This window comes from Arthrobacter sp. SPT-J7 (genome assembly GCF_059089965.1).
This window is the reverse complement of sequence record NZ_JBNHFF010000001.1, coordinates 170,504-285,846: the sequence shown is the minus strand read 5'-3', so window position 1 is coordinate 285,846 and position 115,343 is coordinate 170,504. Positions and strand designations below refer to the sequence as shown.

Annotated in this window: 97 protein-coding genes and 1 pseudogene (1 of these 98 cut by a window edge); 43 read left to right on the top strand and 55 right to left on the bottom strand. The window is 60.6% G+C overall.

Annotated elements, in window-relative coordinates; translation table 11 throughout:
* On the bottom strand, positions 1 to 304 hold the start of the coding sequence (locus AC5RWX_RS01275; protein ID WP_493939885.1) for a 3-hydroxyacyl-CoA dehydrogenase NAD-binding domain-containing protein. It extends 1,889 nt beyond the left edge of the window; only the first 304 of its 2,193 coding nucleotides appear in the window; it begins with the start codon at positions 302 to 304; its stop codon lies off the left edge, out of view.
* Positions 305 to 356: 52 nt separating this feature from the next.
* Positions 357 to 1,571 (bottom strand): acetyl-CoA C-acetyltransferase, encoded by a 1,215-nt coding sequence (locus AC5RWX_RS01270; protein WP_493939884.1) that lies wholly within the window; start codon positions 1,569 to 1,571, stop codon positions 357 to 359.
* 584 nt (positions 1,572 to 2,155) lie between these two features.
* On the opposite strand from AC5RWX_RS01270, the gene AC5RWX_RS01265 reads away from it, so the two are divergent.
* Positions 2,156 to 2,809 (top strand): transposase, encoded by a 654-nt coding sequence (locus AC5RWX_RS01265; RefSeq protein ID WP_493939883.1) that lies wholly within the window; start codon positions 2,156 to 2,158, stop codon positions 2,807 to 2,809.
* A gap of 402 nt (positions 2,810 to 3,211) precedes the next feature.
* On the opposite strand, the gene AC5RWX_RS01260 is transcribed toward AC5RWX_RS01265, so the two are convergent.
* Positions 3,212 to 3,640 (bottom strand): HtaA domain-containing protein, encoded by a 429-nt coding sequence (locus AC5RWX_RS01260; protein ID WP_493939882.1) that lies wholly within the window; start codon positions 3,638 to 3,640, stop codon positions 3,212 to 3,214.
* 137 nt (positions 3,641 to 3,777) lie between these two features.
* Here AC5RWX_RS01260 and AC5RWX_RS01255 point away from each other — a divergent pair, with 137 nt between their 5' ends.
* Complete coding sequence (locus AC5RWX_RS01255) at positions 3,778 to 4,476, top strand: TetR/AcrR family transcriptional regulator (protein ID WP_493939881.1); 699 nt, start codon at positions 3,778 to 3,780, stop codon at positions 4,474 to 4,476.
* A gap of 346 nt (positions 4,477 to 4,822) precedes the next feature.
* Here the strand turns inward: AC5RWX_RS01255 and AC5RWX_RS01250 are convergent, their stop codons facing one another.
* Together AC5RWX_RS01250 and AC5RWX_RS01245 are read right to left on the bottom strand one after the other, a co-directional pair.
* The gene (locus AC5RWX_RS01250; protein ID WP_493939880.1) at positions 4,823 to 5,593 is read right to left on the bottom strand and encodes an NAD(P)/FAD-dependent oxidoreductase; all 771 of its coding nucleotides are present in this window, start codon (positions 5,591 to 5,593) and stop codon (positions 4,823 to 4,825) included.
* Entirely contained in the window at positions 5,590 to 5,910 is a 321-nt protein-coding gene (locus AC5RWX_RS01245; protein ID WP_494096875.1) for a 2Fe-2S iron-sulfur cluster-binding protein, read from the bottom strand. Before AC5RWX_RS01245 ends, AC5RWX_RS01250 begins: the two co-directional genes overlap by 4 nt.
* A gap of 245 nt (positions 5,911 to 6,155) precedes the next feature.
* On the opposite strand from AC5RWX_RS01245, the gene AC5RWX_RS01240 reads away from it, so the two are divergent.
* Positions 6,156 to 7,052, top strand: a complete 897-nt coding sequence (locus AC5RWX_RS01240; RefSeq protein WP_493939879.1) for a LysR family transcriptional regulator — start codon at positions 6,156 to 6,158, stop codon at positions 7,050 to 7,052.
* 246 nt (positions 7,053 to 7,298) lie between these two features.
* Here AC5RWX_RS01240 and AC5RWX_RS01235 read toward each other — a convergent pair whose 3' ends face one another.
* From AC5RWX_RS01235 to AC5RWX_RS01225, 3 genes are read right to left on the bottom strand one after another with little or no spacing between them, the layout of a single operon-like run.
* Positions 7,299 to 8,462 carry an acyl-CoA dehydrogenase family protein gene (locus tag AC5RWX_RS01235; protein ID WP_493939878.1) on the bottom strand — a complete coding sequence of 388 codons (1,164 nt, stop codon included), beginning with the start codon at positions 8,460 to 8,462 and terminating at the stop codon, positions 7,299 to 7,301.
* 32 nt (positions 8,463 to 8,494) lie between these two features.
* The gene (locus AC5RWX_RS01230) at positions 8,495 to 9,160 is read right to left on the bottom strand and encodes a TetR/AcrR family transcriptional regulator (protein WP_493939877.1); all 666 of its coding nucleotides are present in this window, start codon (positions 9,158 to 9,160) and stop codon (positions 8,495 to 8,497) included.
* 47 nt (positions 9,161 to 9,207) lie between these two features.
* Complete coding sequence (locus tag AC5RWX_RS01225) at positions 9,208 to 10,386, bottom strand: flavin reductase (protein ID WP_493939876.1); 1,179 nt, start codon at positions 10,384 to 10,386, stop codon at positions 9,208 to 9,210.
* A 286-nt stretch (positions 10,387 to 10,672) separates the two neighbouring features.
* On the opposite strand from AC5RWX_RS01225, the gene AC5RWX_RS01220 reads away from it, so the two are divergent.
* The 5 genes from AC5RWX_RS01220 (at position 10,673) to AC5RWX_RS01200 (ending at position 15,957) form a co-directional block, all read left to right on the top strand.
* Positions 10,673 to 11,491, top strand: coding sequence for an SDR family NAD(P)-dependent oxidoreductase (locus AC5RWX_RS01220; protein ID WP_493939875.1), 819 nt, complete (start codon positions 10,673 to 10,675; stop codon positions 11,489 to 11,491).
* A complete protein-coding gene (locus AC5RWX_RS01215) occupies positions 11,488 to 12,549 on the top strand; it encodes a phosphotransferase family protein (protein ID WP_493939874.1) in 1,062 nt (353 codons plus the stop codon). Before AC5RWX_RS01220 ends, AC5RWX_RS01215 begins: the two co-directional genes overlap by 4 nt.
* 65 nt (positions 12,550 to 12,614) lie before the next feature.
* A complete protein-coding gene (locus AC5RWX_RS01210; protein ID WP_493939873.1) occupies positions 12,615 to 13,844 on the top strand; it encodes an acyl-CoA dehydrogenase family protein in 1,230 nt (409 codons plus the stop codon).
* Between the two features lie 26 nt (positions 13,845 to 13,870).
* On the top strand, positions 13,871 to 15,073 hold the full coding sequence (locus tag AC5RWX_RS01205; RefSeq protein WP_493939872.1) for a CaiB/BaiF CoA transferase family protein: 1,203 nt from the start codon (positions 13,871 to 13,873) through the stop codon (positions 15,071 to 15,073).
* A 521-nt stretch (positions 15,074 to 15,594) separates the two neighbouring features.
* Complete coding sequence (locus tag AC5RWX_RS01200; protein WP_494096874.1) at positions 15,595 to 15,957, top strand: hypothetical protein; 363 nt, start codon at positions 15,595 to 15,597, stop codon at positions 15,955 to 15,957.
* Between the two features lie 1,070 nt (positions 15,958 to 17,027).
* On the opposite strand, the gene AC5RWX_RS01195 is transcribed toward AC5RWX_RS01200, so the two are convergent.
* The 7 genes from AC5RWX_RS01195 to AC5RWX_RS01165 all read right to left on the bottom strand — a co-directional run bounded on the left by AC5RWX_RS01195 (position 17,028) and on the right by AC5RWX_RS01165 (position 26,188).
* Positions 17,028 to 18,386, bottom strand: coding sequence for an NtaA/DmoA family FMN-dependent monooxygenase (locus tag AC5RWX_RS01195; RefSeq protein ID WP_493939870.1), 1,359 nt, complete (start codon positions 18,384 to 18,386; stop codon positions 17,028 to 17,030).
* A 146-nt stretch (positions 18,387 to 18,532) separates the two neighbouring features.
* The gene (locus AC5RWX_RS01190; RefSeq protein WP_493939869.1) at positions 18,533 to 19,462 is read right to left on the bottom strand and encodes an SDR family NAD(P)-dependent oxidoreductase; all 930 of its coding nucleotides are present in this window, start codon (positions 19,460 to 19,462) and stop codon (positions 18,533 to 18,535) included.
* A gap of 411 nt (positions 19,463 to 19,873) precedes the next feature.
* A complete protein-coding gene (locus AC5RWX_RS01185; RefSeq protein ID WP_493939868.1) occupies positions 19,874 to 22,000 on the bottom strand; it encodes an NtaA/DmoA family FMN-dependent monooxygenase in 2,127 nt (708 codons plus the stop codon).
* 490 nt (positions 22,001 to 22,490) lie between these two features.
* Positions 22,491 to 22,712, bottom strand: a complete 222-nt coding sequence (locus AC5RWX_RS01180) for a hypothetical protein (protein WP_494096873.1) — start codon at positions 22,710 to 22,712, stop codon at positions 22,491 to 22,493.
* A gap of 11 nt (positions 22,713 to 22,723) precedes the next feature.
* Positions 22,724 to 23,572, bottom strand: a complete 849-nt coding sequence (locus tag AC5RWX_RS01175) for an alpha/beta fold hydrolase (RefSeq protein ID WP_493939867.1) — start codon at positions 23,570 to 23,572, stop codon at positions 22,724 to 22,726.
* A gap of 77 nt (positions 23,573 to 23,649) precedes the next feature.
* Positions 23,650 to 25,629 carry an acetoacetate--CoA ligase gene (locus tag AC5RWX_RS01170; RefSeq protein ID WP_493939866.1) on the bottom strand — a complete coding sequence of 660 codons (1,980 nt, stop codon included), beginning with the start codon at positions 25,627 to 25,629 and terminating at the stop codon, positions 23,650 to 23,652.
* 49 nt (positions 25,630 to 25,678) lie between these two features.
* Positions 25,679 to 26,188 (bottom strand): nuclear transport factor 2 family protein, encoded by a 510-nt coding sequence (locus AC5RWX_RS01165; protein ID WP_493939865.1) that lies wholly within the window; start codon positions 26,186 to 26,188, stop codon positions 25,679 to 25,681.
* A 233-nt stretch (positions 26,189 to 26,421) separates the two neighbouring features.
* Here AC5RWX_RS01165 and AC5RWX_RS01160 point away from each other — a divergent pair, with 233 nt between their 5' ends.
* Entirely contained in the window at positions 26,422 to 27,327 is a 906-nt protein-coding gene (locus AC5RWX_RS01160; RefSeq protein WP_493939864.1) for an MBL fold metallo-hydrolase, read from the top strand.
* A gap of 13 nt (positions 27,328 to 27,340) precedes the next feature.
* Here the strand turns inward: AC5RWX_RS01160 and AC5RWX_RS01155 are convergent, their stop codons facing one another.
* The 3 genes from AC5RWX_RS01155 to AC5RWX_RS01145 all read right to left on the bottom strand — a co-directional run bounded on the left by AC5RWX_RS01155 (position 27,341) and on the right by AC5RWX_RS01145 (position 28,885).
* Positions 27,341 to 27,565 carry an acyl-CoA dehydrogenase family protein gene (locus tag AC5RWX_RS01155; protein WP_493939863.1) on the bottom strand — a complete coding sequence of 75 codons (225 nt, stop codon included), beginning with the start codon at positions 27,563 to 27,565 and terminating at the stop codon, positions 27,341 to 27,343.
* A gap of 134 nt (positions 27,566 to 27,699) precedes the next feature.
* Positions 27,700 to 28,386 carry an integrase catalytic domain-containing protein gene (locus tag AC5RWX_RS01150; protein WP_493939862.1) on the bottom strand — a complete coding sequence of 229 codons (687 nt, stop codon included), beginning with the start codon at positions 28,384 to 28,386 and terminating at the stop codon, positions 27,700 to 27,702.
* Positions 28,361 to 28,885: a hypothetical protein gene (locus AC5RWX_RS01145; protein WP_493939861.1), complete on the bottom strand. Its 525-nt coding sequence runs from the start codon at positions 28,883 to 28,885 to the stop codon at positions 28,361 to 28,363. Before AC5RWX_RS01145 ends, AC5RWX_RS01150 begins: the two co-directional genes overlap by 26 nt.
* Positions 28,886 to 29,107: 222 nt before the next feature.
* Between AC5RWX_RS01145 and AC5RWX_RS01140 the strand changes: the two genes are divergently transcribed.
* On the top strand, positions 29,108 to 30,322 hold the full coding sequence (locus AC5RWX_RS01140; RefSeq protein WP_493939860.1) for a type 2 periplasmic-binding domain-containing protein: 1,215 nt from the start codon (positions 29,108 to 29,110) through the stop codon (positions 30,320 to 30,322).
* A gap of 48 nt (positions 30,323 to 30,370) precedes the next feature.
* Entirely contained in the window at positions 30,371 to 31,648 is a 1,278-nt protein-coding gene (locus AC5RWX_RS01135) for a cytochrome P450 (RefSeq protein WP_493939859.1), read from the top strand.
* A gap of 76 nt (positions 31,649 to 31,724) precedes the next feature.
* On the opposite strand, the gene AC5RWX_RS01130 is transcribed toward AC5RWX_RS01135, so the two are convergent.
* Positions 31,725 to 32,765: an NADH:flavin oxidoreductase gene (locus tag AC5RWX_RS01130; RefSeq protein ID WP_493939858.1), complete on the bottom strand. Its 1,041-nt coding sequence runs from the start codon at positions 32,763 to 32,765 to the stop codon at positions 31,725 to 31,727.
* Between the two features lie 269 nt (positions 32,766 to 33,034).
* Here AC5RWX_RS01130 and AC5RWX_RS01125 point away from each other — a divergent pair, with 269 nt between their 5' ends.
* The gene (locus tag AC5RWX_RS01125) at positions 33,035 to 33,496 is read left to right on the top strand and encodes a MaoC/PaaZ C-terminal domain-containing protein (protein WP_493939857.1); all 462 of its coding nucleotides are present in this window, start codon (positions 33,035 to 33,037) and stop codon (positions 33,494 to 33,496) included.
* A 110-nt stretch (positions 33,497 to 33,606) separates the two neighbouring features.
* Here the strand turns inward: AC5RWX_RS01125 and AC5RWX_RS01120 are convergent, their stop codons facing one another.
* Positions 33,607 to 34,557, bottom strand: coding sequence for an isocitrate lyase/PEP mutase family protein (locus AC5RWX_RS01120; RefSeq protein WP_493939856.1), 951 nt, complete (start codon positions 34,555 to 34,557; stop codon positions 33,607 to 33,609).
* A complete protein-coding gene (locus AC5RWX_RS01115; protein WP_493939855.1) occupies positions 34,554 to 35,066 on the bottom strand; it encodes a cupin domain-containing protein in 513 nt (170 codons plus the stop codon). Before AC5RWX_RS01115 ends, AC5RWX_RS01120 begins: the two co-directional genes overlap by 4 nt.
* 482 nt (positions 35,067 to 35,548) lie before the next feature.
* On the opposite strand from AC5RWX_RS01115, the gene AC5RWX_RS01110 reads away from it, so the two are divergent.
* Both AC5RWX_RS01110 and AC5RWX_RS01105 read left to right on the top strand, forming a co-directional pair.
* Entirely contained in the window at positions 35,549 to 36,436 is an 888-nt protein-coding gene (locus AC5RWX_RS01110; protein ID WP_493939854.1) for an SDR family NAD(P)-dependent oxidoreductase, read from the top strand.
* Positions 36,437 to 36,473: 37 nt separating this feature from the next.
* A complete protein-coding gene (locus AC5RWX_RS01105) occupies positions 36,474 to 37,421 on the top strand; it encodes an isocitrate lyase/PEP mutase family protein (protein ID WP_494096872.1) in 948 nt (315 codons plus the stop codon).
* An 81-nt stretch (positions 37,422 to 37,502) separates the two neighbouring features.
* Here the strand turns inward: AC5RWX_RS01105 and AC5RWX_RS01100 are convergent, their stop codons facing one another.
* The 3 genes from AC5RWX_RS01100 to AC5RWX_RS01090 all read right to left on the bottom strand — a co-directional run bounded on the left by AC5RWX_RS01100 (position 37,503) and on the right by AC5RWX_RS01090 (position 40,462).
* On the bottom strand, positions 37,503 to 38,660 hold the full coding sequence (locus tag AC5RWX_RS01100) for an MFS transporter (RefSeq protein WP_494096871.1): 1,158 nt from the start codon (positions 38,658 to 38,660) through the stop codon (positions 37,503 to 37,505).
* A gap of 123 nt (positions 38,661 to 38,783) precedes the next feature.
* Complete coding sequence (locus tag AC5RWX_RS01095; RefSeq protein WP_493939851.1) at positions 38,784 to 39,953, bottom strand: thiolase C-terminal domain-containing protein; 1,170 nt, start codon at positions 39,951 to 39,953, stop codon at positions 38,784 to 38,786.
* 131 nt (positions 39,954 to 40,084) lie between these two features.
* Positions 40,085 to 40,462 carry a Zn-ribbon domain-containing OB-fold protein gene (locus tag AC5RWX_RS01090; RefSeq protein WP_493939899.1) on the bottom strand — a complete coding sequence of 126 codons (378 nt, stop codon included), beginning with the start codon at positions 40,460 to 40,462 and terminating at the stop codon, positions 40,085 to 40,087.
* Positions 40,463 to 40,852: 390 nt separating this feature from the next.
* Between AC5RWX_RS01090 and AC5RWX_RS01085 the strand changes: the two genes are divergently transcribed.
* Both AC5RWX_RS01085 and AC5RWX_RS01080 read left to right on the top strand, forming a co-directional pair.
* Positions 40,853 to 41,833, top strand: coding sequence for an SDR family NAD(P)-dependent oxidoreductase (locus AC5RWX_RS01085; protein WP_493939850.1), 981 nt, complete (start codon positions 40,853 to 40,855; stop codon positions 41,831 to 41,833).
* 76 nt (positions 41,834 to 41,909) lie between these two features.
* Complete coding sequence (locus AC5RWX_RS01080) at positions 41,910 to 43,067, top strand: thiolase family protein (protein ID WP_493939849.1); 1,158 nt, start codon at positions 41,910 to 41,912, stop codon at positions 43,065 to 43,067.
* A 150-nt stretch (positions 43,068 to 43,217) separates the two neighbouring features.
* On the opposite strand, the gene AC5RWX_RS01075 is transcribed toward AC5RWX_RS01080, so the two are convergent.
* From AC5RWX_RS01075 to AC5RWX_RS01065, 3 genes are all read right to left on the bottom strand, one after another.
* Positions 43,218 to 44,441, bottom strand: a complete 1,224-nt coding sequence (locus AC5RWX_RS01075; protein ID WP_494096870.1) for a C4-dicarboxylate TRAP transporter substrate-binding protein — start codon at positions 44,439 to 44,441, stop codon at positions 43,218 to 43,220.
* A gap of 82 nt (positions 44,442 to 44,523) precedes the next feature.
* Positions 44,524 to 45,078 carry an HtaA domain-containing protein gene (locus AC5RWX_RS01070; RefSeq protein ID WP_493939847.1) on the bottom strand — a complete coding sequence of 185 codons (555 nt, stop codon included), beginning with the start codon at positions 45,076 to 45,078 and terminating at the stop codon, positions 44,524 to 44,526.
* A complete protein-coding gene (locus AC5RWX_RS01065) occupies positions 45,059 to 45,271 on the bottom strand; it encodes a ferredoxin (RefSeq protein ID WP_493939846.1) in 213 nt (70 codons plus the stop codon). Before AC5RWX_RS01065 ends, AC5RWX_RS01070 begins: the two co-directional genes overlap by 20 nt.
* 347 nt (positions 45,272 to 45,618) lie before the next feature.
* Between AC5RWX_RS01065 and AC5RWX_RS01060 the strand changes: the two genes are divergently transcribed.
* The 3 genes from AC5RWX_RS01060 to AC5RWX_RS01050 all read left to right on the top strand — a co-directional run bounded on the left by AC5RWX_RS01060 (position 45,619) and on the right by AC5RWX_RS01050 (position 48,467).
* Positions 45,619 to 46,812, top strand: a complete 1,194-nt coding sequence (locus AC5RWX_RS01060) for a cytochrome P450 (RefSeq protein ID WP_493939845.1) — start codon at positions 45,619 to 45,621, stop codon at positions 46,810 to 46,812.
* Between the two features lie 53 nt (positions 46,813 to 46,865).
* Positions 46,866 to 47,612, top strand: a complete 747-nt coding sequence (locus AC5RWX_RS01055) for an SDR family NAD(P)-dependent oxidoreductase (RefSeq protein ID WP_493939844.1) — start codon at positions 46,866 to 46,868, stop codon at positions 47,610 to 47,612.
* Positions 47,613 to 48,089: 477 nt separating this feature from the next.
* A complete protein-coding gene (locus AC5RWX_RS01050) occupies positions 48,090 to 48,467 on the top strand; it encodes a hypothetical protein (RefSeq protein ID WP_493939843.1) in 378 nt (125 codons plus the stop codon).
* A 566-nt stretch (positions 48,468 to 49,033) separates the two neighbouring features.
* Here the strand turns inward: AC5RWX_RS01050 and AC5RWX_RS01045 are convergent.
* From AC5RWX_RS01045 to AC5RWX_RS00995, 11 genes are all read right to left on the bottom strand, one after another.
* Positions 49,034 to 51,349 (bottom strand): hydantoinase B/oxoprolinase family protein, encoded by a 2,316-nt coding sequence (locus AC5RWX_RS01045; protein WP_493939842.1) that lies wholly within the window; start codon positions 51,347 to 51,349, stop codon positions 49,034 to 49,036.
* A complete protein-coding gene (locus AC5RWX_RS01040) occupies positions 51,346 to 53,478 on the bottom strand; it encodes a hydantoinase/oxoprolinase family protein (protein WP_493939840.1) in 2,133 nt (710 codons plus the stop codon). Before AC5RWX_RS01040 ends, AC5RWX_RS01045 begins: the two co-directional genes overlap by 4 nt.
* Before the next feature lie 131 nt (positions 53,479 to 53,609).
* The gene (locus AC5RWX_RS01035) at positions 53,610 to 54,053 is read right to left on the bottom strand and encodes a hypothetical protein (RefSeq protein ID WP_493939839.1); all 444 of its coding nucleotides are present in this window, start codon (positions 54,051 to 54,053) and stop codon (positions 53,610 to 53,612) included.
* Positions 54,054 to 54,579: 526 nt separating this feature from the next.
* Entirely contained in the window at positions 54,580 to 55,362 is a 783-nt protein-coding gene (locus tag AC5RWX_RS01030) for a type 2 periplasmic-binding domain-containing protein (RefSeq protein ID WP_493939838.1), read from the bottom strand.
* Positions 55,307 to 55,630, bottom strand: coding sequence for a hypothetical protein (locus tag AC5RWX_RS01025; RefSeq protein WP_493939836.1), 324 nt, complete (start codon positions 55,628 to 55,630; stop codon positions 55,307 to 55,309). The genes AC5RWX_RS01030 and AC5RWX_RS01025 overlap by 56 nt, the downstream gene beginning before the upstream one ends.
* 102 nt (positions 55,631 to 55,732) lie before the next feature.
* Positions 55,733 to 57,565: an NAD(P)-binding domain-containing protein gene (locus AC5RWX_RS01020; RefSeq protein WP_493939835.1), complete on the bottom strand. Its 1,833-nt coding sequence runs from the start codon at positions 57,563 to 57,565 to the stop codon at positions 55,733 to 55,735.
* A 293-nt stretch (positions 57,566 to 57,858) separates the two neighbouring features.
* Positions 57,859 to 58,308: a MaoC family dehydratase gene (locus tag AC5RWX_RS01015; RefSeq protein WP_493939834.1), complete on the bottom strand. Its 450-nt coding sequence runs from the start codon at positions 58,306 to 58,308 to the stop codon at positions 57,859 to 57,861.
* The gene (locus tag AC5RWX_RS01010; protein ID WP_493939833.1) at positions 58,308 to 58,751 is read right to left on the bottom strand and encodes a MaoC family dehydratase; all 444 of its coding nucleotides are present in this window, start codon (positions 58,749 to 58,751) and stop codon (positions 58,308 to 58,310) included. The genes AC5RWX_RS01015 and AC5RWX_RS01010 overlap by 1 nt, the downstream gene beginning before the upstream one ends.
* Complete coding sequence (locus tag AC5RWX_RS01005) at positions 58,748 to 60,310, bottom strand: class I adenylate-forming enzyme family protein (protein ID WP_493939832.1); 1,563 nt, start codon at positions 60,308 to 60,310, stop codon at positions 58,748 to 58,750. The genes AC5RWX_RS01010 and AC5RWX_RS01005 overlap by 4 nt, the downstream gene beginning before the upstream one ends.
* A gap of 15 nt (positions 60,311 to 60,325) precedes the next feature.
* The gene (locus AC5RWX_RS01000) at positions 60,326 to 61,486 is read right to left on the bottom strand and encodes an acyl-CoA dehydrogenase family protein (protein ID WP_493939831.1); all 1,161 of its coding nucleotides are present in this window, start codon (positions 61,484 to 61,486) and stop codon (positions 60,326 to 60,328) included.
* A gap of 299 nt (positions 61,487 to 61,785) precedes the next feature.
* Complete coding sequence (locus tag AC5RWX_RS00995; RefSeq protein WP_493939830.1) at positions 61,786 to 62,229, bottom strand: nuclear transport factor 2 family protein; 444 nt, start codon at positions 62,227 to 62,229, stop codon at positions 61,786 to 61,788.
* 432 nt (positions 62,230 to 62,661) lie between these two features.
* Here AC5RWX_RS00995 and dctP point away from each other — a divergent pair, with 432 nt between their 5' ends.
* The 5 genes and pseudogenes from dctP (at position 62,662) to AC5RWX_RS00970 (ending at position 71,379) form a co-directional block, all read left to right on the top strand.
* On the top strand, positions 62,662 to 63,915 hold the full coding sequence (gene dctP, locus AC5RWX_RS00990) for a TRAP transporter substrate-binding protein DctP (protein ID WP_493939829.1): 1,254 nt from the start codon (positions 62,662 to 62,664) through the stop codon (positions 63,913 to 63,915).
* A gap of 992 nt (positions 63,916 to 64,907) precedes the next feature.
* The gene (locus AC5RWX_RS00985) at positions 64,908 to 65,354 is read left to right on the top strand and encodes a cupin domain-containing protein (protein WP_494096869.1); all 447 of its coding nucleotides are present in this window, start codon (positions 64,908 to 64,910) and stop codon (positions 65,352 to 65,354) included.
* Positions 65,355 to 65,469: 115 nt separating this feature from the next.
* Positions 65,470 to 65,994: pseudogene (locus AC5RWX_RS00980) on the top strand (isocitrate lyase/PEP mutase family protein); the annotation flags it as partial.
* Between the two features lie 42 nt (positions 65,995 to 66,036).
* The gene (locus tag AC5RWX_RS00975) at positions 66,037 to 67,179 is read left to right on the top strand and encodes a bifunctional 2-methylcitrate synthase/citrate synthase (protein WP_493939827.1); all 1,143 of its coding nucleotides are present in this window, start codon (positions 66,037 to 66,039) and stop codon (positions 67,177 to 67,179) included.
* Positions 67,180 to 70,146: 2,967 nt separating this feature from the next.
* Positions 70,147 to 71,379: an ATP-binding protein gene (locus tag AC5RWX_RS00970; protein WP_494096868.1), complete on the top strand. Its 1,233-nt coding sequence runs from the start codon at positions 70,147 to 70,149 to the stop codon at positions 71,377 to 71,379.
* Between the two features lie 318 nt (positions 71,380 to 71,697).
* Here AC5RWX_RS00970 and AC5RWX_RS00965 read toward each other — a convergent pair whose 3' ends face one another.
* On the bottom strand, positions 71,698 to 75,441 hold the full coding sequence (locus AC5RWX_RS00965) for a YobI family P-loop NTPase (RefSeq protein ID WP_493939825.1): 3,744 nt from the start codon (positions 75,439 to 75,441) through the stop codon (positions 71,698 to 71,700).
* A 305-nt stretch (positions 75,442 to 75,746) separates the two neighbouring features.
* On the opposite strand from AC5RWX_RS00965, the gene AC5RWX_RS00960 reads away from it, so the two are divergent.
* Positions 75,747 to 75,986: a hypothetical protein gene (locus AC5RWX_RS00960; RefSeq protein ID WP_493939824.1), complete on the top strand. Its 240-nt coding sequence runs from the start codon at positions 75,747 to 75,749 to the stop codon at positions 75,984 to 75,986.
* 30 nt (positions 75,987 to 76,016) lie between these two features.
* Positions 76,017 to 76,562 (top strand): hypothetical protein, encoded by a 546-nt coding sequence (locus AC5RWX_RS00955; protein ID WP_493939823.1) that lies wholly within the window; start codon positions 76,017 to 76,019, stop codon positions 76,560 to 76,562.
* A gap of 285 nt (positions 76,563 to 76,847) precedes the next feature.
* On the opposite strand, the gene AC5RWX_RS00950 is transcribed toward AC5RWX_RS00955, so the two are convergent.
* Together AC5RWX_RS00950 and AC5RWX_RS00945 are read right to left on the bottom strand one after the other, a co-directional pair.
* Positions 76,848 to 79,316, bottom strand: coding sequence for a hypothetical protein (locus AC5RWX_RS00950; protein WP_494096867.1), 2,469 nt, complete (start codon positions 79,314 to 79,316; stop codon positions 76,848 to 76,850).
* A gap of 176 nt (positions 79,317 to 79,492) precedes the next feature.
* Positions 79,493 to 80,746, bottom strand: coding sequence for a HEPN-associated N-terminal domain-containing protein (locus AC5RWX_RS00945; protein ID WP_493939821.1), 1,254 nt, complete (start codon positions 80,744 to 80,746; stop codon positions 79,493 to 79,495).
* Between the two features lie 362 nt (positions 80,747 to 81,108).
* On the opposite strand from AC5RWX_RS00945, the gene AC5RWX_RS00940 reads away from it, so the two are divergent.
* From AC5RWX_RS00940 to AC5RWX_RS00930, 3 genes are all read left to right on the top strand, one after another.
* On the top strand, positions 81,109 to 81,270 hold the full coding sequence (locus AC5RWX_RS00940; protein ID WP_493939820.1) for an antitoxin VbhA family protein: 162 nt from the start codon (positions 81,109 to 81,111) through the stop codon (positions 81,268 to 81,270).
* 104 nt (positions 81,271 to 81,374) lie between these two features.
* Positions 81,375 to 81,857 carry a hypothetical protein gene (locus tag AC5RWX_RS00935; RefSeq protein ID WP_493939819.1) on the top strand — a complete coding sequence of 161 codons (483 nt, stop codon included), beginning with the start codon at positions 81,375 to 81,377 and terminating at the stop codon, positions 81,855 to 81,857.
* Between the two features lie 505 nt (positions 81,858 to 82,362).
* Complete coding sequence (locus AC5RWX_RS00930) at positions 82,363 to 82,737, top strand: hypothetical protein (protein WP_493939818.1); 375 nt, start codon at positions 82,363 to 82,365, stop codon at positions 82,735 to 82,737.
* Between the two features lie 1,592 nt (positions 82,738 to 84,329).
* On the opposite strand, the gene AC5RWX_RS00925 is transcribed toward AC5RWX_RS00930, so the two are convergent.
* Positions 84,330 to 85,850 carry an SNIPE associated domain-containing protein gene (locus AC5RWX_RS00925; protein WP_493939816.1) on the bottom strand — a complete coding sequence of 507 codons (1,521 nt, stop codon included), beginning with the start codon at positions 85,848 to 85,850 and terminating at the stop codon, positions 84,330 to 84,332.
* A 951-nt stretch (positions 85,851 to 86,801) separates the two neighbouring features.
* Between AC5RWX_RS00925 and AC5RWX_RS00920 the strand changes: the two genes are divergently transcribed.
* On the top strand, positions 86,802 to 87,803 hold the full coding sequence (locus AC5RWX_RS00920; RefSeq protein WP_493939815.1) for an Abi family protein: 1,002 nt from the start codon (positions 86,802 to 86,804) through the stop codon (positions 87,801 to 87,803).
* Between the two features lie 664 nt (positions 87,804 to 88,467).
* On the opposite strand, the gene AC5RWX_RS00915 is transcribed toward AC5RWX_RS00920, so the two are convergent.
* Both AC5RWX_RS00915 and AC5RWX_RS00910 read right to left on the bottom strand, forming a co-directional pair.
* Complete coding sequence (locus tag AC5RWX_RS00915; protein ID WP_493939814.1) at positions 88,468 to 88,860, bottom strand: hypothetical protein; 393 nt, start codon at positions 88,858 to 88,860, stop codon at positions 88,468 to 88,470.
* Between the two features lie 286 nt (positions 88,861 to 89,146).
* Positions 89,147 to 89,755 (bottom strand): hypothetical protein, encoded by a 609-nt coding sequence (locus AC5RWX_RS00910; protein WP_493939813.1) that lies wholly within the window; start codon positions 89,753 to 89,755, stop codon positions 89,147 to 89,149.
* Positions 89,756 to 93,442: 3,687 nt separating this feature from the next.
* Between AC5RWX_RS00910 and AC5RWX_RS00905 the strand changes: the two genes are divergently transcribed.
* A complete protein-coding gene (locus AC5RWX_RS00905) occupies positions 93,443 to 93,682 on the top strand; it encodes a helix-turn-helix transcriptional regulator (RefSeq protein ID WP_493939812.1) in 240 nt (79 codons plus the stop codon).
* A gap of 482 nt (positions 93,683 to 94,164) precedes the next feature.
* A complete protein-coding gene (locus AC5RWX_RS00900; protein ID WP_494096866.1) occupies positions 94,165 to 94,962 on the top strand; it encodes a tyrosine-type recombinase/integrase in 798 nt (265 codons plus the stop codon).
* A gap of 201 nt (positions 94,963 to 95,163) precedes the next feature.
* Here AC5RWX_RS00900 and AC5RWX_RS00895 read toward each other — a convergent pair whose 3' ends face one another.
* Complete coding sequence (locus AC5RWX_RS00895; protein WP_493939810.1) at positions 95,164 to 95,820, bottom strand: GntR family transcriptional regulator; 657 nt, start codon at positions 95,818 to 95,820, stop codon at positions 95,164 to 95,166.
* Between the two features lie 127 nt (positions 95,821 to 95,947).
* Here AC5RWX_RS00895 and AC5RWX_RS00890 point away from each other — a divergent pair, with 127 nt between their 5' ends.
* The 4 genes from AC5RWX_RS00890 to AC5RWX_RS00875 all read left to right on the top strand — a co-directional run bounded on the left by AC5RWX_RS00890 (position 95,948) and on the right by AC5RWX_RS00875 (position 101,509).
* Positions 95,948 to 96,601, top strand: coding sequence for a flavin reductase family protein (locus AC5RWX_RS00890; RefSeq protein WP_493939809.1), 654 nt, complete (start codon positions 95,948 to 95,950; stop codon positions 96,599 to 96,601).
* A gap of 49 nt (positions 96,602 to 96,650) precedes the next feature.
* Positions 96,651 to 98,033, top strand: a complete 1,383-nt coding sequence (locus AC5RWX_RS00885) for an MFS transporter (protein WP_493939808.1) — start codon at positions 96,651 to 96,653, stop codon at positions 98,031 to 98,033.
* Between the two features lie 679 nt (positions 98,034 to 98,712).
* Entirely contained in the window at positions 98,713 to 100,974 is a 2,262-nt protein-coding gene (betT, locus tag AC5RWX_RS00880; protein ID WP_494096865.1) for a choline BCCT transporter BetT, read from the top strand.
* A 100-nt stretch (positions 100,975 to 101,074) separates the two neighbouring features.
* Complete coding sequence (locus AC5RWX_RS00875) at positions 101,075 to 101,509, top strand: acyl-CoA thioesterase (protein ID WP_493942331.1); 435 nt, start codon at positions 101,075 to 101,077, stop codon at positions 101,507 to 101,509.
* 113 nt (positions 101,510 to 101,622) lie between these two features.
* On the opposite strand, the gene AC5RWX_RS00870 is transcribed toward AC5RWX_RS00875, so the two are convergent.
* Complete coding sequence (locus AC5RWX_RS00870) at positions 101,623 to 102,867, bottom strand: metal-dependent hydrolase family protein (RefSeq protein WP_494096864.1); 1,245 nt, start codon at positions 102,865 to 102,867, stop codon at positions 101,623 to 101,625.
* Positions 102,868 to 103,146: 279 nt separating this feature from the next.
* The gene (gene rlmN / locus AC5RWX_RS00865; protein ID WP_494096863.1) at positions 103,147 to 104,364 is read right to left on the bottom strand and encodes a dual-specificity RNA methyltransferase RlmN; all 1,218 of its coding nucleotides are present in this window, start codon (positions 104,362 to 104,364) and stop codon (positions 103,147 to 103,149) included.
* A gap of 135 nt (positions 104,365 to 104,499) precedes the next feature.
* Between rlmN and AC5RWX_RS00860 the strand changes: the two genes are divergently transcribed.
* Positions 104,500 to 104,991 carry a pyrimidine dimer DNA glycosylase/endonuclease V gene (locus AC5RWX_RS00860; RefSeq protein WP_494096862.1) on the top strand — a complete coding sequence of 164 codons (492 nt, stop codon included), beginning with the start codon at positions 104,500 to 104,502 and terminating at the stop codon, positions 104,989 to 104,991.
* Positions 104,992 to 105,051: 60 nt separating this feature from the next.
* Here AC5RWX_RS00860 and AC5RWX_RS00855 read toward each other — a convergent pair whose 3' ends face one another.
* The 3 genes from AC5RWX_RS00855 to AC5RWX_RS00845 all read right to left on the bottom strand — a co-directional run bounded on the left by AC5RWX_RS00855 (position 105,052) and on the right by AC5RWX_RS00845 (position 107,033).
* Positions 105,052 to 106,218, bottom strand: coding sequence for an aminotransferase class I/II-fold pyridoxal phosphate-dependent enzyme (locus tag AC5RWX_RS00855; RefSeq protein ID WP_494096861.1), 1,167 nt, complete (start codon positions 106,216 to 106,218; stop codon positions 105,052 to 105,054).
* A 64-nt stretch (positions 106,219 to 106,282) separates the two neighbouring features.
* Positions 106,283 to 106,705 carry a universal stress protein gene (locus AC5RWX_RS00850; protein ID WP_493962695.1) on the bottom strand — a complete coding sequence of 141 codons (423 nt, stop codon included), beginning with the start codon at positions 106,703 to 106,705 and terminating at the stop codon, positions 106,283 to 106,285.
* 124 nt (positions 106,706 to 106,829) lie between these two features.
* Entirely contained in the window at positions 106,830 to 107,033 is a 204-nt protein-coding gene (locus AC5RWX_RS00845; protein WP_493942103.1) for a hypothetical protein, read from the bottom strand.
* A 211-nt stretch (positions 107,034 to 107,244) separates the two neighbouring features.
* On the opposite strand from AC5RWX_RS00845, the gene AC5RWX_RS00840 reads away from it, so the two are divergent.
* Positions 107,245 to 107,700, top strand: a complete 456-nt coding sequence (locus AC5RWX_RS00840) for a VOC family protein (RefSeq protein WP_493942104.1) — start codon at positions 107,245 to 107,247, stop codon at positions 107,698 to 107,700.
* A gap of 66 nt (positions 107,701 to 107,766) precedes the next feature.
* On the opposite strand, the gene AC5RWX_RS00835 is transcribed toward AC5RWX_RS00840, so the two are convergent.
* Positions 107,767 to 108,189, bottom strand: a complete 423-nt coding sequence (locus AC5RWX_RS00835) for an arsenate-mycothiol transferase ArsC (protein WP_494096860.1) — start codon at positions 108,187 to 108,189, stop codon at positions 107,767 to 107,769.
* A gap of 113 nt (positions 108,190 to 108,302) precedes the next feature.
* Between AC5RWX_RS00835 and AC5RWX_RS00830 the strand changes: the two genes are divergently transcribed.
* Both AC5RWX_RS00830 and trxB read left to right on the top strand, forming a co-directional pair.
* Entirely contained in the window at positions 108,303 to 108,743 is a 441-nt protein-coding gene (locus AC5RWX_RS00830) for an arsenate-mycothiol transferase ArsC (RefSeq protein ID WP_494096859.1), read from the top strand.
* 28 nt (positions 108,744 to 108,771) lie between these two features.
* Entirely contained in the window at positions 108,772 to 109,749 is a 978-nt protein-coding gene (gene trxB / locus AC5RWX_RS00825) for a thioredoxin-disulfide reductase (protein ID WP_494096858.1), read from the top strand.
* An 87-nt stretch (positions 109,750 to 109,836) separates the two neighbouring features.
* Here trxB and AC5RWX_RS00820 read toward each other — a convergent pair whose 3' ends face one another.
* The gene (locus AC5RWX_RS00820; RefSeq protein WP_493944213.1) at positions 109,837 to 111,138 is read right to left on the bottom strand and encodes an MFS transporter; all 1,302 of its coding nucleotides are present in this window, start codon (positions 111,136 to 111,138) and stop codon (positions 109,837 to 109,839) included.
* A gap of 533 nt (positions 111,139 to 111,671) precedes the next feature.
* Here AC5RWX_RS00820 and AC5RWX_RS00815 point away from each other — a divergent pair.
* Both AC5RWX_RS00815 and AC5RWX_RS00810 read left to right on the top strand, forming a co-directional pair.
* Positions 111,672 to 112,196 (top strand): flavin reductase family protein, encoded by a 525-nt coding sequence (locus AC5RWX_RS00815; RefSeq protein ID WP_494096857.1) that lies wholly within the window; start codon positions 111,672 to 111,674, stop codon positions 112,194 to 112,196.
* Between the two features lie 2 nt (positions 112,197 to 112,198).
* On the top strand, positions 112,199 to 112,342 hold the full coding sequence (locus AC5RWX_RS00810; RefSeq protein ID WP_494096856.1) for a hypothetical protein: 144 nt from the start codon (positions 112,199 to 112,201) through the stop codon (positions 112,340 to 112,342).
* Here the strand turns inward: AC5RWX_RS00810 and AC5RWX_RS00805 are convergent.
* The 3 genes from AC5RWX_RS00805 to AC5RWX_RS00795 all read right to left on the bottom strand — a co-directional run bounded on the left by AC5RWX_RS00805 (position 112,339) and on the right by AC5RWX_RS00795 (position 114,073).
* Positions 112,339 to 112,506 carry a hypothetical protein gene (locus tag AC5RWX_RS00805; RefSeq protein WP_493942322.1) on the bottom strand — a complete coding sequence of 56 codons (168 nt, stop codon included), beginning with the start codon at positions 112,504 to 112,506 and terminating at the stop codon, positions 112,339 to 112,341. The two genes, AC5RWX_RS00810 and AC5RWX_RS00805, sit on opposite strands and share 4 nt — an antisense overlap.
* Before the next feature lie 68 nt (positions 112,507 to 112,574).
* Positions 112,575 to 113,273 carry a sortase domain-containing protein gene (locus AC5RWX_RS00800; protein ID WP_494096855.1) on the bottom strand — a complete coding sequence of 233 codons (699 nt, stop codon included), beginning with the start codon at positions 113,271 to 113,273 and terminating at the stop codon, positions 112,575 to 112,577.
* 26 nt (positions 113,274 to 113,299) lie between these two features.
* Positions 113,300 to 114,073, bottom strand: coding sequence for a hypothetical protein (locus AC5RWX_RS00795; protein ID WP_494096854.1), 774 nt, complete (start codon positions 114,071 to 114,073; stop codon positions 113,300 to 113,302).
* 406 nt (positions 114,074 to 114,479) lie between these two features.
* Here AC5RWX_RS00795 and AC5RWX_RS00790 point away from each other — a divergent pair, with 406 nt between their 5' ends.
* Positions 114,480 to 115,331 (top strand): sugar nucleotide-binding protein, encoded by an 852-nt coding sequence (locus AC5RWX_RS00790; RefSeq protein WP_494096853.1) that lies wholly within the window; start codon positions 114,480 to 114,482, stop codon positions 115,329 to 115,331.
* Positions 115,332 to 115,343 lie beyond the last annotated feature (12 nt).

The following is a 115,343-nucleotide window of genomic DNA, read 5'->3' as shown; positions in this document are numbered from 1 at the left end:
TTTCGAGTCGACGTAGCGTCGCCTTGATTTGCTCCGCGTCGTCAAAGAAACGTTCGGCCTCTTCAGGTTCGGCCAGCATCATCGATTTGAGGTCGCCGCCAGCGAAGAATGTCTTCTTGGCGCTCGTTACGATCACGCCTTTGATTGCTTCTCGATCGGCGATCACGCGGTCGACCGCTCCCTCCATCGAACGCGTGTAGGCGCTGTTCAATGTGTTCACTGGGGCATTGCGATCGTCCAATGTAAGGATCGCGATACCGTCGTCATCCACGTGCAGACGCACAGCGTCAGTCTCGTCAGCCATTCTGTTCTCCTGATACGTGTTGAAATTCGGTGAGGTCGTCTGAAGAGCGTCGTTAGAGGCGCTCGACGATCGTCGCGATACCCATTCCCTCGGCCACGCAGAGGGTGGCGAGGCCGTACCGCTGGTTCCGGCGTTCCAGTTCGTCGACCAACGTCCCGAGGATCATCGCCCCGGTAGCTCCCAATGGATGCCCCATCGCGATCGCTCCGCCATTGACGTTGACCTTGTCGTCTGGGATGCCACCGAAGTCGCGCATGAACCGCATCGGAACCGCGGCGAACGCCTCATTTACTTCGATGAGGTCCATGTCGTCGATGCTGAGGCCCGCTTTGGCGAGGGCTTTGCGGCTCGCTGGAGCGGGACCCGTGAGCATGATCGTGGGGTCTGCGCCGGAAACCGCCGTGGCCAGGACGCGTGCGCGGGGCGTGAGCCCGTGTGCTTTGCCCGCGGCTTCTGAGCCGATCGCGACCAGGGATGCGCCGTCGACGATTCCCGAAGAGTTACCAGCGTGGTGAACGTGATTGATCGACTCGACGGTGTGGTACTTCTCCAGGGCGACGGCATCAAACCCGCCGAGTTCACCAATCTTGGCGAACGCGGGCGAAAGGGACGCCAAGCTGTCGACCGTCGTATCTGGGCGAACGAACTCGTCGTGGCCAAGGATCGTGACTCCGTTGACATCTTTCACCGGGACGATCGACCGCTGGAAGTATCCGTTGGCGATCGCATTGGCAGCCCTCTTCTGCGACTGCACCGCGTACGCGTCTACGTCTTCCCGGCCCCATCCCTCGATGGTCGCGATGAGGTCAGCGGAGACCCCCTGCGGCACGAAGTCGGTCGCGAATGCTGTCTGCGGGTCGGCCGACCAAGGGCCGCCGTCCGATAACATCGGAACCCGGCTCATCGACTCGACGCCGCCCGCAAAAATTAGGTCTTCCCATCCGGAGCGAACGCGCTGGGCGGCCTGATTGACCGCTTCGAGACCGGATGCGCAGAAGCGGTTCAACTGCACCCCCGAGACCGTATGGGGCAGGCCAGCCACGAGCGCGGCGGTCTTGGCGATATCCGCTCCCTGGTCATTCACCGGGGTCACGCATCCGATCACGACATCGTCGATTTCGGCCGGGTCAAGCGAAGGGTTACGCACCAGCAACTCTTTTATGAGGTCGGCCACGAGGGTCACGGGCTTCACTTCGTGGAGGGAACCGTTGCGTTTTCCACGTCCGCGAGGGGTGCGGATGGCATCGTAAATGAATGCTTCAGTCATTGGCTCTCATCATCTTCCCGCGGGACTGTGTCCAGCGTCTTCATAGTCCGACTTACTGAGGAATCGTGCGGCAAGAACGTTGTCGCTGTTGGCTCGGTGGTCTACTTGCAGGCTGGCCGACCAACTAACAGTGGTTAGCCAGCCCCACAATAACAGATTCTCGTGTGGTTGCGAACAACGTAGCTGCTAGGCGCGGGGGGGGTTAGACAATATGAACGGGGGGCGTTGGCTGTCCGTCCGGACGGCCACTATCGCCGGTCGGGCCCGCGGCGCCGGCTTGGCAGCGTCTGTCCAGGTGCATGGGTAAGGCGGCGCCCCGGGTCCTGCTGCCCGGCGGTGATGTCCGGCAATGGTCCTCGAATGGGCAAGGCGCTTTGAACCGCCGGTCAAGGCAGTGTACGAATCAGGGGCCAACCGGTTATGTCCTGGCCCGGTTCCTGCAGGAAACAGGCGTCACCTGTGTCGTCGCGGCATCTTCGAAGCTCCTGCAAGCCCCTGGCGACCGAGTGAAAACCGATCGGCGCGATGCCGCGTTCTGGCCGAGATGCTCGCGATGGGCGGCGTCGCTGAAGTCCGGATACCCGATGCCGAAACCGAAGCCCTGCGCGATCTCTCCGGCTGCGCCGGTAGCGGCCAAGGACCTCGCCCACGCCCGCCAACGCGTCAATGCGTTCCTGCTCCGCCACGGAATCCGCTACCACAAAGACACCAAGTGGACGCAGGAACACCATGCCTGGCTGCACCGCCAGCGCTTCGCCGACCAGCTCGAACAGTTCACCTGCGACGCGGACGTGGAACAGGCTGAACTGCTCGCCGCCCACCCCAAACGCATCGATAGGCAGGTCATGGCCACGGCATCGAGTTGCAGGTACGCACCGGTGATCAAGGCGTTGATGTGTCTGCGCGGCATCCAGGTAACCACTGCGTTTGGTCTGGCAGTGGAGCTTGGTGACTGGACCCGTTTCACCGGGTCCTCCATCGGTTCCTACCTCGGTCTCGTCCCCAGCGAGCAGTCTTCCGGTCCGTCCGGCAGCCAAGGTCCCATCACCAAAGCCGCAGCACCTACGCGCGCAGGCTGCTGGTCGAAGCCGCTTGGCATCACCGCCGCCCGTTCGCCCGTGCCGGTCTCAAGATGCTGCGCCAACTGGATCTGGTCGACCCCGCGACGCGGGTCCGGGCACTGGAAGCGAACCACCGGCTGCACCGTAAATGGGAGCATTTCGACGCCCGGAAGATGAAGTCCGTCAAAGCCATCACCGCCGTAGCCCGGGAACTCGCAGGCTGGTGCTGGTCGCTGGCAGCCCCGCTCCAGCGAAGAGAACCCATGGAAGCTGCCTGACCCCAAGAGCGCGCCCAACCAACCCCAGGCGCCAGTGACGTGGCAAGCACGCGGAGCAAACCGGGGATGCGACTATGGGCAGGCGGCCGATACCCGCCGACGCTCGGCTTTAGACACCCGAAACGCTCCGGCCGAATAATCGTCATGCGGTAACCAACCCGCGAATATCAGTCTGACCATGCCAGTCGAAAAATGACTCGCCGCCACCAGCCGGCTACCGTGTCGAGCACAAAGTGAGCGGTCCCGGAACCAAAGAACCGGGAGCCGCTCACCTATGATTCCTGACAACCGAACCTACATATCAGTCATAAGTGATCTGCACGGGGTCGAGCGGCGTGCCTACTTCGTACACTCCGCCGAAAAGTTCAGTTCCATCCCACAACAGTCGGGCGTCGAACGCGGTCACCCGCCCGGCATCGTCGGTCGAGGAGGGATCGAGTTCAGCGATAGTCGAGCGTGCGTTCTCCGCGGCGCCGACTCGCATCGTCAGCACCGTCCTCGCCTCGTCACGCTCAATCGCCGGGTCTGCCAACAGGAGGTCGATCATGCCGAAATGAGCATGGAAATCCAGCCCGCCAGCAAACTGCAGGCGTGAGGGGTCGAGCGACTCGGTGTGGGCTCGGCCGAATCGCACCGTACCTTCCGTGGCAATAGCTGGCTCCAGAACACTGATTACTCCGCCTGAGCCCTGGATGTATCGGATGAAGCTCGCCTTCACGAACCATTTCATGGAGTGCGCCGAGCCCATAAGTAACCCTCGTTTCAGCTGTGCGTGTATGCGGCCTCCGCATGACGACCGTGATTCGGATGCATCCGACGAGCAGACTGAGAGTGATCTTATAGGCAAGCCGTGGCGAAACCAACAAGATGTTCGGAATCACCCATAAACTAGGCGGTGTTTGCTTTCATCAGGGACACGCGGCTCACTCCGGAATCGCGGCGCTGAGAAACACGGATCGGGGTGCGGACCTTATGGGATCACGACTGACGTCGGCGGAACGCCGCCTGCAAATTCTCGCTGCCGCCAGCCGATTAATCCGACTCAACGGCTACCATGCGGTCGGGATGAGGGAGATAGCGGAACAAGTCGGCATCCGGGGTCCCTCCCTGTATAAGCACTTCGAGTCGAAAGGCGCGATCCTTGAGGCAATCATTGAGTCCGTTACAACCGATTTCATTGAAGGCCGAATTACTGCGTTGGTAACCGGGGAGCCTGTCGCTCCCCAACTCCGCTCACTCGTCATCGAACAACTGCTCTACCTTGCTGACAACAGGGACGCGCTCGCCGTGGCAGAGCACGATCTGCTCGCCCTTCCTGAGGAATCGGTTAGCCGCATCCAGAATCAGCGGCGACGCTACCAACGAGCGATCACGGATCTTATTGAGGAGGGCGTGGCCTCCGGCGAACTGTCATCCTCGGATCCCGCACTCGCAGGTTACGCATTCTTCGACCTCATCAACGGTGCGGCCAGATGGTTCCGGCCCCGAAACGGCCTGGAAGCGTACCAACTCGCGGAGCAGTACTCGCGCATCGTGATCGATGACATGCTGGGGCCGGTTCGGTAGCCGCGCCACACGCCGGACTGAGCGACACCAACCTGGGCGAGCAAGCTCTGAAAGAACCAGTAGCGGGATCACCACGCAAGACCGCCGCGTCGTGGCCCGGGACGACGCCGACGGTCTGGAGTTTGTCGTCGTACTAATTTGACCAGAACCGAGGGGCCGTCGGGGAATGGATCGCATGTCCCGACAACACACTTGCAACGATCCGAGCGTGCTCCGTCGCATTTTGCACGCACTCAATACGGATGCGCTGTCCAGACGCGTACTTGCTCTCAAACGCGGCAACGTCCGCATAGACGTCCGGAACGGGGTCATGCACTGATCATCAACGAGTACGCCGTTGCCCACTTCAGCACGCATCCTGCTGCACTTCCGTAATTGGGCCGAGACCGGTTCCGACGAGAGCATGGTCCGCCGGAATGAGCTCACCGCTGGCGAACCGTACGCCGGAAAGCCGATCTCCGACGGCCTCGAATTTCTTGAGCACGACGCCCAGTCGAACATCCACACCGGCCTTGCTGTGCAGGTTTGCAAAATGGCGAGACACGGCAGGGGAAGTCACTCGCGCAAGAAAGCGCTCTTGTGCCTCGAGAACTGTGACGTTGAATCCCATCTGACGAAAGACCGCCGCCGCTTCCAGGCCGATGAAGCCGCCTCCCACAATGACGACATTCTTCAACTCGCCGCCGTGCATCTGTCGCTTGAGGTGTTCGGCATCTGCGATGTTCCGCAAGACGTGTAAGCCTTTCAGATCGGCGCCGATCACGTTGAGATTGCGCGCCCGCCCGCCGGTGGCCCAAACAAGCGCGCCGTATTCGATTCTGCGGCCGTCCTGCGTGGTAGCCATCTTTTCAGCGGAGTCGACCCGCGAGATTCGCTCGCCAAGGCGGAGCTCGATGGGAGACTCATCCCAGTAACTAGCGTCACGGAAAAGAAAGCGAGAGACATCTTCTTCGTCTTTGAGGTATCCCTTTGATAGAGGCGGTCTCTCATAAGGAATGTGTGTCTCGTCACTGAAGAGAGCAACGGTTCCGGCGAAGTGCACCTTCGCTAGCGCCATTGCCAAACCGACGCCGGCGTGACCAGCCCCAACGACCACGACGTCATAGCGCTCGTTCATAGTTCTTCTTCGCGAACACGCACTTGGAGGCCGTCCATGTCGTCAGTCAGCTTTACCTGACACGAGAGACGACTGCAGTCGGTAACATGGTCCACCATCTCGAGCATGTCGATCTCATCGGCGCCAGCAGGGGGGACTCGGTCTTTCCACGATTCGTCGACATAAACATGACACGTACCGCAGCTCAGCTCGCCCCCGCACTCACCGATGATTCCTTCTACATCGTTGGCGACAGCGATCCGCATCACGCTCTCGCCGGGCTCGAAGTCAACGGTCTTCTTCTCACCGCTGAAGAGTTCAAACAAAACGTGACCCATGGTTATCTCCTGTAACTTGCGGCAGTTCTAACCTAATGAACTGCGAGTGCTTCGCTACGCGAGCTTGCGCAGCTGGTTGACGGCAGACGGCTTTCAAGTCCTGCGGGAGGCCAGCAACCTCTTCGCCGTTGAATGGTTGTTAGCTACAATTCCTGACCGCCGGGCGGAAGTCCAATGCATAAAGTATTCTGTTTCGATGCGTTGCGCTTATAAGGGTCCCCTCGGCCGAAGTGAGGAAATTAGACGTGCTTGACATCCGAAAGCTTCGGCATTTTGTACAGCTCTGCGAATCGGGAAGCTTCCAAAAGGCTGCGGAGGAACTCCACCTATCCCAGCCTGCGCTTACGAGAAGCATCCAGAGCCTAGAAAAGCAATACGGGGTCCGGCTCGTTGAGCGTGGACGGACCGGAACTCAGCCCACTGAAGTCGGGCGTCAATTCCTCCAAGACGCCAAAGCACTGCTCCACAACTCGTCCGCCGTGGAACGGACTCTTATCGAGTTTGCTCAGGGTGCATCCGGAGAAGTGCGCTTTAGCATCGGATCTTCACTTGCGCAGGGGGTGCTCCCGCTAGCCGTCGCGCAAATCGGCTCCGGGCACCCGGAAATCACTCTCAATGCCGCGCTTGATACGACCACGACAATGCTGAAGAAGCTGCTACTCGGCGAGGTTGAGTTCGCAATCGGACGGCGCCTCGTCGGCCGAGAGAGGGAGGACTCGCTCGAAGAGGTGTCGCTCGGAATAGCGAGGCCTATCTTTCAGGTGCGACCGGGGCATCCGCTTCTTGAGGCGACGGAGCCTGTCTCCGCCAAGCAATTGCTTGCTTTCCCTCGGGTTGGCGGTGGCGGGTGGTGGCGCTACTCAGTGTCCAGCCCTCTCGATCAATCGCCAACGCCGCTCAACGCGACATTGGAGATCGAGAACTTCGGAATCTTGACAGCCGTAGCTTTACGAAGTGACGCGATCCTCCTCGCGTCTCAACCACTCACGCCAGGTCTCGTGCGACTGGCAGTCGCGGACACGCACCTAGATCCCGCGGAAATAGTCTTATTGTCTCCGAGAGATCGGATGCGGTCCCCGGCCGCCCGAATCGTCGCAGACATCATCGCGCAACATGCGAGAGAGATCCTGGCGGGCGGCTAAAGGATTGAAATTATAACCAACGATTAGCGGCGAATCGAAACACAGGAGTATCCACTCAACTCTCCCCTGAACCATTTAGCTCGGAACCGTCACCACCGCATAAGAGCTCTTCGAGGAGCATGTCATCATGCCTCGATCGCCGGAATTTCGTAGTCCCGAGTTTCGATCTGATTCGGTGCAGTGTATACCGCTGCTCTCGCAAGCTCGCTCATGAAGCTTCTTTCAGTTTCGTTGCCCGACACGCACTTACCTGCGGCCGGTGACCTCCCGCGCGACTATCTCCCGCATGATCTCGTTTGTGCCGCCGTAGATGCGATGCACCCGCGCGTCGAGGAAGGCACGCGCGATCGGGGACTCGGTGACGTACCCGTATCCGCCGAACAACTGGACGCAAGCGTCGAGAATCTCCCACTCTCGCTCGGTCGACCAGAACTTCACCTTGGCGGCCTCAGCCGGCGACAGCTGCTGCTTTTGGTACAGGGCCATCGCCCGATCAACGTACGTCCAGAGAACATCGACCGTTGTGGCAATGTCGGCGATCTGGAAGCGGGTGTTTTGGAAGTCGACAACAGGCTTCCCAAACGCTTCGCGACTTGTCGTGTACTCCAAGGTCCATTCCAGCGCGGCTTGGGAGGCAGCAGCCGCCGCAACTCCGATAGAGAGCCGCTCGAGCGGCAGGTTCATCATGAGCTGCACGAAACCGTTGCCCTCTTCGCCGCCAATGAGGTTCTCATCAGGTACGAAGACATCTGTGAAGCTCAACTCAGCGGTGTCATGACCCTGAAAGCCCATCTTCTTGAGCTTCTTGCCCTGGTCGAAGCCCTCTGCACCCTTTTCAATGAGCACCAGGCTGAACGCATCCGGCCGGTTGGTGTCGCCGGTCTTGACGAACGTGACGATAAGATCAGCAGTGGTGCCGGACGAGATGAACGTCTTGGCACCATTAATTAGGTAGCCGCCGGCAACCTTTTTTGCTGTGGTGCGGATTCCGCGGAGGTCACTTCCCGCGCCCGGCTCCGTCATTGCGAGTGCCCCGAGAATCTCACCCGTGGCCATGCGCGGAAGCCACTTTTCCTTCTGCGCCTGCGTGCCCATGTGCACAAGATAGGGCACCGCAAGGTCGTCGTGGATAGCGAGGGCACCGGCGATAGAGCCCGCGCCCGCCCGTATAACCTCCTCGTAGACGACAGCACGGAAGCGGTAGTCATGCAGCATTCCCGCGCCGCCAAACTCCTCGGGAACCGTCAAACCAAGGAGACCAACCTCGCCTGCCGCGAGCATGGTCGCACGGTCAATTTCGCCATTTGCGTCCCATCCCTCGCGCCGCGAGTTGGTGGCATAGCGCCTGCAGAACTCTTTGACCACATCGCGGAAGGCGTCATGATCCTCGTCGTATATTTCGCGTTTCATTAGACCTCCAGGGATTCGTAAACAGGTTTTGGTTAGCCAGAGGCGATGGGCTCAACGCGAGCCGCAACCTTTCGCACTGGCCCGAGCATGTCATCGACGATGATGTGCGAGTACCGTTCAGCGAGTTGGCGGCGCTCTGTCTCGCTCGCCGGACGGAACCATCTGATTGCGCCGTTGATCATGTCGAAGAAGGCGTAGCTGGCAAGGCCTGGGTCTGACGAAGACAGCTCCCTGCTTTCGACGCCCTCCCTGATCAGTTCGGTGATCGCCTTTTGATACCTGCGTCGCTGGCCTTGAATACGAGCAACCGATTCGTCAGGAAGCGCCATTAAGTCATGATTCGCTACCGTCAGCGCGTCGCTGTTCGCCGCCAGGTACACCAGTTGCTCCACCACCAAGGTGTGCAGCTGCGGAGCTACCGGCGCACCGGGCATTAGAGCCCCGATCTGCTCCTCAATGAAATCGGTAGTGACCGATTCCACGATCGCCTCGAGGATCGCAATCTTGGAATCAAAATGCTTATAGAGCGAAGGTCCACGGATGCCGACCGCTTCCGCGATATCCCGCATTCCCACCGCGTGATACCCGTTCTCTCGAATGAGCCGACTTGCGGCCGCAAGAACCTGAGTTCGGCGCTCCGCAGTACTTAAGCGGGATCTCGTCAATTCTTCCTCCGTACCATGTGTCAACTCGCCCATAGTTTGGAATAGTCGACCGCTTTATTTCAGTCAGAGCCATGCGGTTCTCAGAGCTGGTGGTCTTGCTGGACCACTGCGAGCTGCTCGGACGCACGCTTTGCCCGGTCTACGAGACGCTCGCCAAGGGCACGAACATCCTCGCCACTGGTAGTGCCGGTAAATCCGTAGAGGCCGACCTGCATGACACCGTGCTCGGTATAGACCGGCGCGGCGAGCGATCGAAGATTATATTGCATCCCGTCGAGCAGTTCCGTTTGCTGCGCCAGGCCGTCACGCACCTTGCTCACCGCCGCTCGCAGAGCGCCGTCGGGTGCGGAATACCGCCGATCTCTGTGCGAGAACGTCTGCTCAAGCTCGGAATATAGGTGATCGCCCAAGCCCACGACATACCCGCGCGAGCGAGCCACGTCGGAGGCCTTCTCCCAGTTGGATCGGCCGCTATCGTCCAGCTGCCCGTTGGGATCGATCCAGTGCGCAAACTCTTCCTGAGGACCCCACGCCGCTAGGGCCAAACCTACTGGGGCTGTGTACGGGAGCCGACGTCCCACCCTCGCAGCAGCGCTCTTACTGGCTTCTGGGCCAGCACCCGCGAGCATTACAAGTTCGTCCCTGACCTTGGCCCCCAGAAAGACCTCGTGGCCGACCTCGCTGGATAGCGCCTCAAGTTCGGGCCGAATACGGTCGACGGTTGGTAAATACTCCAGCAAGGACGCTTCGGCCGTGACAAGCGACGACGGCGCGAATCGCCCATAACCGCCACGGAAGAAGACCAGTGGGAGCGAGCCACTCTCTATCTGCAGGTGCTTCACGCGAGCCAGCACATGGTAGTGGTCTCCAGCGTGTTGCACTTCATCCAGCTCGCATTCCAGCCAGGCAACGGCGCCCTCAATGATCGGAGCTCCCGACGATGCGGGCCTCCAGTCCACGCCTTCAAACTTGTCGCCGCCGCGGCGAGCAAAACTGCGGCAGACGGTTTCCTGCTCGGCGGAAAGGATGTTGACCACGAAACTCCCGCGTTCGCGAATTTTCGGCCAACTCGACGAGCCTTTGTCTGGATAGAACCCGATGAGCGGCGGGTCGAGCGACACCGAGCTGAACGACCCTATGGTCATAGCCGCGGGTTTGTCGCCGGGCAGGTCGGCCGTCACGACCACGACACCGGTGGGGTACTGACCCAGCACTTGGCGGTAAAGGTCGCGATCGATGCGTGGATCCTCGTGCGGCATTTGCTCTCCCTCGTCGGTCTAATATCGTCCAGCTATGGTAACAGTTGTTAGCAAAAAGCCGTACCCTTAAATCTTACCGATTATCTGCTAGGCTAACAGCAGTTAGCACTAAACTGCAGGGACGAAGGGCCTTCCTCTTGGGAGACGCAGTGATCGTTTAGAGGCTCTACGCACGCCCGGCGGGGGCTTGGCGAACGCAACCATTCTCGAACTCATCGACTAACCACCACGCTATCTCTGACGGTTAGCGACCGTCAGACCCATCCTTTCTTTCTAGGAGGCCACCATGGACGATTCTCACTCTGGCGACCCTTTCACCTCGGTTCTCACCGCCCCGGACGGCATCTCAGAGGATTTTGCCGACAAGGTTGTAGTCATCACCGGGGGTAGTCGCGGTCTGGGTTTGGCGATGGCTCGCTCATTCGCTGCTGCCGGCGCGCACCTCGTCATCGCCAGCCGTAAGGAGAAGGTGTGTCGGGAGGTCGCCGCTGAACTATCCGAGGTCACCGGGCGGGACAGTCTCGGTTTGGATTACCATGCGGCCTCCTGGGAAGCCGCCGACCGCCTAACTGACAATGTTTACGACAAGTTCGGACGCTGCGATGTGCTCATAAACAATGCTGGCGCATCGCCTCTATACCCCTCTCTTGTCGATGTCTCTGAAGAGCTGTTCGACAAAGTGGTCGGCATCAACCTCAAAGGTCCTTTCCGCCTGGGGTCACTCATAGGACAAAGAATGTCCGACGCCGATGGCGGAAGCATCGTCAACATATCGTCGATTAGTGCTGTGAAGCCGCAGCCCACCGAACTGGTCTATGCGGCGGCGAAGGCTGCGCTCAATGCGGTGACCACCGGACTCGCGCGGGCATATGCGCCGAATGTTCGGTGCAACGCAATCATGCCTGGGTATTTCATGACCGACATCAGCGCAGCTTGGGATCCTGACGAGTTCGAGGCAATCGCCAAGTCGCAGATCCCCCTGGGTCGCGGGGGCCAGCCCGAAGAGATCGTGGGCGCTGCCATGTATCTCGCTTCGTGCCGCTCGAGCTACACGACCGGCACGGCCATCAGGATCGATGGCGGCGCGACCCACTACACGCCATGAGCTCACAAGTTCCCGCGGACGCGCCAACGATTCCCGTCGATCTCCGCGTCCTTCAAGAATGGTTGGATGAGCAAGGGGTAGGCGAGGGCCCTATCTCGGACGCGACTCTCCTCACCGGCGGAACGCAGAATATTCTCGTTCGTTTCCGACGCGACTCCAAAGCTATGGTATTGCGGTGTCCGCCGCCCTCGAAACGAGCTAATAGCGACCGGGTCATGGAACGCGAGGCTCGGGTACTAGGCGCACTGGCCTCAACTAGTGTCCCGCATCCGAGAATGCTCGGAGCGTGCAACGACCCCGGGGTACTGGGCTCCAGCTTCTTCGTCATGGAGGCGGTAGAGGGAGAAAACCCGACTGTTAACCTTCCTGAGTGCTACAAGACCACGGAGGGCTGGCGGCACACGCTTGGCCTTTCTATGGCGGATGCGGCAGCAGCAATTGCAAATGTCGACTACGCGGCATGCGGTCTCGGCGACTTTGGACGGCTGGACGGCTTCTTGGAACGCCAGGTTCCCCAGTGGCTCAAGCACCTGGAAACCTATGCCTTTACACCCGGGTACCCCGGACCGCAGTTACCCCACCTCGACACGCTCGCCGACTGGCTCACCGAGAATCGGCCCTCGAGCTTCACGCCGGGACTCATGCACGGGGATTTCCATTTCGCCAACGTGATGTGCCGACGAGATGAACCGGGAATCGCCGCCGTCATCGATTGGGAGTTGTCCACAATCGGTGATCCGCTCATGGATCTCGGATGGTTGTTGGCGACGTGGCCCGAGGGCACAAGCGCCCCCCTGCCGCCGCTACGACTCGAGCCCTGGGAGGGCTTCCCAACTGCGCAGGAACTTGTGACGCGATACCGCGAACAGGCGGAATGTGACCTCGAAACCCTGCCCTGGTACACCGCGATGGCGTCTTTCAAACTCGGCATCCTCTTGGAGGAAACGTACGCCCGCTCCTGTGCCGGCAAGGCAGATCCTGCCGTAGGTCAGCGACTACACGCTTCGGCGATCGCACTCTTCACCCGCGCTGCCCGGAGCATCGCAGATCGACAGTGACCTCGCCTATCTAGCGCCGCCTCGCGGCCGACCACATTTCACGCAGACACCAAGGAGCAACGCAGATGGACTTCAAACACGATGAGCGAACGCAGGAACTCTGCGCAACGATGAACGAGTTCATGGCGGATCACGTTTATCCGGCGGAGGCGGTTCTTTCCGAGCAGATGGACGCGCTCGACGCTCGCTGGGCATGGACCCGCACACCGATCCTCAACGAACTCAAGACGGAGGCGAAGTCTCGCGGCCTGTGGAATCTGTTCCTCCCGGGAGCTGACGGCGGCGGCCTCACCAATCTCCAGTACGCCCCCATCGCTGAACTAAGCGGACGCAGCATGCACTTGGCGCCGCCGGCCATGAACTGTTCCGCTCCGGACACCGGGAACATGGAGGTGCTGGCAATGTTCGGCACCGACGAGCAGAAAGAAACCTGGCTGAAGCCGCTGCTCGCCGGCAAAATCCGTTCGTGTTTCGCCATGACAGAGCCGGGTGTGGCCTCATCTGATGCCACCAACATAGAAACGCGCATCGAACGCGACGGTGACGACTACGTCCTCAACGGCCGCAAGTGGTGGATTACTGGAGCACTCAATCCCGACGCAGAGATCTTCATCGTCATGGGCAAGACAGATCCGGATGCCTCACGCCACCGTCAACAGAGCCAGATACTGGTCCCCCGCGACACCCCAGGTGTGCAGATCGTCCGAGCACTCAACGTGCTGGGCTACGACGACCGAGAGCATGGCGGCCATGCGGAGATCATCTTCGACAACGTTCGCGTGCCGGCGTCTAACCTCATCGGCGGCGAGGGGGAAGGCTTCGCCATCTCGCAGGCCCGCCTTGGACCCGGACGTATTCACCACTGCATGAGGGCGATTGGAATCGCCGAACGGGCGATCGAGCTCATGTGCGACAGGGCGTCTGAGCGAGTGGCTTTCGGTCGCCCGCTGGCCGATCAAGGAGAAATTCGCGCGTGGATTGCGGAGTCTCGAATCCGAATCGAGCAGCTGCGACTCCTTGTACTTAAGACCGCATGGCTAATGGACGAGGTGGGGAACAAGGGCGCTCACACCGAGATCCAAGCGATTAAGGTCGCAACACCCGCGACTGTCCAGTGGATACTGGATCGCGCCATGCAGGTTCACGGAGCCGCCGGGCTCAGCCAAGACTTCACCCTCGCGTCATCGTTCGCGTTCATGCGGTCCATCGGATTCGCAGACGGCCCGGATGAAGCGCACCGCAATGCGTTGGGTCGCTCAGAACTGCGCCGACGCAGCGCGGCGCTCGCGAACTAGGCTCCTGAGTAGCCAACGAAAAACTAATGGGAGATGTGATGTCGATCTTAGAAACAGAGCCGACTAGCGGCCGTCAACCGTCGCCTGATTCCGCCTTACCTCTATCCGATGTTCGAGTCGTGGAACTCGGGGGGATCGGTCCCACGCCATTCGCGGCAGCCCTCTTAGCGGAGTTGGGTGCTGATGTCATCCGGCTGGACCGTTTATCTCAGGTAGGCAGCAGAGTCTCTGGAACAGGTCTGCATAGAAGTCGCCCGTGCCTGGCGGTCGATCTGAAGTCCGCGGAAGGGCGAGGAGTTGTTGAACGTCTGACGTCAGAAGCAGACGTTCTCATCGAAGGATTCCGCCCGGGCGTATGCGAGCGTCTCGGGCTCGGCCCAGAACGCCTGATGGCAATCAACGAGCGGTTGGTGTTCGCACGGCTCACCGGGTGGGGTCAAACCGGCCCCTTGGCTCAGACGGCCGGCCACGATATCTCGTACGCGGCCCTCACGGGTGCGCTTCACTCAATCGGGACTCCTCAACAACCGGTACCCCCACTCAACCTCGTGGCTGACTTCGCGGGGGGCTCGCTATACATGATCGTCGGTGTCCTTGCCGCTCTGCGTGAGCGCGACCGAAGCGGTCGTGGGCAGGTGATCGACTGCGCGATGGTCGACGGCGTGAGTTCTATGCTCACGATGTTCCACTCCTTGCTCAATGACGGCGGGTGGTCTCCCGAAAGGGGAAAGAACTCGCTGGATGGCGGCGCTCCGTTCTATCGGACGTACGAGTGTTCTGACGGTCGTTTCGTCGCGGTGGGAGCGATCGAACCGCCCTTTTTCAAATTGCTGGTGGAGAGCCTGGAGCTGCCGACCGAAATGGTCGATGAGCAAAATGACACGAGCTTATGGGAAGAGCACCACGCTGCTTTCGCGGCAGCATTCGCACGTAAATCTCGCGACGAATGGGCCGAGTACTTCGCAGGCTCCGACGCGTGCGTTACTCCCGTTCTCAACCTCGAGGAGGCTCGGCGGCATCCGCACCTGGTTGAACGTGGTGTTTTCGCCCCAGACGGTAACGGATTGGTGCCGCGATCCGCGCCAGCGTTCTCTCGCAGCGCTGTCGCCGACCCGGGTCCGGAGAGGACCGCCGGTCAGGACACGGACGCCATTCTCAGCGCCTGGGGGTTCTCACCTGGTGAGGTCGAAGCGCTGAAGACGCAGGGCACAGTCGTCCAAGCGAACTGAGCCTCCGGCAATCAACGGCACCCAGGGAACTCGTCTCTCTCAGTATCCCGCGCCCCGAGGTCTAACCTCGTGGGGAAAACCCGTGTCCGAGTCGGTGTGGTTCGGGCGGTGCCGCTGGAGCCGTTACGCGCCAAGGGCAATCGACCTGCCGAAAGTGCTCAACGACGGGCTGTCCCATTTTCCCTGACGGAAGCCCCCACCGATGACGGGTTCTGCAGACCAGTCGGTGGTCCGGCACGCTCAGACGCTTTCGTGCACTCTATCACGGCCAATCCCATCGAGGACCTGCTATGAGCCGCTCTTTGCTGACCTGGCGCGACAGCAGAAACAGGCCTTGAGGTAGGAGGGTTCGATTTAGTCCAACCGATACAGTGGTGGCTGTCCAGCGACGCGGAGAGAGAGGGACTGAGCCTAAAATGAACACGGGCGGCGAGAATCGCGAAACGCGCCCCGGCGGGCGCACTCGCCGAAACACCGAAGCCATACATGGGGCAGCGCTTGCTCTTGTTGAACGTTTTGGAATGGACTTTACCCTTCAGCAAGTCGCCGATATTGCCGGAGTCAGCCGCCGGACGATTCAGCGTCGATGGGTCGACAAGCATGCCGTGATAGCGGACGCTCTCACCGAGCACAACAGCTCGCTGTCGTTCGTGGTCTCAGGCGAGTTCAAGGCGGATCTTCGTGCATTCATGATTGCGTTCCGTGACCTAAGCGACAATCCTGTTGAGATCGCGATCCACGTCCTTATCGCGACATCTCATGGCACCGATTTCGCTCGTGCGAGCCAGAAGAGTTGGCGACCGCATCGAGACTTTTCATCGGCAGCGCGCGCGCCCGCGGCGAGATTGGCGTGCACGTGGATACCGAGATCTTCAGCAGCTTAACTATTTCGCCGATCGTCGCGGCAGCAACGATCTCCCGAGAAACCCCCTCACCGACGTGCAGATCGATTCAGTGCTTGAGCACGTCCTGGAGGGAGCAAAGCCTCGATAGCCGGCGGCGACACCGACCGGTGACAGCAGTACCGCCGCCCGTGCCCCCACGACCTTCAGACGCGGCAGCCAGAGGCGAATAAGCCCAGTGGTACCAAAGCGACCAGTCCTACCGGCCGATAGCAGCCAGCGGGACTGACATGCGAAGGAGTTATTGGACAAAGGTCGCAACGTCTTCCAAACAAAGGGTAGCCAGAGGGCCATTTAGCAATTCCGAGTGTCGCGACCGAATCGAGCGGTTTTCCCTTGTCACGGCTACAAAGGCGCGGTCCGTGTAGCGGTTGATCAGGTCGACGATCGACCGCATCGACCTGAGCGATCCTGTGGCGAGCAATCTAGACTTTGCGACGAATGGTCTATTGTGCAGGCCGGACAGGCTCTAGTATTTCAGCCACTGCGGTCGCGACGCTGCACAATCGATCGCGTCTCAACCCCGGTCGTATCCTTGCGGCGCAGCCCTTGATCCGGTCTGGCTGGAACGTGCTCCGTTCCGCCCGGTAAAAGACTAGACGACTCCAGTCGTGTGGATCGAAGGCTGCTACACCGTCCAAGGCTCGAATACCGGCCGGCACCCGCTCAGGCTAGGCAGTCCCCCATCCCACCTGGTGCAACCCGTCAGCCCTCGCTCATTTCGCCCCAGCGACCGTCGACGGCGAAAGTGACTGGCGCTTCGTTCATGTCCTCTGTCACCTCTCGGCCGGTGCCGGTGGCGTCTCAAACTGCAATATCGGGGAAATCCGTGCCGTAGCGTGCGCACACTGTCGACGCGTGTTCGTTCGACAACTGACGCTCCTTCTCGCAATGGCGAGCGGGTGGCCGGCCAATTCGATCTCAATGCGCCGAGGTTACCCGTCAACGCCCATCGCACCGCAGGTTCGATACCATGCCCATCCTTCTCACATATAGGTAGAGAGTGCTAATTACCATGACAGCCGTGAGGGCGGCTGACAGGCGAACATTCATTAACAGCCGCTGCGGTTGGGCGACAGCGCCGTCAGCGACCCCGCTTGGGTGTTGGACGGCCGCTCAAATCCGAACCGTTCGCGCAGGGTTGAAGACTCGTACTCTGTGCGGAAGCGCCCCCGACGCTGAAGTTCTGGCACAACGAGTCGCGTGAAGTCGTTCAGCTCTTCTGGCACTCCCTGGAGAAGTACAACGAAACCGTCACACGCGCCGGAGTCGATCTCCGCTTCCATGTAATCGGCGACCGTCTTGACATCGCCAACGATAGTTCCAGGTCCGCGGTACAAGCTCAGCAGTTCTCGAATGGTCGGCTTGGTGCCATCTGGCTTGCGGAATGACAGAACCGCTTCTCGGTATCCCTGGATGCGGGAGCTCTGCCCGAGGTCGTCCGGCAGAGGTTCGTCGATGGGATAGTCGGCAAGGTCGAGGCCCAGCATTGTGGAAATCTGGCCGCGGGCGAGGTCGGGGTGTAGGTGCTGCTGCAGCCAGTCCCACTTTGCCTCGGCTTCAGAGCTCGTTTCTGCCACCACTGGCATGAGCTGCGACAGCGTCTTGACTGCGCCTTCTGGGCGTCCGCTGTCGGCTGCAACCTGCAGGATCTCTTGGCGGTACCGAATGGCTGCTTCCCCATTGAGAGGAGTGAATACGAGCTCTCCCTCGCGGCCAGCCAGTTGCTTGCCGGCGGGCGAGCCTCCCGCTTGAGCAATGACCGGGTGCCCCTGCGGCGGTCGCATCACATTGAGCGGCCCTCGAACCGAGTAGTTTTCGCCCTTGTGATTCAGCACGTGCATCTTGGCGGGATCGTAGAAAACCCCGTTCTCTTGGTCGACGACGTACGCGTCGTCTTCCCAGCTGTCCCACAAGCCCTTGACGACGTCAATGAACTCTTCCGCGCGTGCATATCGCAGCTCAGACGACGGCGGATCCGCCTCCCAGAAGTTTGAGATCTCGTTCGGGATACCAGACGTCACCACGTTCCACCCGATGCGCCCGCGACTCGCGTGGTCCAGGCTCGCGAACTGTCGCGCGAGGATGTACGGCTGGTGATATTCCGTGTGCGCCGTCGCAATCACACCGATGTGACTGGTCGCGCTGGCCATGACTGTCGCAAGAATGGTTGCATCCCACACCCCGACCTTGGCCGTGTGGTGGCGCAGATGCTCGGGAACCGTCCATAGTGCCATGTTGTCTGCTAGAAAAACTGCGTCGAGCTTCGCGTTCTCCGCCGTGATGGCGATCTCGCGCCATAGGTCTGGATTCCAGATGTCGTTGCCGACCGTTCCAGGTCTCATCCAGGAGGCCCAGTGCCAGCCGCCAGCGTGCGGCATGGCGCAGAGCGCGATCTGCTTCTTGGTCATAGTCTGCTCCCAATCGCTTTGATGCATTCGAATCGAGGACTGCGCATCAACCGAACGCCCCGATGAACCAAGGATAACAAGTGTTAGCCAGCGGACACAACGGCGTCCGCTGCCACTGCCGCTTTGATGAAGACCCTGCTATAGGGTCAGGACACGAAAAGGCCTTTTTCCCGAAGCACTGGAGCGAGAGCGGGACTAGCAGTAGCCACCTCGAGCTCCATGAGCTCGCGCAGGCTTCGAACGTAGGTCACGTCATCGCTGTCTGCGGCCAGTTGTTCTGCTACGTCAGCCCACCCCTCGGGAGTATCCGAGGTAGGACGAATTGGAGGCAGGACTGCGAACTCTCCCCGCCGGGCATGTCCGCCACCGATTCGGAATGTCTTCATCGCGGCAGTGCTCGCGGTTGTGTCGGGGTGCACGAGCCACGCAACGAAAGCAGCCACGCGTTCACTCGTAAATTCGTCGCGCATGACTGCACCCACTTCTGGGGTCCACGTCATGTTGCTCTGCTGCAGCGGTGTCCATGCTGTCGGCAAGAGGCTATAAACCCGGATGCCAACGCTCTCCCCCTCGTGCGCAAGGGTATTACTCAACCCCCATATCGCCGCTTTTGCGGCTCCATACGCAGAGCTGCGCGGGGAGCCGAGTATTCCGGTCGAGGCTATGTTGATCAGGCGCCCCGCACTGGATGCTGCCAGATGGGGCCACGCTGCGCGAGAGACTTCGACGGTGCCTCGAAAACTGGTGTCGAACACTCGCCACCAGATGTCCGGGTCTTGGTCGGCGAAGTTCCCTCGTTCCGCGATCGCGGCGTTGTTGATAACAGCATCGAGTCGACCGAAAGCGTCGATTGCTGTTCCGACGACGCCATCCGCCTCTCCCACCACACTGTGTGTATCGGCGACAGCTCGGCCGCCCTGGCTCTCGATTTCGGCGGCGACCGACTTAGCGTTCTCTTGATTAATGTCGTTCACAACGACGGCTGCGCCCCGTGATGCCAAGAGGAGAGCATAATCGCGCCCCATCCCCCGGCCGGCGCCGGTAACGAGAGTTACTCGGTTCTCAAAAGTCAACATGTGATACCTTTCTTCGTGGGATTTTGGCTGATGACATTTCCCGCAGTAGGTGTGGTCATGCGTCGATGCGGGGCGCAGGAGCGCGGCGAGGATGCTTCCCCGTTCTGCCTGCAGGAGTGCCACCGGGTGGGGTGGCTGAGCACGTGCGCCCGGTGCTCTGATCCCGGCGACGACCCGGTTCCCGATGTTGTTCGGCGTGACGCCATGCTGCGCCCGCCAGACTCAGCGATCTCTGCCGCCACGGCCTTCGGTTGCTAGTGCCGGCGACGACCACGTTCGCGCCCTCGGCGGCCAAAGCTAGGGCAATCGTCTGCCCCATTCCGGTACCGCCGCCGGTTACTACGGCAGTACGGCCTTTGGAATCCTTCATTTGAACACCTCTCTGATGCGACATTGGACCAGCGGGGTTGATTACTTGGGAGCAGAAAGAGACCCGCGATGGGCGCGACCGGGATGGTTTGTCGGCAGCGACGGCCCGCGACCCGGGAACATCTTCTCGCGCAAGGTTCCGGGCGCGTATTCCCGCTGCATCAGACCTCGGTCCTGCAAGACCGGCGCGACGTGTTCAACGAAATCACTAAAGGTCCCCAGCAGCGACTTGTAGACAAGATTGAATCCACGGACACCGACTGCTGCGAATGCTTCGATTTCATCCGCGATCGTTTCGGGGGTGCCACAAATGGTGACGGCTTTCGAAGCGGTCAGCTTAAACAGGTCCGCAATAGTCGCGACCTGACCGGGTGGCGCCTGATCGATGACGCCCTGAATGCCACTTCGCATCCCAGTCAGGGTGCCGACGATATCCCGCAACGGCGTGTCTGTCGGAAGGCCCGCTAGCCCCTCGCCAGCTGCGCCCCAACGAAGCATGATTTGCGCTTCGTCGTCCTCCCACGCCTCGATCTCGCGACGCTTACGCTCGGCCTCCTCCATCGTTGAGCCGACTACGAGAGCCACGGCCTCAATGGGGAGAACGTCGTTCGATGAGCGCCCTTGGCTTTGCGTCCTCTGGATCAGGTCGGTGACCCTAGGCGCAGATCGCTCTGGCCTACCGGACATGAGGAACGCCCCCTCAGCATGGCGAGCCGCGAAATTCATACCTGCTGCTGAGGATCCCGCTTGTACCAGAAACGGTGTTCGCTGCGGTGACGGTTCAACGAGGTGCGGGCCCTCCACTCGGTAACGTTCGCCGACATGGAAGATCTTGTGGAGGCGCGTCGCATCGACGTACTTGCCCGATGTTGCATCGGCAACGACCGCGTCGTCGTCCCAGGATGCCTCCCAGAGCTTGTACACCACCTCGAGGTATTCCTCGGCCCATCGATAGCGCTCGTCGTGGTCGACGAGGTCAGGCAGTCCCATACTGCGAGCACCGTTCGCTGAAGCGCTCGTGACGATATTCCATCCGACGCGTCCCTTCGTGAGATGGTCCAGGGTCGAGATTTCTCTCGCAAAAGCGAACGGATGCTGCTGAAGAATCGATTTCGTGTAGATGAAACCAAGGTTCTTCGTGGCATGCGCCATTGCGGATATCAGCATGCCGGGATCGCTTATGGGGAACTGCACGGCGCGCTCGGCCAATGGCTGCCACCCGTTCTGGTAGTCGCCGTACATCCCGAAGACATCGGCGAAGAAGACCGCATCCAGCTTTCCAGCTTCCGCCAGTTTCGCGACATCTACCCACATGTCAAGATCGTTGTAGTCTCGCGCTCGACTTCCCGGCTCTCGCCAAACGCCCGGGTTGATGTGGCCCGGCGTATTCATCACGAAGAAGTTGAAGATCAGTGGTCGATTCCCAGTCATTGCGTTCTCCTTCAAGAGTCCTGTTTGGGACTCAGCATTCGGTCCTGAGGTTCTCGGTCGGCCGCCCTGTAGGTGGGGGCTGTGTGCGATTGTTCCCTGGAACTTCTCCGATCCTGGAACCTCGAGGAACACAGGATTGCCTTCCAACCCGGTGGAATGCACGAGGTGCTCAGGTCCCAATGCGCGGCGCACGCCATCGTTGTCGACGACGCTCCAGGTTTCCGTCTCCCGGCCGTACTTCGCCGACACAGCAGGCGATGACGTCCAGAGATCGATCTCCATGAATCGCACGAAGGACTCTAGCCAGTCGGCAAAGTCGTCCTTCTTGGAGAACGGCGACCAGTTCGACGGGTAAGGCATATAGGGCAGCTGAGAGTAAAACTTCGGATCGTGCAGACTGAGCCCGCTGTACCGGCGACGCCAGTTATTCCCTGCTCGATGGTGCTTGTCGACTACCAGTGCGTCAATTTCGCGCTCTCCGAACCGCGAGGCCAAAATCAATCCGGAGTGGCCGGCTCCCACGATCATGACTTCGGGGTCTTCCCGATGTGCTAGATCGGCAGGACCTACATCCGCTTCTCGCTGACCGGCCGCCTTCGGAGTGTTGCACTTCTCGAGGGCAGTGTCTGCGATAAACACCGAAATCGGCGGATGATCGCGCAGCCATGCTTCGGCCCGGCGTTCGATATTCTGCAGCGAAGGCTCAGCTTTGCGGGAGAGGGTGTCTTCGGTGGTCATGATTCCCTCCCCGAAGTCCGTCGCGGTAGTTCGTCCACCTAAGTTTCTCCTCGTTGAGGACTTCGCCGGCACCGTATTTAGGGCCCGCCTCATGCGCGCGAAGCCGTGGAGAGTCCCGCGCCCTGTTTTGACGGTGGCAAGCAGTCGCGATGCATTCTGAGGCCGCGCCCCTAGCCAGTCTCTAACCATGGTTAGCTTAATGTCAACTGGAGCCGCCCCCAGTCGAGTTAAACTGCTATGAGCCTTGACGCGGCTGCCGCTTTTCGCGCGAGGCCTAGATGAGAAATTCCTAATCGGTGTGGGCCAGCCTGGCCGCTTTTAAAGTGAGGCGGAGAGTGTTAAGCCTCGTATGTGAACCCAAAACTAAACACTCCAAGTTCGCACCCTTGGCACCGGACGCCTCATCGCCCCGGAACAGCGTCTCATCCTCGACGAAGACGCGGAATCTGCTCGAACAGCAGGGCGCCGCTTCCTCTCGCGATACCTCGCGCTAACGAACTACCGACGCACCCTCGAGAGTCACGGCTTCACAGCGCAGGACCTCAACGGCGGTGCAACCAACGAAGCGGTCGATGCCCTCGCTCCTCACGGGTCGGCTGCCGAAATCGCCGGCGCAGTCCAGGGGCATCTCGAGGCCGGAGCGGACCACGTCTGCGTGCAGGTCTTGCCGTGGCGCGAAGACCCTCTGCGCACGCTTCAACCGCTTGCGCACGAACTGGGTCTCTAGCTCAACGCCTCCATAAAGCGGGTAAGTTCCACCGTGAAGACATCGTTGTCGTCCCCTGCGATCATGTGACCGGCGGAAGTTACATCGACCCGCTGTGCATGCGGGATCAGGTCCAGCATCTCTTGCATGCCTTTCTCACTCACAATGTCGGAGTGGGCGCCGCGAACGAGCAGAGTTGGCACATCAATATTCTTGGCCGCGCGCTGTGCTCGTTCTTGCCTGACCTCGCGCTCCGGCTCGCTGTCAATCTTCAGGAACGCGGGGTCCCAGTGCCAGCGCCACCGACCGTCGGCATGCTGCAAGAGATTCTTCCGCAGCCCATCGAGTGATTTTGGTCGCGGGCGAAGCGGGTTATACGCCGCGATGGCATCCGCAGCCTCCTCAAGTGTGGCGAACCCGTCCGGCGCTGCGGACATAAATCCTTGGATTCGCGCGATTCCTTCGGGCTCTGAGCTAGCGACAATATCGACCAGCACTACCGCTCTCGCCATAGGCCCACGTTCGCCCTCGCCGATAAGCGTGGTCATGCCGCCCATGGAGGCGCCCACCATCACGGGTGCCTCCCCGATCAAATCGATCATCGCCTCCGCGTCGTCGATCGATGCCGAGATGGAGTAGTCACCGTCAGAGGCCCACCCGCTGTCGCCATGACCTCGGGCATCGAACGCATAGGTCGACCAGCCAGCACGCGCGAGTCGCTCCCCCGTGCGATGCCAGGAATACCTACGCTGGCCGCCGCCATGCAGCAGTAGAACGCTTCCGCGGTTCTCGCCCATAGCTGGCCAGTGATCCCCGACGAGATCGATCCCGTGCGATTCTGCGCGAACGAGTTCCGGATGCACCATCAATTTCTCCTCAATGGAAGTTGCGCCAGCAAGCTACCAGCTGTTATCCAGCACGATACCCTCATGACTGCATAGGGTCATGACTGTCGCCCTCTGGCCCATTCCTCGATTTCATCAAGTAACGACGGATCAGTCAGCGCGCCGTCTACTGCGACCATATTCCGATCGGCGCCGGCAAGCATGCGCTTGACGGGCACTTCCAGCTTCTTGCCGCTGCGCGTGTACGGAATAGCGCGTACCTGGACAACCGTGTCGGGTCTATGACGTGGGGATAAAACCGTTGCGAGATGCGTCTCGACGTACGCACGACGGCCCTCCGTTAGCGAGCCGTCCGCCACTTGGACGAAACAGATTAGTTCGCCCGGCCCGCCGTCCGCGTCCTCGAGGTGCACGACGAGCGAATCTGAGATGAATGGCAACTCTGCGAGCGCTGAGTAGAACTCACTGGTGCCGAGTCGAACCCCAGCGCGATTCAGCGTCCCATCAGAGCGTCCGTGGATTTCACAGGTCCCGTCCGCCCCGAAGGTCACCCAGTCACCATGACGCCAATAAGGCGGAAAGTTATCGAAGTAAGAGTCTCGCAGTCGATGGCCGCCCGGGTCGTTCCAGAACTTTATCGGCATGGAGGGCATCGGCGTCTTCACCAGGAGTTCGCCCGGCTCATCAACGACGGTTCGTCCGGCATCGTCCACCGCAACCGCTCGCACGCCGAGATACGAGCACGACATCTTCCCGGAATAGACCGGAAGGATCGGCACACCTCCGACGAACGCACCGCACACATCGGTCCCCCCGGACCCGGACTGGAAGTACAGCTTGTCGCCCCAGGTTTCGTTGACCCATTGATATCCACGCCGCGGAAGAGGTGAACCCGTGGAAGTTAGTACCCGAATAGAGACGCCGAATTCCAGAGGGTCCACCGACGATTCCATTGAGGACATCAGGTATCCCGCACCGCAGGAAAAACTTGTAGCCCCGCTAGCGGCTGTTATGCGCCACAGCTCAGCGGGATCCGGATGCAGCGGATCACCGTCGAACGTCACGATCGATGCCCCGACAAGCAGGCAGGAAACTAATAGGTTCCACATCACCCATGACGTGGATGAATACGCGAAGTATCGGTCTCCAGGGCCTAAGTCGCCATGGAAAGCGTGTGCTTTCAGCTGTTCGAGAATAATCCCGCCATGAGAATGGACGATCGCCTTCGGCTTGCCAGTGGTGCCCGAAGAATACAAGATCCACAGAGGGGTATCGAAGGGTAGCTGCGTGTACTGAGGCGTTGCGTCCTCGGAGAGCAAATCGCTCCAGCTCCGCCGACCTGGCTCGACGGAACCGCACGCGACGGAACTGTGTAGGTATGGCACAGTCACAACTTCGCGGATAGTCGGGAGACAGCGCACCAGCTCTTCGATCACGTCTGTCCGGTCCATGTACTTGCTCCGAAAGTGATACCCGTCGGCAGCGATTAGAACCACCGGCTCAACTTCTTCGAATCGATCTCGCACGCTGTCGATGCCGAACTCAAGGGAGCAGGCAGTCCAAATCGCACCGATGCTCGCGCACGCGAGCAGGCCAACGACCGCCTCAGGAATATTTGGCATGTATGCCGCGACCCGGTCGCCAGCATTCACTCCTAAGGCCCGAAGGCCCGCGGCGCAACGCGCGACTTGACCCACGAGTTCTCCACGCGTAAGGAATACGGGCTCACGGGTCTGTGAGTAGCCTGCCACGAGGGTCTCCGTGGGGTCACCTCGCAACGCGTTTTCGGCAAAATTCACGTGTGCGCCAGCAAACCATTGTGGGCGCATAGGGTCGCTACCCTGCTGGATGGCTGGCCCGTCGCCGCGCTCTCCGATCACGTCGAAGTATGACCAGATTGAGTCCCAGAAGTCGGACGGATGTTCAACCGACCAAGTCCAGAGGGACTGGTAGCCCGACGCTTCGAACCCAAGGTTTGATCGGACCCAACTCATATACGAGGAGATCTTCGAACCGTCTTTGAGTTGAGTCGCCAGCTCCCAACTTTCACTCGCCAATTCGTGGCCGCCCTCTCCCAAGTCGCTTCATGTCGCGCCATCCAGGCTTTCGGCTAACGAACTCGGCTAGTCAGCGCGCAACGAGGCGGTATAGCCCATCCTCGTGCTGCACTGATGTCATGTGCGGATTGTCAGGCAGGTCGTACGGGATGTCTAGACGTGGATCCAGACGCAAGATCTTCCAGCCGTCTTCTTCTCGAACCACGTCGACAAAGTAGACCCCCGTGAGCGCAAGTCGAACAGTATTCCCATCGATCAAGTACAGCTGCTCATAGACTCGTACAAGGGCAGTGTTCGCATCAACCGCATCAACGATGGGATTAGTTAAGACGTGGCGACGACGCGCTGAGTTCGACTTATGAATCTTCTCGTATAGCGCACGAATGCTGTCATGACCCTGGGCACCCAGGTGTCCTGCACGGTTGGAATGGCATTCAGCCACGCCAGCCGCATTCCGATTGTCGTGTTCGTAGCAGAAGCGGTATATGACATCGTGGATCGCGAGTATGTCGTCGCTTGAAAACTTCATTGAATTGACCACCCTCTGTTCGGAGCCGCCTGCCGCCACGGCAAGCGACACTCGCTGCTATCGCAGCCTAACAAAGGTTAGCGTGACGCGGCGTGCGCTACCCGACGGCACCGCGTGTCGCCGTCATAGCAGCCGAGGTCGGCCGCAGCTTCAATATTTAGGACGAATCGAATGGGGTGCACGATAGCGTCGGCTTTGACCGTTGACAACGCTTCCGCATTATTGGAGGCTAATGGATGTTAGCGCGCGGCTAGGGTCGCAGAGAATCTGATGGAGGGTCCGCAATGACTGAAACGGCGCGGCGAGGGTCCGCAAAGACTGAAACGGTGCAACGCTGCCAGATCGGGGAAGTTGTCGTCACCAAGGTGGTTGAGGCTGTATTTCATTCGCAGACCGAAATCTTGCTCCCTGGCACCTCCGCCGAGCACCTTCTAGCGAACCGAGACTGGCTTTCGCCTCATTTCATCGACGACGAAGGCAAGCTCCTCATCTCTATGCACTCGCTGCTCATTGATGCGGACGGCAAGAAGATAGTTGTGGACACCGGGGTCGGCGACGACCTGCCGACCGGATTCGAATACATGATCGTCCCCGGTCATCAATACCTTCGAGACCTGGAGGCAGCCGGCTTCGCACCAGACACGGTCGATTATGTTGTCAACACGCACCTTCACGTCGACCATGTGGGTTGGAACACTAAGCGCGAGGGCGAGCGCTGGGTCCCCACCTTTCCCAACGCGCGGTACATAGTTGCTAGGGAAGCGGTGGATGCGTGGCGCGAAAGCGCGGATTCCGGGCAGGACTTTCTAGGAACTGTGAACACGGTTCAGCCTTTGCTCGACGCGGGTGTGGTCGACCAAGTGGAACCAGATCATGTTTTGACCCCGAGCGTGCGGTTTGTCTCCACCCCTGGGCACAGCCGCGGGCACTTCTCCGTCGAAATCGTTTCGGGCGGACAGCGAGGTCTCATCACTGGCGACGCTTCGCACCACCCCGTGCAGTGGATCGGCCTTGAGTGGGGTTGCAGGTCAGACATCGATGTAGAAGAGTCCACTCGTACTCGTCAACGGATCTTAGACGAGTGCCTAGACACTGACACCCTGATCATGGGAACGCACTACGCAGGCGCGGTGGCAGGGCGCTTGACGACCACGCCGGATGGTATTCGCTTCGTCCCGCTGGCCAACTGACTCACTTTGGCATCTACCTACGGCCGCTGACCTTGCGGGCGACCATCTCGCGCATGATTTCGTTCGAGCCGCCGTAGATGTGATGCACCCGCGCGTCAAGGAAGGCCCTCGTCGAAGCCGGCCGCTCCCTTGTCGATGAACACCAGGCTGAAAGCATCCGGCTTGGGACTGCGAGGTCGTCGTGGATGGCGAGCTTGCCGGCGACGGAGCCTGCCGCCGTTCCCGTTTGCCACGACATGGCCTAACGCTCGTTAGCTCTTATCAATTATGACGTAAAGCTGCCGACCCGAACGTGCTTGCCGCACCCTGTTGCCGCAAAGCAATACCTCCGGGAACAGTGATTCGTTGCCTCATTGAAAACCTCCGGTATGGCTAGTGGTTCCAGGCCCTGTTGATTGGTTTTAGCGGGGCTGCTTTCTTTGCCAGGGCGAGGGTTTCCAGCTCCCCGGTCAGGGCCAGGATCTGGCGGGAAAGCGGGCCGGGCTTGATCCTTTTGAGCCCGGCGTTCATCTGGATGATCGGACGTTTGCGCATCTTCTGGTGCCTGATCGCGCGTTGGTGCGGCGTGGCCGGGACGTCGTGCTTCTTTCTGACTTTCGCCCCGTGGCGCTGCTTCTCGAGTAGCTTCTGCTGGGGCAGCAAGTAATTGGTGAAGACGCGGTCCAGTTCCCAGATTTCATTGAGCTTATCCAGCTCGGCGGCGGTGTCGTAACGCAGGTAGCCGACGAGTTCGCGGACGCGTGACCAGTTCTTCTGCTCGACGTGGGCGCCGTCGTTTTTGTTCCCGGGACGGGAACGGGTGAACGTGATTTCGTGTGCGTGGCAGTAGGCGAGCAGGTGCTCGTTGATGAACTCGGATCCGTTGTCGGAATCGATGCCGGTGATCGGGAACGGGAACACGGCGCTGATGTGTTCAAGGGCTTCGAAGACCCACTTGGCGGCCTTGTTCCGCACGGCCCGGTTCACGGTCCACCCGGTCGTAATGTCGGTTACTGTCAGGGTGAAACAGAATTCGCCGAAGGTGTTGCCGCCGTCATGGCCGACCAAATCGATCTCCACGAATCCCGGGACGGCGTCGTCCCATTCGGCCCAGGTACGGATGGCGATCTGGGATTTGAGCAGCGTGCCGGGCTTGGTACGCGAGCGTCCCCCGCGGGATCAGTTTGGCCCGTTCGCCGGCCAGTTTCCGGTCGATGGTCGCCGCGCTCATATGCACCAGCAGGTCGGCCTGGGCGTCACTGATCTTGATGTCATGATCGCGCCGCAGCATCGACACCAGGAACGGCATGGACGCAGCCAGGAGCTTACCGGCGGGGGCCCGGAGGACCGCCCAGCACTTGATCAGCGGCGGCAGCAGCTCCGGCCCGTAGACCGGTGTCCTGCGGGGCCTGGGCAGGACGATTTTCAGGACGAGGGCTTCTCTCAGGGCCGCCCTCGCGTAGTCGCGGTGCCAACCGGTCAACTCGACCAGCTCGTCCAGAATCTGGGACTTCCCTGCACGATCGGCGTTCTTGTAGGCGAGGGCTTTCTTCTTTGTCACAGCTTGCCGCTGGGCCATCGTTAGCTCCATAGAAACGGGCATGGTCCGCATCCGCTGCCTCACGGGTGAACCACGCCGTCAGGCGGAGGAATTCAAATGAGGCAACGTATCCGGCTACGCGAAGGTTTCTATGAGTCAACGCGCGGCACTCGCCATGCTGGCTAACACGTGTTAGGGTCCAAGTTGTCTCACAGTCGAGAATGGAGCCCCAGGTCACAAATGCGCAGATATACATCCGCGGTGGCAGCAGTAGCCGCAGTCAGCCTTCTTATGGGAGGTTGCTCCTCCGCCCCGGACGCCGACGGTGATGCTACGGGCGATGCCCTTGCCGACATGGAACCGATCGAGCTCGTATTCCACGATTACTCTCCCGAGAACGGTCCCGGCGGTCGGGACATTCTCAAGTTCCAAGCCGAGATTACTGAAAGAACTGGCGGGAAGGTAACTTTTAACAACTTCTGGTCGGGTGCGCTGTTCCCCACATCAGACACGTTGACGAGCGTCGGTGCAGGCGTCGCTGACATGGCGGCCTTCGTTTTGCAGTACGGGGGTAATGCCATCCCCGGGAGCAATTGGTTCACGGGAGCAGCTGGGATGAGCGCAAAGTCCTTTCCCGGCGGGTACCTCCAATCAATGGGAGCAACTGTTGAGCACTATGCGGCCACGGGCTTGGTCTCGGACGAACTCGCAGCCCATAACGTCGTGGAGCTCACGATCAGCGGAGCCTATCCGGTCGATATGCTCTGCACAGAATCGATCACGACCCCTGAGCAGGCAGCAGGCAAGATCGCCCGCGTGGGCGGTCCACCGTGGACGGGAGAAGTTGAGTCAATTGGCATGTCCACAGTCTTCCTTCCCGTCGCGGACAGCTACGAAGCCTTCCAACGAGGAGTCATCGATTGTTTCGCTGGGCCCGTGCCTGCCCTGATTTCAAGCGGGTTCTGGGAGATCGCGTCGCATTACATGCCGATGGGTATGAGTGGTGGTCTTGGCTCTGGCTGGATCATGAATAAGGACACGTGGGAAAGCCTTCCGCTCGAAGTGCAGCAGGTTTTCCACGATGCGGTTCCTGGTTTTCTAACCCAGAGGGTACGCACCACCCTCGAGGACTTCGCATACTGGGCGACCGAGGGTCCCGAAAAGTACGGATTGACTTTCGAGGACGTTTCACTGCTCCAGCCTTTGATGCTTGAGCATCAGCGCAGTGCCATCGCTGATCTGCCGACGTCTGCTCCGGCTAGTGTGAACAACCCGCAGGGCATGGTCGACGACTACGCCGCCGCTCTAGAGCGGTGGGCAGAGATGGTCGAAAGCCAGATCGGCGTGGAGGTCAATAACGAGCAGAGCGCTGCAGAGCTCCGAGTTGCAATGGTCGAAGCTATCGACAAGATCGACTGGGATGCATATCAGGAGCTTCTCAGAGAGACGCTCGCGCCGCACCGGCCGTCGGAATAGCCGCGACCACGCTGAGCTATAAGTTTTTGCACAACCGAAAGGAATAAGATGACCACGCCACCCAGCTGGGACGAAATCGATCAAGGAATTGCCGATCCGAAGTGGTACAAGGACGGTGAACCGCGGGCGGCTTTCAAGCGGCTTCGTGATGAAGACCCGGTTCGTTGGGTCGACTCGAAAGCGTACGGACGTCCGTTTTGGGTAGTGTCCCGCTATGAGGATGTGAAGACCATATTCATGGACCAGGTCAATTACAGTATCTATAGGGATATGCGTCTTCCTCGTAGCCCTGAACGCCTAACCAGCATGCAACTTCACGACTTGACGTACAACGCGAGTGTCGCGAGGATGGACCCGCCTCAACACACGATATTCCGCCAGCCGATGAACAAGTACTTCAGTGTCCCGAATATTTCACGGATGCGGACCAGCGTCGAGGAGGTCGTGGACGACCTGATCGCGCGTGCCGCGCAAGCGGGTCACACGGAGTTCGTTGAGGAGCTCGCGGGTGACATGCCGATGCACGTCATCCTCCAATTCCTTGGTGCGCCGCGGGAAGACTGGCACAGACTTCGCACGCTGGTGTGGCAGATCATGGCTCCCGCGGAACCACGGTTCGCGGTCGAAGGGCAGACTCCGCACGAGACTTCTACACAAGCGCGCAAAGAGCTCGCCGCATATTCGAAGGCAATCGCGGCCGAGCGCCGCCAGGAGCCGCGTGACGACTTCATTTCGGTGATAGCGGGGTGCTCGATCGAAGGGGTCCCGCTGGACGATCAGGAGGTCGCCGCCTGGGTAAACATGATCATCACCGGTGGCCTGGAAACCACTCGTAACGCCGCCACAGTCGGGCTCTGGCTCTTTCACCAGAATCGCGACCAGCTCGACCTCCTTATTGAGCGGCCGGAGCTGATGAATAGTGCGATTGATGAGATTCTTCGGTGGGTGACGCCTGCTCGTTTGCGCATGCGAGTCGCGAGGTTTGATCACCAGCTAGCAGGCAAGGAGATAAAGGCTGGCGACTGGGTCGTCCCACTCGTCTCATCTGCGAACATGGACGAACGAGTGTTTGATGACCCTGAACGGTTCGACATTCAACGAAACCCCAATCCGTACCTGTCATTCGGGGAAGGAATCCACAAATGTCTGGGGCGCCATCTCGCTCGACTGGAGCTTGTGGTCCTCTTCGAACGCTTCTTTGCAGCGTTCCCGAACTTCAGTATCCGTGACGCGGACCGTCCTGTGTGGATCGTCGACCACGTATCCAACGGGCTCGCCTCTCTCCATGTCGACCTTCACCCCGCGATGGCGAAACTCAGCACGTGATGTGGTGACAGACTCGACGACGCTGTCACCACATCCGCGCGCAACCGCAGACATCCTGCACTGACCCAGTCTGAGGTCAGTGCAGGATGTCTGCGCTGGCCTTCGTGTACGGGAGGATGTCGGACGTACGGCCGGAGGCGAGCTTGCTGACCCAGTCGGGGTCGGCCAGGAGCGCGCGTCCGACCCCGACCATGTCGAATTCCCCTTGTTCGAATAGCTCCATAAGTGGCTTGAGGCTGAGCGACGACTCAGATTCGTCCTCTCCCACGAAGGGCGAGGCGATCCCGACGGATCCGACAGCGATCGTCGGCAGGCCGGTGACGTACTTGGTCCAGCCGGCAAGGGTGCGAGCGGATCCGGTGAAGCCCGGCTGCCAAAAGCGCCGCGTCGAGACGTGGAAGAACGCGACCCCCGCGTCAACGAGCGGGGTTAGCATTTGCTCTAACTCGGGCCCGTTGCGCACGTTCTGCGCTTCGTAGTTCAACGACTTCCATTGCGAGAATCGGTAAGAGATAGGGAAGTCGCGTCCAGTGACCTCCCTGATCGCTCTGACAACCTCGGCGCCAAGACGCGAACGAGCGGCGATGCTGCCGTTATAGCGATCGGTGCGTCGGTTGGTGCTGTCCCACTTGAACGCATCGAGCAGGTAACCGTGCGCGCCGTGGATCTCGACGCCATCGAATCCGGCCTCCATCGCACCTTTCCCAGATCGCGCGAAGCCCTCAATGATCGCGTCGATAGTCGCTGTGTCCAGCGGGTTGCCGACGGGTTGCTGAGTGAGACCGATGCCGGACGGAGTAGCGACCGGCGCATCGGGGAACAGTCCGGTGTTCGGTCGGCGGGCGGGACCTTTGTGCCACAGTTGCGCAAAGATTCTGCCGCCACGGCTGTGGACCGCGTCGGTCACCTTGCGCCAGCCTGCGAGAGCAGAGTCGCCGTACGCGAATGGAACCCGGCTGGAGTCGCCCGCCGCCTCATGGTCCACATATGTTCCTTCCGTGACCAGCAGACCAACAGATGCCGCGCGCCGCGCGTAATATTCGGCTACGTCGTCACCGGGCACGTTCCCGGGAGAGAACTTTCGTGTCATCGGAGCCATCACGAAGCGGTTCGACATATTCAGCAGTCCCTGAAGGGGCTCGTACGGCGCCAAAAGGGGGCTGACGTCGACACCCTCAAGCAGCGACCGTGGGTCGGGCGAGCTCCCCGCATTTTCAGTCGTGGACGACAAAACACTCCGTTCGTTGGATTAGGCAGCGTCCCACAGTTGCGAAGAACGGGTAGCCAAAAAGGGTCCGCCACGCTTAGACTAACAGCAGTTAGCTGACGATTAGAACTATCTGTCGCCCGTATGCCGAGTGAGGCGCTGAGTGTGGGGGAATATCCATGCAATCTTCTGGCCCGATGATGTACTGGGAGGACTTCGAGCCTGGCCTGACGTTCGAACTCGGCCGACGCAGCGTCAACTCTGACGAAATCATCCGCATCGGGAGAGAATTCGACCCTCAGGTGTTTCACGTCGACCCGATAGGGGCCCGCGAGACTCATTTCGGTGGTCTTGTCGCCAGCGGGTGGCATACGGTCGGCGTATTCATGAAGATGTATGTCTCGGAACTGGTCTCCCGCACCGCCAATGTTGCAGGGCTTGGGATAGACAACCTGCGCTTCCTCGAACCAGTTCGACCCGACGATGTGTTGATCGGTCGCGCCACGGTAATTTCCGTTCGACCATCACAAGGCAAACCCGAAGCAGGAGTTCTAGTCATGGGCTGGGAGATGATCCGAGATGACGGCGTGATCGTCATGGAAGCGCGTTGCCCGTCGCTAGTGCTGCGTCGACCGAACTGAACGTTCCTGCGGAATGCCAGACCACCCGCCATGCGCAGCCGTCACCGCAGTCTCGCGCCAGGCGATGCGGCCCGGTGGATGCGTGGCGTCGCCGCCACGCATTCAATATTTCAGGCGGGGTCCGTACCCTCGTAGTCACGCTGCTGATTCGCGGGTACGTACCGCTCCTCTAGCTTGCGGACCTCTTCGTATGTTGGCTTAACGAACGCGTCGCCTTTCCCGATGAACTCCTCCGAGTCCTGCTCGGCAAAGAGGTCTTCAATGTATTCATCCACCGGTGCCATTTCCCCGGTGTTTTTCACCTTCAGTAACAGCTTCCAGGTCTCGGGAAGAGCGGGAACTGCGAATTGAACAATGTTGATGGCCTGGCCCATTGCGCTCAGTTCTGCGACTGATGGTGTGCGACCAGCCTGGCGGCTAGCGATCACATAAGCGGGGCCCGGGGTTTCAGCTAACAGCCACTGGCTTTCTTCCCATGTGCGAATCCCTTCGTAGAAAATCACGTCCACGCCGGTTTTGTCCCGGTACAGCTTTCCGCGCCGCAGCGCCTCCTCTAGCCCGCCGCCTGCTGCCCCGTACGCATCAGTTCGAGCGGTGATTACAAAGTCCCGGTCCAGCTCATCGCGAGCTTCGCACGCTGCAGCGAAGCGACCGATCGCTTCATCGTCTGAGACAAGCTCTACGCCCGCGTAGCCGCCTGTTATCTTCGGATCCCGTTGATCCTCAATGTGAATACCGGCGACCCCGGCCGCTACAAACTCCTGGACGGTCTTGCGTACGTTCTGAATACCGCCATATCCGGTGTCTGCATCGCAATAAACGGGGATATCGACCGCCTGCACGACACGCCGGGCTAAATCGACCACTTCAGTGCGAGCCACGAGGCCAACGTCGGGCATTCCATACCACCACGCCGTCATACCGCCGGAAATAGAGAACGCCTTGAACCCCGCTGCTTCGGCCATCTGAGCGTGAACCGGCATCACGCCAAACGGCATGAGCTCAGTGGTCTGACTCTCGAAAAGTCGCTTGAGGCGCGTCGTGCGACGGAGTGTGGTCATGACGAGCTCTTGGTCCCAAGCACCACGCCGACAAAGGTGCAATCCTCGTCGTAGTGATTGCGCCAAGCGTGGGGTGCGCCAGCCATAACCAGAACCGAACCTGGAGTGAGCACACGCACTTCCCCACCCGGCAAGGCAATATCTACCTTTCCGGACAGGATGATCTCGATATCTACTGTCTGCGACGCGTGCATATCGGCGTCGTCGGTAGCCACGTCGAGCGCACCGGGCATGCCTACAGCGTTGAGTTTGCCCGCGGAGTGCGCCTCGAAACGGAAGACTCCGACCTTACAGTCTCCTGGAGCGGGGAAAAGCATGTCTTTGGAGGGAGCGCCAACGTTGTCGGGCACAGAGGCTTGACCGATGATGTCCCAAAGCCACGCCGCTTCGGAAACTCCGGGTCTTTTACGAGTTGCGGCGTCCGCAGCGGGTCCTGGTTCGATGAACCGGGAAACACCGTTCTCATCGATCGCGGCGACCACTATCTGAAATTCGTTTGCTAGTGCCATTACCCATCTCCTCCTGTTCGACATATGCCGACGCCACCTGCGTCATCTGTCGTGACGCTGATAACGAGACAGCAGCGACCACAAGTCGCGCAACGCTCGCTTTCACCTAACGACGGTTAGGCGAAAGAGTAACAGAAGTCCCCGCTAATATCGCGCTGCGCATTGGGTTCGACACCGTCGATGGAACTCACTGGGAGCTAGGTCAAACTGGTCGTTTTGGGATCTTGTGAAGGTTGACAAATAGCTAACAGTTGTTAGTGTGGATCTCATTCTTCACGTGGAATCACAGCCATATACGGTGCACGTCCTGTGAAGGAACCACGATACAGAACTAGGCGGAACGACAGTCCAAAGTTAGCCGATGGGGCCAATAGCCACCGTGGCTGGGAACAATGTGCTTGCGTGGGTGCCAGGACAGTTGACGAGATGATTCCCGTTTGGCGGTATGTCGCGCGGAACCGATTATGAGTGGAAGGACGATCATGGACGACTTCAGAGGGCGCACTGCAGTGGTGACGGGGGGCGGCACCGGGATTGGCCGCGCGATCGCGCTGGCTCTTGCCGCGGAAGGTGCGAACGTTGTCGTGGCTGGCACCAGCGAACATCCCAAAGCCGTTGCGGATGAGATTGTCGCCGCTGGCGGACGAAGCCTCGCACACTTCGTGGATGTGAGGGATGTCGGCTCCGTCGAAGCCCTCGCGGACGCGGCATACAAAGAGTTTGGGTCTGTTGAGCTCTTGATCAACAACGCCGGCGTGACACTGCGTCCGTTCCGCGCCTCGTGGGACGCGAGCTTGGACGATTATCGCTGGGTTATGGACGTCAACTATTGGGGAGTCGTTCACGGCCATCATGTCTTTGTGCCTCGGATGCTTGAAACGGAAGGCGAAAAGCACATCGTCAACAACTCATCCGTGGCATCTTTGAAGTCAATCGCCGGTCACGCGCCCTACAGCGCGTCAAAGGCGGCGGTCGATGGCTTCTCACGGTGCGCGAGAGAAGAGCTCAAGACCCAGGGCATCGGAGTGAGCATCTTGCACCCGGGGGCTGTGCGCACCCCGATCGTCTCGATCGAGAGCAAGAGGCCCGCGAATGAACAGTCGGAAAACCGGAACGTGAAGCCGTGGAGCGACTACGACCAAGCGAGTAAGTCTCGTATCAAAGCGTCGGCGGGTCCCCTCCAGGGCGGAGAAGATCCCGATGTGGCTGCAGTCGAGAACGAATACATCAGCACAAACAATGTGGGCAATCTCGTGCTCGCGGGGATCCGGGCAAACATGCCTCACATCTTGACGCATCCGGCCCCCTCATCCATGCAGGCAGAGTTCGAAAGTATCCTTGCGGGTGCGCCGGCGCCACGGGTTGACTGATCGCACCGTGTCCCGTGCGGGGAAGGAAATGGGCAATATGAGCGAGCTTCGTCGCACAACCCGGCTGAAGCGACTCTTTGAGAGTCCACGCACGGAGTTGATGCCGTTTGGGGTGTTTCCGGTCCACGCGCAGATGGCTGAACACGCCGGGTTCGGCGCGTTCCACATATCGGGAGCGCTAATGGCGTGGTGGTACGGGCATCCCGACGTCGGGCTGCTCACGCGCACCGAGGTCATCGACCTCGCTCGACGGGTCGTGCAGTCGGTGGACATTCCAATCTATTGCGACGCAGACACCGGGTACGGCGGAATCCAGAATGTGCGCAAGACGGTACAAGAGTTCATCGCCGCGGGCGTCGCGGGCATTCATATCGAAGATCAACTCGACCCGAAGAAGGCCGGCAACCTGGCAGGAATCTCCCTCGTGTCGGACGAAGAGGCGATTGGTCGGCTGCGCGCCGCGTGTGAGGCAAGGGACGAGCTTGATCCCGACTTCGTGATAACAGCTCGCACTGATGGATATACCGCATCGGGCGGCAGTCTCGACGAGGCTCTTCGCCGCGGGCTGCTCTACAAAAAAGAGACAGGCGTGGACGTCATCTTTTACGAGGGGATCCGAACCTGGGAGGAAAGCAAGCGACTTCTGGCCGCTACCCCGGGACCGGCGTACGTCATCGCAGCACGGCAGGCCGGACCGACGCCGCCTGTCGCAGAACTCAGTGCCATGGGTCAGGCCATCAATATTGTGCAGTTCGCTGTACCGGCCCTTCCTGAGACATGGCAGCTGCTGCTGCAAGTCAAGAAGACCGGCGAGTTGCGCCCGGTCGATGACTATATCGATGGCTTGTTCGCGACTGAGGGAACTGAGGAGTTCATCGGAAAAGGAGACGCGTTCGTGCGACCAACGTACGCGGAGGTCCGCGAGCTCGAACGACGGTTTGTACCGGAGAACCAGCAGCGCGACTACGAAGGAACAACTAACTAAAGAACTAAGGAACAACTAACTAAAGAACTACAGGGGCGGCCAGACACTGGCCGCCCCTGTAGTTCTTTAGCATCGCCACGGTCAGTCCGAGATTTGAGCCGCGTTGTAGTTTCGAAATCCGTGCACGAAGTGGTAAAGCACCCCCGCCAGCAAGGTCGTGACGCCGAGAACGCCGTACATGCCACGGAAGCCTGTCAGCGGCAGCAGCGCACCGAGCAAGAACGGACCAACTCCGAATCCAGCTTCCATGACGACGAAGAACGTCGACGTAGCGACGCCGACCCTGTGCCGGGGCGACATCGTGACAGCGATGGTCTGCGCACTCAGGGGAAGCACTCCGAGGCCAAAGCCGATGAATACGGCCGAAAGGACCAGAACAAACCCGTCGGGCGAGTACCCGAGAAGACCGAGACCGAGGGCGAGCGCGAGAAGCGTGGGGTAGATCACTGCGTTGTCGCCACGACGGTCCTGAATTCGTCCGACGAAAAGACGAACGATGAGCATCGCGCCGGCGGACACGAGAAAGAAGACGCTGGCCGCTGTCACCATGTTTTCCGCTTGGGCGAACGAGTTGAGGAATGTCAGCACCCCCGAGAAACCGACCGCGACTACGAACATGACGCTGCCAATCGCAAGGCACGATGGCTCGAACAAATCAATTGGGCGCATCCGCCATTTGCTGGCCACCTGCTCCGGCGTCAGCCGCTGTTCCGGCAGCCGAAGGAACACGGCAAGGACGAGCCCAGCAGACGCAGCCGCCGAGCCAACTGCGAACACCGCGTCGTGCGTCGCCGAGGCGGTGAGCACGATTGCAAGGAAGGGCCCAGCGGCGCTCGCCAACGTGGTTGCAATGCCAAAGTACCCGATTCCCTCTCCGAGCCGCCCGGCAGGGATCACCGAGACGACGGATGCCGCGATGACAGTGCTTGCCGCGCCGAAGGCGATTCCATGCACAGCCCGCATAATCATCAGCAGGAAGAGGGTGTCCGCAAGAGGGTAGAGCGCCCCTGCCACCAGAAACAGAAACAGTGCGATTAGAAGCATTCGCCTTCTACCGACGAAGTCGAGAAACTTACCGGCGAAGGGGCGCGCCAGAACCGCCCCTAGTACGAAGCAACTCGCGACGAAACCGGCGGCTGACTCGGAGGCTTGGAACTGCTCAACAGCGAAAAGCACCATCGACGTCATCAGCAGATAGAACACCAGGGTGACAAAGAAATTCACAGCGATAGAGAGCACGAACCGCCGGCTCCACAATCTCGTTTCGAATCTCACGCGCTCACAACTCCTGCACAGACGGTCGGTCCAAACACCCGTGTCACCGGAGCGTCCGAGGCGCTAACGACGGAGCTACTGCAATGTCTATGCGCCCGGTCGGCGCAAGATGAGTCCGGAGGTTGGCCCGGCTTGCGGGCCGGCCACCAATGCGACTCCGGCGTCCTTGATCTGGTTGTCGGCTGTACCCCGCAGCTGCTTCACCGCCTCCACAATGTTCCTGAAGCCGTGGGAGTACCCCGACGCCAAGTCTCCGCCGTGCGGGTTGAGGGGAAGACGGCCATCCGGAGCAAACTCGCCCGCGTTTAGCCGCTCGACAACCTCCCCTGGTCCGCTCAGGCCAAACTGCTCAGCGGTCAGAAGCAGGGTAAAGCTGGTGCAGTCGTAAACGAGTCCGACGTCGAGCTGATCGGCGGTGAGCCCGCTCTCTTCGTACAGTTTTCTCGCGACCCATGACGCCGGGCTATCTAGGTTTGACGTCAGCACGCGAGAATCGAAGAAGGCACGCGGATCCGGCCCATGCGATTGGCCGGAAGCGACAATTTCGATCGGCTTGAGGTCGGAGTCGCGGACTAGGTCTTCGTTGGCCACTAACACCACGCTGCTCGTGTCGGCGAGGGCGAGTTCGTCGTACCTAGTGAAAGGCCCGATCGTGAGAGGTGCGCTGAAGTAGTCTTCGCGGGAGACCTGCTCATTGTAGATCGCTTGACGGTTGAGGGCCGCGTTTGCGCGCATTAGATTAACCGTCGAGAAAAGCGCTTCACGATCCATCGGATACTTGGCCGCATATTGACTGTAGAACGCGGCAAACAACCCTAGGTAACCGGTCCACCCGACTGGACGAAGGTACCAAGGTGTTTCCATGTAGTACGGACGCAGTGGATCAGCGGTGACCATCTGCTTCATCCACGAATCGGCGGTCACCGTACGGAAGCACAGAACCGCCTTGGCTTTTCCAGCCTCCACGACTGAGCGGGCGACGTCGACCACAGCGGCGCAGGAACCACCTCCGAAGGGCACCTCAACCGCGAGGTTCAAGTCCTTGGCGCCAAGGTTGGCTAGCAACGCGAACGAGTTGATCGACGTGTCATATGTGTACTTGACGACGCCGTCGACATCGTGCGGCGAGATTCCCGCGTCAGCGCAGGCTCGGAGTGCGGCCTCGACCGTCATCGCGTCGCCGGAGCGCCCTGAGCCCCGAGGAGTCAATTCTGTCTCGCCAATTCCTGCGATCACTGCTTTGCTTCTGCTTGTCATTCTTACCTTCTCCTCGCGTTCCGTACACGTTTCGCGGCCGACTGCGGCCGCCGCTGCGTAGGGCTGCTCATTCGTAATTTCGGACGCGGACCGGACTTTGCGGCTTCACACCCGCCGCGCCGACGCCCCGCTCACCGGCCGGAAACGACCTCAGCGTTCAATTCGATTGTCGGAACGGGTCGACCCGTTAGGTTCGCGATGCGGAGTTGTACGACCTGGCCGTGGTGAAGCGACTCGACTCCTGGTCCAGTAAGCAGCGCAGGAACGTGGCACTCTTCGCTGATGGCGTGAGGCTGGACGAAGACCGTTGCGTAGGTCGTGTGCTCCAGGAGCTTCTTCGGAATCGCAACACTCGGCGTTTCTTCTCCGCCTTCCACAGGTATCCAACTGGTGACTGTTGCGGCGCCCCCGATGTCGTACCAGTCAAGGTCGGACGAATGACAACGGTTACAGATCAGCATGGGTGGGAACTGCGGTTTGTCGCAGGAAGTACAGACTTGGACCGCCACGCGAGCGCTCTCCGCCACAATTGACGAGAATTGCTCCGCAAGACCGAAAGCCCCGGCAGCGACGTCACTACGAATTAGTCGTCGGTTCTCGTTTGTCACGCTATCTACGCTCCTCAGATACTTCTATGGGCTTCGGGCGATTTGGCAGCGTTCTCTTTCTGCCAATACGTGGTCTGCGAACTTCGCGCCCGGACAGGAACAAGCTACCATGAGTTAGCTTGCAGTTCCACCTTCTCGATTGCCAGGTTGTGTAGACAAGATGACTATCCGGCGTTAGCGTGAATCGCGCGCACTCGGCCCATACCGCTTTGGAAACAAGGGGATCGAGAAGCTTTCAACTAGCGCGACGGTACTCTGCCTCCGCTCGCAAAACCCGAAATAGGAGAAGTCATGGCCAACAAGACACTCACGCTGACTGGCAAGGTCGCTCTCGTTACTGGAGCGGGGCGCGGCTTGGGCCGGGCGGAAGCTCTCGCGCTCGCAGAGGCAGGGTGTGCGGTAGTGGTCAATGACCTTGGCACCGACCTCGGAGGCAGCGGTCGCACTTCGGACCACGCCGACGCGGTGGTCGCGGAGATTGTCGCCCGCGGTGGGAACGCGATTGCCGACTACGGCGATGTCGCCGACGAGGACGATGTCGACGGCATGATCCGCGCCGCGACCGAAGCTTTTGGACGACTGGACATCGTGGTCAATAACGCCGGCAATCAGCCGCCAGCCAAAGTCGTGCCGGACATCGACCTCGCTGACCTTGACCGTGTGATGAGGGTTCACGTCAGGGGCAGCTTCTGCATCGCCATCGCCGCCACGCGCCATTGGCGTGAGCAAGCTCGCCGCCAGAAGGCGCCGGTGGACGCAAGGCTGATCATGACCTCCTCGGAGGGGTACATCAACGCTGCGCCCTGGCGCGTCGACTACTGCGCAGCGAAGGCGGCCGTGACCACTCTTGCATTGGGCGCCGCGCAGACCTGCCGCCAGTTCGGTGTGCGTGTGAACGCGCTTTGTCCCCGCGCCACCACCCGGATGGTGAAGCCGGAAAGCGATACATCGCAGGTCACGCCAGAGGACGAGATTACCGGCCCCGACAATGTGGCGCCGCTTGTAGTGGCGCTGGCTGGCCCGGCTGGCGCCAACGTGAACGGCCAAGTCTTTGCCAGTGGGGGCGGCATGTTCCGCATTCTCGACGGCCCATCGCCGCGCTTCGATTACCACGACGACAGAGTTCTCACATCAGATGAGCTCGCCACGCTGATCACCGACAATTTCGACGACGACAGCCCGGGCTACGTGACCCAAAAGCCAACAAACAGTCTCATCCTCGACGGACTGCGCGACCAATTCGACTTCCTGCCGGAAGCGGTCTCCCCCTGAATCGATCCCTATGATCGCGGAGGTCCACCTGATAGGCTAACTGCAGTTAGCGAATGTAACATAATTGGAGGCCCCTTTGAGAGACGCAGTAATCGTAGAAGCGGTTCGCACACCGGTTGGAAAGCGCAATGGCGGCTTGGCCAATGTGCACTCGGCCGACCTGTCGGCTCATGCGCTCAACGCCCTTGTCGGACGGGCGGATGTTGATCCCCAGCTAGTCGACGATGTTATCTGGGGCTGTGTACAGCAGGTCGGGCAGCAGGCGATGAATATCGGCCGGACCGCTGTCCTGAGTGCAGGATGGCCGGAGTCGGTGCCAGCCACCACGATCGATCGCCAGTGCGGGTCGTCCCAGCAAGCCGTTCACTTCGCTGCGGCAGGCCTCATCGCCGGCCAGTACGATGTTGTCGTCGCTGGCGGTGTCGAGGTAATGAGCGCTGTGCCGATGGGATCTTCTATTGGCAACCCCGACCTGGGGGATTGGCTGAGCCCGAATCTCGCCGCACGCTACGAGGGCGCGACGTTCAACCAGGGCCTCGGCGCGGAGGCGATCGCTGAAAGATGGAACCTCAGCAGGGAGCAACTCGACGAGTACGCCTTCCAGTCTCACCAACGGATGGCGCAGGCCGTGGATGCAGGCCATTTTGAGGGCGAGATTGCACCAATTCAACTCGCTAATGGCGAGTTAGTGGATGCAGATGAGGGTCTGAGAAGGTCAACCACCACGGAGAAGCTCGCCACCCTCCAGCCCGTCTTTCGGTCGGATGGCATGATCCATGCGGGAAACTCGTCACAGATCAGTGACGGCTCCAGCGCCCTGTTGATGATGACGTCTGACAAGGCCAAGGAACTCGGACGCAAGCCCCTGGCGCGCGTGCACACCGCAGTGCTGGCGGGCGATGACCCCGTCATGATGTTGACAGCGCCTATCGGGGCGACGGCCAAGGCCATTAAACAGTCTGGTCTCAGTGTCGAGGACATGGGGGTGTTTGAGGTTAACGAAGCGTTTGCTCCTGTCCCCCTGGCCTGGCTTGCCGAAACCGGAGCCCGGCCCGAATTGATGAATCCGAACGGTGGCGCTATCGCAATGGGGCATCCGCTCGGCGGGTCAGGCGCCCGCCTCATGACGACGATGGTGCACCACATGGTGCGCAATCGGATCCGGTACGGCCTGCAGACGATGTGCGAGGGCGGCGGTCTCGCAAACGCGACCATTCTCGAGTTGCTGGACTGACCGACGCCTTCCAGGCGTAAAAACGGGCAAGCCCTGATCAGGGGGCTTGCCCGTTTTTACGCGCTACCCGCGCATGGTTCATCGCGTGATTGACGGCGCCGCGCCAGCAGTGGCACGCGCCGAACCAGTCGGCGGGTGCCACTCGGCGGCCTATTTGCGGGACGCCGAGGCGCTGACTATCTCCTGGTCATACATTCTGAAGAGATCGGTGAGGTCGGCCGTCCCGGCGTGGGCGTAAGCCTCGAGCATCGACTGGACGTCGGTCGGTTCCTGGGGAAGGCCCAGCTCATCCATCGCGTCGTACCAGTGCTGAAGCCGGGCCTGATAATCGGCGATGATCTGCTCAGGGTCATCGACGGCATCCGGTGCTTGTGCGGGCAGAGCATTAACCCACGCCTGGCGATGCTTATCAGCGATAGCGAGAAGTTCCTGGTTCGGATTTGACGCTGTCACTCCGCTGCCTCCGTCGCCCAACATTACCTCAAGTGCATCGGCGCCGCGCTTCAAGTACTGTTCGGTGCTGACTTCGAAGAAAGTGGAGGTGGCCTCCTGCATGATCTGCTGAATCTCCGGGTCCAAGCTGTCCCAAAAGTCTTTGTTCCACGCCCACGTGGTGGACGACACCTGGGGCAGCGTGACAGGGACAAAGTGCTTCGCGACTTCATCCCATCCATTTGCAGGATAGGCATCTACTGCCGCAATCGCACAATCCACCACCCCGCGCTGGAGGGCCTCGTAAAGCTCGGTGAATGGCATGCTGACTCCGGTCATGCCTAGCTGCTCGACGGCAGCGGTCCAGACTTCACCGCTCGAACGCGCTGACAGCCCCTGCGCGTCCGCGACCGAGGACACCTCCTTGGTGCACAACAGGTGGTATGGGAGCGAACTCGTCACGATGAGAGGGGTAAGCCCCTGGGCCTCATACTCGGCCCGAGCGGCAGTGTCACCCAGCACTTGCTCATAAGCCACGGCGCCGCTGGCGACCACAGCCCGAGTCGGATCGCTACTGACAGCTGCGCCCATACCGGACAGCCACGTATTGACCGGCAACTGCTCGGCATAGTAGTTGGGAAGGAACCACCCGAGGTCTGCCACGCCGCTCTGCAGACCGGTGAGCATATCCGTCGCACCAAGCAGTGAGGCCGACCAATAGTTCTCAAACTGAACGCGTCCACCCGATTTCTCGGTGACCTCTTCTTGCCAGGCTGTCACGGCTAGCCCAAAAACGTCGTTCGCGGAAGGACCGAGGGCGGCGTAGCGGACGGTGATCTGGTCTTCAGGGGCTTCATCCTCCCCTGGATCAGATGCACAGGCCGTAAGGCCAGCCAGCAGGATAAGCATTGATGCAACGGCAGTGATGCGTTTGGTTTTCAATGGGGTTACCACCATGTGATCGGAAATACGGGGTCTAATGCGGGGGTGCCAGTGTAGCAAGATTCGGATAACGACCGCTAGCTTAGAGCGAGACTCTTCCGGTTGCCCATGGAATGGCGAGCGGGACGCGCACCTCCAGATCATCAAATGGCGTCGCAGCGGCGTACACCTCTCCGAAGAGTTCTTCCGCACCCTCGACCAGACGGCTCGCCAGCGTGATGGCGACTACTTTGTCATCTGACCGCACCTCTGTCGCTCGCAATTCCATCAAGTCCCAGACTCCCGCTTGGGAGCTGGTCAGGAGGGCCCCCCTGCCCGACTCGATGCGTAGCTCAAGCTCACCGATCCTCAGTTGGATTGCGCCCAGATGTCCAACGAATCGAACGCCGCCGTGGAATCTTATGGTGCCGTCGAGCACATCCGGATCTACACCCGTGCTCGACGCGACGGGGAAGTAAAACCTACCATCTGGAAGTGAACCTGCGCCGCCATCGGTGGTGCAACTCCCATGTGCAATCCGCTCAACGTATCGCCGGAAGCTTGATCGAACGCCCCAGGCAAGACCTGTCGCAACTTCAGATCGCACAGGCTCCCCTAGGGACTCGGAGATTCCCAGCTCAACCGGCCGGGGAGTCATCTTCTATCAACTTGAGCGCATTCACGGGGCAGCCGCTCACTGCGCTCCGGACCGACTCAAGTTCGCTCTCCGAGATCGATTGGGTCTCATCGACCTCGAGATCTCCATCATCGTTCAGAAAGAATACGTCTGGCGCGTGCCCCTCGCAGATGCCTAGGCTGACGCACTTGTCACGGTCAACGACGATCTTCATTGATTGCCTTTCTGAAGGCGGCCACAGCGGCGCTGCGTGTGGCATCTCGGGCCGCGCTAGTTTGCTCGGAACTTTGATTCCGGAGCGGCGACCATAAAATGGTCTAACAGTGATTAGCCTGCAGTTCGAATAGGGAATGGTCTAACAGTGATTAGCCTGCAGTTCGAATAGGGAAAAGTCAAGGTGCTGACATGCGGTCGCCGTACCGGCTGCACAAGGGTTCTATTTGCCCATAGGAAAGACAAGGCACCGCACGCTCTCTTATGGTAGCGTCGCGGCTAACGGCTGGTAGAGGTACCATCCCAGACCTACTAATCTTTCGCGATGATGCGAACCCTGGAGGAACGATGACGAGCACCCATTTCACAGCCTCGGATGTCCGGCGAAGTGATCCGTTTCGACCTGCGGAACAATACGAGACCTGGCGGGAGGAGGGGCCGCTAAGGCGCGTCACTTTGCCGAGCGGTGTCGATAGTTGGCTGGTGCTCAGAAACAAGGAAGCCCTCGAAGTCCTCGCACAATCAGAGCGGCTTTCCTCAGATCCCCACAACCCCGGCTATCCGCACCTGCGGAAGGGGCCGCCATCCGGCAATGCGCAAACGCAACTTCTCCGCATGGACCCGCCCCTGCATTCGAGGTTCCGCAAGATATTCGCACCGTTCTTCTCCCCAAAGCGTGTGGAGCAGTGGAAGCCGGAATTGCGGCGGATTGTGGATGAAACTATCGACGACTTTCTGAATCAAGGCTCACCCGCCGACTTCCACGAGAATCTGGCCTTGGTTGTAGCTTCCAAGGCGATCTGCATGCTGTTGGGAGTCGACTACGCCCTCCACACTGACTTCGAACGTCTGACCAATGTCACCGCGTCGTCCCACGCCACCGCGGAAGAGCGTGCGGCCACCGTCAAAGAGATGGGGCAGTTGATATCGGCTCTGATAGCGGAGCAGCGTGTAACCTCCCGAGAGGGAGTTGTCGCCAAGATGGTGGGCCTAATCGATTCGGGAGAGATCACGCATGAGGCCGCCGTTGGGAACACGTTCCTTATGCTGGCCGCCGGGCACGAGACCTCGGCCCACACAATGTCGCTCGGCACAATTCAGATGATCCAACGCCCAGAGCTTCGTGAGGCAGTTGCCAATGACCCCACCAAGCTGCCTGTCCTCGTCGAGGAGATGGTTCGGGTGCAATCAATCACCGATATGGTAATCGGCCGCGCCGTTAAGGAGCGAATAGAGGTAGCCGACACCGTGATTGAGGCTGGAGAGGGAGTGATATTTGTCGGCTCAAGCGTGAACCAAGACCCGCGTGCCTTCACAAACTCTACCGAGATCGATTTGAACCGCGAGAGTTCCGGACATATCGGATTTGGCGGAGGGATCCATTCATGCTTGGGTCAGTCACTCGCGCGTGCGGAACTGACAGCGGTCTTCAGCGTTCTCTTCGAGCGGATTCCAACACTCCGGCTCACCGACGATCAGGAGATTGAATACAAGCATGACCCGTTCGCCTTCGGGGTACATCGGCTGCCTTTGGCCTGGTGACACCGGCAACGGCGGCGTTCAGAACAGTTCAGTTCGATTAAGGGAGCTTTAAGATGTCACGTAATGCGCTTGTCACCGGTGCAGGGCAGGGAATCGGCTACGGGATTGCCAAACGGCTAACGGCCGATGGATTCCACGTGTACACGACGGACTACAACGAGCAACTCGCTGAGGATGCGGCCCAGAAACTCGGCGGAACCCCCCTCAGGCTCGATGTGGCCGACCCGGATTCGGTCGCGGCCGCTTCTGCAAAGGTCGGCGAATTGAGCGTGCTCGTCAACAGCGCCGGCGTCTTCCCGCAATCGCCGCTCCTCGATATCTCGGTCGAGGAGTTCGATCGCGTCTTCGCAATTAATGTGCGGGGCAATCTGCTGTGCATGCAGGCGTTCCACCCGCAGCTCACTGCCAGCGGAAACGGTGCCATCGTGAACATCACGTCGACAACGGGGCTCTCTCCGGCGGTCGGCCTCAGCGCGTATGCGACATCAAAGGCCGCGGCTACCATGCTCATCCGGCAAGCCGCAATCGAGTTCGCGCCGGACGGAATCCGGGTGAACGGAGTCGCTCCCGGAAGCGTGCAGACCGAGGGGACAAATCGCGCTATCGCCGAAGGCGAGGAGCCGCGGAAAGTGCCATTTATCCCGCTGGGGCGCCTCGGTGGCCCCGACGACATCGCGCGCATGGTCAGCTTCCTTGCGTCCGATGAAGCAAGTTACGTCACCGGTCAGAACATCGTCGTCGATGGTGGGTTCCTCAACCTCACGTACCCTCTATACCAGCACTTGACCGCGCCCAAGTAGAGACGCGTCTCCGCCGAAGCAGTGTGGGACGTGGGCGGATCCCGACATGTTCGCCCTACAAACTCGTCGGCCGGTGCACCGTGAACCGTATCGGCTGAACCGCAGCCGGACGCACTCGTGGTGGCGCGATCGGAGCGGGCTCGCGAGGCGATCGACAGCCTCGTGCACCACCGCCGCGTGAGCTACGCGGACATTTCACGTGAGGCAAGCACGAACTCTTCCCTGGCATCTTGATGTGAGGCAAGCCGACCAGTTGCGTCGCCTAGCTAATCGCCGTTAGACTCTCGCGCAGAACAGACGAATGAACCACAGCTATGCTGAAATTTCGTGGTTTCCTCGCGTTCTTCGGCCACGCAGCAGCGATCCGACCCATGTTAAACAATGGAGTCTGAATGATGAGAACACGCATGGGCGTCCGCGCTATCGATTGTGGCTCAAGGTTTGCTAGAGATTGCTAAGAACCTTCTGCTCGTCGAAATGTCACCAACCAACGGCTACATGTCGGTGAATGAGGACGTGTGGGCCGATCTTCCATTGGGGGCGCAACAGATCCTCTTTGACGCTAGTACTCAGGCGACGGTGGCATATCAGCGCGCGACCTTGCAATCGTACGGCAAACTGAGTGACCAGGCCGAACGGATGGGTGTGACCTTCTCGCCGACAAATGACATCGATCCGATTCTTGCGCAGAGTATTGAAGCCCGGGCGGATGAGTTTTTGGCAGCGCCGCCTGCTTCTGTTCAGGATCCGAAGCAGTTCATCGAAGACTTTGAGATCCTACAAAAAAATTGGCGGTCGCTCTGGGACGAACACGTCGGTGTACAGCACGTTAATAAGACCAACGCCCAAAGTTAGGTAGATGCCTACGCCGAGGGACGGACGTCATTGATTGGGATGCTTTCAAAACTGCACTTGTCGAGTTCAGAGCTCCTCTGCGCCCGTAGACCGAGCTGAGCGTCAAGTTGCTTCGCCCTAACGCCGAACGTGACGTCATGCTTAGCAGCACTTGGTTAGGTTGGTCCGGCGCGTTGATGTGATGTCTCAGGACATCGGTATAGCCCGATGAACCGGCCCGAGTTTTGTAGGGACTGTTTTCCGAGGAGGATGACAGTATGCCCAAGCAGTACCCCAAAGAACTCAAGGACCGTGCGGTCCGTCTGGTGCTTGATCACCGAGATGACTATGAGTCCACTGCAGAAGCGATCCGAGTGATTGCCGGACGGCTGAATATCGGCCGCGAATCGCTGCGCAGATGGGTAGTTCAGGTCGAGGTGGATTCCGGGTCGCAACCCGGGCTATGGCACCCGCAGAGCCGCCTTGAAACTTGTCGGCCGCAGGAGATCCTCGTCGATCGACCGACACCGCACGTAAGTCTTGACGCTGTTGTCGGCGAGCATCGACGAGGATCCCCTTTCAGGCACTTACGCCAGAACGAACTCCGGCAGTGGCGGGTCGTCCGAACGAGCGACCTCTGTCGTCAACAGGATGCGACAGCCGGGGCAAGCATATTGGCGGAAGACGCCTACATCGTCAATGAATTGTGACGGGTCCTTCACCAGTGGAATTGCTGTGACGGGAGCCTCATGGACTAGTAGACCGAACTTGAAATTGTCCGCATGACCAACGAGCACTTCGCCGCAAGAGCAGGCCAGGACCCGCACTCCACCTGAATCCTTGGAGACGATGTGCGGATGCACACGTCGCTCCGGCTCTCCAGTTGCCGCGAGCGACTCAGCAACATTTGTATCCGCCCAACGTGAACGCACGTGTTCCCACGTGCCGCGGTCTTCAAGAGTCGCGGTCCGCGCAGCCTGGGTGGCCTCGACATCGACGCTTCCGTCATCCGCGATTACCACTGCGTAAATGCGGGCGGCTACTTCCCTTGAGACCCACCCTTCATGGACATCGGCGGCGACCAGTTCGGGGTCTCGAGATACCGGGTCGCCGAAGCCACCGCCGCCTAGAACGCGCCCGACAACAATGTCATCAGCTGCGACCATAAACCCGGAGGTCTTATTCCCCAAGATGACTTCCGAATTGGCGTGGATCATCGAGTCGTCAGACGGGACAATTCCGGCTTTGAAGGAATCAGCTACATTGGTCCCCTGGAGCACGCGCAGCTCCATCGTTCCAGACGGATAGCCGCCAAAAATGCCTGGGGCTGAGTGCGTTGTCGTTATCTGTCCTGCGCCGGCAGTGATCACCCCAAGCGTCGCCGCCCCGTAACCGGTGACCGCGAAGGACAAACCGCCTCCAGCACGGAACTCCCCCGCGCCACCGCTGTCCGGCAGCTGACGTCGATACAAATAAACGATGGGGTGGAACAGTTCCTGTTCCTCGGTGCTCGGGTACTTCGACAGCGGTGAAGAAGTAACTCCACTGTGATGGATCCCATCGGCAACACCTCGTGCCCCAGTCCCCATGGCCAACGTGTCCATTATGGGGGAACCGAACGGCTCCCCCATGTCGTCCGCACCAAACAAGACCCACGCAGCGCCAGGTATTGACGAAGCTTGCACGTCGCCCTCAAGGCCCGGCACGCTGAACAGCATCCTTCCGACCGTCTCATACGCCAGATTTGTCATCATCATCTGCTGCATCGAGCCAGCGCTCACTGCAGACGGCCAGTTGACGCAGGTGACTGTTCCTGGTTCTACGTCCCAATCAATCTGCCGCAGGGCCCCACCCGCAGCGTATAGCTGGTCGTACAACATAGCTAGCGTGATCCCGCCTGTCACCGTTCCGGTGAAGGCGGCATAGGTCATGCCATTGGGACCGACAACCTGTGGGTCACTTCCGCGATTATCGATACGGAGACGGTCGCCTATCTTGTGCAAGTTGAGCTGCAACCGTTGACTCGCACGATCACCCGGGATTCGCTCATCCATGTAGGCGACTCGCGTCCAGGTGCCGTCCGGGATGCGGCGTAGTTTTTCCCGGAATGCCTGCTGCGAAACGTCCAAGATCTTGTCGCACGTCCCACGAACTGCATCCGCACCATAGGTTTCGCACGCGCGGAGAATTTCGTCGTGCGCGAACCGAACGCCGGCGATTTGCGCACGCAGGTCAAGCGCTAATAGATCTGGCTGACGTGACTGGCGCAAGAACACGCGTTCTATATCGGTCCGCATCTTACCTCGCTCAACGATCTTCATAGGCGTGAACATCGTCGGGTCATGAAAGACATCCGGAGCGTCGGGCGGAAAACCACCTGGCGCTGTTCCACCGAGGTCGACTTGATGGGCTGCATTCGTAACCCACGCAATGAGCGCACCTTCGATGAAGATTGGCATCGCGTACAGGACATCAGGCTGGTGAACCGCCCCGATCCACGGGTCGTTACACATGAAGATGTCGCCCTCGTTGATTCCAGGCTCATCACTGAAGTGCTCCATTAGGTACCGTACCGCGAGGGGTGCCCCTGAACTCAGGTGCTGGAAGTACGGGGCATTCATCACGACTTCGCCCTCGGCCGTGAGGATAGACATATTAAAGTCGAGGATCTGGAAAATGGGCGAGCCCGATACACGCTGGAGAGTTTCACCGTGTGCGGTGTTTGTGATCCACAATCTGTGGCGGATCACCTCATAAGTGATCGGATCAAGGTCTTTGTCTGCAACCTGATAGAACTCGAGTTTCGATGAAACGTTCGATGCCCAGTCAGGTCCCGGACGGTAAGCCCGGACTAGCCCATCCCATGGCAGCTCGTCGGCTACGACGGTGTCCAAAAGAGTCATTTTCCTTGCTCCTTCTGATCGATGCTCACGACGATCGAGTTCGTCGAATCCACTGTCGCCGTCTGGCCGGGTCGAATGACTGCAGTTGTGACTGCGTATTCGAGGATCGCTGGTCCTTGAACGGTCATACCGCGCACAAATTCATTACCGAGATAGGTCGGCGTAGTCACGCGGTCCATTCCCTGCTCATACCAAATGATTTCGCGTTCCCCCGAGCGTGGCGGTAGCCCCGAAGCAACCTCCCCCGCAGCTGCTAGGCCCAGTTGGCGTTCGGCTGAACGAGCCTCCACAATCACTGTTTTGATCGTGAAACCTGCCTTGGCATATCCGGCGCCCTCGCCGTAGACACGGTCATACTCGCGCTCGAATTCCAGCATGAGCAACTCGGAATCCGAGTCAGTCAATTCACCAAGCGGTGCGGGGATTCGAACTTCAGTAACCTGTTGGCTGTAGCGCATTTCAACGAAGCGCTCGAAGGTGATGTCGCTCTCTTTGATACCTTGTGCTAGAGCCCGGTTACGCGCTTGATCCTCTAGTTGACGGAACAATCCGTACAGCTCGGTCATGTCGAACGGTGAAACGAGCAGCGCACTCGCCTCTTCGATAACAAGGTGTTCCGATGCGGCAATTCCGAGAGCCGAGAACCCTGATGCGAGGTCACCCATTGGGATAACGACCTTTGACATGCCGAGTTGGGCCGCAAATGCCGTCGCGTGCACCGGACCATTTCCGCCATAAGCGTACATTGCGAAGTTCCGGGCATCGTGCCCTTGGTGAACACTCAGCAGACGAATCTGGTCAGCCATGTGGCTGTCGATGATTCGAACTGCTGCCGCAGCCGTTTCTTCAGCCGATAGCCCCAGCGGTTCACCCGCCTTCGCGAGCGCGGTCCGCGCAGCTTCGAGATCGAGCTTCATCCCGCCTTCGAGGAAGTAGTCCGGGTTGATATAGCCCAGGATGAGGCCAGCGTCAGTGACTGTCGCTTGCGTTCCTCCGCGTCCAAAAGCGGCGGGTCCGGGCCGGGCGCCCGCACTTTGAGGCCCGACCTTGATGGTCCCCGAAAGTTTGTCGTAGCGAATTATCGATCCGCCTCCCGCGCCAACAGACCGCACGTCGAGGGTGGGCACGAAGTACTCGAACTGCCCATGTCGGCTCGTCGACCGCTTAGATGCGGTGCCCGAAGTGAGCACCCCCACATCGAGGGTGGTCCCCCCCATGTCCGCCGTGATGACGTTCTCCACCGAGGCATCTGATTCCCGCGCGTACCGAGCCGCCAACACCTGCGAGCCAACAACTCCCGCAACGGGCCCGGACCCGATTGTAAGAATCGGGCGACGCTGAGCCACTGCGGCGTCTACAAGCCCACCTGAACATGTCATAATCCCGACATCACGCGTGTAACCTTCGGCAGCAAGGGCCGTCCGCAGGTCAGTCAGGTACTTGCGCATCGCAGGACCAATGAGCGAATTGACGACAGCAGCAACAGTTCGTTCGTACTCGCCGACTCGGTTCACCATCTCTGAAGCGAGGGAAACGAACGCGTTTGGGGCCATCTCCTCAATGATTTTGCCGATGCGGCGTTCGTGAGCATCATTCTTGATAGACCAGAGCAGAGACACCGCGAAGACTTCGATGCCATCGTCCAGCAATTCACGCACAACCTTGCGAACCTGATTGTCATCCAGCTGCACGAGTACCGTGCCGTCCCGGGTCACTCGTTCGTCGACCTCCCTGACGAGGTCACGAGGAACCAGGGGTTCGGGCTTCGAATGTGCGGCCACATGCGCGATGTACTCCGGAGCCTGCGAAGCAAGTCGCCCTCCCGCCCGCATAACGTACAACGGCTCGGTGTGACCTGCCGACGTAATGAGCGCAACCCTCGCAGTTCGCCCCTCGACGAGTGCGTTGGTGCCGACCGTGCAGCCGTGCACGACGCTGTCTGCGCTGGAAAGGAACTCCCCTAAGGACACTCCGTTCTGTTGCGCCACCACCTCCAACGCGCCAATGAACCCTCGGTCGAAGTCCGGTGGGGTGGACGGCGATTTTCCGATGGTCACCGTGCCGCGATCGCTAACAGAGATGCAGTCGGTGAACGTTCCACCTATATCGACACCTACAACATGGCCCATTTCAATTCCTTCCAGAAACGATACGCTGTCCTGTTCAGCCTGATATATCGCGGAATCTATGATTATGTGCAAAAAGTCCACCTGCTAAAGAACCCTCACCATCGAGGGCAAACTGCGTGGACAATTCTTCGTTACCACGTTTGGCGAACAGCGGTTACCACACTGTAGGGGTAGCCCATGACTGCGTCAACACCTCGACGTGCCTCAGTTTCTTTGAGCGCGTGGGTGTAGTCGGTGCCGCACAGACTTTGAGCGCGACGCTTGTTGGCGCTGTTGACGTCGCCGGCTGGCTCCAGGAACGGGATACCGCCCAGACTAGGTCCCGGCCTTGCAAGAAGAATGATCAGGCGACCGTCGAGTCGAAGAACAATCACGTGGTCCGCAAGCACGCGTTCTACTGGCGTTACGACACGCGTGATGAGCTCACCCCTGACGAGCAAGCCGACCTCGTCCAGGCACGAATCTCGGGGGTGAATGCGGCCGATCTGACCCGCATAATCAATCAGATTCAGCTCCGACGGATCGAGCTCTCCCAAGCCAAAACTGGGGCCATGATCACGAGTCGGCACCTTCACAGGGCATCCTTGGAAGCGTCGATTCGTCGACTCCAAACAACCAAATGAACCGCAAGCCTCGCGCTCACAATAAGTGAGGCACCGCATCATTCTTCGCGCTCACTCTTAGGTGAGGCACCTCGTACCTTGACCAGATTCGCGAGAAGTGCCCGCCAAGCGTTCGCGGTACCATGCCCGCGAGCGTCTGACGGCCCGGGTACGGGATGTGAGTTGTGGATACAGACACTGGCGGAGATCATGCCGGCGAAGCCCGCTACCGCCCGCCGTCAGTGCCGGGCTGCTGACGATGACTCCAGTGTCAATAAACCACACGCTCAGGCAACGAGGCGAACCGTCGATCACCCAATTCACGGCGCTCCCAACGGTGCCTCGACAAAACCCGCCCTGACGGCGCTTAGAAAAGCGAATACTCAGTCACCCTCGCATCGGTGAAAGACGAAGAACTCCGGTGTGGGTATGTGACATACCGCTCCGGACTTCTCCGCCTACTTCATCTGCTCACACAAAGTAGCGTCGTAGGGACCGATTAGTTTTGCGTCTCGGCAATTCGGGAGCGTACCGCTTCCGTCCACTCAGTCCAATCGATCAGGTCGCCGCCGCGCTTGATGGTCTCCAGCATGTCTCCCCCGGATGTCGGCACGCCGAGTTCTTCGGTCGTGTGGGCCTGCCAATACGCAGCGTTCTCCTTGACTTCATTCAGCACAGCGGCCGGGTCTTGGATCGCAGACGGCGCGCTGTTCTCAAGCGATGGCTGATCCGCCCACCAGTCGGCGATCACCTGGTTGAACCCCGTGGCGTCCACGAACTCACCACCGGCAGCCTCGATTCCGGCAGGAATCGCAGCATACTCGTCGAGCGTAGCCTGGTGGTAGTTGGCAACGTGCTCAAGGCGATGGTCCAACAGCGCCTGCTGCACCTCGAGTGAGAACTGGGACCACGTATCCGTGGAGATAACCCAACTGGTCGTCGCTACTGCGGTAGTGGGGATGGCGACATACGGAGCCAGCTCCACCAAATCTTCGGCGAAAAGTACCCCGTTGACAGCGCACTCAAGAACACCGCGCTGTAGGGCCTCATATTGTTCGAGCGGCGGCAGGAAGAGCGGGGCCATGCCCAGCGCTTCGTACTCGCTCTGCTGGAGTGCGTTCCCGCCACGCACCTTGCGCCCGGCCAAATCGTCGACAGTCTCGAACGGCTCAACACACGTCAACATGGACGGACCGATAAAAGTCGACAACAACGGCATGAAACCATTAGCGGCCGCCTCCTCGAGCAGAGGCTCGGAGGCGGTGTACTGAGCGAGGTACATCGCCCCCTCCACCAATGACGGTGTTGGGATAGTTGAACGAGAGTGTCGCTTCCTGAATGGCGCGGTCGAGCCAGTTCGCCACGACAAGTTGGTCAGGGCGATACCCATTAGCCAGCGGCACCATATCCGCAAAACCCGACGACACCGTGGTTATTTCTTCCCGTGCCGCGCTCAAGGCACCCGCCTCGTAGATGTCGAAAGTGATCTTCCCCTCACTAAGCTCGGTGACCGATGCCGCCCATTGCGTCACGTAGTCGTGGGCACTCATTCCTGGCCCTGCGCATGCAGGCGACGAGGCCATGCCCTGCTTCAATACGGCAGTGTCACCTAGAAGCGCACGGCATGGCACTCGTCACATCGCTCTGCGTTCTCAGAACTTGCTTCTTACATTTTCCGTCGGCCTTAGACGAACGCTGATATCGGGGTCGAGCAGACCCTTGTTGACGGCCTGAAGCATGGCTGCAAACGGCCGTGAAAGGAAACGACACTGACCCACGCCATGCGCGGCTACCCATAGGCCTGGGTGGCCAGTGTGCCGGAAGGTTGTGCGAACCTCGCCGGTCTCGTCGAGCCCCCACACGGTGGCAATGCTGTCCGTCACCTCGTCACCAAGAATCGGGCGGAAGCCTTCGCGCATGTTCGTGTAGCCGGTTGCGAAAACGACGATGTCCGCAGCATCCTCAGTGCCGTCACCGTAGATCACACCGGTTGGGGTGAATGACGCGATCCCGTCCCTGCGGACAGGGACTTTGCGATCGATGATGAGCTGCGCTGCGCCCTTGTCGATGTAGTACCCGCCGTTCTTGACGAACGTGTAGTACAGGACGCCCGCGTCACCAGGACCGAGGGTGGTCTCGAACCCTGCATCGGCCAGGCCCGCGAGCATTTCTGCATCTTTCTCCGCGACTTGTCTGACTGCCTGAGGAACCACGGAGCGAAACATTAGTTCCAGCGGGCGCGAGTTGTTCACTGAGTCTGCAATGTCCAGGGCCGGACCCGACTCGCTGTAGTTCGTGCCCCACTGCGCCGGTACACCATGTCGCGTGGACATGACGTAGGTCGGGCCACGCTGAAGGAGAGTTACCTTTGATGCTCCCGCCTCATACGCGTTTTGGACGACGTCCATTCCGCTCGATGACGTACCCACAACGATGACCCGCTTGCCCGTCACCTGGTCATCTCCCCGATACGAGGAGCTGTGCACGATCACTCCTTGGAAGGATTCCGATCCAGGAACTTCGGGAATGACCGGGTTCCCATGGAGCCCGGTGGAGAAAACCAGCTGCTTGGGTCGCAACGTCCGCCGAACACCATCGTTGTCAACGACGACACTCCACCTCTCGGCTTCTGGCTCGTACTCAGCCTTGAGAATCGGGGATGACGTCCATAGGTCGATCCTCATGAACTTCACGAAAGCTTCGAGCCAGTCGGCGAAGTCATCCTTCGGGGAGAACAGTGGCCACGTGGAAGGGAACGGCATGTAGGGCAGCTGAGAGTAGAACTTAGGGTCGTGCAAACTCAGTCCGCTGTAGCGTTTTCGCCAGCTGTCCCCGGCGCGGCCGTGCTGTTCCAGGACCAACGTGTCGACCCCGATCTCGACGAGCCGGGCAGCCAGGGTTAGCCCAGAGTGTCCTGCCCCGACTATAAGCACCTCGGGGTCGGTGCGCTCGCTCTTGTCGGCAGCGAGGCTCTCCTGCCTCCGCTGTTCGGGAGTCTTGGCAGTGTTGTACTTCTCATCGGCCGCATCCGCCATCAAGGTCGTAACTGGCGGATGATCGCGCAACCACAGGAGCTCTGATGACATCGTCCAGGCACGGAGAGTCTGATCCTCTCTGACGAAACGAATCACGCCCCGGCCGACAGAGATGCCTGTTTCGAACTTCCAGAATGCCCTAACGGCTCCGTCGGGTTCGACAACAATCTCGATGTCCCGTTCGAGCGCCACGTTCCGAATGACAGTGCCGTTGTCTAGGACGTCGGACAGCATCCCACCGATAGCGTCACGTCCGTGCTTGGGGGTGACATCCCACGTGAGGATATGGAAATCCCGCCACCAGGGGTCTTCCGCGAAGGTCTCCATGACGGCGGGGATGTCGCCTTCGGCGAGGAGGCGCTCGAAGCGACGCAGCCAGTTCTCGACCTCGCTTTGGAGGTCTTCGTAGGACGGCTCAGCCTCGATGGTAAGAGTGTCTTCGTTGAGCATGTTTACCTTTCCTGAAGCAATACGATCTGAAAACTCGTGGCTCCTGCCCTGCATCATTATCTAACGGAGGTTAGCTTAGTGTCTACCCCAATGCGGCAAAGCTCAGTCGATGCCCGCCTACTACCTGCTCAGCATTTCGAGGCACACTGCGGCAATAGCTCATCGGCTCTTGAGACGTAGGAGTGACTAACGGGTTCGTAAGCGATTCAAATGCTCGCCAGGCCTACTTCGATCGGCCCGAGTCCAACGTCCTGGATATCCGTCGTTCGCCAGACTGCAAGAACACGGGTGGCTTAGGGGCGTCGTTGTACTCTTATCCGTTCGTGTCCCGACAACACGAGTTCAGACTTCTGGTTGCGGACTTCGACGAGATGGACGAGAACTCCGCTGTCTTCCTCGTCTGCGATGACCTCTTGTATTTCACGGCGTGTGGTTATGGTGTCGCCGATGAGCAAGGGAGTGTGGAAAATGACATCGTCCCAGCCCACCGTCGCGATCGCCCCTTTAGGCCAGTACCAGTGCCAGTCGCTTTGTGCGAACATCCCGACAGAGAGATTCAGGGGAATGTAACCGGCGGAGATGCGCTCCCCGAAAGTCGATGTGGCCATAGCTGCAGCGTCGAAGTGAATGGTGGGGTAGTCGTGCTCGATACCCCCCCAGATGAGAAAGTCGGCCTCACCGATGGTGCGCCCATAGGTACTCGCCTCGTCGCCTACTGTGTAGTCTTCCAAAAACTCGCGCATTAGTCCTCCGGCCGACGCTCTACGAGCATGCTGTACCCAGTACTAACCAGGAGTTCGTCATCCTGATTTCTGGTTTCGTGGTGATAGAAAAGCTTGCCGCGTGTACCACGCACTGTGATGTCTTCAACTCTGGCAGTGCTGTAAATGAGATCCCCTACGCTTGCTGCAGTCGGGAACTGAATGCCGTCGAATTTCAAGAACGCGACCACGCGGGATGGCAGCCAGGACCTCTCCGGCGCCTGCTGCAGGAGGCACATCCCCAGCGCCAACAAGTACAAGGGGGGAACGAAACGCTCTGGACCCTTATCGTCGACACTAGAGAGCAAGATGGGCCGCACGTCGTGGGTGTACCGCGCGTAGGTGCGGACGTCATCAGAGTTCAGCCGAACGTACGGGCTGCGAATCGTCTCGCCTATCTCGTAGTCGTCCAGGTATTCCTTCACTCTGAACCGACTCCTACCGAAGCCTGCGCCAGGGCGGCTTGCTTTGCCACTTTGCCGGTGGGATTCACCGGCAAAGTGTCCAGATACAAGTACTGTTTCGGGCGCATGTACCCGGGCAGCCGATCCTTCATGAACGCCCTGATCTCGTCTTCAACCGCGCTGCAAGAGGAGGGCGTGATGATTGCCGTTACCGCCTCACCCCAGTGGTCGTCCGGGACACCGACCACGCAGACATCCTCCACCGCGGAATGTTCGGCCAATGCCGTCTCCACGTCGCCAGCGAAAACATTGTGCCCGCCGGTTTTGATCATGTCCTTGACTCGCCCGCGGAAGTGCAGTTGACCACGGTCGTCGATCTCGCCCAGGTCGCCCGTTTTCAGCCACCCGTCGGCACTCTTCGCTTCTGGTTCGGGATCGAGATAGCCCAGCATCACGGTCGGACCTGCAATCTGGATCTCGCCAACCTCATTGGCCCCCAAAACAGCGCCTTCCGGATTGACGATTCGCATCTCATCGATTCCGACCGGCACGCCCACAGTATTGTCTTCATCGCTGAAGTCGGTCGAATTCGCAGGGAACATCGATCCCTCGGTTGACCCATACCCATAGCGAAGGTCACACCCGGAAGGCATATGCTCGATAATGCGCTTGCGCTGCGTCGGCGTCAGCGCGTAAGAGGTATGGAAGAGTCGCAGGCTCTCAAAACTTCCAATGCCCGATTCGACCACGGACAGCATCGGCAAGATCATCGTCGGTGCCAGGAACATGTGGGTCACACCATGCTCCTCAACTGCCTCCACCGCTCCCTGAGCGGAAAAACGACGCAGGAGGACGACGGTGGCCCCGCCCAGAACCGCGGTGAGAACGAAGTTGGCGAACACGATACCGGCCAACTGCAAACCGATAAGTTCCACCGAGGTCGTGTCACGGCGCGTAGCCAGCTGATGATTCACCGCGCTCCAGCCAAGACTGGCATAGGACTTGACCACCCCGCGCGGCGCGGCGGTTGATCCCGAAGTGAAGATGATCATCCCGCGAGCGGAGTCATCGAGCAGCACACCGCTCGGCTCCCGGTCGGACTGGTCCTGAACAAATTGGCTCATAGTGACCCATGTCCCGGGCGGCGCATCCACGCCCTCGTCCCCCCGAAGCGCGAGAAGCACGTTCGAAGAGACACCAACTGCCTGCAACTCGGCAGCGCGGTTGTCATCGGCCGCGATCACGCTCGGTTGTAGACGTGCAATGAGCCCTTCGACGCTCTGGCGCGCGAGCATCGTGTTAACAGGAACCATCACGGCTCCAAGCTTCGCAGCCGCAAACATCAGAGCGAGCATCTCGTCACTGTTATACGACCACGTCAATACGTGGTCGCCAGTGGCGACGCCGCGGCTCGTCAAAGCGTTGGCTAACTGGTTGACTTTACGGTTGAACTCCGCGTACGTATACGTCTGACCTTCGTAGATTAGGAAGCGGCGGCTAGCATGTCTGCTTGCCGCGAGGCGCAGGAACCGACCGTAGTTCATGTATGCATCCTGCGGGGAGTGTTCTGAGTTGTCCATTCTTGCGGGTCCTTATCAGTAGCTTCGGGGCAGGCCAGCGCCCTCAGCGATAATGTTGCGAGCCATGTCGTTAGTAACTGGACCGAGCATCAATTGGCGAATATCGCGGAAATAGCGCTCCATGTTTCCACCTTTGACAAACCCCATGCCGGCCATGACATCCATGCCTCGAGTAGCCACACGGAAGGCCGCCTCAGTGGCCACGAGCTTGGCTGCGGTCGCGTCGACTTTCAGGTCCAGACCGCGGTCGAGCATGTCAGCGGCCCGGTAAATGGCCAAACGCGCCAGCCCCATATCAATGATGGAGTCTGCGATCTTGTGCTGAATCGCTTGAAACTGCCCGATCGGCCGCCCGAACGCTTCGCGCTCTTTCGCGTACGTGATCATCTCCGATAAAGCGCCCGCACCGATGCCCAACGCTTGGGCGGCAGTAGTAATACGTTCGTGGTTGAGCGTTGGCAGAAGCTGGTAAAAGCCCTCGTTCTCAACACCGAGAATATCCGCAGGTGACACGTCCACATCGTCGAAGAACACTTCATTCGTCGAAAACGAACGGCCACCGAGCTTCTCAAGCTTGCGAATTTCGATGCCGGGATGATTGCTGGGAACTATAAACAACGTCAAACCGTATGCACGACGGTCGCCCGCCGGAGCCGTGCGAGCCATCGTCAGGATGTAATCACTCTGATCGGCATTGCTCGTGTACAGCTTCTGACCATTGAGGATGTACCGATCACCATCGCGACGAGCAGACATCTTGAGGCTGCCCAGCAAATCCGTACCACTACCCGTCTCCGTCAGACCAAACGAAAAAATCGTCTCGCCCTCAGCCATCGAGGGCAGGAAACGCTGCTTCTGCTCCTCCGTCCCCAAAGTCGCCACCGGACGCGGGCCCGAAAACGACGGCGCCATGTACATCATCCCGGCGACCATCGTTCGCTTGGCAAACTGTTCAATGATCAAGCACTCCTGGAACACCGACAGCCCATCGCCCCCGTACTCCGCGGGAACCAACGCGCGCATGAACCCCGCCTTGGCCATCTTGTTCCAAAGCTCACGCGGAAACTCCGAAGCCTCGTCCAGACGACGAGCCTCCTCGTGTGGCAACTCACGATCAATAAAATCTGCCGCAAGCTCCTGAATCGCCTGATCTTCTTCGCTCAGTTCCAAATCCATGACCCAACTCCAAACTCAAAAGTAAAAAAACCAGCCCGCCACCACATGCACGCAACGCCCAGCCCGACCTTAAGATGAGGCGCGCGTGCCGTGCCGCCCGTAAGGCGCGATGTTTACCTTCCCGGCATAGCCAGGGCAATCACGCGCCCGATACCAGCAGTCTCGACCGCCACGACCTGGGTACGCTCGCTGATTTTCTTCATCGATTCCCTCTCGCTAGCGATCGGGCGACCAGCAGTCGCTTAGCCGCATCTTTAGCCTAACAGGTGTTAGCTGACTATAACAGTCCGTGATGCAGATCAGCGATAAGCTCGCCAGTCAGTCGGAGTTCTACTCCGCGCCAAGAGCTCAAACGTACGCGAGGAGAACCGCCACTCGCCCTCCTCGAGGGTGAGTTCGTCATGATAGATCCCGAGGTAGTGGAAGCTGGTGTCGTCGTCGAGCAGTCCCTGCTCTAACACCGTGCTTCGGCCGCGGATGTGCCTGTCTGAGTTTTCCAGAACAACGCCGTTGGTCGCGAACTGCGCCGCGAGCCGCACGCTTGAAATTTCATTTTTCAGGAGCGCCACGATGCCATCTCTACCTTTTGCGCTGAGACCAAACGGGGCGGCGAGCGCCCAAGTGCACTCGTGAGCGAAGCAGTCGGCAGCGGCCGGCCAGTCGCGCATTGTCAGTGCGTCCGCGAAACGCGCCGGTAGTCGACGGTAGATCGCCTCCGCCGACAACAGGTCATTTTGGCGCATGGTCCCACTCCTTAGTTCCGCCCCTCGGCCAGAATGCGATCCGACCGGCGGCATCCGCCCTATCGCCTCGGGAGATACGATCTGAGTAACGCACGTTAGCCAACTTTGCGCACGTTGTCTAAGCCAGATGCCCAAAGTTTGTCGGATCACGAATGTATGACAACCACGATCCGGCGCCAGAGTGGCAGCCGTATCAGGCCTCGTAGTGGATGAACTGTTTGCCGCGGCAAATGCCACACAGCACCTGTTTTCGCATCAGCCGTTCCATGGCGCACCGGGCCACCGCGGGCGCTTGCGTCGCCAGGCTAACGGCCGGTAGACTTCCGCAGGGAAGTGATGCACGACACGCCTGCCGCCGCAATCTTGTGACTTTCCGCACGATTTTCGACCACCCGGCGGCGATCAGACCTTCAGCTAAACGATGGAGTTTAAATGAACTTGAAGAGAACACGCTTGAGCACCCGTGCGCTCGCGGTGACGACTGTAATTGGTCTTAGCGTTGCCTTGGGGGCTTGCGCAAGTGGACAGGTCGACGATACCTCTGTGCCGTCGGGGGAAGCGGGCGGCTTGGAGGAAATGGAGCCGACCGTCCTGCGCATCGCGTTCCCGGTTAATGAAACCCACCCGGTCGGGGCGGGCGTAGAAGCTTTCGTGGAATATGCGCGTGAGGCGTCGGGCGGGAAGCTCGACTTTGACGTCTACCCGAGTGGGACCTTGATTCCGGTAACGGAGCTGCTGCCTGGGCTTTCGGGTGGTCTGGCTGACTTCGGTACTGTCTTCACCGCCTTTGCGGCCGGTGAGCTTGCGGCGGCCGCATGGTCAGAACAACTTTCGCCGGCGTACATGGATTTGGGGTTTCCAGTATCGCCGACCTCCATACTTCCCTTGCAGAGAAATTTTGCGCAGAGCAACGAAATCATTCGCACGGAGCTCGCAAGTCAGAATGTCGTGCCGCTCTGGGGGATCGGTGACCAGATGCGCCTGGTGTGCACTGAGCCAGTCGAAAAAGCGTCAGACCTTGAGGGCCGCATCGCACGAGTGGGCGGAGACATCTGGGCGACAGAACTAAAAGGATTGGGAATGAGTACCAACTTCATCCCCAATACAGAGATCTTTGAAGCATTGCAACGAGGCGTCATCGACTGTGTTGCCACGGACGCAGGATCGATTGTGGCTCAAGGCTTGCTAGAGGTTGCTAAGCACCTTGTGCTCGTCGAAATGTCACCAAGCAGCGGCTACATGTCGGTGAATAAGGATGTGTGGGCCGACCTTCCATTGGAGGCGCAGCAGATCCTCTTTGACGCAGGTATACGGGCTACGGTTGCGTATCAGCGCGCGACCCTGCACTCGTACGGCGATCTGATTGACCAGGCCGAACAGCAGGGTGTGACCTTCACACCGACAGGTGACATCGATCCTGTTCTGGAGCAGGCTATTGAAGCCCGGGCGGACGAGTTTTTGGCGGCTCCGCCCGCTTCCGTTCAGGATCCGGAGCAGTTCATCAAAGACTTTGAGGTCTTACAAAAAGATTGGCGGTCGCTCTGGGACGAACACGTCGGCGTAGAGCACGTTGATAAGACCAACGCCCAAAGTTTGGTAGATGCCTACGCCGAGGGAGCAGACCTCATTGATTGGGATGCTTTCGAAACTGCACTCACCGAGTTCATGAGTCCCCTGCGTCCGTAGGCCGAAGTTGCGCCTGCGCACAAGGGAGCGAGGGAATGTACGGCAGGCTCTTTGAATCGGAACAGATTAATGCAGTGATTGACGGTTTCGAATCGCATTTCCCGCGCACCCAACCTCTCAGCCAGCCACGGGCGGGCTCGAGACCCATTACAGATCTACCCCCTCGTCCGCTAGAGGGCTGCGGCCAGCACCCGTGTCAGGGTGCTGGCCGCAGTGGCGGGTGGAGTGCTGGGGTTCCACCGGGCAGGAGTATTAAACGTGGCTGAAACAGCCGGTCAGTGCGCGTGAGCCGGAGGAAGCGCATCTGATCGGAATGTTCCGTGCGCTGCAGGAGGAAGATCCCGAGGGCGGCTATCGGGTCGTCTCCGAGGGCTTCACAGGCCTCGGCTATCGCCACTCGAACCGACCTGTGTGGCGGCTGTGTCACGTCGCGGGGATCCGCTCGGTGATCATGACCCGTAACTTGAGGTGCCACCTGTTTCTAGAGCGCGCCTGACAGAATGTGCTAAATGACGCCATGATCCCGGTGGCTTTACATGAGAGGCGCGTCCACGCTCAGCGCAGCGCGCAGCTGCTTTATCGCAAGACGGCAGCCCGTTGCGGTGGTGTGTGGCGGTTACCGCCGTGTCTATGGAGCTGACGCCCTGTTGATCCGCGCTTCGTGGCAGCCCTGGGTGGGTCGAAGCCCAACGGGCGGTTTCCGGAGCTCCGATGATGGCCTCACGAGGGCGGTGCAAATCGTGGATGAAATCTGGGCAGCCGTCGGGCCGGGCCCGACGGCACCTCAGATGTCAGCGAGACCCGCTGGCAAACGGGGTCTCCAAATGCGCCTTGTCACGCGCTCCGTTGAGCCAAGTCGATCCGCTTGACGATGTCCGCTTGAACCCATAAGCTAACCTTCGTTAGGCTATTATCGGCAGTGCGGACGCAGAGGTCTCACCTCTCGGTGCAAAAGCCTTGCCCTGTAAAGATCTCGTCGAACGGAGCGCATGATGAGAAGAGTCGTAGTTGCGGTAAACGCGGATGGCAAGTCGCTTGTCGCCTCAGACGAGAATATCGAGCACGGTAGAATTTGGACGTTTAGTCCGAATGATGTTCGGGGATGGTCAGATCAACTCGCTGATTCGGAGATTCTCCTACGGGCGCAGCCGCCTGCAGCTGGTGCACTCTGGGCGCTGGTTGAGATAGAACCGCACACTGAGGCCCTTGGGACTAATCCAGGAGAAACAGCTCCAGGTATTGACGAGAACGGCTTCCACGTCACAAAGTCGGTTGATTTCGTCTATGTATTGCGTGGAACGCTGACCCTCGATCTGGACCTGGAGCGGGTCACCTTGAGCGCGGGAGATGGGGCCGTGCTGCAGGCGGCGAATCATGCTTGGCACAACCTCGGAGACGAGAAGGTTGTCTTTCTCGATTCCGTCATCTCTGTGCCCTAAGCTCCATTCGCCTAGCCTGATGGCGTTACCATTCGACACCCCCGCCGCACCGCGCGGTCGAGACACCGAACGAGTCAACTTGTACACGCGAGCTCTCCCGAAAAACCCACTACTAAACGTGGTGGACCTGGGAACCAGCAAAAGGATCCGGGCCGCCGCGGACGCCCGCCGGGACCCGAACTTCCTGATCATGGCGCGCACCGACATCCGCGCCATGGACGGCCTGGCCGCGGCACAGGACCGCGCCCGCGCGCTGGTCGACGCCGGTACGGACGCCATCTTCCCCGAAGCCATGCGCACCGTGGAGGAATTCGCTGCCATCCGCGAAGCCGTTGACGTGCCGGTGCTGGCCAACATGACCGAATTCGGCAAGAGCGACCTGTTCACCGCCAAGGAGCTGGCCTCGGTAGGCGTAAACATGGTCTTTTACCCGGTGACCCTGCTGCGCAGCGCAATGGGGGCCGCCGAACGGACCCTGGACGCGATCAAGGCCGACGGAACCTAGCAGGCGGCCGTCCCTGGGATGCTTACGCGGGCACGGCTCTACGAGCTCGTCGACTACGAAGCCTACAACCAGTTCGACACCGGCATCTTCAACTTCCAGGTCCCGGATCTGGAAAGCGACTACACCAACCTCTAAACCGCGCCCCGAACCATGGGGGCCAACAAGAAACGAGTGGATATGCAGACCGAAACCATCGACGTCAGGAAAGGACTGGCCGGCGTCGTCGTCGACACCACGAAGATCTCCAAGGTCAACGCGGAGACGAACTCGCTGCTGTACCGCGGCTACCCGGTCCAGGACCTGGCCGCACACTGCAGCTTCGAAGAGGTGGCGTATCTGCTATGGAACTCCGAGCTTCCCGACACAGTCGAGCTCCACGACTTCACCGCGGACGAACGCGGCGGCCGCGCACTGGATCCGGTGGTGAAGTCGGTCATCGATTCGCTGCCGGTTGAAGCCCATCCCATGGACGTCTGCCGCACGGCGGCCAGCGTGATCGGCGCCCACCACCGGCTGGCCGAGGATTCCTCACCCGAGGCGAACATGGCCAAGGCGCTGGAGCTGTTTGCCGCGTTCCCGGCAGTCGTCGCCTACGACCAGCGCCGGCGCCGCGGGCAGGACCTGGTGGAACCGCGCGACGACCTGGGCTACGCGGCGAACTTTCTCTGGATGTCCTTCGGCGAGGAGGCAGCGCCGGAGGTGGTGGAGGCGTTCAACGTCTCCATGATCCTGTACGCCGAGCACTCGTTCAACGCCTCCACCTTCACGGCCCGGGTCATCACCTCCACACTGGCCGACCTGCATTCGGCCGTCACCGGTGCCATCGGCGCGCTGAAGGGCCCGCTGCACGGCGGCGCCAACGAAGCGGTCATGCACACCTTCGAGCAGATCGGCATCCGCACCGACGAATCCCGCGAGGACGCCGCGGCCCGGGCCCGGACCTGGATGGAGCAGGCCCTGGCGGAAAAGAAGAAGGTGATGGGCTTCGGCCACCGGGTCTACAAGCACGGCGATTCCCGGGTACCGACCATGAAGGCCGCGCTGGACAAGATGATCGACCACTACGGGCGCCCTGAAATCCTCGGACTGTACGACGGGCTGGAGCGCGCGATGGCCGAGGCGAAGGGCATCAAGCCGAACCTGGACTACCCCGCCGGCCCCACCTACCACCTGATGGGCTTCGACACGGAGATGTTCACCCCGCTCTTCGTGGCCAGCCGGATCACCGGCTGGACGGCGCACATCATGGAGCAGCTGGAAGCGAACTCGCTGATCCGCCCGCTCAGCGAATACAACGGGTTTGACGAGCGCTCATTTTGAAGGGAGCGAACAGCAGTTCCGTCGTAGCTCCATACTGCTGACCACTAGCTGCGGTGGGGCACCGGACGATCACCCGGATCGTCATTCCTACGCCACAATAACGGTGCCCCACCGCCACTTACCACCATGTTCGCGGCGAAATGAAGAGTGATAGCGGGTGCAGATGCAACCCAAGGATATCCAGAAGCTTGCGACGAATCGCCGGAGAGCACCTACTAGGAAGCAGTTCCTCATGGAAAAAACTTCACAACTCACTACGATGAGGCCTATACGAGTAGAGGATTGGGCCGCCCTCACGGGGGTTTCAATAGACGTTCGTCGGAACGGCATAACAGTATGTTCAGGCATTGTGGACGCGGTGACAGAGGACGGGTCCATTCTTTGGGTGAACCCTGCGGGGTCCGAAAGAAGACTCTTCGAAAAGAGAAGTTCATATGAAGCTTGGACTGATGAGCAATCTGCCCCCTTCATGTACAGGATCTCGGGGAAATCAAGAGTAGCCGAGTAATAACAGTTTGGCCGGCAATGTTTGCCGGGCATCGAGAAGGAGCAACATGAGTACAGCCGACGTCGCACGCCAGGGCGTTCTGGCCGACGCCCTCGTCCCCAGCACGGCCCTGGCCAACACCGCCCTGGTGGTCGGCGGCGCCGGCCTGACCGCTGTGAGGGCTGCGGGGCGGCCGGGCGAAGACAGCCGATGCCGCCCAACCAACACAGATAGGCGGCATCCCAGACATTCTCTCAGCCTGTGTAGGCCCGTGTGGGCACGGTCAGATCTTGGGCCGATCCCCGCCTGTACCTGAGGGCTAAAGCGCTGCATCCGAGGTGCCACCGGACCATCGTCCGGCTCGCTTGACGCCTGTACATCCAGTCTGAGCACTCATCCCGTCACTCACCGCGGCCACCGCCTGGCTCAGTTCTGGATGCCCAGCAGTTGCTGCTTCTGGGTCGTAAACTCCTAATCGGTGAGTACGCAGGCGTCACGCAGTCGTTCCCTCCTCCTGAACTTTCTTCCCTGAAAGCAGTCCCATACTGGGGGAGGTTCCTGGTCCCAACTGGGGCCGGGGACCAACCCCTACAAGAGCGGTTTAGTCTCAGCTACTTACGCCTTCCGCGCCTTGGCTTCAGCTTTTGTGAACTCAGCCCCGCACGTCTGGCAACGGTAATCTCCGCTGCTCATACCGAGGTGGTATTCCTTGGTGAAGTGGGGATGGGCACGGTCGGCGACTCCTACTTCCCGCCACTTCTTTCGCAGCCTTTCGGCTTCTTCAAATTGCATGCGTTTCTCTGGCGGAGCGTTTGTTTACTTGTGAACCTCGCCGCCGCGCTTCGGGGATGTAGCGGGGATCTCTAGGGCACAAGGCTCAGAGTGTAACCGAGACCACACATCCTAGGGCTAGACGTTTCACCGTGCCTCTGGAAACGTTTACGGTGTGGTCGCGAGCGTATCGCCCGGCAGCATCCCCCAAACTGCCGAGTTCGGCCACGATGTGATAGGGCGGCGGCTCAGCAGTCCCCCAATGGCTGAGCCGCCGACCCCCATTCCGCCTGAGCCCTAATCCCCGATAGACCCCCACCTGCGCGGCACAGTGTTCAGTCAGACGACCTTACGACGGAGACAACGCGACACGCCATAGCGGCGAAGCCCGGTGGAATTGTCGGGGCCGACATATAAGAATGCTTATGGTCCTGTTGCCTCTGCGGGTCCCGGTGATGAACGACAGGGTTTGGTTTAGGGGTGGCCACCACAATTCCCCCATCTGTGGTGGGGACCTTCTTGGATCCGTCCGCAGGGTCGAAACCGTCGAACACAAGCGCTAACGTACCCGGATCATGGATCACAACGCCGCCGAAAGCCGTCCCTGCTCGAGGGGAGAGAGTATGGGTATCAAGGGTATTCCGTGCCGGCGGGCGCCAACTTCCACCAGTCACCCGACCTGACTCCGTACATCGAAATCAAACACCGATGTCACGATGAGCACCGGCAAGGCTGCGGCCCAGGTGGCGCACGCCCTCTGACTGCCTGCTCGACCAGGACGATGCTGTACGCAAGGCGTGGGCCGACCAACAGGGCCTCAGTCTAGGCACAGCCAGCTTCGCCAAGGACGGGCCACACGACCGCGACGCCCGCGGGCTCAACACCATCGTCGACAATGGCCTCACCGAGATCGAACCTGGCACGGCAACAGCCCGCGTCTACGGTGGAGCAGCGCCCTAAAGATTACGGCCCGACAGCGCTAAGCACGCCCGGAGAGAGGCCGCTGGGCACAGTACCGTTTTTTGAAACGCTGCGCCGGTACCGGACCAGAAGGCCGTCGACGCCACTAAAACCCCTAGTCAGAGAAGGATTGCCGCCGCTCAGAGGGGTTTACTGCGGCTAGAGGAGGTACCCACTCAAAAAGGCGAAAAGGTACGCAAAAACCCCGTCAAACCGGGGCAAACACCCAAAAGTACCGTATGTACCACTCCGTTGAGAGAAACCCTATGCGCATGCGCGCATGTGTGTACTATCTGAAATCAAGTGGTACATACGGTACTTCTCTCTCTCTTTTGTTGAATCTACAGGGTAAAACAGCCAAAAGTGCTTACCGAATCAGCAAAAACGAGAGAAAAATACGGTACCTGCCGCGCCTGCCCTGTGCACCCCAAACCCCGGCCTGACTAGGCAAAACACCGCCTGCGAGCAGGCCAGAGCAGGCGGGAAAATACGGTACCGAAATACGGTACTTTCGGCTGTTTTGACCTCCAAACCCCTCGAAATCGCCTCAAACACCCCGTCGAACGCCATGAAAGAGGGAAGAGCCCGGTGAAATCCACCGAGCACACCGTGATCGCCATCAAGTAACTCCGCCCTCTGCGCCCGGACCAGCCAAAACTCCGATCCTGAGGAGTCGCAACTCTGCGAAAGATAGGCGCCGGTTGCTGATAACTTTATCAATAACCGCTCGCTCTGATAAAGTTATCAACATGCGTACCGCACTGAACAGCCCCTTCAGCCCCGGGTCCGACAGCATCCCGCAGGTCTGGGCTGGCCGCACCGAGCAGCTTAGCGACTGGCGCGACATCGTGCGGCCCCGTCGCATCGCGGGCCTGCCTGAGCGCGGCAGGACCATCCTCGGTGATGCAGGTCTGGGCAAGTCCACCCTCGCGCGCCGCATCGCCCGCGATGCCGCCGCCGCCGGGGACTGGACGACACCACAGCTGCGCATCCCTTCCGGTGCCGATCCGCTCAAGCTGGTCGCTGCCGCGGCACTCAGGCTTGCCGACGAGGCGGGCCTCGCCTCCTCCCGCGAGCAATCGATCAAGGACGCGCTAAGCCGGGTGGAGGCGGTGGCAGCCGCGGGCATGTCGCTCACGCTGCGCCTGCAGTCGGGCCCCGAGCCATACGCTGTGCTGACAAACCTGCTCGTCGAGGTGGGACGCGCAGCCATCGCACACGGCAACGCCGTGCTGATCCACGTCGACGAGGTCCAGAACATCTCCGACGACAAAGCGCTCTCCCAGCTGCTGATCGCACTCGGCGACACCCTCGTGCACGAGGAGCCGGTCACGGCCCCCGGCGGCATCGCTGTATCTCGTTCGTTGCCGATTGCTGTTTACCTGACCGGCCTGCCCGACTTCGCCGACATAACCGGCGCCCGCACGGGGGCGACATTCGCAGGACGCTTCAAGACGACCACGCTCTCGGCAATAGACGATGACGACCTCGCCTCTGCTCTCCAGCCGTTCGTGATCGACGGCTGGGAAATTCCCAACGACATGGGCGGCGTGGAGCGGGTCCACATGGAGCCGGAAGCCGTGGATGCGATCGTTGACCTCTGCCGAGGCGAACCCTTCCTGTTCCAGCTCGCAGGCGAGCAGGCCTGGTACGCCGGAAGCACCGACGTGATCACGCGTTCCCAGGTTATGGCCGGATGGAAAAGAGCCCGCTCCGAGGCAGCGACCCACGTCGAGCGGATCCTTGACCGCCTCCCTGGCCGTGAGCGCGAGTTCATCCGGATGATGGCCGAGCTGCCGGGCACAGAGCGCACGCTCACCCGCATCGCGACAAAGCTGGGCTACGAAAAGCCCACTGCCGCGGGACCGACTTCGCAGCGCCTCGACACAGTGCGCGGCATCATCGAACGCGGCAAGCCCTACACATTCCGTCACCGCGCCGTGGAGGCCTACCTCACCAGCGACTGGCCGGACGTCAGCTGAATTGCCCACCGTGATGCCTGGCGCGAGACATCGGGTACTTTGCTCTATGACTCGCGCGGCTCCGCGCGCCCGGACCCCTTTTTTCTGCTCAGCCCCGTCTCACTGCACGGGCAGGTTTTTTACCCCCGATAATCGCCCTTATCCCGACTATCGGCGCGTAGAGGCATCTATCGGGATTTGGCTGCTGTTCCTCGGCGTCGTCCGCAGTTGAGAGATCTCGTCAGACGGGATGCCCAAGCCGCACCTCCGTGTCACGGTTACCGTCTTGTGCGACGTCTTCGCAACCTGGGCAGCGCATGCGCCAGAACGAAACTCACCTCACGAGATAATGCGTACTCTTCGAAGGCGGTGAATGGCCTCGTCGGCCTCGACCCGCTTCTCCTTCGCGAGCCGATCAAGGATTCTGCCCATTTCAGGACTGGTCTGGACCGTGAACTCGTGATTTGCTCCTTGTCCGAATCCTTGGTGATCACCCCCGAGCTTCGCGAGTATTCTCAGCAGATCGTCCCCCGTCAGTTCCTTGTTGGCATCGAGCTGCCAAAGCACCACATCGGCTGCCGGACCAGAGGCGGCGACACGTTCAATCTGATTGATCGGCAGCTTTATCCCCACCTTGCGGGCGTACTGGCCTGCTGCCCGCAATGCATCATCTTGTCCGTCGGAGACGTATTCGCCCAAATTCTCCACGATAGTGGCCTTGATGGTCTCGGGTGTCTGCGGATCTTTCAACATTTCCGCGACTATAGCTGAGACGAGTTCGGGAGACAGGAACTTCTCCACCTGCTCCGACACAGTGAACGCTTCTGATACCGCTTGCCAGCCGCCATGCGCTATGAAGCGTACAAAAGTCTCTTTCTCATCCGGCACCAGCTTTGCTTCGAGGAGCCGTGCCAGAAGGTCATCTTTGTCGGCTTTCAAATCGGAGACGGACATTTCGCGCCCTAGATCGAGTTGCTCGGTGAGGTTAACCGCCTTCCGCGAGTCAATCGATGAGTTCAGCATCCACAACGCCAGCTTGTAGCTGTTCTCGGGCTCGAGCTTATCGACGTTTCGAAGCCTGTCGACGCGCTCGAGGAAATCTGTCAGGTTGTCGTCGAGGTCGATGGTCCGCGCGTACTCGTAGACGTTCACGGCATTGGGCTCGACCCGACCAGCTCGGACAAGTGCTGGCCAAATATCAGTGGGAACTTCGGTGATGGAGGGCAGTGATGCTTGCGGCGCGCTCGAATCCAGCATCTCGGCCAGTTGTTCGCCGGACCAGCTCTTGTGCTGCTCCCCGATTACGCTACTCAAGACATCGGCGCTCAGCACCGAGTACGGGGTGTAATTATCCTCATTCACCGTGTTGAAGTATGCGGAGATATCCTCGTTGCACCGTAACCAGACCGCTTCGTACTGGCGGATTCGATCGATTGTAATCGCTTTGTCATCATTCAGACCGAGAGCGGCCCGAATGTTCTCAGCGGAAAGTGCGTACGCCCTGTCCTCCACGGCTCGTCGGAGTATGCCCTCGGATAGCGGGCGCAAAGCGGGCACAATAAGTCCCACTCGGCGGGCGAACGAATACACGACCGCCGTTCTTGCCTCGCTCAGGTCTTCGGTGAACGCTGTAAGATGCGCGTGGCGGTCGACGATGAGTTTGTAGGCCACTTCACCAAGTTCGTACGAGTCCGCGTCACGTGCGCTGCGCAAAGCGACGTCTGTGAGAATGGTCCTGGTTTCCTCGTCAACGAACGATTCCGGGCGCGCCAGGTGGTCAAACAGTCCTTGCCAGGGAAGCGTCGCCATAAGGGCGATCAGGTCCTTCTTGCGGGAGCCTGCCTCACTGAGGAAGGCATCTAAAAACGCGAGGGCGTCTTCGCTCCGGACCGCCGCCAGGAACGTCGCCGTCTCCTCCGCTTTCTCTTTTTGGTGCGCAAGCATGTGGTCGAGGATCGCTATGTTGAGAGAGCTGCGAGAGCTGGTGAAGTCCGCAGGCGCTTGCTCGAGGACATTGGACACGGCCTCGGGGGTGGTGAACTCGAAGTGGATATCCATCTCGTTTGGCCAGACGCTGTTACGAAAGAAGTTCGCCACGTCGACACCAATGAACTTGCCGTAGAAGACCGCTGAATACTCTGCATAGTAGCGATTCACGAAGCCTCGTCGCACTAGATCCCGGGCGAGCTCCGACTCAAGAACATTCTCCAGGTGGTCGTCGAAGGTCATGCTGTTAGCGACATAGCGCTTGTCTTTGCCCAGGTCTGAGAAGTCTGCTCCGCGCAGTGCGGTTATGTCGCTGTCGATCGATGCCAGCTGTGCAGCGACCTTTTCTGCGTCGGCCTCCCCCCACCGAGTAGAATCCAACCCTTCGGGGAACAGTGCCATCAATTGGGCATAGTTGAAGGTAGGGGTGCTGGAGTGCCCAGACATATGACGAAGCTGCATCGACAGCTGACGTGCTTCCACGACGTCCTTCCAAAGCGCCGGCTGATGAACTGCAGCGGGACTATGGGATTGCCCGTCTACACTCAGACTTTGCAAGGTGTGCTTCGTAGCATTTGCTATTAACATCAAGCGATCACCCAGGATCTGAGCGATCTTTTCCTGTCCGCGCTGAAGTTGATCTGTGTGAAGCAGGTCCTGCTTGTCGCGCTGCAACTGCTCGATCGACTCGCGAATCAGTTCCCGGCGAAATAGTTCTAGGGCGTCCAGGTTGCTGCCCCGGTTCGGCAGTTTTTCGAAGTCCGACAGATGGAAGTTCTTGTAGACCACCAGAGCGAACAAATCGTTCGCAGTCATACCTGGGGCGGGCTTCTGAACCCACAGCAACTTCTCGGCATAGACCACGAACTCGTTGCAGATGTTGATGAGCAACCGCATATCAGTGGTGTGGCGGGCTACGAGGTCAAGCAGTTCCCGGCTGATCTCCGTGCCAGCAGGAAGCATCAGGGCGTCTAGCGCCTCGCTCAGCAGGTCTCGTGCGTTGTTGTGTGACAGGAACGGCACTACCGGGACGACGACTTCAAAAAATTTTGTCCGGTTTGCGCGCTCAAGGCCAGCCTCAACAGTGTAGCGCCGCTTCGTGGCTGCCAGTGCTGTGACATGGCCGTCCTTATCGTGCTTTGGCACGGTCTCGGCCTTCGAGTTTTCCGCCTCCTGATCCCTTCCCCGAAGTTCCTCTCCCAGTCTCTCGAAGAGGCTGTCCTTTATGGCGTAGATGAACCTGAGCGGGCGTTCCTCCCGCTTCCTCCAGTGCGCGGACGCGTTGACGAGGGTGTTCAGCTCGCGTAGCGAGTCGAAGATCCGAGGGTCATCGAACCGGTCTAGGTCCTCGAAGACGACGATGTCAGGCTGAGTCGCATCGAAGAAGGCCACGATCTCGTCAAGATACTCGTCGAAGTAGGAATCAGGCTGCTCTTCGAACGAGATCGAGGTGCTCCCAGTTGAGAATTGCGAGACCAAGCGGTTGCCGATAACCCAGCGTACGGCCCCTGCAGCCATCAGAACGAGAACGACAAATGCGCCCATTGACCAAGCGGGGTGGTTGTCCCCGAACGCGTCCGGATCTGGCCGAACTCCGAAAACCCAAAGCAGTCCGACGACCACGATTCCGACCACGGCGGCCTCAATCAAGGTTCGCCACCAGGTCAGTTCCTTCCTGCGGGCAAATCGAGAGTGTCGAATCTGACCTGGCTCGGCTCGATAGACCAACTGCTTGACCAATTCCTTCTGGATCCGGTTGGTCAGATCCTCGTCCTCGTCATCGGGCCCCAGAGTGTTGATGCTGATGCGCATCGTCTTCCTCTGGATTCTCGCCTGTTCTTCGAGGAAATTGTCGAGGATGCTCGACTTGCCGGATCCGTACCGCCCGGTCAGCGCGATGTTCTTGTTCTTCGGGTCCAAGGCGGCCGCCTCGAGATGGCGCACGTATGTCGCGTGCTGCTCTTTCTTGTATTCGGGGGCGAGTGACCGCAGTTTGATCTTGTTCTCCGGCTGCGATGTGGGTCCGTCAGCAGGCTGGATGAGCCTGTGAGGATTGGCGGACTCCCTATCCTGGTTCGCGCGTCGGTTCTTGAGCATCACATAAGTATGGCCGAAGGGGCGGACAGGACTGGGTCAGCAACATCCCGCTTTTATGCTGACATTCCTTGATTCGACTTTATAAGGTGCTCGAAGGTAAGGCTGCACTCAAGGAGGAAGGCGGTCATTCCACAGATCACCGATATCTTCGCATTCTTCTGTCAGCTGAGCGAGGCTGTTTCGTTGGTTTAGTGGCTCTTGGTGGTTGGTGGGGAAATGAGTTCGTGTCGTTGAAGACAAAGGGGCCCGTGGCCCTGCTGGGATGAGTGTGTCTAGCATTCAACCTGGAACAGGACCACGAGCCTTTGAATGAGCCTACCGGGGTCGTAGCCGATGCTGCCACCATCCTCTTCAACCTGCCCAACTACCATGTCATCTCCACCACCGTCATTGCTGGCTGGCGGCAGGTCATCGTCGAGACTGACGAGCTGTCGGGCTGCCCGAGCTGTGGGGTCATTTCCTCCCGGCGGAAGGAACGCCGGCTGCAGCGGCTGAGGGTTATTCCTGTCACCGGGCCGGTAGAAGTGCTCTGGTCGAAATATTGATGGTACTGCGAGGAGACGGCGTGTGACAGATTGTCGTTCTTCGAATCCACGCTACAGGTCCCGCGCCGTGCCCGCTCCACGAGCCGGCTCCGGGACCAGCTCGTGGACGCGGTGATCCGCTCGGGGCGGGCCGTCTCGGAGACAGCTGCCGGCTACGCCGTGTCCTGGTGGATGGTGAGGGCGGCACTGAATGAAACCTGCCTGCTCCGGCTGCCAGACGTGGACCAGCTCAGCCCGCGGATGCTGGGCATCGACGAGCACCGGTTCCGTTCGGTGCGCTACTTCCAGGACCCGGAATCAAAGACATGGACGCGGTTCGAACCATGGATGACAACGATCGTGGACCTGGATACCGGCCAGGTCCTGGCAGTGGTGGATGGCCGGGACCACAAGGGTGCCGGGGACTGGCTGTTCGCCCGGCCGCTCGACTGGCGCCTCGGTGAGGAAACCACACAACCTCCGAGATCGCTGGCCTGTTCAACGTCGCCCGGTCCACGGTGTACCGCATCAGCACTGGCCTCACCTCAGAAGCGTGACCGGACATGTCGCGGGCCCGCCGGCACCGTGCGGAGGTGAAGCGGAAGCTGGCCCCGCTGAACGCACTGAATGGCAGGTGATCCAACGCCTGGGTCCGGGACCCGCTCTGGGCCGAGTCCTCCGCACGTTGGAGAAATAGTGCCCATTTCGTCAGGTGAGCGCGTGCCGCCGAGCAAGCACCGTCATGGCGTCGGGCACGTACGGCAGCTGTATGGTGCCTTTCCAATGTGTAATGCTTCTCAGCAATGGGGGGGTCGGATGAAGGACACGCTGCCCGGAGCCTCCGATCGCCGCCGCTAACGCGGTGCCCGTGGTGCCCTGTTGCTACTTCTTGCTCATAAGACCGGTGATTCCAGTGACAAACAGACCAAGCAGAGCCCATGAGAGCAGCTTGATGAATGTTAGGGCCGAGCTTAGCCATACGTCCGTACTTACTCGCCATGCCTCGGATTGGCCGGTGCCAAGGGGCGAGAGAACGACGTCAACTGCGTAGAGAGGTGCTATTAGGCTGGGGTATCCTGCTGGCGCCGGTTGGGTGGATGCAGTAGTTACTGCCACTTCCTTAACAATTTCATCCGATGCTTCCGAAAGGCTCGTTGCTTCGGCAGTGGTGGTTCCAGCAGTTGGTTTCGGGGCCTCTGCAACGCTCGACGAGGAGAGTGTGGTGTCCCGGTCAGTTGGAGTAAAAGATGATGCGTTCAGTCCAATGAGAACGGTCGACAACAGCCAGAGCACCGCGAGCCACGCGATGGCGGTTTGCGGATAATAGCCGTGGCCGATCGTGTATTTCGTGATTAGTCGCCAGAATCGGCTCGATCGCCGGCGTAACAGCAGGTCGGTTGCACTGAATTTCAGCCGCCGGCTGTCCGTTTCCAGTCCAGCGCGTTCGAACCAGTCAGCGATGGCTATCCAGGGCTGTACATGGAAAGGTGGTTGCTTTCCTGTTTGGGAGGATCCTGTCTCCGGTGTCTGACCTGTCTGAAGCGAGGACTCGGACAGTAGCCACTGACGCGCCGATTGCCAACTCCCGAAGATGGAGCCGCTGAGATGGCCCAGGGTCAAATTTTCTGTGCTGCGGATTGAAGGAAGCTTCCGGGCTGATCCGTCGTCCGAAGTAGCGCCGTGAAGTTCAAGATGGGCAACAGTCGAGCCTGTGAGGTCCAAGTCACCTTTCAAGGGGGTATTGCGGTGCAGTTGCAAGTGTTGAAAGTTCGCTCCACGGGCTTGAAGCGACCAGGTAGTTGCTTTGGTCTCTGTTGAGGTTTTCGCCGTGCCCGGAGCCAAAGGAAGTGTTTGCCCACGCGCGATCGATGAGACTGTTTCACCGAGTTCGAGATGCGTCACGCTCGCGCCGACGAGATCCACATCGCCGTTTATTGCGGTGGTGCTGTGGATACGCAGATGCACGAAGTTCCCGCCGCGTGCGAGGATCGGGCTCAGTTGGCTTCCGTCCCGCCCGTGGTTCGGAGAAATGGAGCATTCGTCTTCAATAGAGAATGTTCCCAAAACGGTCGCGCGATCCGCTACGATCCCGCCCGGCTCGAAGCTTGTTCGCGCTATCCTGAGGTCGCCGTCAACACGCGCATCAGTCACGTTCAGACAGCCCATGGTGGTAGCTTCTTTGGAGTTTCGTTCAGGAGAAGTGCTGAGGCCCTCTCTGATATGGGCATTTCGCAGGTCAACGAATCCGCTAAAATTGCCACCGCCAAGCTTCACCTTGGCCATGCTGGAACCGATCGCGTAGACACTGTAGTCCTCGACCACGCCTATGCTCGCGTCGGTCAGGTTCAGGTCGCCCATCTTGGCTCCACTGATCCTGAGCTCTCCTGTGCGAACTCGGTCAAGCAGGGCGGCTTGACCGAGATCAAGGCCGTCGAGGTCGATCCGGCAGGTGCTTTGAGGCAAGCCACGCCGATATACGGAACCCCTATGGACTGAGGGGATTTGTCCGGCACTTCCGTGCCGCCCAACCACTGCGTCCTGAATTTGGAGCTGGCCGCCAATCCGGGCTCCACGGCTGACGATGCTACACGATGCCTGCAGCCGTTGAAGGTTTAAAACACCTCCCACGGAAATGCTGTCCATGTTCATGGCGAATCCACTGCAGGTACCCTCGCGGTTCAGTTCGCATGGAACGTTGATTTCTGTACCGATGATTGAAAGAAAGGTGCCGATGGTTGCACCTGTAAGCAAAATTGGTCCCTGCGCGACCAGCTTGTCGTCGATGGCTTCACTGCGAACGTTCAGCCCGTCGGCCCACAAGGAGGCTTCCTTGGCTGAAGCGTTGATGATCGCTGTACCCGAGACGTCGAGTGCGCCGCAGGAAAGATTATTTGCCGATACCCAGCCTTCCACCCGGCTGTAACGCAGTTCAAGAGAGTTTTCGATCGTTGCATGATCCAGGACAACGTCCTGAACAACGGAGTCATTTATATGGACATCTGGCCCCCGGAACGAAGTCATCCCCAAGCTGCCTTCGAACCGCACCCCCGTGAACATAAGAGGAAAATTCAGCTCGGCAAAATTTAGGTCAAGGTCTCCGAGTATGCGTACACCTCGCAGGTCAACCCCCCGTGGATCTGCATCTCCTTCAAGCTCGAGCAAGGCCTTCCTTAGTACTTGAGCCTCGAGTTTCGGAAGCAAGTCCGGGTCATGCTGAACACATTCCCAGAGCTCATCCGGATTCAAATTTTCCGCGAGATTAAGACTTTCCCCTTCGGATAAAGAGTCGCGCAGTCTTGTTGGCCAATCAACTTTGTCCCCGGCATGTTCTTCTGCTATCTCAGTAGTCACAGTCAAACAATAGTCAGGACCCAGTGCAAAACGGGACAACGTCGTTCACGAGAACGGTGGCACCTCTCTCTCGGTCCGCCACAAAAGTTGGTAGCAAAACCATGATGCCAATCTTTGTTGGTGTCGCGTTTTCGTCTTTCAGGATTCGCTTCCTGCCGACGCGCCTGGACCCGCAGCTACAGTCCCGCAGTTGTTGTGTCTTCCTTCAGCCAATCCGGGATATCCGTGAGCCGACCCCGTTGTAAACTCTCGGGAACAAGTCCGAGCCAGGCCGTCGCCGCACTTGTCCATTCCGCTGTCTGCTCCACGCAGCCATCGTTGTCCACAAACAACACACAGTTTGTCACCGCCGGGTCCTTGGCCGACCGCCAGAGAACTCCCATCGCCCGGTTTCCCTCGTCATCCTGAAACAGTTGGCGGAGATACTCGGCAACAACCTGAGTGGGAACATAATCTAGGTGCTCTTTGTCGTCCGGCCGCGCGGGCTGACGAACGTCGCGGGCGAAGCCGTGCAGAAAGCGTAGATCCGATCGCCGTTGGCGCTGCACTGGATCGAACAGTGACGGAACGTTCGGAAGATCAACGAGGTCGATGACGAGCATGGGACGGGCGGTCTCCCAGGTCCCGATTGTGGCGTAGTCATCCTCCGTGTATCCGGTGACTTCTGCCAGCGCTCCGGCATGAGTATTTGCGCCATAGAACGCGCTGATACCACCTGCACTCATCCGGTTGGTCTTGGCAGCTTCTGGCGGCGGGCTACCCAGATCCTTTGCCGTTCCGAAATGTTCTGCTGAGCTGTGCGGGCGTGAGCGCACCCAGCGGGTTCCCACGGGTAGAACGCGGGTAAGGTTGCCGTTCCTAATGGTCTGCGCCAGTGCTTCAAGCATGTCCTGAGGCGGAATTTCACCATCCTCGCGCTGCTGCTCGGTATCAGGTGATGGAAGGTGGAACATATAGCGCGAGACGTGGGTAACGTACCGACGAAAGCCGGCCCAGCCCCAGGACAACGTCTGGGCAGGCGATGATCGGTACGGGCTCCGCTGGCACCACGGACCTTCGATGGCATTGGAAAGATCCGCGTGTAAATCCCTGTTATTGGTTATATCGAGATCATCGAGTAAGTCCCAAGTGTCGTCCACGGGCATCATGTATCCACCTTCCCGAGACACATACATCACGCCTTCGTTGCCCGGGTTTCCGTATTCTGTCCGAAGGCCCTCAGTAATGGCGTCGAGGAGGATATCGACCGGCGCTGCAATTGGATTGCCGTCGCTTTGCTGACCGCAGTAGTCGCAGTCCGTGGATTGGGCGGCGCTCTGAACTGAAGCGGCCAAGGCCTCGTCGTTCAGACAGTCGGCGCACACATGCTTGTCGACGGAGGACCATCCCTGTTCCCCATTCGTGATCTGCTGATTCTTATAGCCACCCATGGCTTGAGCCTAAGGGACCTGCGACGCCGTTGATCGCTTTTGGGCACCCACTGCTCGTCTCTAAAGTCCGGTCAGGCAGCTCCCAACAAACGGGGAAGACCGTGAGCGGTTGCGCCACGCGTTCCACGCCGCGGCACTGTTGAGAGAACGATACGACGCGACGACGGTGCAGTCATGGTTCAAGGGGACCCGCGCTGAACGACGAGGCGCCGGCGCACGTTCTGCGCGAGGCCGACCCGCTGACAGATACGCGAGACGTGATCGCCGTGACGAAGGGGTTCGCCTACGATGGATGATACGTCCTGAGCTGGAGATAGAAGGCCCCGAAGCGATCATTCATACTAGGGACGAGGAGGCGCGGCGTGCTCAGTAGCCAGCAAAAACGCGAGTTGACCATCGACACCATGGCCAGCTGGGCGCTGGAGGGCATGACGCCTGACCGCGAGACCGTCGAGGACATCAACTCATACCTTGAGGGTCGCATGACGCTTCACGAATTCATCGAGAGGTCGAAGACGCTTTGATGCCGGCTGGTGGCGCCGAGTCGTTCGACGGGCAGGCAACCGATCACCGGACCGAGGGCTTGATAACTTTTATCAACGACGACTAGATCGGCTCAGGTGAATACATGAACGCACACCCTAGGCGCGACCATGATGATATGCCCGACCACGGCGGATTTATTGAACCAAGCCCGATGGACCGCGCAGCACAGGCGAGCGAGAATGCCGTGAAGTCCATCGAGGACGAGTTCGGTCTTCTCACCAGCGCGCAAGTTGCGCAGGTGCTCGGCTCAACGTCGAGCCAGGCTGCGGTCCCTTCCCTGGTCAACGACATGCGCGGCCGCGGTGAGCTGCTCCATGTCCGCCGGCTGAACGAATACCTCTATCCGGGGTTCCAGTTCGACCGCTCCCTCGGCCGCGTCCGCCCGCTCGTCAAAGCCCTGCTGCAGCTGGCTGACACCAGCAGCTGGGAGCCGGAAGACGTGGCGCTGTGGCTGTGCTCGCCGACGACATACTTCGAGGACGAGTCGCGGCCGGTAGACCATTTCGACAGTGACCCCGACCGGGTTCTCGACGTGGCCCGCTGCGCATGGGGCGTCGAGGGTTGACCGGTGGATCAACGACCAGGTCTGCGCGCGTACGAGGACTCGGTCCGGCTGCCCTTCCATGAGGTGGTCGCAGGTCACCGCGAGACGCTCTGGGATGTTACTTCACCCCTGGCACAAGCGTCATGAGAAAGCTCACCGACCGCAGGCTGGCCCCGGCACGGTTCGACGACCTGTAGCGCTGCATTATTGATGCGTAGCTCTGCATCGCTACGCGATGTTGGCCTGTTTCCGGGCCTCCGCCCGCATGTAGCGCTTTAGCGCAGAAATCGTCAAACCTCTTTTGGCAGCACGACGGCAGTGCGCAGCAGGGGATAACGCGCTTTTGCTCCCTTATAACTTTCCTTCAAATCAGCGCTACAGTGCTACATCCTGCATGAGGCCATTACCTATCTTCAGTAGATTCTCAGCTAGGATTTATGTTGACCTTTATGCTAAGTGGGCGCCCGGGTTCGTTGTGCCTACGATGTTTCCAGCTTTCAAAGAAGCTGGTCTCGATTGGAGAGAGATGAACGAGTCGCTTTGGCGCACCTGGAAGCCTTATGCGGTGATCGCTGCCGTCTGTATCGGAGGCATATGGTGGTGGAACTCTCAGTCTTCCTTCGCCGGGCTGAAAGATGGTTCGTATAGCTGCACCGCCGTGTTTGTCGATGTCGATGCAGAGGGAAAGTACGAAGTTCTAACGGGTCAGGCAGGAAATCGTATGTTCGCTGACGCGACGGTAAGTAACGGAAATCTCGTGAAACTCTCTGCCGATACAGCGATGTCGAGTGCTGACCTTGCCAAGCTTACAATCAAGCCTAAAGGTAACTCTCACTTTACGGCAACGGACGACCCGGCAATGCACTCGTACAATGCGATTGCCTGTGACTTTTCGGACTGACTAATGTCAGTTTTTCGTTTGATCTCAGCGATTGGTGCTGCGGCCGTGCTCGTATTGGGGGTCGCGGGATGTAGTCGTGTGGGATACTCCAACCAGGCATCTCAGTCCACGCTATCGTGCGACCAAGCCTCGGCGTCTGCGATTCAGCGCGAACGTTTGGATGCGGCCGGGCCAACCATTGATCGTGAGCTCCAGCACCTAGCCGATAACTGTCCTGACGCCTACGAGATCACGATTGATTATCTTTCATCCCGCGCTAGTGTTTCTCCACATGAAATCGAATCCTGCGCTGATTGGGGCAACCGAATTCGCGCCGAGGCAGTCGAGCTGCTGAGAGTAGACGGTCTTTGCGAGGACGCACCCTTGGCAAATGGGTCGCCGCTAGCCACCAGTGCTGACGGTCTTTCATGGGATGCGGCAGCGGAATATGTTGGGACAGAACAGCGGGTGTGCGGTCCCCTTACGACTATCCGTACAGACGATGACGATGTGTTCCTTAATCTCGGTCGGGATTACCCTGACCCCGCGCGATTCACGATTATCATCTGGGACGTTGGCGAGGTTGAGCGGTTACCAGCTGGAACAGAGCTGTGCGCAACTGGCTTAGTTTCCTCGTACAACGGGGTGGCGCAGATTGAGCTTAGCGATATTGGGGCAGTCGAGGTGTGGGAATGACACTAGATTTGCTCGAAGGTCGGTCAAGCGCTCACGGTGAATATGGCCTATAGCAATGTTGACAGAAGGGCTGTGATTGTCCTTTGCCGTTGAAGATGGCGAAACCGCCGGGCGGTTGGCACACGAGTTGAGCCTGAGTTTCCAGGGCGTGTGTGTCAGCGATCCTGTCCAGGCACTCGAAACAACTGGGTTCAGTGGGCTGGTGTGCCATTAAAGTTGGCAAGTCGTCCCACCGCCCCACGTCGATAAGCGGTTTCATTGGAGTTCCGCAGGCCACGAAGGCACCATCCGTGCCCGCCACCTCGGACAACAGACAGAACAGGTCTGGTCCAGACCAACTCAAAGGTCACAACTAGCCATGATTGATGGCAGACATGCCGGGATCTCTGTCAAACGACAGTGATTGCGCGGCTCTGCGCGTCAGAACCCCGTTTACAACTCAGCCCCGCCTCGCTTCAAGGGGTCTGTTTTTTACCCCTGATAATCCCAGTTATCCCGACTATCGGCGCGCAGGGGTGTTTTTCGGTTTGGTGATCAAACGCTGACAACCGCACAACGAGCAGCCAGGCCGACTATGTATCACTCTGGGTTTGCCTGCGAGCGTCGGCTTGGCCGCTGGCTGCATCTTAGGCATCTCAGGAACGACGATTTCCCCTGACGAGCGGCGGCAGAGTCATCCCGGCCAGAAGCCTCACCTGCGGCGAAGAGTGGCCAGTCGCGAAGATTCAGTGCGCCACCACGGCTGACATCCGGTGCCGCAGAGGAAATCTCGGATGTAACCTGTCGCCTTCAGAGTTACTATCGCCGATAACAATACAAAACAGTGGCGGCACCGCCCGCGCCGTCTGAGGCCCTTCCGTGGACTCAGCGCATAGTAAGGGTCCGGCCGGATTCACCGGCCGGGCCCTTACTGCTTTCTAGCGGGCGCCGGCGAACTGTCCGGCTTCACGCAGGTCCTTGGAGGCGGTAAATTCCTCGGCCGGGGCGTGTTCCTGGTATTCGACGAGCTCCACGTGGTGTTCCAGGAGTGCGTCGCGCACCTGGGCCGGGGAGGCGTAGAAGTACTCGCGGCGCAGGTTCACCAGGTTCACCCGCTGCGCGGCGAAGTGCTGGTGCAGCATGGTTTCGATTCCGACCGCGTCCTTGGAGAAGAACAGGGCGTGCACGTCGAAGAGGAACGGCACGGACGCGTCACCCAGTTCGCGCACCCGCTCCATCGGGTTGAGCCGGCGGGTCATGCCGATCTTCACGACCCCTTCGCCGAAGGCCCCGAGGTTGGAGATGACGTAGACGTACCCGGCGCGGGTGTTCAGGGCGTTGTCCTCGGCGTCGGCGAGCTTGGCCTCGGCCTCCTCCAGTTGCTCCTGAACGCGCTGGACGCCGTCGAGGTCGCCGGCGGCCTGGAGCTGGGCGAGCACGGTGGCGTAGTGGTTGACTTCCTTCTGCTGCTTGGCCTTCAGCGCCTCCCATTCACGCTGGGCCTTGGCGGCCTCGCGGGCCTCGGCACGGGCCTCGGCCTCGAGCTGCTTCTGGATGGCGACCGCCTGCAGGTGCCGCGCGGCCAGTTCCAGTTCCTGCTCGCGCAGCCGGTGGAAGGCGCTGGTGACCTGCAGCCCTATCATGGTGCCGCGCTTGGCGATCTGCTCGCGGGACTTCTCCAGCCGGGCCAGGGCAGTGTCGAGGTTGCCGGCCTTGACGGTCTTGACGCAGTTCTCGGCCTCGGCGTTGTAGGCGCGCAGGAGCAGCGCGGAGAGGTCGCGGACGAACTTGGCGCCCTCCTTGGCCGAGCCGTTAAACGTGAACCCGGAGACGGTGGTGACGGCCGACTTCTCCCGCAGCTTGTCCTTAATCCGGGCCCGGACGGCGGCCAGTTCTTCGGCCAGCTTCACGGACGTTTCGGCCGGATGCTCGTAATCGTAGAAGCCCACGTTGTGCCGGTCGGCGACCTGGCGCACGTCCAAAACCTCGCCTCGGACCGCGACCAGCTCTGCGTTGGCGGCCGCCAGTTCGCGCTCGGTGGCGCTAATGCTGCGGACCAGCTCTGCGTCGTGGCGCTCCCTCGCCAAGGTGTCCATTGCCCCGAGACGCTGCAGGTCGGCGAGCATCTGCCCGTTCGCTATGTATACCTCGTCCGCGTACTGTTTCAGCCCCTTCACCGGCAGGGGCGGGGCGCCCATGCCGGTGCGGTAGGTGTTCTCGGCGCTGATGCCGAACCCTTCGGCCGGGGCGCCGAAGGCCTTCCGGTACTGCTTCAGGACATCCAACAGGACCCACAGCACGCCCCCTGCGACGAGGAGGCTGAACAGGAAGGCTCCGGTTGGCAGGATGGCCAGCAGCAGCAGGCCCAAGCACGTCAGCGTGATGTGTGTGCCGAATCCGCCCGGCTTCTTCTTCGGTTTCTCGGGTTCCGGCGCAGCACCGGGTGACAAATCAGACATGGTCCCCCCATAGTCGAGTGATAACTTCCGCAGGCTAGCAGCCGCCACCGACAGGGCAGAAATCCCACGGCGGAATCAAGGCGGCGACGATAAGAAAACCCGTGCCGGAGGCATACATCCCGTAGCGACAGCAGGAGAGCTAATACTCCGAACCGACCGATGATCTTGGAGTGCCTTTTGGCCCGAACCGCAGAGCGTCACGAAGGCGTTTATCCACCGGGTTTCTTTCGCCTACGTGAGGGGCCACCTTCCGGATCTAGTTCCGGTCTATTTTTAACGCATGGATCGGGAAGCGCTGGCAAGGCTGGCGGCCCGTTACAGCAGACGTGCCGAGCCGGTGTCTCTGACCCCGCAGGAACTCGACCTTGAGCACTGCAAGGGGACCCGCGTAATGCCCGGTGTGCCGGTGTGGGCGTGGATTCGGTTCCCCGGTTCGGCCGAACTGGTTGCCGGTGGCGCTTACAGGTGCAGGCCACCTCAACCTCACCCTTGCGCACCTTGGAAGTCCGGAAACATCCAGGCTGGGTACTCGGTTACCGAGCACACCCTGACCGCCATCAAGCACCTCAGCCTCCTGCGGGCCGACTCCGGACTCCATGGCCCGGGACGCGGCACCGTCGACCTCGCTGACCAGTGCAAGCTTCATGATCCTGGCAGCTTCGGAAGGGAACAGACTAAGCTCGGCAAGGCCCACTTCACCCGTACCACTCGCCTCCGCCCCTTGACGAAAACCATGGAGGAACGCCTGACGTACCGCGGAGCACATTGGGGCGGTTACCGCCCTGCGCCCCGAAGTTGGTGCTCGCGGGCCGATCGCTGCAAAGGCGTCCCCGTATTGGAAGCTTGCTACTTCCAACTCAATCGAGTATCGTGGCTTTCATAAACACCGGCTCCTCTTTTGGTCGTACGACCGATACGGGTCGGTTTTCTTTTTGCCTGTATAAATGACAGGTGGCCTACACTAAGGAATTCAAGACTTACGACGAACTCGTCAATATCCTTACGGACCGTGGTTTGGATTGCGGGGATCGCGCCGATGCAGCCCTCCAGTTGAAGCGCATTGGCTATTACCGTCTAGGCGCTTATCTGTACCCCCTACGCGAGCTACTAGGACCCGAGACAGCTCGAGAGACCCCCTTCCAGTTTCGGTCGGATAAGTATCTTCCCGGAGCAAGGCTCAGCCATGTGATGGACCTATACAAGTTCGATTCGGATCTCCGGAAGGTCTGCTTGGCTGGCGCTCATGAGTTCGAAATTAGTCTGCGGGCCTTGGTAGCGCACAGGCTCGGAGCCATTGATCCAATGTCTCACCTAGATCGCTCCAGCCTTGATGAACGTAAGTGTTCAGCGCGTTCGATGTTGAGCGGTGGAGCGCACACTGATGCTTATGGAGATTGGATTCACGTCTACGAGAAATCGCGTAGTGAGTCGAAAGAAGAAGAGTTCGTCAAACATCTAATTATCAAGTACGGCAACGACTTACCCGTTTGGGCAACCACCGAAGTCTTGAGCCTAGGCGGTCTGGCGAGGCTGTTCGGCCTGATGGAAAGCGTCGATCAAACGGCTATTGCACGGGAGTTCGGTCTCTCGCAAGGGCCGACGCTGCACAAATGGATACTTGCAATCAACGGGCTTAGAAACGGATGTGCCCACAGCAAGCGGATCTTCAACCGCTACATGGGTTACGAACTAAACATTGTTCCCGGCACAGTCGGCCCGCTGCTGCAGAGAGCCGCCCTAAATCCTTATCGCAAGAAACTGTACGTGACAGCCGCCGTCCTGGCATACCTCCTGCGCAGCAGGGATGGCGGTAGTCAGTGGCCTAGGACGTTCAAAACACAGATTAGGAAGTTCCCCAAAATCACGTTTAAGGATCACCCAGCCTATGCGCTATCTCCCGAGAGGAACATGGGCTTCGACGTCGGTTGGGAGCAAGATCCACTCTGGTCATGATTGTCACCCTCTCCGCCCCTGCTCCTAGTGGGAAACGCCGCAGCAGAGGGGCTGGCGAAGACCTGGCTAGAAGCCATCTCACTGGAGTCGGGGGCAGTTTGGTACGGTGCGAACTGGGGAAGATTGGTGTCCTGGGCGATAAGTGTCGCGAGGTAGTCGCTTACGGTCATTCCGAGACCCTCGGCCCTGGAACGGGCTGCTTTAGCAAGAGGAACCAAGAGCCGCGTGGCAAACTGCACGCGCTGACCTTTTGACGGACGTCCAACGCGCGACTTTCGCGTGCCGGCGTTATCCGGGGCGTTCATTTCTAACCATCTCTCTCGTTCACATTCGCGGCCGCTCGGCCGGGTGGAGGACAAGGAATCTTGTCCAGATTAGGTTTAGGCAACTGCCTCCGTGCGGAAGTCTTATCCGCCTTATCCGCGCCGGGTTGCCGCGGTTTGCCGCCGCTGCCACTTACTCGTGTCGGCTGGAAGCGGCCCGCCCGCCTCCATCAGCCTTACCATCACCGGAAGGATCAACCTGCCTGACAATCGGCGGCAACTTTATCTGGGCCAGGCGCCTCACCTTCGGCGAGGTCACGCGTCCCAGCTGCTCGTCAAGAGCTACCTTCAGCCGGGCTGCGAGGATCTCGCGGCGCAGTGTAGAGAGCACCTGGTCCCTTTTAGCCGGGTCGTACACCGGCATCGGGCTGCGAAGCCTTCGATGCTTTTGGAGGGTCTTTCCACTCACTGACGTCCTCGATGAGTTGGTCGATGGCCTCATCTTGCATCCCGGTAAATGATCCTTGCCAGACGGCATCCAGCATCGCCTTTTCCTTAGCATCTGCCATGTTGCTCTTTGCCAGAGCGCCGACCATCCTGAGGCCATAGTCGTTCATCACCTCGTTCCCCGACACTGTGGCCTCCAGCGCCCACTGGGTGCGCGTCCACCATTGCGACTTGGTTGCGACGTTGCTCTTCGGCTCCGACGTAGCGCCGGCCGACTTCTTCAGGACCTGCTGCCCATCCTCGTACCGGCGCGACGACAGACGAAAAGCGTAAATAACGACGCTCACCAGCAGTACTGCACAGACGCCGACGGTAGCCCACGGCATCCAAGACCCAGGATCGACTAACGTTGGGTCCTGCGGGGCGGCATTAGCCCCGTCAGCCATTTCCACTGTTAGATGGTTCACCGTAATGCCGCCTTCATACCCATGCCGGTCATCATGACTGGATAGCGTCGTCGAGGATCTTCGTTACTGCCTTGAGCCGTTGAGAGCCCACCGGCATTGAACCCTTCAGCGGCGGTCACGTCCGTAGTGGTGGCGCAACTCCGATAGCCCTTGCGACTGCAGTTGCTCACCAGCCCTCGGATCGGGTCTTGAGATGTTCGATCACCGTCTCGACATCGCCTCCATCACGGAGCCACATGATGGGCGCCATGTGAACTTCGGGGAGGAGGCCCTTTTGGGGTGCTTCCAAGTAGCCTCGCACGATTAATGAAGGCCACTTGGGATCGATGGCTTCAATGAATCTTGAGAGCTCGGGAAGAACCTTCCCTGGAACCTCATTGTCGAATTGCCACGCGGGGAATCGGGTAAGACCCAGCACCTCGATAGCGTACAGACGTCCCTCGTCAACGGCGGTCAGAACGTCCTCTTCCTCCCAGCCCAAATAGCTTGCAGTTTCCTTCAGTGAGTGGGTACAGAGAAGGTACAACTGGTCACCCTCGGTGATCACGAGCTGCACCTTGATCCTTCCCCTGGACGGCGAAAGCTTATGATCCTCCGAAACTGCGAACGCGCCCGTGTCATACAAGTGGCTCACCTGCTCAGCGGGCAACTCGACGCCTGCAAGACGGTCCTCTATCGCAAAAAGCACTTTGGTCAGCGTCTCTACAGGTGCGGGGTCGTCGGCCAAACTAGCCACGGTTTCTGTGAGGTCGAGAAGAGCGTCCGTCGTATTCATTAGCTGTGGATCGGGGATCATAAGGTGGCACTTTACGGTGCACCGGGAGTTGTACAAATCTCGGTGCAGCCCTGAAAGCCGGGCCCATTAGCGTTTCGGCTGGTATCCGAGCAAACTCTTCACAGCTGGGCAGCGTCACAGTTGGTAATACCTGCTGTGGGCGACTATTATGCCTCCCCACCACCACGCGGCCTGTTCGTCGGGGAAGCGGGTGCGATGCACTGCAATGCTACGGGGTTTTACCCGCCTACCAGCGCTTCCACCCCCGCGCAGTGTTGTAGCGCAGGGATCGTAGAACTTTTCTGGCCAGCACGTGGGTAGTGGATATGAGCGCGTTCAGTTCTGACATACATCTTTTCCAGCGCTACTCCTAGCCCACGGTCTTAACACAAGCCATAAACGGTGTAGCGCAGGCGTAGTTAGGGCCGGACGCGGGGCTACGCAGCAGCCCCTTATTTCCGCGCTGCCCCCTGAGCTTTGCGGCTCCGGCTTCCACAGCGCCCGTTCTGGTTCTAGGGCATTAGGAAAGGTTGTCCTCGTCCCGGCGAGGAGCAAGCAGGGGTGGCTTCCATCGACCACCGGTAAGCCACGTGCGTCTTATATGGCCGGCACGACTTTCCTCACGGCGAGGCTGGTACAGCAGGCGCAAAGTCATCACGAATAAACGGGCCTCCGGACGAAACTTCAGAGCCCACGTCCCGCATTGCCCCTATCTGGCGCCGAGAACCCTTGGTATGCAGGAACCTTCGCTAACCACCGACTCTCAAGCATCTGCGCTTGGCACATAATTGTCCTCGCTCTGTAGTGCTCACCTTTTCAGAAGAGTCGGGCCTTTCATTCCCAAGTCTGACCGAAAGACTGAACATGGGCGACTGAGGCTTGACAGTGTGGTTCGCGGCGACGGAAATGTACCTGCACGTACCTACAGGGGTGTAGGTACGCCCAAAAAAGACAAAACCGCAGGTCAGAGGTGGTTTTCGTGGTTTTCCCAAGAAACGGCCCGAAAAGGCCAAATGTGCCTCTGACCTGCGGAAACAGTGAATGTACCTGGTGTACCTGCTCTGGGCGAACCCCTTATACGTGAGAGCACGTAGGGCGGGATGCCATATTTGAGGGCTTCTACATACTTATTCTTTGGAGGTAGTAGTTACAGCAGGTACATACGTCCTGAAGCCTGCCAGATCGTTGATATTCCGGGAATCGCGTGTACCTGCTGGCGTGCCTGGAGGGGGTAATTTCAGCAGGTACACCAGCAGGTACATCGTGGCCCATACTCGGGGAGCAGCACGTTCTGTTCCAAGCTGGTTGAACTGCTTCTTTGATGACGCTCGCTATGCAACGCAGTAATTCTGCTCTGTGGGCTGCCACACTTCCCGACCGGTGGAAGAAAACCTCCGGGCAGCGACGACAGACGCTCTGGGCGACGAGAACACGATAAGCGATACGCAATCTGTCGATGCCAACTATTCGACATGAGATTCAAAGACAAGCCCCGCGGCTTGAGGCGGAAGGCGAGCGAGACGCGCGACGCCGTTACAGCTGTTCTCGCTAATGTAAGAAGCGGGCGGCGTTACATCGCGGGGCCCAGCGTTCTTGGTATGAAACCCAGCTGAACGACGAAACCCGGATGGAGCCGGCAACGCGCGCTATGCTCGCCGCAGCACGTTCGTACACCTTGGACACACTTGCAGGTACACACGCACCGACCACGCTGGATTCGAATCCGGGTGTAGCGAGCGAAAGCTTGCTTTTCACGGACGCAGGGAATTGGGCGTGCTCCGCAGCCGATGTCATTTCGTGCGCCGGATGCATCAAGGGTTTGACGAACCGCGTGCACAAATCATGGTCCAACTGCCATAGCCCTTCGACTGGTTCAGCAGGCCGTCCGTCTGAAGAGCCATCCGTCCGACGCTCCTGAGCGGAAATCATTCAAGTCAAATTTTCAAAAATCATTTCGCGCTGCCTTTCGCGGCGAGTAATCAGATGACGGCATTCCGGCTGGGGTCGTTGGAGCCGCTCTCAGGCGGAGAGCATCGGAGCCACTTTTGGCGGAGTCAGCCGACGGTGGCCGCGGGCGAGCGAAGCGGAGGAGCGGCACCGTCAGAGGCACCCTCCAACGCCCCCGATGGGGCGTTGGAGGGCAAGGAGCGAAGCGACGCAGTAAGGGGCCCAAGGAGCGCCAGCGACGAGGGTGAGGAAGCCTGGAGGACGGAGCGAAGCGGGTGTCCGCCGGGTGACCGAAAGCGCGTCGGCTGAGCCGACCGCCGAGCAAGATTCCGACGAGCGAAGCGAGGATGGAAACGCAGCCCGGCGCCACGCCCCCTTATGCCCTTTTGCCTTTTTCCGCCGCATCTGGAGCTTTAGCGAAAGATCGGGTCATATTTGCTGTTGTATCAAGGGAAAACGTTGGTTCCACACCCTCTGGTACCACCGTCGAAACCGTAGGTTCCGTCGCGTGTGGTGGTACCAGTGGCATCGTTTTCCGTTGGAAAGACGGGGTCTGGTTGGAACCACGGTTTGGAACGAAGTGACGCCGTGGTTCCAAGCATCGAGCGAAGCGATGGAGCGCGTGTTGACACCCCCTGTCACCATGCTCGTTCCAACCCCGTCGCGGCCGTGGGCACACGGCCGCTTTAGCCTCACAGCAGCGCTGGTCGGAGCACGGCGGAGACCTTGCATGAGCGCCGTTCGCTCGTCGATCTGAACGACGAAAGAGCGCACGGCGCCGCCAGACGCAGCGGGCGGGCAATCGAGCTACCACCCGACGCCCCGGCCATGGGCGTGAGTAGTGCTCTGTTGAGGGGCGTGGCCGGCGGCGCCTGGGTCGTTCCTATCGAATGCTCGTCGGCACAGAGCGAGGTGTAGTCGGCGCAGAGCTTGACGCCAAAGAGGATGTACCAGCAACGGAGTCGACGGGTAGGAAAACGAAGCCAAAGACCACGAGATGGACAGAAGACGGCCCCTTCCCGGACCGACCGCGGTCAACGCGGAGAGCCCCATCCTTCAAGGGCCGGAAAATGGCCACCATCCGGCCGAAAGACGGCCACTTCGAGGCCCTCTTTCAACTCACATAGAGCGTGATCTTCTGTGCCCAGATAGTGACCACGAGCTGGCCCTAAACTGTCCAATTTCCGGCCGGACGTGGGTAGATTGTGGCCTATTTCTGTCCGGAAGGCGGTCACACTCACCTTGAAGTTCAAGGTGCTCCGTGCGTCCCATCTGGTCGCTCCGATTGGGCACCTTTGGGGTGCCCTCACCCACCCTTCTGGAGCGTTTGACGAGGCACTCCTCAGCGCCGAACGTCCTGTCGGTCGACTGCGTAGACGGCAACGATCTCGTATAGCGGGATTATGCCTGAGGCACCGTCGACAGAAATGCGGTGTGGGCACTCTTTAGTGGAGGCGGCACTCATCAATCTGCATCCACGGTAGGTCGCCAAGAAAGCGCATTAGATCCTCGCCTTAGGGCAATTTGGCGAATCGGCTAAGTCAGGCTCCCGGGCCACGTCGGGCCATTGTGGTACGTTCATGTCAGCCCGAATGAATGAAGGGTCAGAATCAAACAGCCGACCGGCTGTGTGATCTCGACGAGTGGACGCGCACCGCCGGTGCACGGCCGCCAAGGTAGCCGGTAATAGGCTCGGTGGATTCGGTCCCTCGGAAGTGTCGATACTTTCGAGGAGCAACCATGACCACTTCAGTTCTTCCAATCAGCGCGCCCCCGATCATCGCGACGCCGCCCGCTGGGTTGCCGAGCATCGCTGCCGCCGCATATCTCGGCGTCGCGCGTAAAACGCTCTCCAATTGGCGCGCGCTTGGCGAAGGACCGCCCTATGTCCGGCTCGGTAAATCCGGGGCTCGGATCGTCTACCGGGTGTCAGACCTTGACCAGTACCTCGCCGAGCGCGTGATCGGGGTTGAGCGATGAGCGCCGGGGGCGAGAACGCCGGCCGGCTACCTCGCGGTGGCCGGCAGCGCTCAGCCACAACCCGCCTTGAGGTGGGTCACCACTCCATCGACCGAGCGACGCCCCGCGAGCGCGAGGGTGTGTGGTTGCTCGACTGGTCCATCCGGCTCCACGACGGGCGGTTGGTAACCAAGCGTTCTCAAGGTGCCACCAAAGGCCAAGTCCGGCAGCGCGCCAAGACGACTGCCAAAGAGTTACTCACAACAGGCGGGGGCATCTGGAAGACGACTTCTCCTCTGAGCGAATACATAGATCAGGTATCCCGCCCGGCCATCGAGAAGGCTCGACTGCGCCCCAACAGTCGCGCGAGGTACCTCCTCGCACTCGGCCAGCTCGTTGGCGAGTGCAGCACGCACTCGCACTCCGATTCTTTAGGCAGGCACTCGATCGCCTCTGGCACACGCTTTCGGGCCCTTGAGGCATGCCTTCAGGAAATTGCCGAGTTGCATGGCTCGGAGAGCGCCCGGCAGGCCCGATCCGTCCTTTCCAAGTACGTGCTGCAGCAGCTGAACCGCGACGAGGTGATCAACGGGAACCCGCTGTCAGGGATGTCGATAGATCTGAGGAGTTCGAAGCGGGTCAGCATCAAGAGAGGCGGTCAGGCACTGACGAAGGATCAGTACGCCGCAGTCCTCGACTACCTCCTGGCGCTCGATCCAGCCGAGGGCCAGACCAAGCCGAGACGAGGACGCTGGTCGCTCGCGGACCGAATTGCCAAACGACGAAATGCCATTGAGCTCACCCTGTTGCAAGCGACCACGGGTCTACGCGTATCGGAAGCCAATGCGCTTACCTGGCAGCACATCGACACTGACGACGACACGCTCCACGTGACCGTGACGAAGTCCGTGTCCAAGACCCACAGGCCTCGACGTGTGCCCGTCCTGGACCCTCGGGTCGCAGAGCGCCTACTGGCACGTCGGAATGCCGCAGTAGACGATACGGCGTACGTTATTGGGGCACCGACGGACCAGATGACTGTCTGGGACCGCGACAACTGCCAGAAGGCAACCACGCCGCTCTACATCGAGCTGGGCGAGTCGCTCAATATCGAACTTCTCAAGACGGCTCGGACGCACGTCTGGCGTGCGACATTGAACTCGCTGCTCCTTGACCAGGTGCCTGAGGTGGTCCGGTCGGCCTACTTCGGACACGACACAGCCGTAAACCGGGCTGCTTATACCGACCTCGCGGACACATCCAGCATGGTGAACGCCGCGCGGAGGCTACGGGCAGTCTGATTCTTCCCGTGCTGAAATGGTGGCACCGCTGAGCGCTGTCGGTTACCGGTGCCACCAGTTTCCGGCGGCCGCTTAGTAGATGTGGTCAGCTGGAACACCGAGGGCCGAAAGTTCCGGGCGTTGGACGTTGAGGCCCTGCTCGGTGGTGGGGAGGCGCGTGCGTATCCGATGGTGCGTGGCGAAGACCGTCCTGCGTGGGCTTTAGGCAGACTGTTCAGCTCGACGGGGTGCGCGGCCGTGGATCACGGCCAGGGCGAAGGAAACGAGATAGTCGTTAAGGGCCATCGACGACGCTCTCGCTTTAGGTATGTCCCTTGCAGCAATCGCCTCGAGCATGTGCCGGTGGTGGGCGCTCCCCACGGCAATCTCATGCTGCTCATCGAGAACATGGGTGAGCCAAAACCGCCGAGACAACCCCTGCAGAGGAGCCATCGCGTCGGCAAGATATTCGTTGCGCGCACTGGCAGTAATCAAGGCGTGCGTCTGGCGCACCGTTTCCGAGTATTCGTCCAGATCGTGGTGACCATCCAGAGTAGTGGCCAGTTCGGACATCATCTCCGCTTCGTGCCCAGTGCTCCGTTCGCACGCCAACGTGACAGCCAGAACTTCCATGACCCGCCGGACCTCTAGACGCTTCAGCTGGTCCTCCACCGATATCGCTGGAATCTCGATTCCTTTGCTCGGGTGTATGCGGACCATATGGTCCCGTGCTAGTCGCTGTACCGCTTCCCGGACGGGCGTCCTTCCAAATCCTGTCCGCTCCATCAGCCCTGACTCGGAAACGAGGCCGCCGGCCTCGATTTCGCCCTTCTCGATCATGCGCACCAAGGAGGCGTACACCTCTTCTGACTTACCCATTGTTCGCCGCGCACCTTCCTGTCTCCTCCCCGATCATAAAACGAAATAGCCACTTGTTGATATTCGACCGATATATTGGTTGAATATAGCCGCTACGTGAGCCACTTCACACAAAGAGAGTCCAGCAATGAAATACTCACCTCAAACCGATCCCAACCCTCTGCCCTACTCACCCTTCAAGAGCTGCACAGTCCCCCGACCCATCGGCTGGCTCTCAAGTGTGAGCAAGGATGGTGTTGAAAATATTGCGCCCTACAGTCAGTGGCAGAACCTCACGTTTGACCCCCCGATGGTGATGTTTTCGGCCAACCAGTACCCGGACGGCCGACGCAAAGATACCGTGCTCAACGCAGAGCAAACCGGGTGGTTCGTCTGGAACATGGCGACCTATGACCTGCGTGAAGCCGTGAACATCAGTGCAATGGCGCTGCCCCCAGAGGAGAACGAATTCGACCGGATAGGCGTCACCCGCGAATACGCAGACAACTACAAGGTCCCGATGGTGGCGGAGAGCCCGGTCAAATTTGAGTGCAGGTACATGAGCACCCACCGCCTGACCGGAAACTCCGACGTCGGAACCATCGACATAGTCTTCGCCCAGGTCGAGAAAATCCACATCCAGGACTCCGTGATCACCCCGGAGGGAAAACTCGACATCCCCTCTATCCGGCCAATCGCACGCATGGGCTACTTCGATTACACCGTAGTCACCGACACGTTCGAGATGCGGGTACCCGGATCCGATGAATACGCGCAATCCGGACTGGAAGGCCGCGCATGAGCGACAGGACAGGCCGAGCCCGACAAGAAGCTCTTAGAAAGGTTGCACAATGAGCACATCCCGTGCAGAAATCCCGGCAGTGAACCCTCCCGCCACAGACGTGGCAAAGCGGTTCCGCGACCTAGTCGCAGTCAACTTCGGGAACACCTTGGAATGGTACGACTGGACGATCTACACGATCTTTGCCTCGTACTTCTCCACCCAATTCTTCCAGTCCCAAGATCCGGTCTCCGCACTCCTTGCCACTCTCGCGGTCTTCGCCGTCGGCTTCATCACCAGACCCCTCGGCGGGTTCCTCTTCGGCGCCTACGCGGACCGGGTCGGACGGAAGAAAAGCCTCACCTTGGCCATGATGATCACCGCCGCAGGAAGTTTGGTCATCGCAATCGCGCCCACCTTTGACACCGTCGGCATCGCCGCCTCACTTATCCTGCTGGCAGCACGCCTAATCCAGGGTCTGGCGCACGGCGGAGAAATGGGCACATCGGTAACGTACCTGGTCGAACGAGCACCGAAGAACCGGCGTGCCCTGTACGGCAGCTCGTCCTGGGTCAGCGTTGTCCTCGGCACGATCCTCGCCACCTTGACCGGACTCATCATCAACTCCGTACTCGATGAATCCCAGCTCGCAGCCTGGGGATGGCGGGTAGCCTTCGGCATCGGCGGCATCCTGGGCATCTACGCCCTTTACCTGCGGCGCAAAATTTCGGAGTCCGACGTATTCGTCGCCGCAACCGGCGCGGATACAGACGCCCACCCGGGCACGCCACATTCCGAAAAGACCCTCAGCAAGACACGGACCGAACCGATGCTCGGCGCCCTGATCCGGAACTGGAGAGGAGTGGCCATTGTCTTCGGCCTCTCGGCAGGCGGATCGATCATGTTCTACACCTGGCTGATCTTCACACCGACGTTCGCACAGTTGAACCGCGGGCAAGATCCCACGAGCGCGTTGACCGCAAGCCTGATCGCCCAGGTCATCTTCCTCATCGCCATCCCCTTCGTCGGATGGCTCTCCGACCGGTACGGCAGGCGCCTATTCGTTGCACTGTTCGGCATCGGCTTCATCCTCCTGACGTTCCCACTGGACGGCCTTATCGATGGAAGCTTCGCCCGACTGCTCGCGGCCATGATCATCGCGCTCGCCGTACTTGCCTGCCTTTTCGGCGTCAACGGTGCAATTTGGGCTGAAGTATTTCCCACCAACGTTCGCGCAGCAGGCGTTGCCGGCCCACTGTCGCTGGCGACGGCAATTTTTGGCGGTACCGCACCGTATATCAATACGTTTCTGGCGGAGAGTGGACAGCACAACCTGTTCCTCGTCTACCTCATGGTCGTTTCGGGAATAACACTCCTGACAGCGTTCCTCATGCCGGAAACCAAGAACATCGATCTGACCCGTCGCGACGATGTGGAAGTATCGAACCACTGACCGAAGACAGAGCCTCTTCGGGCCGGCTGCACTCGCGCGGCCGGCCCGAAGCCTTTAAGGGAGGCAATCACACTACGGCGGAAGATCGCCTAACTGTTCCCCGCAGTAGCGTGTACCTTTACAAGGCACACCTTAGTGGCTCGCGTGCGTGCGATGGACCCACGGCGCCTCCGTCGCGCGTGGTAACCCGCGTCATGTGGCGGGAGGGCAACGTAGGTGTATCCGAGCTCCGTTCAAGACTCCGTTCTAGCTCCGGGATATTCCGGTGTAACTCCGGGCCACTAAACGCTCTCCGTTGACGATAACTCGGCGCTGACTAGGGGAAATACCCTTCGATACCGGCCTGTTAGGATTGAACTGACCCGAACCCGGAGGTCGTAGGTTCAAATCCTACCCCCGCAACCACAGTAGAATCCCGGCCAGGGTCATCCGGCCGGGATTCTACTTTTTTGTGCGCGCTGCCTGCGGCGGACCGACTATTAGCGTCGGGCGACAGCGATGAGACGACGCCACGCAGCCTGCCAGGCAGGTCAAGCGCAGGTCGATGAGCAGCCCGCGGGTGCTGAATGAGCACCGCCAAGTTTTCCCGCTCCGGCGCGTCTGGAGCACCGGCCCAGGTCCGAGTACCGTGCCTCTTACGGGGCCGCGCACCAGGGCCCCGTGATAGAAGGAGATCGTGATGGCCAAGGCCGAAGACGCGTCCACACCGGAGCATGAGACCCCGAAGCCGCTGGTCGAACGCAGCCGCTTTGGTGTGGTGGAACGACGCAAACCGGTTGACGCTGAGGTCGAAGCCAGGCGCCCACCGATTTCCAGCACCGAACTGAGCAAGGGACCCACCGAGCTGGCCGAGCATCGCGGCCCACGGGTCAATTGGCGCGTGTTCATCATTGCTTCGGTGATCGTGCTGGCGTTCTCCATCTGGGCGATAGTCGCCCCGGACAGCGCGGCCGGAGTCATGCTCACGGCGGTCAATTGGATCGCCACCAATTTGGGCTGGTTCTACGTTGTGACCGTCACGTTGGTCATCCTCTTCGTCCTCTGGGTTGCCCTCAGCAAAGAGGGCAGCGTTCGGCTCGGGCCCGATCATTCGCGCCCGCAGTACAACCTGTTCACCTGGGTCGCCATGCTCTTTGCCGCCGGGGTCGGCATCGACATGCTCTTCTACTCGGTGACCGGCCCGATCACGCAGTACATCTCGCCGCCAACCGCCACTCCGGAATCCGCCGAAGCGGCCCAGGACGCGGTGGTCTGGACCATGTTCCACTACGGGGTGGCTGGCTGGTCCATGTACGCCCTGCTCGGCATGGCCATGGGCTACTTTGCCTACCGCTGGGGCATGCCGCTGTCCATCCGGGCTGCCCTCTATCCGCTGCTCGGCAAACGGGTGCGCGGGGCCACCGGCGACGTCATCGACATCTTCGCCTTGGTCGGAACAGTCTTCGGCGTGGCTACGTCCATGGGCATCGGCGTCGTCCTGCTCAACGTCGGCTTTAGCTGGCTGTTCGGCCTGCCGGAGGGGCTGGCCCTGCAGATCGCCCTCGTGCTGGTCGCCGTGGTGATGACGGTCGCCGCCTGTACCTCCGGCGTCGACAAGGGGATCCGGTGGATCTCCGAGCTCAACCTCTGGGCCGCCGGAGCGATGATGCTCTACATCCTGGTCACGGGCAAGACGTCCTTCCTGCTCAATGCCATGGTGGAGAACATCGGCCGCTTCGTCTTCACGCTGCCCGAGCGCACCCTGCAGACGCTGGCCTACGAAGAGGACGGATCATCCTGGATGGCGGGCTGGACGCTCTTCTTCTGGGCCTTCTGGCTGGCCTGGGGGCCGTTCGTCGGACTCTTCCTGGCACGCATTTCGCGCGGCAGGACGTTGCGCGAGTTCGTCATCGCCGCCATCACCGCTCCGGTTCTCTGCGACTTCTTCATCGTCTCGATCTTCGGCAACAGCGCCATGAGCGAGGTGCTCGGCGGAAACAAGGAGTTCGCACGGCTCGCCGTCGAGAGCCCCGAGCATGGCTGGTACGCGCTGCTGGAGATGTTCCCGGGCGCCCCGTTCCTGATCGGGCTCGCCACATTGTCGGGCCTGCTGTTCTATCTCACCAGCGCCAACTCCGGCGCAATGGTGATGTCTAACTTCTCCTCCTCCATCCCCGACCCGGCGATGGACGGGGCCAAGTGGCTGCGCATTTTCTGGGCGCTGGTTACCGCCATCCTCACAGTGGCCATGCTGGTGGCCGGCGGCGTGACGACGATGGAACATGCCACCTTGATCTTCGCCCTGCCGGTCACGATCATTGCGTACTTGGTGATGGCCTCGTTCTCCAAAGTGCTCCGGATGGAGCGTGCGGAGAGGGAGGGCCAGGTGCGGCGCAGGCGTTCGACTGCTGCGCACGGCGGCCAAGTCCCGGAAAAGACCTGGCGGCAACGACTGGCCACGTTGCGTTCCTACCCGTCCAACAAGGCTGTGGCGCAGTTCGCCGAACGTACCGTACTGCCGGCCTTGCAGGACGTGGCCAAGGAGTTCACCAGCCTGGGCTACGAGGCAGAGCTGACGACGACTCCGAACCCCGAAACCAGGATCGACGAGTACACGCTGGTAGTGAACATGGACAACCACCGCAACTTCCATTACCAGGTGGCAGCGGTGGAGGCACCGGTGCCGACCTTCGGCGGCCGTAGCATGCCGCGGGAGATCGACACCTACTATCGCCTGGAGGTGTTCACCCAGACGGGCACCGAGGGCTACGATCTGATGGGATTGACCCAGCAACAGGTCATCAACGATGTGCTTGACCGGTACGAGGCGCACCTGGGCTTCCTCAACTACTCCAGCGAACACGACTACGCTTCCGTGCTCACGCCCCGGGTGCCGCCGACGACCGAATCCATACCGCTGGTGCCTCAGAAGGCCGACGACGTTGAGAAACTCGACGAGTAACCTGCGCTGACGAATAGCCTGTGCTGCGGCCCAACGACTCCGAGGACGGCATCCACCTCAGGCGTGGGCCGCAACGCGCACGTCGGCTACTGTCAGTGACATGGAGAACGGCGACATCACCTTCCACACCCGCAAGTGGGTGCGGCCCGAAGACCTTAATGCCAACGGCACCTTGTTCGGCGGCAGCCTGCTGCGCTGGATCGACGAAGAGGCGGCCATCTACGCCATCGTCCAGCTCGGCAACGGCATGGCGGTGACCAAGTACATGTCGGAAATCAACTTCGTCAGCTCCGCGCAGCAGGGAGACCTGATCGAAATGGGCCTGACGGCGACGCATTTCGGTCGGACCTCGCTGACCATGCGGGCCGAAGTGCGCAACATGTTTACCCGCCAGTCCATCCTGACCATCGAGAAAATCGTGTTCGTTAACCTCGATGAGGACGGCAAGCCCGCGCCGCACGGCTATACCGAGATCACTTACAGCCGGGACCGGGTTCCCAGCCAACATCTTCACCCCTCGGCACCCCAGGATTAGCATGCGTCGCCGTGGCAACCGGCATCGGTTCCCCCATGGGATTGACCTCGTCCCACCCGGCCCGATCCAGCTTTTCGCGGGCATACTGACCAGATACAAGCGGGTGGAAACCGTCAGCGACGGCGGTTGCTGCCATCTCCGGGCCGGCGGTGGATCACGCCGGCCCGCATGACGAAGTCCACCCCTGCCGTGACGGTTATGTCCTCTAGCGGGTTACCCGGCATGGCCACGATGTCGGCGCAGGCACCGGGCTTGATCACACCGATGTCGGTCCGGCCCAGCAGTTCCGCGGCGGTGGAGGTCGCAGCACGGAGGGCACGGTGCGTGCTGATCCCGGCGTCCACCATGGCCTGGAACTCAAGGATGCCGTGGTCGAAGGGAAACATGCCGCAGTCGGTGCCGTAAGCGACTCTAACGTCGCTGGCCGCCACCAGTTTCTGTGAGTCGAGAATCTGCTGGCTGTCGCGGCTGAACTTCCAGACCGCCTGCTCCGGAAGCGTGCCGGCGCGCAGCTGCGCCAAGTCCTCCCGGGTCATCTGCATCGTCGGTACGACATACACGCCAGCCTGGGCGGCCATCCCAAGGCACTCCTCGTCAATAAGGTAGGCGTGCTCGAGGCTGCGGGCGCCGGCGCGGATCGCCTGCTTGCACGCCCCGGCCCCGCCGGTATGCACGGCGACGGGGAGTCCCAGCAGCCGTGCCGTGGAGCAGACGGCCTCCATCTCGTCGTCGAACCAGGTGGTGCGGGCGGGGTCGTCCCCGGCACTGAAGTAGCCGCCGGCGTTGGCCGTCTTGATCCAGTCGGCCCCGTAAGCATGCTCCCGCCGGACGAGCCACCGAGTCCGGTCGGTCCCGTCGGCGACGGCGGAGACCGGCAGGTTCCAGCGGGAAGCGTAGAAGCCGCTAAGGTCACCGTGGCCGGCCGTGGAACTGAGGACGTGCCCGGCGACCACCAACCGCGGACCGTGGACGACGCCGGCGGCGAGTGCGTTGCGCAGGTCCACGGTCGGAAATTCTGGGTCCATGGTGCCCAGGTCGCGCAGCGTCGTAAAGCCATAATCGAGATAGTCTCGGGCAAGGCCCAGACCGGTCAGTGCCTTGGTGGCGGTGGACGCCAGCGTCTGCCCGGCCAAGGTGGCGGCGTCCATCGTCAGGTGCACATGGGTGTCGATGAACCCCGGACTGACAGTGTGCCCGGTCAAGTCGAGCACTTCAGCACCCTCTGGGCGACTGACCGAGGGTCCCACTTCGACAATCAGGCCGTCTTCGACCAGAATCTCGGCCCTGCCGCCGAGGTCCTCGGACACGCCGTCAAAAACACCGCCGCACACCAGCACCGCCGCACCCATGAGACCCATGGTGCTCCTGCAGCAGCACCATGTCGATGCCGAGTGTTGAGTCGTGGCACGCGGGTGCCGCAGGTATCGCAGATCCGTCGGCCGGGCTTCCGCAGACCGGCAGAAAGCCGCGTCGCCGGGATGCCCCAAGGGGATCTCGCAGGCCGGACCCTTCCCGGCGCCCTTTACCTGCCGCGCAGCCGACCGATTTCCACCCGGGTCTCCACGCGCTCGCTGGCGCTCGCTTGGTCGACCACCGGTAGGCGCTCGCTTGGTCGACCACCGCTGGGACGCCGGAGGTTACTCCGCTGCCGCGAGCTGGCCGCAGGCGCCGTCGATCTCCTTGCCGCGGGTGTCGCGCAGCGTGGTGGGGATGCCGGCGTCGTTCAACCGCGCCACGAACTCGCGGGTAACGGCCGGATCGGACGAGGTCCAGATGGAACCAGGCGTCGGGTTCAGCGGGATCGGGTTGACGTGCACCCAGCCGCGGCCGCGCTTATTGAGCTTCTTGGCCAACAGGTCGGCCCGCCAGGCGTGGTCGTTCATGTCCTTGATCAGCGCGTACTCGATGGACACGCGGCGGCCGGTCTGCTGGTAGTAGCCGTACGCGGCGTCGAGGGCCTCGTCCACCTTCCAGCGGGAATTCACCGGGATCAGCTCGTCGCGCAGCTCGTCGTCGGGGGCGTGCAGGCTGAGCGCGAAGGTGAAGGGGAGGTTCTCATCCGCGAGCTTTTTGATCGCCGGGACCAGGCCGACGGTGGAGACAGTGATGCCGCGGGCGCTCATGCCCAGGCCCTCGGGCGCCTCGTACACCATCCGGTGCACGGCGTTCATCACGCGCTTGTAGTTGGCCAGCGGCTCGCCCATGCCCATGAACACGATGTTGGTGACGCGCTCGGCGTCGTGCCCGGCGTCCTTGCGCTTGCCGCCCAGACCGCCCTCGGCGATCACGCGGTTGGCCTGGACAATCTGGTCCAAAATCTCCGCGGTGGACATGTTGCGGGTCAGACCTGCCTGGCCGGTGGCACAGAACGGGCAGTTCATGCCGCAACCGCACTGGCTGGAAACGCAGAGCGTGATCCGGCCGGGGTAGCGCATCAGCACCGACTCGACCAGCGAGCCGTCGAAGAGCCGCCAGAGGAACTTGATCGTGTCGCCGTTGTCCGTCTTCAGCCGCTTGACCTCGGTCAGCAGGGTGGGGAAGAAGGTCTCAACCAACTCCGCACGGCGCTCCTTGGGCAGGTCGCTCATCCGCTCGGGATCGGTGGTGTAGTGCTGGAAGTAGTGCGTGGAGAGCTGCTTGGCGCGGAACGCCGGCAGCCCCAGCTCTTTCATCTTGTCCTGCCGCTCGGCCAGGGTCATGTCCGCCAGATGTACCGGCGGCTGCTTGACCCGCGGCGACTTGAACTGCAGCAGCGGCCGGCCCTCGGTGGTGACGGCTTGGTCCCAGCCCTCGGCGGCGGGGCGCACCTGGGGCCGGTCGGAAGTTTTTTGGGGGGAAGAAATCTGCGAAGACATTGCCATCCATTGTCGCACAGACAGGATATAGTTCTCCCTTCGTTCCGGAATGGGCGTTCACGGCCACCGCAACCGCAGCCTGTCCCCCGCTCCGCAGCGGTCCGCCCGGGAGCCCGGTGTGCCTATTCTGGATCAATGCGTATTTGGAGCCTGCACCCCCGGCTGCTCGACCGCACAGGCCTGGTGGCCTGCTGGCGGGAGACCTTGCTGGCCCAGAAAGTGCTCGCCGGCGAAACCAAGGGCTACCGGAACCACCCGCAGCTGCAGCGCTTCCGTGCCACCGCGGACCCAATGGCTGCCATCGGCGCCTACCTCTGCGGCGTGGAAGCCGAGGCGCTGATCCGCGGCTACACGTTCAATTCAGGCCTGATCCGGGTGCAGCCCGAGCTGGTCGCGGGGTGTGCGCCGGGCACGTTAGCCCCTCCCCTGCCGGTCACCACGGGACAGCTCCGCTACGAATTCGAGCACCTGATGGCCAAGCTAGCCATACGGGATCCGGCACACGCGCTGGTCTTGACCGGCGGAACGGAACCCAGAATCACCAACGATCCGATGTACATCCCGGAGCCACATCCCCTGTTCACCGTGGTCGACGGACCAATGGAGGCCTGGGAGCGGGCCGCCTGACTTTCGGGCCGCCTGACTTTCCGGCGGCCTGACTTTCCGGCGGTCAGCCTTATCGGGTGGTCAGCCCTTGGGCGCGCGGTTCGCCTGGAACCGGATGATCCGCTCCACGGCTGCGGCCACGGCTTCCGCACCGGCGGCGAAGGACAGTCGGACGGATCGGGTGCCGTTGACGGCGTCGAAATCGGCGCCCGGCACCAGTGCCACGCCCTCTTCCTCCAGCAGCGCCCGGCAGTAGCCGGCCGAATCCGCGAAGCCTCGCAGCTGGTCCCCGAGGTCGGCGTACAGATAGAACGCGCCGTCGGCCGGTGCCGCCGTGCCCCACTGCAGCCGGTCCAAGTTCTGCAGCAGCACTGTGCGTACCTCGGCGAAGGCGTCCACCGCAGCATCAGCCTGCTCGTAGGACTCCTCGCTGAACGCCGCCAGCGCCGCCAGCTGGGCCGGCGACGGCGGGCACAGCGCCACATTGCCGGCGAGCGCTTCGATGGCCGGGGCGAGGTCGGCGGGCATCAGCGCCCAGCCCAGCCGCCACCCCGTCATGCCCCAGTACTTGGAAAAGGAGGAAATAACGACGCCGGTGCGATCCAGTTCCCAGGCGCAGGTTCCGCGGGCGTCGGGTACCGCGGGGTCGGCCGGATAGGTGATGCCGTGATAGATCTCGTCGCTGACCAGCCGGACGCTATGATCGGCGCACCAGGCGGTGAGGGCAGCCAGTTCGCTGCGCGACACCATGGTGCCCGTGGGGTTGGCGGGCGAGGCCAGAACCAGTCCCGCCAGCGGCCCGTGGGCGGCAGCCGCGGCATCCAGCAGTTCCGGCGTCGGCTGGTAACGGACCTCCGGCCCGCAGTCGATCTCGACTACCTCGCAGCCGAGTGCGCGCAGGATGTTGCGGTAAGCCGGATAACCGGGCCGTGCCAGCGCCACCCGGTCCCCGTGGTTGAACGCGCTCAGGAACGCCAGCAGGAACCCGCCGGATGACCCTGTGGTCACGGCCACTTCCTCGGGCGCCACGTCCAGTCCGTACCAGCGCCTATAGTGCCCGGCGATTGCCGTCCGCAGCTCGCGGATGCCCAGCGCACTGGTGTAGGTCAGCGCCTGGCCGGAGGCATGGATCTGGGCGGCCTGCTGCGATACGGCGGGCGGTGCCCCGCCCGAGGGCTCGCCGGCGCACAGCGAAATCACGTCCCGGCCCGCTGCGCGCATCTGTGCCACCCGGTCCAGGATGTTCATCACCTGAAACGGCGGAACTTGTGCCCGGCCGGAAACCTGCAGTCCACTCACGTCCCGGCGCCGGCTACGCGGTCTTGGCGATGTACACGTCGCAGGCTGCCTTGTGCGTGACCGAGCTGGCCACGCTGCCGAGCACCCGGCCCAGCCCCTGCATGCCGACGTTGCCGACCACGATCAGGCGGGCGTTGACCCGTTCGGCCTCTGCCACCAGCGCGTCCTGGGGCTTGCCGTGCACGGCGGTGAAACTGGTCCGCAGCCCTTCCGCGCCCAGCTCCGTGGCGACGTCGCGGGCAACCTTTTCGGCCTTTTCCGACTCGTGGATGAACCACTTGTCGTTGCCGATCTCCACCACTTCGGTCGTATCGGATTCGTGGGCAGTGACCACCCGGAGCTCGGCGCCCATGGACGCGGCGAGCTGCGCCGCCGTGCGCGCCGCCTTCATGGCGGTTTCGCTGCCGTCTACTCCTACGATGATGATTCCGGCCATCGGGCCACCCCTTCGCGCGCGTTGTCGAGCGGCCACACGTGGGCCGTTTCACACCAACTTACCCGGCCCAGGGCCGATCCGCCGGAAGCCGTGAACCGCCGTCGTCGTTCATCGGTTGTGGTTGTCAGTCAACGAACTCCGACTGGGTTTCGATGAACTCCCAGTCTTCTTCCGGCAGCGTGGCATCCTTCAGGTCCGGACCGCCGGCCTCGTAGACCGCCGCGGCCGCATCTGGATCCACGATGTCGGCGCGCAGGTTCTCCCGGAACCACTGCTTGTGCCCCGTCGGCAGCTTCAGCCACCACTGTTCAATCCGCAATTCCGCCATTCTCACGCATCCCTCTGCTCGCCGGTACTTCCACCGTAGGTCGGCCGGGCGCGGCGGACAAGGGACGGCAGCCCCGAGGGCTGTCGGGCGGCACCGCTGCAGCTACCTTCACCGATAGCCATTGGCGGAAACCGGCCGGAATGCCAAGGTGGACAGCGTCCGCAAACACTCGCCCGCCGGACCGGCGGCCATTTTTAGAGAAGGACCACCCATGGAACGCATGGTTTTCATCAACCTTCCCGTGAGCGATCTGAAAAGGTCCACCGAGTTCTACAAGGGACTGGGCTACACGCTGAATCCTGACTTTTCCTCCCCGGATGCCTCCTCACTGGTCATCTCCGACACCATCATGGTGATGCTGCTGACGCAGGAGTTCTTCGGCAAGTTCCTCCGCAACGGCACCCCGCACCTGGGCTCGGATGCCAAGGAGGTACTGGTAGCGCTCAGCGCCGAATCGACGGAGGAAGTGGACCGGTTTCTGGCCAACGCGCAGTCCGGCGGCGGCACCGTCTACCGGCCGGCGGAAGAGGAGGTGCCAGGGATGTACGGGGCAGCCATCGCGGATCCGGATGGCCACGTCTGGGAGATCATGCACATGTCGCCGGAGGCGTTGCAGGGTAGCGCGCAGGAGAACGCGGCCGGAACAGACGCCGGGGCCGGCATCTAGTTCCGCCGCCGCAGACCGGGTTACTAGTCGGGCACCGGCACTTCCGGCGTGCCCAGGCGCCGCGGGCTAGGCGCCGGTCAGTTCCTGATGCAACGCACCCACCTTGGCGGCAATCTGGTCGCGGACCAGGCGCATCCGCTCCTCGCCGTGGATCCCGCGCAGGCTCGGTTCGTCGATTTCCCACCGCTCGTAACGGGTGCCGGGGAGTTCCTCCAGCTGCGCGTTGCTGCCCAGGATGACCACGACGTCGGCGCTTTGCTGCGCTTGTTCGGTCACCGCCGTCGGGACTTGGCTGGAGATGTCGATGCCCAGTTCCGCCAGCGAGGCGGCGGACTCCGGGTTGACCTTGTCGCCTGGCTTGGTGCCGCAGGAGTTCACTTCCACCGCGCCGGCCGCGGCCGCTTCCATCAGTCCGGCGGCCATCGGCGATTTTCCGCTGTTGCTGGAGCAGACGAACAGGACGCTGGGCTTCTCGGCTTTGTACTTCATGCCTGCCATTATCGCTGGCGGACCCTATGGGTCTGCCCGAACTTCTGGCACAGTGAAGAAAGCAGCCGGCACCGGCAGCGGTGGCCGGGAGCCGATCGACGCGAGGGGCCGCCATGACTGCCGCAACAACGGGCGCCGTCCGTCCCACTGTCCTGTTCGTGGGCGTGCGCGACGCCGGCCGCTCCCAAATGGCCGCCGCCTATCTGACCCAACTCGCCGACGGTGCGCTCAACGCCCGCTCGGCCGGAATCCGGCCCGCCGCCAGATTGGACGCCGCGGTGGTTGACGCCATGGCGGAGGACGGCATCGACCTGTCCGCGGCGCAACCGGAGGAAGTGACGGTCGGGTCCATCAACAGCGCGCAGATGGTGGTGACCTTGGGCTCCGGCAGCGAATGCCCGGTGATTCCCGGCCGCCGCTACGAAGACTGGGACGTGGACGACCCCGCCGGCCGTGACCCCGACGGTGTCCGCACGGTCCGCGACGACATCAAGCACCGGGTGCAGCAATTGATGTCCGAGCTGCAGCCGGCCCTGCATCCGGACATCCAGTAGAACCTTGCCCGTGCCAGAGGAGCGCAGCATGAAAACCGAGAAGGTCATCATTGTCGGTTCCGGCCCGGCCGGTTACACCGCGGCCATCTACGCCGCGCGGGCCGGCCTGGCGCCAAGGGTCCTGGCCGGCTCAGTTACCGCCGGCGGCGCGCTGATGAACACCACGGAGGTGGAGAACTTCCCAGGCTTCCCCGATGGCGTGCAGGGACCGGGCCTGATGGATCTGCTCCAGAAGCAGGCGGAGAAATTCGGCGCCACTGTGGAGTACGACGACGTTGCCTCCGTTGAGCTCTCAGGCCACCTGAAGAGCGTGACGACCATGGGCGGTGACGAGTACCAGGCGCCATCGGTCATCCTGGCCACCGGCTCGGCCTATAAGGAACTCGGGCTGCCAGACGAGAAACGGCTGTCCGGGCACGGGGTGTCATGGTGCGCCACCTGCGACGGCTTCTTTTTCCGCGAGCAGGACATCATCGTGGTCGGCGGCGGCGATTCGGCGATGGAGGAAGCGCTCTTCCTGACGCGCTTCGGAAAGTCGGTCACCGTCGTCGTCCGCCGGGACACGCTCCGCGCCTCCAAGATCATGGCCCAACGCGCCAAAGACAACCCCAAGATCCGCTTCGAGTGGAACAGCACCATCACCGCGATCCACGGCGACACCAAAGTCACCGGCGTCACGCTGGCCGATACCGTATCCGGTGCCACCCGTGACCTGCCCGCCGCGGGCCTGTTTGTGGCGATCGGGCACCTGCCGCGCACCGAACTGGTCAAGGGACAAGTGGAGCTAGACGACGCCGGCTACATCAAGGTGGACTCGCCCACCACCGTCACCAACATCCGCGGCGTTTTTGCCTGCGGCGATGCGGTGGACCACCGCTACCGGCAGGCCATCACCGCCGCGGGCACCGGCTGCTCCGCCGCGTTGGACGCCGAACGGTATCTGGCCGCGCTCGAAGATTCGGACAGCATCGCCACAGCGATAGTGGAAGACGAAACGCACGGTTAGTGCCCAGCGCCAGGTCTTCGATCCGCCGCGTGCTGCCCGGCGTTCTCCGCCCTGCCACCGACTTATGCCCCGGGAGGCATGTACGGTCTACGGCGTTCCCGGCACCTCTGCCGACCGCGTGTAGGTCGCCGAGATCCGGCGGTACACCGGAGTCAGGAACGCCAGCAGTGCGGCCACAATCATGATGATCCCGGCCGCCAAGAAGACCAGGGCGATGCCCCGAGACGTGCCCTCGCCCAGCAGCGGGGCCAGCCGGGCGGCGCCCTCCTCCGACCGTGCGTACGGGATGATCCACACCTGCGCGATCGGCGCAATCAGGAACGCGGTGATCGGCGCTGCCGCCGACTCAAAGGCCATGGCGAAACCGAACACCCGTCCCTGCCGCTGCAGCGGGACCACTTGCTGGATGACCGTCTGCTCGGCGGCCTCCACAAAGGGCACCAGGACCAGGTAGAGCCAGATCCCGGCGATGTACAGCCACGCCCACTCGCGCAACGTGAACACCGCGCCGAGGGCACCCATCACGATCACCGCGATCAGCATGGTGCGCAGAGGGTTGCGCCCCAGCCCGAACTTGCTGATAAGCCAGCCGCCCACGATGAATCCGGTGGCGCCGAGCGCGAAGTACGTCCCCCATAGCTCCACGGGGAACATCTCCAGACCGTAGGGATCCATCAGCGCCATGTAGACGCCGCCGATGAAGTTGTTGAAGGTGGAAAACACGATCAACGCGAACAGACCGGTGATGGCCAGCACCGCCGCGATGGAGCCGCGCAGGTCGAATCCCCCGTGTGCGTCCGTGGCGGCTGCGCGCACCTCCTCCGGCATGCGCAGCGTGAGCAGGTGCGCAAAAGCCAGTGCTGTGAGCGCTAGGGCGACGACGATGGTCCCGCCCATGCCGAGCAGCCCCACCGACAGGCCCGAGAGCACCGAGGTGACGATGAACATTAGTCCCTGCACCATGCCTACCAACCCGTTGGCATTGGCCCGCCGGTCCGGCTCGATCAGGATAGTCACCGTGGTGGACAAGGCGATGTTGCGCATGTTTTCCACCACCGCGCCGGCCAGGATGATCAGGGTGAAGACCCAGAACCATGGCCGGGTCAGGTCCAGCAGCGACGCCGCGGGCGTCAGCAGGAACATGACCCCGGCCAGCAGGAACATCACCAGCGTGAATCCGGCGGCGAAGCGCATCACTGCCAGCTTGCGGTAGCGGTCCACGAAGGTGCCGAAGCTGACGCTGGAAAGCGCTATCAACAGCATGTACGCCCCGCCGATCACCCCGGTGGCGATCACGTTGCGCGTCTGCAGGTATACCCAAAACGTCAGGGCGAACCACAAGTAACTAGTGGTGATGTTGGCTAACGCCGTGTTAACCAGAATGCCCATGAACGTGCGGTACCGCTGCGCAGGGTTGCGCAAGCTCGTGTCGACTGCTTCCGGATCGGCCAGACTTGAGCCTTGGCCATCCGCTTCCGGTGCGTTAGCAACAGCCGCGTCCGCGTGCAAACCAGTTCCGCTTCCGTCAACCGGAGCAGCGTCGGACCCTTCCGGTTCCTGCTCGGCCATGCGTCCCAGTGTAGTGAGATCGCGCGTGCGACACACGGGTCCGCCGACCGGGAAGTATCCGCAAAGGTAGCCATAACGGCCCAGCTAGCCGGGCCTGTACCCCCCACGGTATTCGGCCCGTTCATCGACGCTGCCGGGACAGCACTTGCGGCCCCGAACGCACCGTGCATGGGCCGCGACCAATCCGACACGGGGGCTGGCATCAGGGAGCTGTGAAAGCACGCTGCAGCGAATCGCGGTGGGCGGCGTCGTCAACAAGCGGTCTCTGGTGGGGCGTGTCCCGCGGTCCTAGCATGGGCGGTAGTGCTTTCGAGCGTAGGTCCCGACGCAGGAGAGGAGCCAGGATGGGTCCCATGCGGCCGGGCGCTCAGCCTCCAGGCCTCTCCGACGCATTCCGCGCCGCGTTCTCCGCCCATCCCGCAGGAGTAGCGATCGTCACCGCCTCGGGACCGAACGGGCCGGCAGGAATTACCGCGTCTTCGGTGATTTCGGTGTCTGCGGAGCCTCCAGTGCTCGCGGTGTCCATCGCCCGCGGCTCGGAATCCGGAGCCGCCCTGCTGGCGGCTGAGACGCTTGCCGTTCACCTGCTCACAACCGCCAATCGTCGGCTTGCGGAACTTTTTGCACGGCCCGGCTCGCACCGCTTCGGGTTCGACATGGACTGGTACAACGCGCCGACTGGCGAGCCGATCATCCGCGGAGTCGGCGCAGTGCTCCGGTGCAAGTCACTAGACCAGATGCCCGCCGGAACCGGTGTTGTTCTGGCCGCTCAAGTTCTTCAGGTGCTCGACGGCGGATCCTTCGCCCCGGCGCTGGTATACCAGCGCCGGATTTATTATGCCCTGAACGCTTGGTCGGCCATGCACCCACGGAGCTGATTTTGTCTAGCGGCAACAGCGTCAAGGATCCGCCCTTCGCTTTTCAAGGAACGCTCGTACTCCCGGACCTCCTGCTGGTGAACCGCGCGGAGACCGTTACCGCCGTCGGAATGGCCGCCGGAACCGCGGTTCCCGTGCGCCTCTAGTTGTTTCCGGATTCGTCTTCTGTCGCGTCCGAGGCCTCGTCCTCGTCAATGGCGTTGCTGATGAGGTCCATTCGATCTGCCGGTGTCAGTCCCTCGTCCTGCTGGATGTCCTTGATGTCATCGCTGTCGATGCTTTCTTCAGGGGTCTGGGGGTTGTCTGTCACTGTTGACTCCTTGCCGCATGATGTCTCGTAGCTTGTCTGGCGAAATTCCCGATGCCGGTTCGCGCGCGTCACCCCTTCTCCCCGGCGCCTGCGGCGTCAACGGCGAGTTTTCCGTAGGCAACAAGGTTGTCTTCGAACCTGCCGTTCTGCCCGTTATACCCATCGCAGGTGATGAGCCGGATCTCCGACCGCTTGGTATTCCCATACACCTGCAGGGCAGGGAAGCTGTCTTTCGCATAGCGTTTGATGGCCGTCAGCCGGAAGACGGCAGTCGTTCCATCGTCACGCTCGATTCTGACTTCGTCGCCGGGCACCAGTTCATGCAGCCTGGCGAAGACGCCCGGGCCGCCGCCCAGAGCGTTGACATGCCCAAGCAGGATTGACGGCCCCCTTTCCCCCGGTGTCGGCGATTTGACGTACCACCCTGCGGGGGAGCCCGGCTCTCCCGGCGGCACCTCCAAGGTGTGATCCTCCCGCTGGGCCAGACCAATGATGTCGCTGCGAAGACCAATCCGGGGAATGCTCAACGCTGAAGGTTTGGCCTTCTCCAAAACGGGTGACCTGCCGCCGATAGGCGTTTTGGCTGTGGCTGCGCGATGGTCAACCTGTTGGGGGCTGTGCCCCGGTTCGTGTCCTTGGCGCGGGCCGGGAGCCTGCTCGACGGCGGCGCTCGACGGCGCGGCGGGTGTGGCCGCCCGCACATCGGAGGGGGCAGCGCAGGCCGCATTCAGGGCCAGGACAAGGGCAAGCCCGGCGAATAAGGGCACCCCTGTCCTGGACGTCCTCACGCCGATCAACCCTTGGAAGCAGAGCGCCGGCTGACGGCGGCCGCCGCCGTGCCCGCGACCAGCAGAACTCCGAGACCTGCGACGAGGGGTATTGCGTTTTCACCTGTTTGCGCAGGGGTTTCGATGCCCGTGTCAGGGGCTTGGCCAGGCATCGGCCCGGCTATCTGGGAAGCAACCAGAGTTCCGCAAGCTGCCGGGAGTGTGGCGGCCAGCGGCAACCCCGGGGCTTCAGGACTCATTTCATTCTGGGCAGCCGCAGGGAGCTTGTTCGGGTCTACGCCGTGGACTTCCACCGTTGCGGTTCCCGCCTGGATCGCCTGTATTGTTGCCGCATCCAGGGTCAAGGTCCGTTCATAGGTGTAGGCGCCGCCGCCGGGGAAGCGGTCGGTTGCCACCATTGAAGCCGGACTGGTGTCCCCTTGGACGGTCAGCGAGGTACTGACGGCACCGGCAAAAGGCTCACCCTCGGGCGAACTGACAACGCCGTCGCCGTTGGCGTCTGCGGCCGGGCCTGGGCATACTCCTTGACCGCCGATGTGAATATGCTGGCCGTGCGGGAACGGCGCGTTCATCCAGATTTCCGCGGCGCCCGAGACGTTCATGCTGACCGTTGCCTGCTGCCCATGTATCTCGATCATGGCTTGTCCGGCTGTCCCGCTGTTGTTGGCAGGTGCGAGGTTTGCCTGCCACACGCCGTCCTGGGCTGCGGCCGGCCCGGCCGCGAGAGCCAGCGCGCCTAAGGCGACAGCAGGGGCTATGAGAAGAGTCTGCGGCTTCATGATGTTGACCTCTCAGAAATAATAAGGTTACTTACGGTGTCTACCGTGCGTGACACCCTATTGCACCGCCGGCAATCTTGAAAAGGCTTTTCTCGGAGGAATTGCCAACTCCCGGCCTGAAAAGGGGCCACTTCTTCGCGCCACGTTGACTGCGCGTCCAGGTGTGCGGCAACTGCATCGCTGTACGCGGGTACTCGACGTCGAGCGGTTCCATGAGGCCGCATTGGAGGCGACCCCTCCTCTCGCCCAAAAAGCTGGACCTTTATGGCAGGTTGAACTGCTGTGGCCTGCGAGGGAATACTCCTAGATGGCCCGAAGGAACCATTGGGTCCTTCGGATGCCGCGAGCGGAGGAGTCTGGATTGCCGAACATGCCCGACAAATACGGAACAGCGCAAGAAGCGCCTGTGCGGATCCTGCTCGCCGGCTGCGGCAAGGTCGGCACACGCCTGGGCGAGCGCCTGGCACATGCCGGGTCGGAGGTATTCGCGCTCCGCCGCTCCACGGCAGCCCTTCCTGCCGCTTTCTCTGCCCTGGCTATTGACCTCCGGGAACCTCTCCGGCGTGAATTGCCGAGAGTGGACGCGATGGTGATCACCCTCACTCCCGATATTCAAGCGGCTTCGGATGGATCGGAAGGTTACCTCGCCGCAATCAGGAACCTCGCCGCAGCACTGCCGGCTAAGCCGCAACGAGTTGTCTTCGTCTCCTCCACCCGGGTCTTCGAAGGGAGAACGGACGAGCGGCCGCTGACGGAAGCGGATGCACCTGCCCCGGTGACTCCGCGGGGCAGGACGCTTCGTGACGGGGAGCTGCTCGCCTCTGAGCTCTTCGACGCCCATATTGTCAGGCCGGCAGGGATTTACGGTCCGGGGCGGGAGATGCTTCTGAGGAAAGTCATCGAGGGCGCCCCGGTCCAGTACGCGAAGCGCACAAACCGCATCCATGAGACCGATCTGGTCCGCACCCTGCAAACACTGCTGTTTGTAGGGAATCCGCCATCCATCCTGCACGCCGTCGACCAGGCTCCCGCCACCCTGGGCGAGGTCGTCACATACATCGCGCACCGGTTGGGACTCCAACCACCCCCGCGGATTGAGCCCGAGGCGGCCAGCGGAACCGTCCTCAGCGGCGCGCTGCTCCTCTCACTGCTTGGAACCCTGCAGTACCCAACGTTCCAAGCAGGGTACGACCACGTTATTGCCACCAGCGACAAACAGACATCCATCAATCCCGGCGGAGGACACATCAGCTCATGATGCCCTGCGCCC

Excerpts from the sequence above, each read along its gene's own strand:
- AC5RWX_RS01135 (WP_493939859.1), top strand. The coding sequence starts at position 30,371 with ATGACCACGCCACCCAGCTGGGACGAAATCGATCAAGGAATTGCCGAT.
- AC5RWX_RS01160 (WP_493939864.1), top strand. The coding sequence starts at position 26,422 with ATGACTGAAACGGCGCGGCGAGGGTCCGCAAAGACTGAAACGGTGCAA.
- AC5RWX_RS01255 (WP_493939881.1), top strand. The coding sequence starts at position 3,778 with ATGTTCGGAATCACCCATAAACTAGGCGGTGTTTGCTTTCATCAGGGA.
- AC5RWX_RS01220 (WP_493939875.1), top strand. The coding sequence starts at position 10,673 with ATGGACGATTCTCACTCTGGCGACCCTTTCACCTCGGTTCTCACCGCC.
- AC5RWX_RS01270 (WP_493939884.1), bottom strand. The coding sequence starts at position 1,571 with ATGACTGAAGCATTCATTTACGATGCCATCCGCACCCCTCGCGGACGT.
- dctP (WP_493939829.1), top strand. The coding sequence starts at position 62,662 with ATGAACTTGAAGAGAACACGCTTGAGCACCCGTGCGCTCGCGGTGACG.
- AC5RWX_RS01120 (WP_493939856.1), bottom strand. The coding sequence starts at position 34,557 with ATGACCACACTCCGTCGCACGACGCGCCTCAAGCGACTTTTCGAGAGT.
- AC5RWX_RS01210 (WP_493939873.1), top strand. The coding sequence starts at position 12,615 with ATGGACTTCAAACACGATGAGCGAACGCAGGAACTCTGCGCAACGATG.
- AC5RWX_RS00930 (WP_493939818.1), top strand. The coding sequence starts at position 82,363 with ATGAACGAGTCGCTTTGGCGCACCTGGAAGCCTTATGCGGTGATCGCT.
- AC5RWX_RS00985 (WP_494096869.1), top strand. The coding sequence starts at position 64,908 with ATGAGAAGAGTCGTAGTTGCGGTAAACGCGGATGGCAAGTCGCTTGTC.
- AC5RWX_RS01095 (WP_493939851.1), bottom strand. The coding sequence starts at position 39,953 with ATGACAAGCAGAAGCAAAGCAGTGATCGCAGGAATTGGCGAGACAGAA.
- AC5RWX_RS01085 (WP_493939850.1), top strand. The coding sequence starts at position 40,853 with ATGGCCAACAAGACACTCACGCTGACTGGCAAGGTCGCTCTCGTTACT.
- rlmN (WP_494096863.1), bottom strand. The coding sequence starts at position 104,364 with ATGTCTTCGCAGATTTCTTCCCCCCAAAAAACTTCCGACCGGCCCCAG.
- AC5RWX_RS01005 (WP_493939832.1), bottom strand. The coding sequence starts at position 60,310 with ATGGACAACTCAGAACACTCCCCGCAGGATGCATACATGAACTACGGT.
- AC5RWX_RS01105 (WP_494096872.1), top strand. The coding sequence starts at position 36,474 with ATGAGCGAGCTTCGTCGCACAACCCGGCTGAAGCGACTCTTTGAGAGT.
- AC5RWX_RS00840 (WP_493942104.1), top strand. The coding sequence starts at position 107,245 with ATGGAACGCATGGTTTTCATCAACCTTCCCGTGAGCGATCTGAAAAGG.
- AC5RWX_RS01155 (WP_493939863.1), bottom strand. The coding sequence starts at position 27,565 with ATGTCGTGGCAAACGGGAACGGCGGCAGGCTCCGTCGCCGGCAAGCTC.
- AC5RWX_RS01055 (WP_493939844.1), top strand. The coding sequence starts at position 46,866 with ATGTCACGTAATGCGCTTGTCACCGGTGCAGGGCAGGGAATCGGCTAC.
- AC5RWX_RS01230 (WP_493939877.1), bottom strand. The coding sequence starts at position 9,160 with ATGGGCGAGTTGACACATGGTACGGAGGAAGAATTGACGAGATCCCGC.
- AC5RWX_RS01130 (WP_493939858.1), bottom strand. The coding sequence starts at position 32,765 with ATGTCGAACCGCTTCGTGATGGCTCCGATGACACGAAAGTTCTCTCCC.
- AC5RWX_RS01225 (WP_493939876.1), bottom strand. The coding sequence starts at position 10,386 with ATGCCGCACGAGGATCCACGCATCGATCGCGACCTTTACCGCCAAGTG.
- AC5RWX_RS00890 (WP_493939809.1), top strand. The coding sequence starts at position 95,948 with ATGAAATACTCACCTCAAACCGATCCCAACCCTCTGCCCTACTCACCC.
- AC5RWX_RS00945 (WP_493939821.1), bottom strand. The coding sequence starts at position 80,746 with ATGGGTGGCTATAAGAATCAGCAGATCACGAATGGGGAACAGGGATGG.
- betT (WP_494096865.1), top strand. The coding sequence starts at position 98,713 with ATGGCCAAGGCCGAAGACGCGTCCACACCGGAGCATGAGACCCCGAAG.
- AC5RWX_RS01050 (WP_493939843.1), top strand. The coding sequence starts at position 48,090 with ATGTCACCAACCAACGGCTACATGTCGGTGAATGAGGACGTGTGGGCC.
- trxB (WP_494096858.1), top strand. The coding sequence starts at position 108,772 with ATGAAAACCGAGAAGGTCATCATTGTCGGTTCCGGCCCGGCCGGTTAC.
- AC5RWX_RS01190 (WP_493939869.1), bottom strand. The coding sequence starts at position 19,462 with ATGTTGACTTTTGAGAACCGAGTAACTCTCGTTACCGGCGCCGGCCGG.
- AC5RWX_RS01250 (WP_493939880.1), bottom strand. The coding sequence starts at position 5,593 with ATGAACGAGCGCTATGACGTCGTGGTCGTTGGGGCTGGTCACGCCGGC.
- AC5RWX_RS01040 (WP_493939840.1), bottom strand. The coding sequence starts at position 53,478 with ATGGGCCATGTTGTAGGTGTCGATATAGGTGGAACGTTCACCGACTGC.
- AC5RWX_RS01265 (WP_493939883.1), top strand. The coding sequence starts at position 2,156 with ATGCCGAAACCGAAGCCCTGCGCGATCTCTCCGGCTGCGCCGGTAGCG.
- AC5RWX_RS00870 (WP_494096864.1), bottom strand. The coding sequence starts at position 102,867 with ATGGGTCTCATGGGTGCGGCGGTGCTGGTGTGCGGCGGTGTTTTTGAC.
- AC5RWX_RS00795 (WP_494096854.1), bottom strand. The coding sequence starts at position 114,073 with ATGAAGCCGCAGACTCTTCTCATAGCCCCTGCTGTCGCCTTAGGCGCG.
- AC5RWX_RS00830 (WP_494096859.1), top strand. The coding sequence starts at position 108,303 with ATGACTGCCGCAACAACGGGCGCCGTCCGTCCCACTGTCCTGTTCGTG.
- AC5RWX_RS00835 (WP_494096860.1), bottom strand. The coding sequence starts at position 108,189 with ATGAAGTACAAAGCCGAGAAGCCCAGCGTCCTGTTCGTCTGCTCCAGC.
- AC5RWX_RS01030 (WP_493939838.1), bottom strand. The coding sequence starts at position 55,362 with ATGTACCTCGCTCAGTACACCGCCTCCGAGCCTCTGCTCGAGGAGGCG.
- AC5RWX_RS01185 (WP_493939868.1), bottom strand. The coding sequence starts at position 22,000 with ATGACCACCGAAGACACCCTCTCCCGCAAAGCTGAGCCTTCGCTGCAG.
- AC5RWX_RS01045 (WP_493939842.1), bottom strand. The coding sequence starts at position 51,349 with ATGACTCTTTTGGACACCGTCGTAGCCGACGAGCTGCCATGGGATGGG.
- AC5RWX_RS01060 (WP_493939845.1), top strand. The coding sequence starts at position 45,619 with ATGACGAGCACCCATTTCACAGCCTCGGATGTCCGGCGAAGTGATCCG.
- AC5RWX_RS00845 (WP_493942103.1), bottom strand. The coding sequence starts at position 107,033 with ATGGCGGAATTGCGGATTGAACAGTGGTGGCTGAAGCTGCCGACGGGG.
- AC5RWX_RS01015 (WP_493939834.1), bottom strand. The coding sequence starts at position 58,308 with ATGCGCGAGTTTTTGGAAGACTACACAGTAGGCGACGAGGCGAGTACC.
- AC5RWX_RS01245 (WP_494096875.1), bottom strand. The coding sequence starts at position 5,910 with ATGGGTCACGTTTTGTTTGAACTCTTCAGCGGTGAGAAGAAGACCGTT.
- AC5RWX_RS00850 (WP_493962695.1), bottom strand. The coding sequence starts at position 106,705 with ATGGCCGGAATCATCATCGTAGGAGTAGACGGCAGCGAAACCGCCATG.
- AC5RWX_RS01235 (WP_493939878.1), bottom strand. The coding sequence starts at position 8,462 with ATGAAACGCGAAATATACGACGAGGATCATGACGCCTTCCGCGATGTG.
- AC5RWX_RS01065 (WP_493939846.1), bottom strand. The coding sequence starts at position 45,271 with ATGAAGATCGTCGTTGACCGTGACAAGTGCGTCAGCCTAGGCATCTGC.
- AC5RWX_RS01125 (WP_493939857.1), top strand. The coding sequence starts at position 33,035 with ATGCAATCTTCTGGCCCGATGATGTACTGGGAGGACTTCGAGCCTGGC.
- AC5RWX_RS00885 (WP_493939808.1), top strand. The coding sequence starts at position 96,651 with ATGAGCACATCCCGTGCAGAAATCCCGGCAGTGAACCCTCCCGCCACA.
- AC5RWX_RS01215 (WP_493939874.1), top strand. The coding sequence starts at position 11,488 with ATGAGCTCACAAGTTCCCGCGGACGCGCCAACGATTCCCGTCGATCTC.
- AC5RWX_RS00935 (WP_493939819.1), top strand. The coding sequence starts at position 81,375 with ATGAACGCACACCCTAGGCGCGACCATGATGATATGCCCGACCACGGC.
- AC5RWX_RS01205 (WP_493939872.1), top strand. The coding sequence starts at position 13,871 with ATGGGAGATGTGATGTCGATCTTAGAAACAGAGCCGACTAGCGGCCGT.
- AC5RWX_RS01070 (WP_493939847.1), bottom strand. The coding sequence starts at position 45,078 with ATGACTCCCCGGCCGGTTGAGCTGGGAATCTCCGAGTCCCTAGGGGAG.
- AC5RWX_RS00895 (WP_493939810.1), bottom strand. The coding sequence starts at position 95,820 with ATGGGTAAGTCAGAAGAGGTGTACGCCTCCTTGGTGCGCATGATCGAG.
- AC5RWX_RS00860 (WP_494096862.1), top strand. The coding sequence starts at position 104,500 with ATGCGTATTTGGAGCCTGCACCCCCGGCTGCTCGACCGCACAGGCCTG.
- AC5RWX_RS01115 (WP_493939855.1), bottom strand. The coding sequence starts at position 35,066 with ATGGCACTAGCAAACGAATTTCAGATAGTGGTCGCCGCGATCGATGAG.
- AC5RWX_RS00995 (WP_493939830.1), bottom strand. The coding sequence starts at position 62,229 with ATGCGCCAAAATGACCTGTTGTCGGCGGAGGCGATCTACCGTCGACTA.
- AC5RWX_RS01200 (WP_494096874.1), top strand. The coding sequence starts at position 15,595 with ATGGACTTTACCCTTCAGCAAGTCGCCGATATTGCCGGAGTCAGCCGC.
- AC5RWX_RS01195 (WP_493939870.1), bottom strand. The coding sequence starts at position 18,386 with ATGACCAAGAAGCAGATCGCGCTCTGCGCCATGCCGCACGCTGGCGGC.
- AC5RWX_RS00855 (WP_494096861.1), bottom strand. The coding sequence starts at position 106,218 with ATGAACATCCTGGACCGGGTGGCACAGATGCGCGCAGCGGGCCGGGAC.
- AC5RWX_RS00925 (WP_493939816.1), bottom strand. The coding sequence starts at position 85,850 with ATGTCTGATTTGTCACCCGGTGCTGCGCCGGAACCCGAGAAACCGAAG.
- AC5RWX_RS01020 (WP_493939835.1), bottom strand. The coding sequence starts at position 57,565 with ATGCTCAACGAAGACACTCTTACCATCGAGGCTGAGCCGTCCTACGAA.
- AC5RWX_RS00910 (WP_493939813.1), bottom strand. The coding sequence starts at position 89,755 with ATGAATACGACGGACGCTCTTCTCGACCTCACAGAAACCGTGGCTAGT.
- AC5RWX_RS01145 (WP_493939861.1), bottom strand. The coding sequence starts at position 28,885 with ATGGCCCAGCGGCAAGCTGTGACAAAGAAGAAAGCCCTCGCCTACAAG.
- AC5RWX_RS00970 (WP_494096868.1), top strand. The coding sequence starts at position 70,147 with ATGCGTACCGCACTGAACAGCCCCTTCAGCCCCGGGTCCGACAGCATC.
- AC5RWX_RS00815 (WP_494096857.1), top strand. The coding sequence starts at position 111,672 with ATGCGGCCGGGCGCTCAGCCTCCAGGCCTCTCCGACGCATTCCGCGCC.
- AC5RWX_RS01000 (WP_493939831.1), bottom strand. The coding sequence starts at position 61,486 with ATGGATTTGGAACTGAGCGAAGAAGATCAGGCGATTCAGGAGCTTGCG.
- AC5RWX_RS00975 (WP_493939827.1), top strand. The coding sequence starts at position 66,037 with ATGCAGACCGAAACCATCGACGTCAGGAAAGGACTGGCCGGCGTCGTC.
- AC5RWX_RS00820 (WP_493944213.1), bottom strand. The coding sequence starts at position 111,138 with ATGGGCATTCTGGTTAACACGGCGTTAGCCAACATCACCACTAGTTAC.
- AC5RWX_RS01025 (WP_493939836.1), bottom strand. The coding sequence starts at position 55,630 with ATGAGTGCCCACGACTACGTGACGCAATGGGCGGCATCGGTCACCGAG.
- AC5RWX_RS01110 (WP_493939854.1), top strand. The coding sequence starts at position 35,549 with ATGGACGACTTCAGAGGGCGCACTGCAGTGGTGACGGGGGGCGGCACC.
- AC5RWX_RS01175 (WP_493939867.1), bottom strand. The coding sequence starts at position 23,572 with ATGGTGCATCCGGAACTCGTTCGCGCAGAATCGCACGGGATCGATCTC.
- AC5RWX_RS01260 (WP_493939882.1), bottom strand. The coding sequence starts at position 3,640 with ATGAAATGGTTCGTGAAGGCGAGCTTCATCCGATACATCCAGGGCTCA.
- AC5RWX_RS00875 (WP_493942331.1), top strand. The coding sequence starts at position 101,075 with ATGGAGAACGGCGACATCACCTTCCACACCCGCAAGTGGGTGCGGCCC.
- AC5RWX_RS00905 (WP_493939812.1), top strand. The coding sequence starts at position 93,443 with ATGACCACTTCAGTTCTTCCAATCAGCGCGCCCCCGATCATCGCGACG.
- AC5RWX_RS00965 (WP_493939825.1), bottom strand. The coding sequence starts at position 75,441 with ATGCTCAAGAACCGACGCGCGAACCAGGATAGGGAGTCCGCCAATCCT.